The organism is Roseivirga thermotolerans (assembly GCF_014653175.1).
GTDB lineage: Bacteria > Bacteroidota > Bacteroidia > Cytophagales > Cyclobacteriaceae > Roseivirga > Roseivirga thermotolerans.
This window is the reverse complement of the sequence record NZ_BNAG01000002.1, coordinates 346,029-461,371: the sequence shown is the minus strand read 5'-3', so window position 1 is coordinate 461,371 and position 115,343 is coordinate 346,029. Positions and strand designations below refer to the sequence as shown.

The window sequence follows — 115,343 nt, the reverse complement described above, 5'->3', positions numbered from 1 at the left end:
ATTACCTTTTCCAAAAACACGCGAACAGCGGACATCTACGGCAAAAAGCGGATCAAATTTGATGACGTAAAAAAAGTACTTGTCGATTATCCTAACAAGTACGTTATCGATGAGTGCACGCTACATCTGGTATTGTTTAATGGCGAGAAGGTTCAAATAGATCGATCAGATGCCAATTTCAACTCCGAGATAATTCAAACTGCCAGATCAATTGCCCGGGTTCGGGGAGTGACTATAGAAGATAAACATCCCTATGAAGAGAAATTATAACCTGTTCAAGGCTCCAAACGTAATATTCCGGGTCGACCACTAAATGAGGAATTACCCCTCCTTACCACTCTCGCTTAAAGGTGGGCTTTATAATGCCTTCCATCACTTTGGATTATAAACCATAAACCAATTTTTCTAATGAGCCCTTGGCTTCATCACTTGCCCAAGCTCATTTTACCCCACTTTGAACCCTGAACTAACTCCGTGGATGAAATTCCTGAATCACCTGCCTGAGGTAGTCCCTGTCAAGGTGGGTATAAATTTCAGTGGTGGTAATAGACTCGTGACCAAGCATCTCCTGTACGGCCCGAAGATCGGCTCCTCCTTCTATCAGGTGGGTAGCAAAAGAGTGCCTGAAGGTATGTGGGCTAATAGCCTTTTTGATGCCGGCCTTTTGCACCAGATTTTTAATCATAATAAAGACCATTTGACGGCTAAGCTGCTTACCATTTCTATTGAGAAACATAAACGTCTCGTGCCCATGCTTAATATCCAGGTGTACGCGTACTTCTTCCATGTACAGACGAATATACTTTAAGGCTTCGCGGCCTACCGGTACAAGTCGCTCCTTACTACCCTTACCTAAAATGCGTAAAAAGCCCACATCGAAATGCACATTAGACAGTCTAAGGCCTGTAAGCTCCGAAACCCTGAGTCCTGAACTATAAAGCGTCTCCAGCATGGCTCTATTACGCATTCCTTCGGGAGTAGAGTGATCGATTGCCGCGAGTATCTGATCTATTTCTTCAACGGAAAGCGTATCGGGTAGCTTTCTTCCCAGCTTAGGAGACTCTAAAAGTTCGGTAGGGTCTGTTTCTAAACCACCTTCATAAACCAAAAACTTGTAAAACGACTTTAGGCCAGAGATAATCCGTGCCTGAGAATAGGCACTCATTCCCAACTCATTAATGAATTCTACAAAGTTCTGTAGCTCAACCATGGTAACCTGTTGAGCCGTTTTTTCAGAGTTATTCAACTCCAGAAACTGCTTAAACTTCGTTACATCGCGCACATAAGCTTCCACAGAGTTGGGGCTCAACGAACGTTCGAGCTTAAGGTAGTTTTCATATTCCTGAATGTATATATCCCAGGCCATTTTCAAGTTTAATGAATTAGCTCCATCAGAAGCGTCATTCCGTAAATTTTCTTCCAAAATTATAGAGAAAGGAAAATGTCCGGAATCTCTTCAATTCCAAAATGAGGAAAATGTCTTAGTTTTAGCCCTATGAAGATCATCATCATCAACGGTCCGAATCTGAATTTGCTTGGGGTAAGAGAGAAAAGTGTCTACGGAAACAAAAGTTTTGAAGATTACCTTAAGGAATTGAAGCTAAAACACAGCGATCTGGATTTGGAGTATTACCAAAGTAATGTGGAGGGTGAACTGATCAACAAACTACACGAAGTTGGTTTTTCATACGATGGTATAATCCTGAATGCAGGAGCCTATACCCATACTTCTGTAGCCATTTCCGATGCGGTGGCTGCCATTAAAACCCCGGTGGTTGAGGTACACATTTCCAATATCCATGCCCGTGAAGAGTACCGTCACCTAAGCCTGATCACCGCCAATTGTGCCGGTATGATTACCGGTTTTGGATTGAAGGGTTATGAGATGGCTCTTTACTATCTCAAGGATTGTTAAGATTTGTTCATTTAGGTAACGATTTCGACAGAAAGACTTAACCTAATTCTTTGCCCGATTCCCTAGCTTTGCAAAAACATTTTGCCATGCTGGACTTTACGCAGATACTATCCGTAACCCTGATTCTTTTTTCAGTAATAGACATTCTTGGCTCTATACCCATTATTATTGACCTAAGAAAAAAAGTAGGTCATGTACAATCCGAAAAAGCCACTATAGTAGCCGGCATCCTCATGATACTCTTCCTGTTTGCCGGAGACAACCTGCTTGCTCTTTTTGGTATCGATGTAGGTTCATTTGCCATTGCCGGTTCCATCATTATGTTCATTATTGGTATGGAAATGATTTTGGGTAGGGCTTTTTTTAAGAATGAACCCACGGCCTCCAACAACACCTCTGTAGTTCCCATAGCCTTCCCCTTAATTGCAGGGGCCGGAACCCTAACCACCCTTATATCCATTAAGGCAGAATACGATGAACTCAACATTCTTGTCGGTATAATTATTAATCTGGGGTTTGTTTATCTGGTTTTAAAATCTACCAACTGGCTGGAGCGCAAAATTGGCGAAGGCGGCATAGGTATTTTGCAGAAGATATTCGGAATAATTCTGCTTTCCATTGCCATTAAGCTCTTCAAAGACAATATTGCGAACCTATGATCACCATCTACACCGATGGCTCCTCCAGAGGCAATCCCGGACCGGGAGGCTATGGGGTTGTCATGAAGTTCAGAGAACACAGAAAGGAAATATCTCAGGGTTACCGAAAAACCACGAACAATCGTATGGAGCTACTGGCCATTATTGTTGGCCTGGAGGCTATAAAAGTACCCAATGCCCCCGTCAAAATCTATTCAGACTCTAAGTATGTCATAGACTCTGTAACTAAAGGCTGGCTCTGGGGCTGGATTAAAAAAGACTTTAAAGGCAAGAAAAACAAAGATTTGTGGCTACGCTTTGTTGAAATATACAACAAGCACAGGGTGAGCTTTCAGTGGGTTAAAGGCCATGCAGGAATTCCTGAAAATGAACGATGCGACCAACTGGCTGTACAAGCCGCAGAAGGTTCCAACCTGCTGATTGATGAAGGCTTTGAATCAGGGCTTTATTCTTAGAGCTCAAAGTCGATGGTTCAATGTTCAAAATAGGAGTTTAATCTAATGTGGGCAAAGACAAGCAGTGTATCCAAGTTCCCTTTGGGAGATTTTGGGGAAGTTGGTTCTGGTTTCAATGAGCTTTGAACTTAAATCATTCAAACGTAAACCCGGCCATGGCAAATACCTTCTTCCGGTTCAAGCAATTTAAAGTAGAACAGGCCCAATGTGCCATGAAGGTAACCACCGAAGCCTGTATTTTTGGAGCACTTTCTGCTCAGCTTTCACAACCTCATAACCCAAATCGTATATTAGACATTGGCACTGGCACCGGTCTGCTCGCCCTCATGAAAGCTCAGCATACGCAGTGCGCTATAGATGCTGTAGAAATTAACGATGAGGCTTTTCTACAAGCGCGTGAGAACTTCTACGTCTCGCCATGGAAAAACAGATTGTCACTCTTCCACACAGACATAGACCATTTTGAGCCCAATACGACCTATGACCTTATCATTAGCAATCCTCCGTTTTTTGAAAATCATCTTCAGGGAGGAAATTCTGCCAAAAACCAGGCCCTGCACACCAACACGCTAGGTTATCATCAGTTAGCTGTTTGCATCAATCGCTTGTTATCTCCCAAGGGCAATGCTCACATACTTCTGCCTCCACAACCAATGCAGGTTTTCGAAGCTCTGGCAAAGGATTTGGGCCTATATACTCAGCAAAAAGTGAGTATCTATAACCGGCCCGGTTCGGCTCTTTTTAGAGAAGTGGTGAGTATTGGACGAACACCAATCAATACAACAAAGCAAAACTTTATCATTCGGGAGGTGGGGAATGAATACTCCAAAGAATTTGTTGGGCTGCTACAACCCTATTATCTGCATTTATGACCCATTATACTATTCCTGCCAACACCAGAATTGGCCATGTGCATTTAAAAGTATCTGACTTAGACCAGTCTATCCACTTTTATTGTCACCTGCTTGGTTTTGAAATTATACAGCGCATGGGTTCACAGGCAGCCTTTATTTCAGCCGGAGGTTATCATCATCACATTGGCCTCAACACCTGGCAAAGTAAGGGTCAACCTCCAGCGCCCAGTCACCATCCGGGGCTTTTTCATACAGCCATTCTCTACCCAACTAGAAAAGACTTGGCCACTATTTTTCGCAGACTGTTAGATGAAGGCTACCCTTTTACCGGCTATGCAGACCATGGAGTATCTGAAGCTTTATATCTCAACGATCCGGATGGCAACGGTGTAGAGCTATATTGGGACAAACCCAAAGAACAGTGGCCTGTCAATTCTCAGGGAGAAATAGCCATGTATACCCGGCCTCTCAACACCCAAAGCCTGCTTCAGGAATTAGACGATTAGCCACTCTTAAATTGCAGCCCTAGAATATTTGCAATAAATTGTGCGCCTTTAAACTGTTTGTATGGAAATTTTGGGAATAGACGTTGGCGGTAGTGGTATAAAAGGAGCCATTGTAGATACCGAAAAAGGCAAGATTATATCGGACCGAATTAGAATTGCTACCCCAAAACCCTCTACTCCGGGAGCTGTTGCCGATGTGGTGAGGGAAATCAAAGACCAATTAAACTGGAAAGAAAACATAGGCGTGGCCTTCCCCACAGTGGTGGTCAACGGAAAGGCCATGTATAGCAGCAACCTGCACAAAAGCTGGAAGGGCACTCAAATAGACGATCTCTTTTGTGAGTATTCCGGAGAAACAGTAACTGTTATTAACGATGCCGATGCGGCCGGTATAGCCGAAATGCGGTTTGGAGCCGGAAGACACCATCATGCCGGTCTGGTTATAGTGGTAACCATTGGCACTGGTTTGGGTAGCGGAGTTTTTTGGGACGGTCAGATTATCCCCAATTTTGAGCTGGGCCGTATGTTCTACAAAAACGGAGAACTTATTGAATACTACGCAGCAGATTCGGCCAGAAAGCGAGAAGACCTGAGCTTCGAAGTGTGGGGCAAGCGGCTTAACAAATTCCTAAAACATGTAGAGCGCATTCTTACTCCGGACTATATTATTTTGGGAGGTGGAGTGAGCAAACACATCCATAAGTTTCGGGATCAAATAGAAATTAATACTCCATTTGTAGTTTCAGAAAAACTCAACAATGCCGGAATCATCGGTGCTGCTGTAAATGCAGCCGATCACCACAAATAATACCTTACAGGTAAAACAAATCGTCCGGGTCTACAACAGCAGGAAGAATAAGCTCCCCCTGGTTAATAAACCGCTGCATACCCAACATTACTTCAAAAGTAGGCTGATGAAGGTGCTTGGGTATTTTGTATAGGCGTTCGTCCTTCTTCTCGAAAGGCGGTTGTATTTTGGCCCCAAACAAATGAGGCAAAAGTATTTTAGAGCAGCTAAAAGCTATACGGTCGAACTCGTGCTCCTGAAAATGCCTTGAAACCCTCTCGTTTATATTCTCGAAAAATTCAATTCCACTTGCCAGTCTTATTCGGCTTCCTGCTCTGGACTTCCCCTTGGTCTTTAAGTGCTTTATCTGGCTTTTCCCCTGCTTTTTCCGAACCATATAAGCCGTAAACACTTTGTGCGAAAGGCAGTCTTCTCCATTAAATACACCTACAGAGGCGCTTCCTGTCTGCACCAACAACATCAGGTATTTAACCACCTTTTGCTCTTGCATTTGCCCGTTGGGTTCAAAAAACAGGGTAATAGGCAACCGAAAGGAAAAGGGAAGACCTTCCTGTTCCCATTCCAGCCTGTGTTTCTCAAAATCATAGCTCATTGGCACAGAGGCCTTGTACAGTTCCTGCACTACTTCTACCACCGCATCGCGCTTCAAAAACTTCGATTGCACATCCATCTGACCAGCAAATTATGGTTCACGCTTCACTCTGGAAAACTATTCTTATAATTTTGCAAGAATTACAAGAAACATACGTTTTTCCCAAAGTCCATGGTAAGCCGAAAAAAGAAAAATAGCTGGAAACGCTGGATCAAGTGGATAGGCTTTAGCGCTGTCCTGGGGCTGCTTGCCCTATTTTCTTTTTACCTCTCCGTACGCTGGGAAATTTGGGAGCCTCTCCCCTCTTCTGAACAACTGGCTGACATAAAGCAGAGCCAAGCTACTGAGGTTTATGCCCGGGGAGGAGAACTCATTGGCAAATACTTTATTTTCGATCGCCAACCCGTCACTTTTGAAGAAATTCCCAAGCACCTTATTGAGGCTCTTATTGCTACAGAAGACGCACGCTTTTATGAACACAACGGAGTAGATCGTAGAAGTTTACTCAGGGTTATCTTCAAATCTATACTTATGGGCGATGAGTCGGCCGGTGGTGGCAGCACTCTCTCCCAGCAACTCATTAAAAATTTATACCCCAGAAAAGACCACGGCATATTCTCCATGCCTGTGAGTAAAATAAAGGAAGCTATTTGCGCTACACGATTAGAAAAGCTCTACTCCAAAGAAGAAATCATTACGCTATACCTCAATACCGTGCCTTTTGGCGACAATACTTATGGTGTTGAAAGCGCTGCCGAAAAGTTTTTCGGCAAACGAACAGAAGACCTCACCCTGGAAGAATCGGCAGTAATAGTAGGTATGCTCAAGGCCTCACATAGCTATAACCCCAGGCTTTTTCCGGAACGCTCGGTAAGCAGACGCAACACGGTATTGGCTCAAATGGAACGCTACGGTTACCTAATGAATGAGCAAAGACAAATTGCCAGTAAAAAACCACTCAAACTAAGCTATAAATCCTTCAGCCATGAAGACGGCCTTGCACCATACTTTAGAGCCAGCTTGCAGAAAAAACTGGAAAAATGGCTTAAAGAATACAACAAAGAGAACAATACCGATCTGAATCTTTTTACCAGTGGACTTAAAATATATACCACATTAGACTATAACCTGCAACAGATGGCCGAAGAGGCCTTGGCCGAACACCTGAGCAGTCTTCAGGATGAATTCGAAGATAGTTATGGAAGACGTGCCCCCTGGCTAATGAACAACACCATTATTCAGGACGCAGTACGAAAATCTGACTACTACAAGAAGTTGAAAGCTCAGAAACTCACCGAAAAACAAATTGAGGATTCGTTGAAACTTAAAAGGCCCATGGAACTTTGGGACTGGGACGGTAGCAGAGTGGTTCAGGCGAGTCATCTCGATAGCGTGAAGCACTACCTAAAGTTTTTGCAAGGCGGAGCTCTTTCTGTAGACCCCTTTACCGGAGCGGTTAGAACCTGGGTGGGAGGCATTAACTTTGAACACTTTCAATATGACCATGTGAGTATGGCCAAGAGGCAAGTTGGCTCTACTTTTAAACCCATAGTGTATGCTGCGGCTCTGGAGAAAGGGGCCAAACCCTGCGATTATTATTCCGGACAACAGGTTACATATGCCAACTACGATAACTGGACGGCCACCAACTCAGGAGGTGAATCTTACGACCTGAACTACGCAATGAAAACTGCTTTGAGCAAATCAATAAATACCGTGGCCGTGAAAGTAATGGAAGATGCCGGAATACCCGAAATCATCGATCTGGCCCATCGTATGGGCATAGAGTCCGACATACCCTATGTTCCTTCTATTGCCCTGGGCACAGCAGAAATGAACATGTTGGAGCTTGCCAAAGCCTATACCTCTTTCATTAATTTTGGTAAACCGGCTAAGCCTTATTTCATTCAGAAAATCGAAGACAACAAAGGCAAAGAGTTGGCACAGTTTAAACCGGAAGTGGCCGAGACTCCTGTCTTTTCCGAAGAAAATCGTCAGGCCATGATAGAAATGATGAAGGGCACCGTAGCTGAGGGCACCGCTCAGCGACTACGCTGGAAATACGGCCTATCGAATGATATAGCCGGGAAAACAGGCACTACGCAAGACAACAAAGACGGTTGGTTTGTGGCTCTTACTCCCAGGCTCATTACCATTACCTGGGTTGGCTCAGACGACCATCGCATTGGGTTTAGAACCACGGCCATGGGCCAGGGGGCTAACTCTGCCCTGCCCATATATGCGCTCTTTCAGCAGAAAATGAACCGCTCTACCGATCATCAGTCCATTGCCTATGCCAGGTTTTCTCCGCCCTCTACCCGCGTACTCAACCTCATGAACTGTGCTCCGGAGAAAGAAGCGGGTTTTCTGCGTAGAATTTTTGTGAACACAGACAAACCCAAAACTACCCGGCTGGAGATTGACAGCACGGCTGTAGAAACTCCCAAAAAAGAAGGGCTATTCAAGAAGATTGGCAACATCTTTAAAAAGAAGAATAAGAAAGACAATTAGTCTTTCATAATAAGAGGTTATCTCGTTTGCCCACTTGTTCTAGTTAGTCTAGTATTACTTCTTCCTCAATGAACTGAAACCCTAAAGAATCCAACTCATCCAGTATAGGTGCATAGAACTCTTTGGAAATAGGAACCTGAACCCCTCTCGACTCAATTTTGCCTTCAGAGAATAGGCGTATGGCGATGGCCAAAGGTAAACCTACGGTCTTAGACATGGCTGTTTCGCGAGCATTCTCTCCAGTAGCCACCATGGCCGACCGAATACGTTTGGTCACCCCCTCCTCTTCGTAATCGAACAAATGCCACATGACAATTTGATCTTTCTTATCAGGGCCAATGGTCCATTTTTTCTTGAGAATGTGTTCTAAAATTTGGGCAGGTGTACCCTTCATTAGGCCCACAGGCTCTTCATCGAACATGCCCAGCCACTGAAGTTTGTGCATTTCGGGCCCTTCCAGGTCTAACCCCAGGTAGTGCGCCAACTTAAGCTCTACAGAATCTTTAGGGTTAAAAGAAAGAAAAGAGTTTATGAACTGGCGGTGGGTCATACCCTCTACCCCTTCCATCAGGTAGCTGTCGTCAGTAGCCCCAAGCTGTACAAATACATCCCAAGCCTTGCAAAATCCAGGCCTCCTCAAAGTTCCCCGATAAAGCGTTTTAATGCCTCTTAGGTTGTACACGTCCAAATACATGAGGGAATCTCGGTTGGCATAGCCTTCAAAATAGCCATACCCCGGAATGTGAATCATTTCTATTCGCCTGAAAAGCTTGTGGTAAGGAATGAATTTATAACGTCCTTCCTGAATAAATTTTACGGTTCCCTGACCTGCCAACACCACATTTCTGGGGTTCCAGGTAAACCCGTACTGCCAGGGGTTATCATCGGTAGGGTCTGGTGCCAAAAGTCCGCCTGTAAACGATTCAAATGCCCTTAACTCCAAGCCTTTCTCTTCTCTAATGTGGTCAATTACCTTCATAGCCGACATATGGTCTATACCAGGATCCAATCCACACTCATTTAAAAACAATAGCCCTTTAGACCTGGCTTGGTCATCCATAGCCTTCATGTCGGGCGAAACGTAAGAGGCTGTAAACAGGTGTTTCTCTAATTGCAGACAATCTTCGGCTACCACCGGATGAAATTTGGCAGGAAGCATTGAAACCACAAAGTCATGCTCCTTTACCAAGCCTTTTCGCTCCTGATCGTTGGTAATGTCTAATGCCACAGCTTTTGCCCGCTCGTGGCCTCTGGCTTTGTCTTCGGCCAGTTGCAGTGCATAGTCGGCAATGGTCAACTGCCAATTGCGTTCTTTGGCATGATCCAGTAAGTAGCTTATCAAAGAATTGGAAGAGCGACCCGCTCCCAGTATCAAAATTTTCTCCATAGGTAGTTCACAAATACGTGTTCAGCGAATTAGGCAAAAATGAGGGCCAAGATCAAATTTGACAGTCACTTAGTTTGGCGATTACCGGGCAAGGCCAAATAGAAAACCATATAACACACTGTTTTTCAGTAGATTCTATAAAAAACAGTTAAAAAAGGCTTTATTGAGCGATTCTTTCGCAGACAGGAAGATCTTAAATTGCTACAGCGGGAGTGCGGCCGTTTGTTAACTATCCTCCAAAAGATTTGTATATTCATCGCCCTCTTTAAGAAAGCGTATGATAAAAAGAGAAATTACCAAAAACTCAAAACTCACCGTCTACTCCATAAATGATGCCGATCCGCAATTGGTTCAATTGCTGGAAGAGGCACAAACAGCAGCCCAAAGGGCCTATTGTCCCTACTCTAATTTTCAGGTGGGTGCGGCTCTCCGGCTTAGCAATGGCCAAATTGTGCAGGGCAACAATCAGGAAAATGCCGCCTACCCCAGTGGATTGTGTGCAGAAAGGGTAGCCTTCTTTGCTGCCAAAAGCTTACACCCTGAGGAAGAAATAGAAATGGTGGCCATAGTGGCTAAACCCAAAACTGCCAAAAGCTTTAAGCTAGCCACTCCCTGTGGTAGTTGCAGACAAGTGATGAGTGAATACGAGAACCAGCAAACAAAACCTATTCGTTTATTTTTGCTCAATGAGAAGAATGAGGTGTATGAATCTGAGTCTATCGACAATATTCTACCCTTTAAATTTTCAGACAAGCATCTAAAGGAATAATGGAAAAGAGAATTGGCTTTGAGTTCAATGCGCGCTATGAACTGCTAGGCACAGCGGGGCCACAGACAGATGAAGTATGGCTGGTTTGCCACGGCCACGGCCAGTTGGCGCGCTACTTCATTCGAAAGTTTAGCTCCATTGCAAATGAAAAAAGATTGATAGTTGCCCCGGAAGGACTCTTCCGTTACTATCTGCAGGGTTACAGCGGAAGAGTAGGTGCTACCTGGATGACCCGCGAAGACCGTGTAAGCGACATTACCAATTACATCAGTTATCTCTCAGCGGTTTACCGGGAGGTGATCATGCCATTGAATAAACCTCTAAAAATCACTTTTCTTGGCTTTTCTCAGGGAGCGGCAACCATATCGCGACTAGCCACTATGACTTCACTTCCTTTCGATAGGCTGGTGCTATGGGCAGGTATTTTCCCTCCTGATTTACCTCCTATCGAAAGTTCTGACAGACTCCGTAACAAAGAATGTTTACTGGTATACGGCTTGGCCGATGAATTTCTTTCGGATGAGAGAATGGCTGAGCAAAATGGAATTGCCCGCCAACTACGGGTAACTCCGGAGGTAATAACTTTTGATGGTCGTCATGAAATTAATGAGGAAGTGGTGCAGCAGATAGCCGCCCGCCCCTATCGCCAATAAGACCAGCGTCTGGCCATCCGCGTGGCCTCGGCTGTGGGCATTATCAATACGGGCCCTTCATAAATACCACCATTGGCTCCTATGTCTTCTACCCGTACAGAAACCACATTCTCACCCTTCTTCAGAACCCCTTTTGGAATGTCGTAAACCCTTAGTTTGGCGTAGCTACCCGAGCGACCAAGAGGCCTTCCATCGTTGGTTTCTCCTACCTTCACCCCATTAATGAATACTTCATCGAAATCGTCTATTTTACCACATACAAGGGTCATTTCATCGAGCTTACCATTGGCAGGAATGGTGAATTTTTTACGATACCAGGCAAAATCATTGAGATCGAATATTCCTATGGTTTTCCAATTGGAGGGCACCATAATATCTTGCCAGCGGGAGTCGTCAAAGTCTGGCCTGGCATATTCCTGCCTGTCGCCCACCTTAAGCTTCCAGAGGCCTTCCAGGTAATAACTGTCTTTAAATTCTTCATCGAGATAGAGAATCCCCACTTCACCACTATAAATACCTCCTTCGCCTCCCTGATCGAAGACCCTCACAGCAATGAGGTTTTCGCCCTGATAGTTAATGAGCTCAGGAGGAATAACATATTGTCTTTCTGCGTTCCATGCCGTATAATAGTTGGGGTAAAAACTTCCTGAAAAGCCAATTTTCACTCCATTTACATAAACCTCGTCTACATCATCTATATATCCCAACCTGAGCAGGTGTACCTTTTCGCGTTTTAACCCCTTGCCGTCAAATGTTTTTCGATACCAGGCAAAACCATCGTAGCCATTAAACCCCTCTCGCTCCCAGCGTTGAGGCACATATATTTCTTCCCAGTCTGAATCGTTGTATTGCGGAGAGGCCCACTCCTCCCTGTCTCCAATAGAGAATTTCCAATCGCCTCTAAGGTTCATTAACCGTCTGGCATGCTGACCAAATGCCAGGCTATGAACCCCTATTATCAATACTATTATCAGTGTTTTTCTCATCGGTTAACTTTCAATGAAAGCTGTCTCAAAAATCAACGATAGCAAGCCTGAGCTTGTTGGCTTGGGGCTTCGTTAAGTTCTGAAACAGCTTCTTCATTGGTTCTGTAGTTTTAGTTTTAGTGATGTTCGAGTTATTTGATCTTTGAGCTTATGGTACAATTTTACGCTGTAATTCCAAAGCCGGTGTCATTGGGTAGTAAACGAATGTCATAAGTTGTCATAAGCTAGGTTTTAGATATTGGTTTTTCTTTGATTTCAGACCCATATTTCTCTTTTCAGGTTTTGACTCATTCTAACCGTAGACCTCTAAAAGCACTGTGCTTCAATGGGTTATTCTCGGGCTTTTACGTTAATCCCTTTGTCAGCCATCTCCCCACTTCGCGCTTCCATCCTCAAGCCCTAAGCAACTTATAGCCTACACCATGCACCGTTAATATATGCCTTGGTTCGTTTGGGTTTTCTTCAATTCGCTGTCTCAACCTTAATATGAAGTTATCTACAGTTCGTGTGGTTGGCTGACTTTCATAACCCCATACTTTATTGAGTAGATCATACCGGCTCACTACTTCGTTGGTGTGTTCCATTAAATATTGGAGTATTTCAAACTCTTTGTGCGACATACGCACTTCTCCTTCGTGTGTCCGGGCTACAAACTGCCCAAAATCTACCGTAAGATTGCCAATGCTAACCTCTCCTTTCAAGTTTTTATCGGAGCTCCCCTGGCTGCGCCTGAGAATGGCCTTTACCCTGGCGATTAATTCCCTCAAACTGAAGGGCTTTGTGAGGTAATCATCTGCCCCAAGCTCTAGCCCCAGTACTTTGTCAATCTCTTCACTCTTAGCCGTCAGAAAAATTATTGGGGTGAGTACACCGGCCTTTCGCATGGCTTTACATACATCAAAGCCTGACATTTTGGGCATCATCACATCTAATATTATCAAGTCGTACTGGCTCGCTGTGGCCTTCTTTAAGCCTTCGGCTCCATCAATTGCCAACTCTACCTGATACGACTCAAACTCCAGATTGTCTTTCAGCCCTAATCTCATGGCCGGTTCATCTTCTACTATGAGTATTTTAGACATTTCTTTAGTTCTGTTTAACTGTTAATGCTTTTTGGCCAAAGGCAGGAGAATGCTAAAGGTACTTCCCTCTCCCGGCTGGCTATCAATTTTTATTCTTCCTTCATGATCATCGATGATGTGTTTTACGATAGAGAGCCCAAGGCCCGCTCCTTTGGTGTCGTGAACATCTCCCGTAGGAACCCGGTAAAACTTCTCGAACAGCTTATCCAGTTGGTTTTTGGCAATTCCCAGTCCATTGTCTTTTACCATAATACAGGCAAAGTCATCGGTTTTGGTAGTCCGCACTTCCAGTTGTTTTCTTTCTGGGCTATACTTCATACCGTTGTCTATAAGGTTAACCAATACCTCGGTAATGGCTTCTCTGTCGGCCATCACTTCAAGGGGTTTGGGATGTAGCTGCATGGTGTGCTCAAAACCATTGCTTTCTAAGTGGTAGGAGTAAGTACTCATTACATCTTCAACCACTGCTGAGACATCTAACCTACTTTTTTTGTACTCCCGTTTGTTGGCCTCAATTTTAGAGAAGCTCAGAATACGATTGAGCATATTGGTTAGGCGGCTCACTTCTTTGGTTATGATCTCGTAGTATTCTTTCTTCTTGGCTTCCTCTTTAACCCTGTCCAGCAGCAGGGTTTCGGCAAACATATTAATGAGAGCGAGCGGGGTTCGGATTTCATGCGAAACATTGGAAACAAAATCGGCTTTTTTCTGAGCCAGCTCCATTTCCTTTTGCACATTCCTAAACACCAGCCAAACGCCAATAATCATAACCATCATAAGCAAGCCCAGGGCTATGAGGTTTTGGTTTTTCCTACGGTTCACTGCTTGTTCTACCGTGCCACCTTCGCGGGCAATGCCTACTTCAAATCGTGGCAAAAGATCTAGCGGTTCGCTTTCAATATCGCCCACCAACTCACCGGAGGTAGAGTAAATCTGGGTACCATCCGATATTCGGTTGCAGGTAATGATAAAATCGCCCTGAGCCATTTCCTGAAACTTTGGTACCAATGCCTGTTCTATAAACCCAACGGCACTGAAAAAATAGATATTGATAAAGACTTTGTCTCCTGCTTTGGAGGCAAAGAACTGAAAATCGACTTCTTTTTTATTGTGCACCAAAAAGCTTTCAAAAGATTGCACCTTCTGAAAATTTCCTTCGTTGAGATAGCGCACCAGACGGTCTACAATGGGTCGGTGAGCCCAAACCAAGCTATCGGCTCTACTTCTAAATTCAGGAGTGAGCCAGTCAGGCTGCGGAGCGAGCAGAATCTCCTCCTCACCGGCCAATTCTTTGGAATACAAAGCAAAGAAGAATCTATAGTTGCCGAGCCTGTCTAAAACCTGATCGGGCTGTTGCTTCCACTCTCCCTTTTGTAAGGTTCCAAAAAACTCTTCGCTTTTGTCTTGTGCGGTTTGGTTTACTGAAAACAAAACCGACTCTAACTGCCTTCTGTAAATGGTGGTAAGCTCTCTTTCATCTACAGTAAGCGAGTTGAGCTGAAATACGCCATACGCTACCACCGGCAACACCAGTATAAGCAATATGGCCACAAGAGATTTTTTTGCCGAGCGCGTCAATGAGAAAGAATTTTAATCTCCTGAAATTAAGCATTCAAGAGCTGACTGATTAATTTTGTGACAATCTTTTACAAGGCAAGGTTTTTTAGACTGAATTACCTACCTTTGCAGCCCAAAACTTAATTTAATTCAAATGTTAAAAAACTACGAGACAGTATTCATTTTGAATCCCGTTTTGTCTGAAGATCAGATGAAGGATGCTGTCGGCCAATACGAACAACTCCTCAAAGAAGGTGGAGCTGAAGTAATCAACGTAGAAAAGTGGGGACTTAAGAAATTGGCTTACCCAATTCAACACAAGTCTACCGGTTTCTACAACCTGATGGAGTTCAAAGCCGACCCAAGTTTAATTGCCACTCTTGAAATCGAATTTAAAAGAGATGAGAGAGTAATGAGATTTCTGACCGTTGCCCTAGACAAGCACGCTGTTGAATACAACGAGAAAAGAAGATCTGGCGCATTTAAGAAAAACAAGAAAGAGGAGGTAGCAGCATGACACTTGTAAACGAACCAGTAAACAGAGAGCAGCAGAAAAAGAAGTACTGCCGCTTTAAGAAAAACGGTATCAAATACGTAGACTACAAGAATCCTGATTTCTTGTTGAGCTTCGTGAACGAGCAGGGCAAAATTCTTCCAAGAAGAATTACAGGTACCAGCTTAAAGTACCAGAAAAAAGTTACTCAGGCCGTGAAAAGAGCAAGACACCTTGCCTTGTTGCCATATGTAACTGATGGATTGAAATAATCACCTAAACTGTATAGACGTCATGGAAGTAATATTGAAAACAGATATTAAAGGTTTAGGGTACAAGAACGATACAGTAAGTGTAAAGCCCGGTTATGGTAGAAACTACCTTATTCCTCAGGGTTTTGCCATTATCGCTAATGAGTCTAACAAAAAACTCGTTGAAGAGAACATAAAACAAGCTGCTCACAAAGCAGAAAAAATTAAAGCTGACGCTGAAGCTATTGCTGCTGCAATTGGCGATGACACTTTAGAGATTAAAGCTAAAGTAGGTGAAAGCGGTAAGATTTTCGGAGCGGTTACTACTCTTCAGATCTCTGACGCCCTAAAAGCTAAAGGAATTGAAGTAGACAGAAAGAAAATCTCTTTCAAGAGCGAAGTAAAAATGGTTGGTGAATACGAAGTAGAAATCGACCTTCATAAAGAAGTTAAGAAAGACGTTAAATTCACTGTTGTAGCTGAATAAGTCTTTTTTCAATCACATTGAAACCCGGGCAGTAATGTTCGGGTTTTTTTATTTTAATTCCGGGCTACCTGTTAAATGGTGAAAATTAGGTTTCTATACTTTGACCCCATTTGTATCTTCGGCAATAACCAATGCAGGGTCTGTATGTATAGTGCCTCAGGTATAAATAGTCGAGTACACCTGCAGTATTTGAACAAGTAGACCCATTTTATTTTTTCGTAAACCCTACTCTAAATTATGTCTTCATCTTCTACCCTCAGTAAGCAAGTGCAGTTCATTCATGAGATTGACAAGCTCAAGTACGTTGAACGAATGACTTGCCTTTTTAACAGTAACCGCCACGAAAACGATGCAGAACACAGCTGGCACCTTTGTATGATGGCCCTGATATTGGCCCCTCATTCAGACCAGCCTTTGGATATGCTCAAGGTGCTAAAAATGTTGCTGATTCATGACATAGTAGAAATTGATGCCGGTGACACCTTTCTGTTCGATACGCAGAAGAGCCATGACAATATGGAAGAGGAGTTAAGAGCTGCTCATCGCATATTTGGCCTCTTACCTAAAGATCAGGCCGAAGAATTAATTGAGGTATGGAAGGAGTTTGAAGCGGCAGAAACCAACGAGGCCAAATTTGCCAAAGCCATAGACCGATTGGCTCCAATGATGCAAAATGCTTCGAACAAAGGAGGTACATGGGCGCAGCACAACGTGGCGTACGAAACAGTAATTGCCAAAAAACAAAGAATAAAAGAAGGTTCGGAAAGCCTCTGGCAATACGCTAAAGTATTGGTAGATAAGCACTACAAAAAGGCTTAAGGGCTATACACGGATCTTCTTTCGGTTTACCCGATTTACCCACCGAGCCAAATAAGAAACAGGATTAAATTGAACACCGGCTTCGCGCATCAGTTGCCTGTATTGAGAGGCCAGCACCAGGTGACCGGAGCGAAGGCATTGCCTGTACTCATAGTTAAGGCGTACGGCAAGTGCATCAAAGTCTTCCTTACTTTTACAAAGCTGAAAGGCTTTTTCGCACACTTTGAAAACAGAGTTCATTTGTTCGTTGAGATGATGAGCATAGCGCTGACTGGACATGCTATTGGCTAGTTTGCGTTTTTCGATTAACACCTTATCGACATACCTATACTGCCAGAAGCGACTGGAACGCACCCAAAAGTCAAAATCCTCATATGCCAGCGTTTCATCGTATCCACCCAGTCTATCGAATACTTCTCTCTTCACTACCATAGTCGGAGTACAAATAAAATATCTGCGCAGTACCCAATGAAACACCTCTCCACTGGGTATATAGGGCATAAGGTGTTTCCTCAAGAGCTCCTCGGTATGGTTGGCTATGAAATTTCCCTGGGCATCAATATAATTTCCATTGGAGAAAACCACTCCCAAATCGCTCTCTCCCTGCTCAAAGGCCTTTATGCTCTCTTCAATAAAGTCCGGCTTCATGCGATCATCGAGCGCAAAGTCAATTATGTACTGCCCGGTGCTCATGGCTAGTCCTTGGTTGAAGGTTTTGGTATAACCCCGGTTACTCGTATGAAATACAGTCTTAACCGAACGGCCTTCTATGGCGCGTTCAATATTCTCTACACTGTTATCCTTGCTGGCATCGTCTAGCACAATGATCTCCAAAGGAGCATAAGTTTGCTCAAAGAGCGAATGAAGTGCCTCCTGCACATAGGGTGCGTGGTTATAGGCTATACAAATTACTGAGACCAGCGGCTTCATCGGAACAAGAGTCTGCGGTTAAATATGATGAGGACAATAAAGAAACCCAAATAGCGCCATAAATAGCCGAGAGTCAGGGCTTCCAGCTCAAAATGATCGATAAGCAAGCCTACTGTACCCAAGTAAATAATGGCCGAAACAAACTGAGCTCCTATATACTTTACTGTTTCCACTCTGGCACTCAACACATAGGCCAGTAGATATGAGAGTATGGCAAAAAAGTCGCCTATTACCTGGTAGCGAACAAGGTAGGCTGCTCGTTCAAAACCCTGACTGAAAAACAACTTGAGAAAAAACTCCTTGTTGAGGTAATATACCCCCAGACACAACACCGTAACAAACGCAACAAAACCCATCACCTTGAGTACGTACGACTTCAGTGCTCCCGGCTCATGGATTAGAGAGGCCATTTTAGGATAATAAACCACTCCCACGGTGCCGGTAAACACCAGCAGATAGCTTGTAGACATTTTGGCTACAGACTGCCACAGACCTGTTCTGTCCAAACCATAGAGATCTATTACATAATCCCTAACTGCAAAGTCTAACAATCGGCCGAAAACAATGGCACTAATGGCCATGAGAACGAACTTCCATATGCGCTGAAACGATTGCTTATCAGGGCTCCCAAAACCCAGCTTAATGGATCTTCTTTTGGCCAGCAGATAGCCCAGTGCCACAAAAGCCATTAAGCCGTAACCAATGGCAAAACTAAGCAGTGCCATATCTATGGTACCAAACTTTACCCCTCCATAAACCACTGCTACCAGTAGTACAAGGCCCACAATATTGATAATGGCATACGTTTTTACCTTACGTAAGGCCAGAATAACCGAATTGAGGTAGCCCGACATAAGCATGAGAAACACTGACGGAACAAAGATGAGCAGAAACCGGGAGGGGCTCATTTCCTGCATAAACCGATCGAAAAAGTAATCCTGCTTCCAGAAGAAAAGCAACCCCAAAGTAATGGAGAAAAGAAGAGCGGTAACCCAAAAGCCCGTCTTAAAAACCCTTTTCCTCTCCTCTTCGGTCAGGGTCTCATCAGACCAGTACTTCATAATGCTTCGGTTCACCCCTTCGCTGGGCAAAAGAGTAAACAAAGACGTGAGGTTTTGAAAATGTGAGAGTAGTGTAATGCCTGAGGTGCCAAGCATTACCGCGAAAAGCTTATTGATAGTAAAGCCTCCCAAGGCTCTGAATACCACCGCGGTAAAAGACCAAGAAGAACTTTTCAGAAAATTAGATTTCAACCGCAATCTTTTGCTGCTAAGATAGTGTTTTCTGCCAACTCAAAGCCACTGAGGCTTTTGCTCCAAGGCTTTCTTTGAACCGAACAAGGGAAGCTTTTTCAATACCCCGAACATAGGACGACCCCAAATCGAGCATAGTAATTCCCTGTTGCCTGCACCAATCGTACAGCCCGTTTACGAGCCCAACCATAGGGCTCACAGAATGCAATTCCCTGTCGCTAGCCGGTAAAAAGTGATACAAAGCATCTTCCCTCACCCGTACAGCTACAGTAGCTGCCGCCAACCGATTTTTAAGACTGAGACCAAAAGCATGATAATGCCCTTTGCAGGCCTTGGCTTGTTCCAAAACCTGCTCCTTGCCTAAGCTCACCGGCTGATCTACCGTGTTGCGCCATTGTTCAATCTGCCGGAATACAGTGCTCAGAGCAGACGAGTCGTAGCTTTCAAACACGGGTTCCTCCCGCAAGAGCTTCCTGAATCTGCGTAGTTGCATGCCCGACATTTGACTGGTTAGAGGTCTTTCGTTGACCGAAATCACATGAAAATTACGACTGCTTATGAGCTGGTAGCCGCTGGCTGTAAGCACTCGCTCTACCAATGACTGATTGCCGTAGACTGCCGGAGGTTGGTGTAAAGTGACGGTCTTGTAGCCGGCAGACTTCAAGTGCTTTTCTACTTGTTGCAGCCAAGCCAGCACCTCCGAATGAGTGCAACTTGGAGCAATGTCTATACCTGAAAAAGGGGCATTCATGAGACTAATCGCTTCATGTTCTCCGGCTGTAAAGCTTACCCGACAACACAAGCCCCCCAGGCTTAGCCCATAGAAACAAAGTGGCTCCTGGCCCGAGCTTACTTTACCGTAAGCCGGCAGGCCATACAGCAATTGTTCCGGCTCATTGGCCATGCTCTTATCAGGCAATTCACGGCTCAGTTCAATCATTTAAAGTCAGCTTTTTGCCTAATGTAATCTTCTTCTGAAAACTCGTCTGAAGCTAGCCCCAGCAATATGGCTTTTTCTTTAAACAGCATCTTCCCCCACCACATGGGAGGAATGTACAGCCCCTGATCGGGCGAGCTGAGCGTGCAGGTAAACAGCTCTCCGGCCGTATCTTCCAACACCACTTCTACCAGCCCCTGAATGCACACAATCACCTGTTCTCCTGTTTTGTGAGCATGCCCTCCCCTCACCTGTTGCTCGGGTACTCCTGTGAGCCAATACACTCTTTTTACCTCAAAAGGTACGTCTTTGAGCTCCTCCAGAAAATTGAGCCGTCCTCTTTGGTCCATTCGGGTACTAAACTCATAGCATTCAGGTTTTTTGCGCATGGTCAATCTTACAAAAATTATTTGGTGTAGCCGCAAGCCCAATTTGATTGAACCCACTGGTAATTCCAAAATACAGCCCTTAGTTATTCCTCTCCAGAGGGCACGGGGAAACACTGTTGCCACAAAGTTTTTCCGTATTTTCGCAGGCTATGGTGTATTTACTCATCACTATTCTTGCCAATGTGGCCATTTTTATGGCCTTCAGGTCATACAGTAAATTCAATGTCAATACCCTACCGGCCATTGTGGTTAACTATGGGGTATGCGTAGTAACTGGGGTTTCCTTCGTAGGGGCTAATAGTCTAAAGACGCATGTTGAACCCTCAGCTCCCTGGTTTCCTTTTGCCCTGGCATTGGGTATTGTTTTCATTTCCTCTTTCTTTCTTATGGCCTACACCACACAGAAAAGAGGGGTATCGGTAGCTACGGTGGCCAGCAAAATGAGCCTTGCCTTTCCCGTAATACTCAGTTTGTTTGTTTTTAAATATGCTGTCAACGAATTAGACTCATGGAACTACCTGGGCATAGCCCTTACTTTTGTTTCCATTGCACTGGTAAGCCGGAAGAAGCGTGATAGTTCAATGCAGCCCATTACGCTCAAGTACTTGTTGTTGCCCATGAGTATTTTTGTGTTGGGCGGACTTATAGACAGCTCTATCAATTATGCCAACCACAACTACATAGAAGAAGCGGTTGAGCCTATATTTCCAATCTTCATTTTCGGGTCGGCCTTCGTTTCAGGCAGTTTGTTCTGCCTTGTTAAACGCGTAAAATTCGGATGGAAAGAATTGGTAGGTGGCATTTGCCTGGGTATTCCCAATTACTTCTCTATCTTCTTTAAACTCAAAGGACTAAGCGCATTTAATAACAATGGAGCCATTGTTTATCCTATTCTCAACATTGGCATAATCATAGTTTCTACACTCCTGGCCATTGTAATCTTCAAAGAGAGACTTTCCAGAATCAATTATATCGGGGTAGGACTGGCATTAGTGGTCATATTCCTTTTGAGCTATCAGGAGATTTTGAAAGCTTTGTAGCATGCAGGATAGCTTTCTAACCATAGGCCAACCAGCCGAAGGATTATACAAGGAAAAAGGCAGCAAATTCATAGGCCTGGCTTTTCCGGTAAAAACAGAAGATGAGGTAAAAGAAAGACTGGAAGAAACTCGCAAAACCTATTATGATGCCCGCCACCATTGCTATGCCTATATTCTGGGTCATGAAGGGACGCAGTTTAGGGCAAATGATGATGGAGAGCCCAATCATTCGGCCGGAGATCCAATACTTGGACAAATACGGTCGAAAGAACTCACCAACACGCTGGTTATTGTAGTTCGCTATTTTGGAGGTACTAAATTGGGGGTGAGCGGACTTATCAATGCCTATAAAACAGCTGCCGCTCTGGCTCTTGATAACACCAGCATTGAAGAAAAACTCATTACCCAAACCATAAAGCTTCAGTTTCCATATGAAGAAATGAACGAGGCCATGAAACTGGTTAATGACTTTGAAATGCAGATTACCCGACAGGAGTTTGAAATGGAATGCAGTCTTGAGGCCGAACTCATTGTGAGTAAAGTAGAAGAGTTTGAAAACAAGGTTATACTTTTACAAAATCTTAGCCACGCCATTCAGTACAAGATACCATGAAACTGCATTCCTATAGCTTTCCAATAGAAACTAAACGTCTTTATTTTCGGCCACTTTCTCATGAAGATGTTCCCGCATGGACCACCTTTTTTATAAACAACCCTAACCTTCACTTTGTAGGAGTTACCGACCAAAAGGCTCCTGAGCTGCAGTCGGAAATATGGATTGACCGGCAAATGAAACGCTATGATGAAACCGGCATAGGTATTTTGGCTGCCTGCGACAAGCAATCTCATCGTTTGGTAGGCAATGCCGGCATCATTTGGCGCGATGATATTTTAGGGAAGCCTGAGTTTGAAATTGGCTACTCGGTGATTCCGGAACTTTGGGGGCAAGGGCTGGCCTCTGAAATGGCCATTGCGCTCAAGCAATATTTTATCCACCAGCAAATTTCCAATCGCGTTGTCTCCATTATTCACATAGACAATGTGGGCTCTCAACAGGTAGCTCAAAAAAATGGAATGAGCCGAGGCCCTCAATTCGAGTTCCTTAGCTCACCCTGCTATCTATATCAATGTGAAGTATAGCTACTCATTCATTTCGTAGCGAACTGGCCGGATTGGCCAACGCAGCTCTTCTGGCCTGATTAACCACCACCACTATGGCGAAGAATAACGCCAGAGCTCCTGTAAGCACAAAAATCCACCAGTCAAGAGTTGTTCTAATGGTGTAACGCTGCAAATAATTATGTAGCAACCAGTAGGCAAAAGGAGCTGAAATCACAAAAGAGAGGAGCACGAGCTTGGCAAAATCTTTAGACATGAGCCCCACCAGGCTAGTGACCGAGGCTCCAAGAACCTTGCGAATACCAATTTCTTTTATGCGCTGTTCGGCCATGTAACTGGCTAAGCCAAACAAGCCCAGGCCGGTTATAAAAATGGTGAGTACAGCAAAGATGGTAGATAGCTTTCTGGTTAGATTAATTGTAGTGTACTTGCGTTGAAAAGCCTCATCTACAAACTGATATTCGAACGGATAAGCAGGGTTATATTGCTCAAAAACCTCCTGCACACCCGCCAAAGTAGACTGCATATTATCTGTTGGCCTCAACCTTAGGGTTACCGATCCACCCCAATTGTCAATAATCATAAACATAGGCCGAACTTCTTCATAAGGAGAGCCCATAAGTATATTATCGATCACACCTACCAGATTACGCTTATCGCCCCAAAGATCTAGTGAAGTACCAATGGGGTCTCCTTCCAGGCCCATCAAGTCCAGGGCTGCTTTATTGATGATAATGGCCGAAGAATCGCTGGAAAACTCTTTGCTGAAGTCTCTGCCATAGAGCATTTTGGCTCCCATTGTTTCCGCATAATCATATCCCCTCACCACAGTTACAAACATTACTTTTTCCGACTCCGGTTTTCCCGGCCACCCCAAAAAGTTGTTGGAGTTGATATCCGTAATGCGACTGTTAGACCTTGTCATATTCACAATGAGGTTTTTTCGTATCAGTTCATTCTTTATTACCTCATAGTTTTTGGTAATGTCATCGGTCAGCGATACGGTAATAAGGCCTTCCTGACTATAGCCAATGTCGCGGCTTTTGGCCAGGTCTATCTGTTTTAGAATAACAATAGTGCCTACTATTAGTATGATGGCAACACCAAACTGAAGCATGACCAGTATTTTGCGTGGCAAATTGGCATTCTTACCCACCGCTACTTTGCCTTTAAGTGTTTTAATGGGGTTAAATGAAGAAAGATATAGTGAAGGATAACTTCCGGAAATAATACCAGTGAGCAAAATGATGGTGAGCGAGAACAGCCAGAATTCTGACGACTGAAAGTCTATAGAAAGCCGTTTATCAACCAGATTGTTATAGGCCGGTAAAGAGGCCAACACCAGCAAAATGGCGAACAGGTAAGATATAACCGATATGATCAACGACTCACCATAAAACTGCATAATGAGTTGCCCCCTCTTGCTGCCCAGACTCTTTCTGATGCCTACCTCTCGTGCTCTTCTTTCAGAACGGGCTGTAGCCAGGTTCATAAAGTTGATACAGGCAATTAGCAATATGAACATGGCGATTACAGAAAACAGAGTAACATACTCTTGTTGCCCACCGGCTTCCACTCCATTTTCAAAATTACTATGCAGCCTCCAGCGGCTCATCGGGTGCAGGAAGAACTCCCGCGGCACATCGTCCTGCCCTTTTTCAGTAAGAATACCACTTATAGCCTCCTCCACTTCTTTCTCGTCACCTTCTCCGGCAAGTTCTACATACACCTGAAAAGAATAGTTGCCCCAGTTGTCCGTATTGTCCCTCACCCATTGTTGTATAGACTCGCGGTGTTTCCAGGGAATAAGGTAATGAAACTGAAAAGATGAGTTTTGGGGTACGTCTTTAATAATACCCGTTACCTGAAGAGTGCTAGAATCATCGACCTTCACAAACTGACCAATCGGATTTTCTCCTTCCTGAAAAAGAGTTGATGCCAATGTTTCTGAAATCACAATGGAAGAAGGATCGTCCAGTACCAGGCTTCTATCTCCTTCTACCATTGGAAACTCGAACATATCGAGAAACTCGTTGCTCACAAAGTAGCCACGAATATTAATGCGCTTATCCCCATTGGTTATCAATCGGTTACCTCCCCATCCGGCTACTGCCGAGTTGACTATTTTGGCATGGGCCGATTTCATTTCCATGTATGTGGGCAGAGGCACTGAATTCCAGGAAGAAACTCCTCCGGCAATTGAGGCATTGACCCACACCTGGTGAAGCCTGTCTACTTTTGGAATGAACTTATCGAACGAAGTTTCTTCTTTTACCCACAACAGAATAAGCATACTGCAAGCAATACCTACAGAAAGCCCGGAGATATTGATTACCGAATAGAGCGAGTTTTTCTTAAGGTTGCGCAGCGCAACCACTATAAAGTTTTTGAGCATTTGACCTGAGCGTTATGGTTGTTTTAGAGACTGAATAAATAGCTATTCGTTACAATGACCTGCTATTTTCTTACTACAGCCCTTCCTGAACCCGTACTAATACGAATTCTGATGGTCTTATTCCCAATTTTGGCTTCTTTGATATGCCCCTTGTTTCTTCCCCTCCAGTTAGAACCACGATCGTCTTCATACGACCTGTCGAAACGGAAAGGTGCGCTAATATCATCTTCATCATTAGCCCTCATATAAAATTCCCCCGCTATTTCATGGCCATTAAAGTTGAGCATGGCATTCCCTGAGCCGGTGTTTAAAGACAAGTCGTAGTCCAGTTCTCCTGCCAGAGTTACTTCTACATTGCCAGAACCTGTATTGAGCGAAGAGTTTCCACGAATTTTGGCTTCATCTACTTCAATATTGCCACTGCCGGTGTTAATTCTAAGGCCGCCCTCAATTCCATTGGCTCTCACGTTACCACTGCCAGTATTCAGGTCTGTATTCCCCTTGGCACGATCTATCCTAATGGAGCCTGAACCTGTATTCACGTCCATAGCACCATCAACGGCTCTTAGCGAAATATTTCCCGAACCGGTGTTGGCATGAACATCGCCTCGCACATCATCCAATCGAATATTTCCGGACCCCGTATTTGTACGAAGCTCCACAGTCAGCCCGTTTACTTCAATATTTCCAGACCCTGTCTTAAAATCAAGCTCAAGACCATCCGGAATCTCAAGCGTCCATTCAGAGTAACCGCGAGTCCAACGGCTTCTCCTAAATTCTTCCTTAATAGTCAGGCGGTCGCCATTCTGTTCAAATTCCGGTTCATAGTCCTCTTTATCATAAGTATATTCCACAGTCACTTTCACCTGATTTCCGCTGCCTTTTTTAATGGTGCCATTACCGGAAGCTGTTGTCAGCCGAATGGATTTAATACCTGTAAAAGTCTTTTCTATTCGCTCCTGAGCCTGAGTGAAAGTAATGGTAAAAGTCAGGGCAAGAAGGGTAAGGATCGATTTGAGTTGTTGCATTTTGTTGTAGGTTTTGGTGGAATGACATACTTTGAACAAAAAGGATGCACGAAGCTGAAAAAAACATACAAACCGACTGGCTAATCAACCAGCTCGCTGATAATAAGGAAGTCTTTTTAAGCCTGCTTGAAAAAACTCCGCCCCACATAATCAGCTGGAAGCCGGAACCCGGCCGTTGGAACCTGCTGGAAATTATTTGCCATTTGGCCGATGAGGAAAAACATGATTTTAAGTACAGGATGCAGGTAGCTTTAGCCCCTAATCAGTTTCCTTTTCTACCAATCGATCCGGAGGCCTGGGTTACTGAAAAAAGCTACGCCACTCAACATTTCACCCAAAAATTAAATGAATGGGCAAAGGAGAGAGAGCAATCGGAAGAGTGGCTCAGGAAATTAGTACCAACAGACTGGGAGGCACACCTTGTTCATCCTGAGTATGGTCAAATGACAGCCCGAAACATACTGGCGAACTGGGTGGCACATGACTACATGCACCTCAGACAAATTATTCAACTGAAAAGAGCTTGTTTGCAGAGCATCACGGGAGAGTCTTTAGCCTATGCCGGCCGTTGGTAGTTTAAAGATAGCCCCAACCATCGAGCTTCTTATATATTTCAAGGCATATCCAGGCATCGGTGGCAGCATACAGAAGTTGCTTTTTAGTGAGCTGGTCTACCTCCCAGTTAGAGGTTTGAGCCGATTTTGATATTCTAATTTCCAAAATCATTGCAGCCAGGTTTCTGGCTCCTATATTTTCGGCCCCCAACTCTTCGAATGTATCGTTGAGGTCTAAAAAACCGGCTGGCTCAAAAGGCCGCAAACGATCCAGCAAGTTATAATCATCTTTTAGTCCTATGCCTACCTTGAGTATTTCATCATTTTCCAGAAAATGGTGCACACTATCCATTATACCCAATTGATGAGTTCTAAGCAGATATACCTTTTGCTCTGTAGCCACCTGAATAAGACCAATATTTCTTACTTGCCCCTTTTTAAAAGTAGGTTTGGCCTCTGTATCAAACCCCACTACCCCATGTTGGTTAATTTCCCGCATGGCTTCTTCAATCTGTTCTTCTGTAGCGGCTACCACAATTTTCCCCTCATAGTGTCGTAAGGGAAACTGCATCACCTCGTCTTTGCTAATGGATAGTGGAAACATCATATGGAAGCTTATCTATGCCGGTGTTTCTGAAGGTTTAATTTTTCTGATTTTGATGTTAAAGTATGCGTAAATTATAGTCATTACGGGGCTTATAATATTGAAGAAAGCAAACCACAAGTAGGCCCCTGTGGCTACCCCCAACACTTTTGAATGATAAGCACCGCAGGTATTCCATGGAATGAGCACTGAGGTAACCGTACCGGAATCTTCCAACGTTCTACTTAGGTTTTCCGGGGCCAATCCCTTCTTCCGGTAGATATCGGCATACATTCTGCCGGGCACCACAATGGCTAAATATTGATCTGAGGCTGTTCCGTTAAAGAAAATGGTAGTCACGGCCGTAGAAGCCACTAACGAGCCGGTTGATTCTACCTTAGAAATTACCGCTTCGGCAATACGTTTGAGCAGACCACTGGCCTCCATTACACCGCCAAAAATCATGGCCGAAAGAATAAGCCATACAGTTTTAAGCATACCGGCCATACCTCCTGACTTTAAGAGATCATCCACTGTGGCATTGCCTGTTACTATGGCTATTTCACCATAAAGCGACTTCATTATGCCCACAAAGCTCATTTCCACACTGCTGCCTTCCCATCCGGAAACTGTCTTGACCATTTCCGGTTGAAATACAAGCGCAAAAACTGCTCCCAGCAAGGCCCCAATAAGAATGGCCGGAATAGCCGGCATCTTCTTTACAATTAAGATCACTACTACGAGGGGAACCAAAAACAACCAGCCGTTTATATTGAACTGGCTGGAAATGGCCGAGAGTATAGCTTCTGTTTCTCCAATGTCTCCGTTTCCACCGTGGGTGAAACCAAGAATAAGGAACAGTATTAAGGCGATAATAATAGATGGCACAGTGGTGTAAGTCATGTACCGAATGTGTGTAAACAAATCGGTTCCTGCCATGGCCGGAGCCAGGTTGGTAGTGTCGGAAAGTGGAGACATTTTATCGCCAAAATAGGCCCCTGAAAGAACCGCTCCGGCTACCATACCTTCATGCAAACCAAGAGCCTTGCCAATTCCAATCAGGGCTATACCAACCGTAGCGGCCGTTGTCCAGGAACTACCCGTAGCCACAGACACTATAGAACAAACAATGCAAGCCGCAACCAGAAAAAATGTTGGGTTCAGGATTTGAAGACCATAGTAAATCATGGCCGGTACAATGCCCGAAAGTAACCAGGTGCCAGCCAATGAACCTATAAGGAGCAAAATTATAATCGAGGCCATGGCCGAGCTAATGCTCTTGACTATTCCGTTTTGAATGGCCTCCCACTTCATGCCTAGCTTGAGAGCTACAAGAGCGGCCACTCCGGCCGAAAGAATTAAAATAATTTGATTCGATCCGTCCAGAGAAGAATCTCCAAATATGGCCACATTGACTCCCAATACGGCAACCAGAAAAATTATGGGTATAAATGCCTGAAAAAGAGACGGCTTCTGATATTGGTAACTCATACGTCTTATAGGTAAGCGTTGAAGATAGCAAATATTTAATTATTGGCAGACGATTTCCGCAAGCTGCTGGCCAATTTTGCTGCCAATGGCAACCCCCATACCTCCGAGCCGTACTCCCATAGTGATCCTTGGAGATACCCGCTCAACAATAGGCTTCTTATTAGGGCCAAAAGCCATTATCCCGGTCCATACCCTATCTATTTCTACGCGGGTATCCGGCAATATAAGTTCTTGTAAATCCGTCTTCAGTTGGTTGAGTATACGATCGTTGATGTTAAAATCAGTAGTGTTTTCTGTTTTGAGATCGAGATTTCTTCCTCCTCCAAAAATAACCCGGTTCTCATAGTTTCTAAAATAGTAATAGCCCTCGTCATAATGATAAGTTCCTTTGAGCTTTAACCCCTCAATTGGCTGAGTAACTAACACCACTCCTCTTCCCGGCTCCAGGTCGGCATGAGGAAAGAAATATCGGGTAAAAGCATTAGTGCAAAACACCAACTGCCCAGCCCTCAACTTAGGGCCATTGGCCAGCGCCACCTCTACACAACCCGACTGCTCCTCAAAGGCAACTACCTGAGCACCGGTCATCACCTCCACTCCTTTGGAGGTCGCAAGAGCCGTAAGTCGTTTCATCATTCGCCCTGAATGAATCTGAGCTTCAAAAGGGTTGAAAACAAGAGCCTCAACCCGGCTATTAGGAAAACCAAAAGACTCAATCCGTTCATTGACCAACGAATAGACCGGCTGGCCAAACAGGGGCTTAAGCAGAGTATTTACCCTATCCATTTGTTCCAGTACTCCTACTTCATTGGCACGAAGCAACTCATAGCCTCCATAATTTCTGAAGTCGATAGCCTCATCGGTCAGCCTCTGTCTCAGCAGTTGAAGCCCCTCCCACCGAAGTTGAACCAATTTCAACACTTCCTCTTCAGAAAGTTTTTCCAAATCAGCCGCAATCTCAGAAAGGCTACCAAAGCAGGCAAACCCTGCATTTTTAGTACTTGCTCCGGTTGGAAAATGTCCCCTCTCAAGCACCAGTACACGGGCATTGGGTAGTTTTTCCCGAATAGAAAGCGCAGTAGACAAGCCCACAATACCGCTGCCTACCACTATATGATCATAACTAGTATAGAAATCTGACTCCCAAAAACTCAACATGCGCGGAAATTAAGCAAGAATGTATAAATTAAAACAAACTCTTCTACCCATGTTCGATACGGCTACTCTAATGGCGAAAGCCAAAACCTCTAAAAAACACCTTTCACTACTCAATTTTGGGTTGGCTCGAATGATTCCCTTCAACAAACCTCATGGCTTTCGTATTAAGTCGCTAACCGATTTTGGCGTAGACATTCATATACCGTACAAAAGGGCCAACTTTAATCATATAAAAGGAATCCACGCCTGTGCTCTAGCCACAGCCTCCGAATACTCCACCGGACTGGTACTGCTCAATTGTCTGGGGGCTAAAAAGTATAGAATTATAATGCAAAAGCTGGAAATGGATTATCACTACCAAGCCAAGATGGAAACCACCGTAAGTTTTGCCATTAGCCAGGAATGGCTGCAAAAAGAGGTCATTACCCCCTTAGAAAAAAATGAAGCCGTGGTGGTGTGTTGCGAGGTTAAGGCTCATGATAAAGAAGGAAACCACCTGACTACCGGCAGAATTTACTGGCAAATAAAAGAGTGGTCCAAAGTAAAAACTAAGGTTTAACCACTGATATAAAAGAAGTTACAGAAGCACCTCTCGCCAACTAATTTCATGGAAACTGACCATTAACCCCATGAAACAAGTAATTCTATCATTAATGGCTGGCTTGCTCATAATAGCCTGCCAGCCCGGTTCAACAGACAGTAAAGCAAGTAACACTTACTATTTGGTAACTAAACTGGGCAACGACACCCTGGCCATTGAGCGAATTAGTAAGTCTGGCCGCCAGTTAGAGGCCGATGTGGTATTGAGGAGTCCGAGAATCAGCCTCACCAGCTACAGCATAGAGTGGGACGATAGCAACCGCCTCATTGCCATGGAAGCCACCACCTACGAAGATGACTTTTCTAATTCGGAACAAGGCCGTGTTGTTCAGGAAATAAGTGCCAGTGGCGATAGCCTTAAGATAACTGCTCAGGGACGCAACGGTGCGGTTACATATTCTATGGCCAATGACGGCACATACCTGCCATTCATAGACATGGTGCACTGGCCGTACGACATAGCCTTCAATAGAGCCAATAATTCGGCTGCCGATTCCATTCATCAATACCTGCTTACAGGCAGAAGAGCTTCTGACTTTATTATTCACCGTACCCAACCCAACAATTACACACTCAGACACCCCAGCCGCGGAGTGATGTATGTAAAAACCAATGCATCAGGAGACTTGATAGAGCTAGACGCCAAAGAAACAACACGTAAACTGATTGTTGAGCGCGTGGCCGAACTAGATTTTGATGCACTGACCAAGCGATATTTGGCCATAGACGAAAAAGGCTCTCCATTTGGCACTCTATCACCAGCACGCGAAGCCGAATTTAGCTTTGGCGGCTCCGACTTTAAAGTGACCTACGGTTCTCCTCAAAAACGCGGAAGAGAAATTTTTGGAGGCATAGTACCCTATGGCAAAGTATGGAGAACCGGAGCCAATGCCGCCAGCCACTTTTCTACAAGCAAAGACCTATATATAAACGGGCAAAAAATTCCGGCCGGAGAATACACCCTTTTCTCCATTCCTGAAGAAGAAGGTGGCACGCTCATCATTAACCAACAAACCGGACAAAACGGCCAAGCCTACGATCAATCACGAGACCTTATGAGAGTACCCATGCAACGCGAAAATAATGCTGAAACCATTGAAGATTTTACCATCCAGGTGGTAGAAACCAAAGACGGAGGCAGTTTAGAGCTCTTATGGGATAGGACAATTTATTTTGTAAATTTCACTTTTAGATAAGAAGAATAAAAGGGCCAAAAAAAGTAGTATTTTTTATAAATACATTTTTTTGCCGTTGACAACTGTTTTCCATCTGATCCCTTCTAAAAATCGGCTTTTAGTCTTTCTAAAAGCCGATTTTTATGTTGCTACAGATTATTTTTTTCTCGCTAGTTTTTCTAACTTCACCTTGTTCTTAACGAACAAACACCACCTAAACACTAAATGTTATGCGAACTGATAGTTTGCCTTTCTTGTCATTATTTGGCAGCAGGAAAAGGAGAAAGCTCTATTATTTGGGCAAGGAAGACTTCTACCAGTCCAGGAATGCCCTCAATGTTTCATCGGCCTTTAACTTTCATAGCCGAGACACCAACCAAAGCTATTCTACAGAAAAACACATTAGGTTTTATGGAGTAGAATTTGGCAAAACCCAAAAAGAAATAAGAAGGCTGTTTGGCAAGCCAAACTTTGCACAAAAAAAGGGTCTCCCCCTCGATACTCAGATTACCCTCTTCTATAAACTTAATGTGAAGGGCATTAAGTGTATACTTCAAATGCACCTTTACAGAGACCAGCTCTTTTTTGCTCAAATACAGCTTACCGACAGTAATGCTCAAATCAAAAAGGTGTTTCTGGAATTATTCCGAATGAAATACAAAGTGAATGAGCTGGACTGGAACAACAACCTCAAAGACGCGGACGATAACCGCATAGCCTTGCAAGACGATATAGTGCCCAAGGCCTCCTATTTCACCGGAAACAAGGCCCTGTGGCAAGAGATACGAAGCGAGCTTAGCAGCAAAGAAGAGGCAGAGAACTCGTGGGATATAGACATTAAAAAAATTGCTCTCAAGTGGAGCTAAAAACACCCTTACACCTAAACACTTATCACAAAAAAAGCTAGCCTGATGGGCTAGCTTTTTTTATCCTGCTGTCTCATCGCCTAAGGCTCTTTGAATTTCGTCCCAAAAAAGTCGGCCTCAACCCTGTGCACGAGTAAAAAAGCACAACCAAAAGAGAGCAACCGTTTGCATCAGAATTAGGCTACGGGCGTTTGATAAGCCCATATATTTTTCTTTATTTTCATTAAGGCATAAAGGCCAATACCCTTTGAGTTTTAACTACTTCGCCTCATTTACACCAAAAAACAATCATAAAATGAAATCCGGTCAAAGACGTGTTGTCATCGAAAACGTTTCCCCTGAAATCAATTGCGGGCAACATGCCGCCAAACGAGTGGTAGACCAAGTGTTCGAAGTCTCGGCCGATATTCTGGCCGATGGACACGATGTGCTCAATGCCCATATCAAATACAAACACGAGAAAGCCAAAACATGGAAATACTCCCCCATGCAACATCGCGACAACGACCGGTGGGTAGGGGAATTTCAGGTAGAAAAACAAGGGCTTTACCTCTATACCGTAGAAGCCTGGGTAGATTATCCGCTCACCTGGCAACACAACATCGAGCGCAAAATAGCCGATAACCAACATGTTGACGTAGAACTTCTGGATGGAATTCAGTATCTGAAAGAGGCCAAAAAGAAAGACAAAAAAAATGCAACCTATCTGGAAGGGCTCATTGAAATCTTCCAAAAACCCGAGGCTTACCAGCAGGCCATAGAAGAAGCAAGATCGGAAACACTCCATTCCATTTTCCTCCATAATCCGGTTAAAACCTTTGCTACTACCTACGAAAAGAACTTACCCCTCTATGTAGATCGTAAGAAAGCGCTTTTTAGCACATGGTATGAATTTTTTCCTCGTTCCACGGCCAAAGAGCCGGGTAAGCACGGCACCTTTCAAGACTGTTTAGACGTGATTCCGTATGTGGCTAAACTGGGGTTCGATGTAATCTATTTCCCACCCATTCACCCTATTGGGTCCAACCACCGAAAAGGTAAAAACAACTCTACCACCGCTCAACCCGATGATGTGGGAGTGCCCTGGGCCATTGGCAATACCACCGGAGGACATAAGGATATTTTACCCGAATTAGGCAGCTTCGATGATTTTAAAAAAGTAATTGAAACGGCCGCCCAACATGGTATTGAAATAGCCATGGATTTTGCACTGCAATGCTCTCCCGATCACCCCTATGTAAAACAACACCCTTCCTGGTTCAAATGGCGTCCTGATGGAACCGTACAGTATGCGGAAAATCCGCCCAAAAAGTATCAGGACATTTACCCCATATACTTCGAATCGGAAGATTGGGAAAACATGTGGGATGAATTTGTAAGCATTGTACTCCACTGGAATGCGTTGGGTATAAAAATCTTCAGGGTAGACAACCCACACACCAAGCCATTTGGATTTTGGGAGTACCTCATTGCGGAAGTAAAGAAGAAAGACCCCGATGTGCTTTTTCTTTCCGAAGCCTTTACCAAACCTAAAACCATGCAACGTTTGGCTAAAATTGGCTTCACTCAGGGATACACCTATTATACATGGCGCAATAACAAGCAGGAGCTTATTGAGTACATGACCGAGCTCACCAGGGGGCACATGAAAGACTACTTCAGACCAAACTTTTGGCCCAACACCCCCGACATTAACCCCTGGATTCTTCAGGGAGGCAATGAGAACTTATATATTATTCGCCACATGCTGGCCGCCACACTTAGCTCCAACTTTGGCATGTATGGCCCCGTCTATGAGCAGATTGTGCACCAGGCAGTTATTGGCAAAGAAGAGTATTTGCACTCTGAGAAATATGAGGTAAAGCACTGGGACTGGTCCAAAACCAATAAACTCACCCGACTGATCGCCAGAATAAACCAAATAAGGAAAGACCATAAGGCTTTTCATTATACCAACAACATAGACTTTTGTACCATAGACAATGGCCAGCTTCTGGCCTATTTCAAACAAAGCGAAGACAAGAAAGATCATATACTCTGCGTGGTTAATCTTGACCCCTACAACCGACAAAGCGGCTGGGTGCAGGTACCCAGGCACAAAATGGGTATTGGCGGCACGCACCCCATGCGGGTAACCGATTTGGTTACGGGCAATAGCTACATATGGAACCAGGAATGGAACTATGTGGAGTTGGATCCTTACCAACTCCCCTATCACATATTTACCATCAACTACTAAGCCATGGCCAACACCACCACATCCTTCGATACCGCCTGGACCGAACATTTTCGGAACGATAGCTTTCGGCACAAGCTGAGTAGCGAAATATTACCCTCTTACATGATGGGTACGCGGTGGTACGCGGCCAAAAGTCAAAAGGTAAAAACCTGCCGGATAGAGATGGCCATGCCTTTCTCTATTACCAACCACCAAACGGCCTTCTTCATTACCATTGAGGTCAACTTTGCAGCAGGCTTCACCGAGTACTATTTTATGACTCTGGCTTTTGTAAAAGACCGTTCAGCGGTAGATCATGAAATAGCCATTGTTCATTCCCTTTCAATAGATGCGCATGAAGGAGTTATTGTTGATGCGCTATACTTCGAACCATTTCGAAAAGCCCTGTACCATCAAATTCTCTCCCAGAAAAGTATAACCGATGGGCACACCAAGCTAAGCTTTGAACGCGGCAAAGTATTGCGCAATAGCCCTCCCTATGAATCTTCTAAAGTAATGGGCTTCGACCAAAGCAATACCTCCATAGAATACAACGGCAAATACTTTTTTAAGGCCTACAGAAGACTTTTTCAAGATGCCAATCCCGATCTGGAAATTACCAAGTTTCTATCTGATGAGAGCTATTTTGAAAACAGCCCGAAGTATGGTGGTAGTATAAGCTGGGTTAAAAATCAATATGCCGTACTTTCCATAGGTATAATTCAGGAACGCATTGATAATGTGGGCGAAGCATGGAACCATACCCTCGACATGATGAAGGGGTATTTTGAACGTATTGAAGCCACCTCAATTGCCCCCAAAGACATCGAAGACATTCTCAATTTCGAGCTTAGAGAAACAGAGGCCCTCAGGTCTGACTTTCGTTTGCTCATAGGTGACGATGCATTGCAAAAAGTAGAACGCATGGCCCTTAGAGTGGCACAAATGCACATTGCCCTATTTAGCAACAAAGTAGACACCAAGTTTAACCCTATTCCATTCAATGGCGATTACACCGTATGGCTCAAAAACAGAATCATCTACCAACTCAACGCCCGCTTTATTTTGGTTGAAGAAAACCTGAGTAAACTCAAAGGCCTTGCGCGTCAATATGCCGAACTGTTTGTGGCATCGAGAGAAAAAATTACTACCCAGTTTCTGGCCTTTGAAGAAACACGACTCAACTCCAGCCGCATTCGCATACATGGCGACTTGCATCTGGGGCAGATTCTTATGACCCCGAATGACGACTTCTACATAATTGACTATGAAGGCGAACCGGAAAGCACCATTCGCGATCGCAAGGTTAAGCAAACTCCGCTTAAAGATGTAGCCGGTATGCTTCGTTCGTTTCACTACGGTATTTACGCGGTTATTTTCGATGAAAAATCCAAACATAAGCTGTCTGTTGAAGATCGCTTTTTGGTAGGTGAAAAGTACTACAGAGCTCTCTCGGCAGTTTTTCTCAATAGCTATGTAAAAGAGGCCATGGCCAATAACCTGGACATTGGCTACGAAAGCGAAATCCGATACCTGCTGCAATATCATCTGCTGGAAAAAGCAGTATATGAAATAGGCTATGAGTTGAAGGCCAGGCCCGATTGGGTAATAATTCCGCTAACAGGAATAAAGCAGATTTTAGACGAATTATCATGAAAGAACATCAATACGTAAGTGCTCATTCGCTAATGACCGATTTTGATAGCGACCTGTTTAAGTCGGGCAAACACTTTAGACTATACGAAAAGCTGGGATCGCATATCATCGAATATGAAGGCAAAAAAGGGACTCTCTTTGCTGTTTGGGCTCCCAATGCCCGTAAGGTTCAGGTAATTGGTGATTTCAATTTCTGGAACGGTGAAGGCTACGAACTTTACCCTCGCTGGGACGGCACCGGCATTTGGGAAGGTTTTGTAGAGGGTATAGGAAAAGGCACAGTATATAAATACAAGATTCACTCCAACCAGGAAGGACAAGTACTGGAAAAAGGCGACCCCTTTGCCCTACATTGGGAAGTTCCGCCCAAAACAGCCTCTCTGGTATGGGAAGCCAATTATAAGTGGAAAGACAAGGCCTGGATGAAAGCCCGCAAAGAACGCAATGCGCTCAACAGGCCCTATGCTGTATACGAAGTGCACTTGGGCTCGTGGAAACGCAAGGCCAATGGCCAATCGCTCACGTATAATGAGCTGGCCAAAGAATTGGTACACTACGTAAAAGAAATGGGCTATACTCATGTTGAGTTGCTGCCCATTATGGAGCACCCTTTCTTTGGATCATGGGGCTACCAGTGTACGGGCTATTTTGCCCCGACCTCTCGCTACGGCACCCCCGAAGAGTTTATGGCCATGATAGATGCCTTCCATAAGGCAGAAATTGGGGTAATTCTAGACTGGGTTCCCTCCCACTTCCCCAACGATGCACACGGCATTTATACGTTCGATGGCACCCACTTATACGAACATGCCGACCCGCGGCAGGGATATCACCCCGACTGGAGTTCATATATCTTCAACTACGGCCGCAACGAGGTGCGTGCTTTTCTCATTAGCAGTGCCGGTTTTTGGTTAGATGTGTGCCATGCAGACGGTCTTCGGGTAGATGCCGTAGCCTCTATGCTCTACCTTGACTATTCGCGAAAAGAAGGTGAGTGGATTCCTAACCAGTACGGGGGGCGCGAAAATCTGGAGGCCATCTCTTTTCTTAAAGAACTTAACGAATACGTTTATGCAAACTTTGAAGGCGTACAAACCATTGCCGAAGAGTCTACCGCATGGCCATCAGTTTCGCGCCCAACCTATATTGGAGGCCTGGGTTTTGGCATGAAATGGATGATGGGCTGGATGCACGACACACTCGAATATTTCAAAAAAGACCCTTTTTTCAGACAATACCATCAAAACAACATAACCTTTAGCCTGAACTATGCCTTTACGGAAAACTTTATGCTTCCCCTCTCTCACGATGAGGTAGTTCATGGAAAGGGGCCATTAATTGACCGAATGCCGGGCGATGAATGGCAACGTTTTGCCAACTTGCGATTGCTCTATGCCTATATGTATACCCACCCCGGAACCAAACTGGTGTTTATGGGAGGAGAGATAGGTCAAACCACAGAGTGGAAGCACGACTACTCAATAGACTGGCATTTGCTAGACCATGCTCCGCATCGGGGGATTCAGGCACTTACCCAAAGCCTCAACCAATTGTACCGGCAAGAACCGGCCCTTTTTGAGTACAGCTTTTCGGCCGAAGGATTTGAGTGGATTGAACTGAACGACTACCACAATTCAGTAATTAGTTACCTCAGAAAAGGCCACAAAGAATCTGATAACCTGGCCGTAGTCTGTAACTTTACCCCCGTGGTAAGAACCGGCTACCGCATTGGCATAAATGGCGGCACCTGGCAGGAAATCTTCAACTCCGACAGCAAAGACTACTGGGGTAGCGGAGTTTCCAATGCCGGAGAACTGGTTTCTGAAGCACACCCTCACCATGGAAGACCAAACTCGCTGGAGCTTACCTTACCTCCGCTTTCGGTCATTATTTTAAAGCAAGTGCCCACAAAGGGCACTAAGAAAACCAACAAGAAGAAGTAGGTCTGCTACATGGAAAAATATTTATGTATTCACGGGCATTTCTATCAGCCCCCAAGAGAAAATGCCTGGCTCGAAAAAATTGAAATTCAACCCAGTGCTTTCCCTTACCACGATTGGAACGAGCGCATTACCAGAGAGTGCTACTACCCCAATGCCTTTTCCAGAGTGCTCAATGACGAGGGAAAGATTATAGATATAGTCAACAACTACTCCAAAATCAGTTTCAACTTTGGACCAACATTGCTCTCCTGGATGGAGCAACACGCCCCCGTTACCTACCAGGCCATACTCGATTCCGATAAGCAAAGTCAGAAAAACTTTGGTGGCCATGGTTCGGCCATGGCGCAGGTATACAACCATATGATTATGCCTTTGGCCAACAGGCGCGACAAGGAAACCCAAATTATTTGGGGCATTGCAGACTTTAAAAAACGCTTTGGGAGGAACCCGGAAGGCATGTGGTTGGGCGAAGCCGCTGTTGACACAGAAACATTGAGCATAATGGCTGCCCAGGGCATAAAATTTACTCTTCTCGCACCCAGACAAGCCGCCCGTTTTAGAAAAATTGGAGAAGACAACTGGACAGAAGGCATTGACCCTAACCAACATTATTGGTATAAACTGCCCAACGGTGAGCGCATAGCACTCTATTTTTACGATGGCTCCAGGTCTCAGAATGTAGCTTTCAAGGGAGTTTTAGGCAACGGAAAAGCCTTTGCCCAAGACCTTATGGAAGGCTATAGAGGCCAGAAGCGTGAATTGGTACACATAGCCACCGATGGAGAAAGCTATGGCCACCACCACAAAAATGGAGACATGGCCCTGGCCTACTGTCTTCGATATATCGAAGAAAACCAACTGACTCAGCTGACCAATTATGCCCAATACCTGGCTATGTTTGAGCCAGAACATGAAGTTCAAATTCATGAAAACAGCTCCTGGAGTTGTGTACATGGAGTAGAACGCTGGCGATCTAATTGCGGCTGCCATACCGGTGGCGAAGGACACTGGCATCAGAAGTGGCGAGAACCATTACGTCAGGCACTGGACAATGCCCGCCAAACCATGATCGCTATTTTCGAAAACGGATTAAGCAATCTGGTTCAAGATCCCTGGGCCATGCGCAATGAGTACATCGAAGTAATTCTCGATAGGTCTAAACCCAACCTAAACAAATTTCTGAAACGGCATGTAGGTCGTAAACTAACCGATGAAGAGCGCACACACACCATGCGCATGTTGGAAATGCAGCGCAATGCCATGCTCATGTATACCAGTTGTGGTTGGTTCTTCAACGATATTTCAGGTATTGAAACCTTACAGATACTGCAATATGCCTGTCGTGCCATTCAGTTGGGCGAAAGCGAGTCGGAGGTAAGGTTTGAAAACCAACTACTGGAAGACCTTGCCAAAGCCGAAAGCAACGTACCGGGTCAGGGAACGGGAAAAGACATTTACCTGAAACACATAAAACCTTACCAACTCTCCCTTACACAGGTAGGAATGCACTATGCGGTAGCCTCTCTTTTTGCAGACTATCCTCAAAGCCTTACAGTGCTCAATTACGACTGCAACAGCATATTCTTTGAGCGCAAAAGTGCAGGAATGCAAAAACTCGCCTACGGCACCACTCAGGTGAAATCTAAGGTGACCACCTCCAAGAAGGAATTTAGCTTTGTGGTGCTCTACCTGGGGCAACACCACCTCATAGGTGGCACTTCCAGAAGACTCTCTACCGAAGAATTTGTTCCTATCTCCGATGCCCTCAATGCAGCTTTCGAACGCAGCAACGTAGCCTCGGTGGTAGACATTATCAAAGCCAGCTTTAAAGCCCACACCTTCTCCTTCTTTGGTATGTTCAAAGACGAGCAAATGAAACTCGTGAATCAATACCTGGCCCAAAGCGAAGAACTGGCCTATGATAGTTATAGAAAAATCTACGATCGCAACTACAACATTCTGAATGTAATGAAGGTAGAAAACCTTCAAATTCCGCCAACCCTCAAACAGAATATTGAAGACGTAATTAATATTGAGTTCAAAGACCTGCTTAGCAACGGCCATTTCAGCATTCAAAAAATGGACGAACTGTGTGACGAAGTGCTCAAGTGGAATATAAAACTGAACGAAGACCTGCTGAATGCCCGGCTCAATGATAAACTCTACGAAATGTTCACCGAGTTTTTGTTCGATCTTTCCAATCAACAAATTCTTAAAGACATTTTGGCCACCATTCGGCTATATAAAAAGGTGAAGCTAAACCCCATTTTGGTAAACCTGCAAAACAGTGTGTTCGAATTGAGCAGATCGATCTACGCAAAAAACAGACCGATTGCCGAGAATGACAATGGCCTGATGGACACGCTGGAAGAAATAGCCCGGGAAATCAACATAGACCTAAGCTACATAAAACAGCAGGTGGCCCGATAAGATTAAAATCTCTGCTGAAAATCAGATAATTCGAGAGCTGAAGCTTAACAATCCGCCTTTTTAAAGGAACCCTAAGCCTGCCTGACCAGACGAGCAAGTACGGGGCAGTTCATTAGGGTCAGAATTTCACTTTTACCGTTCCAGGTATACACATTGTGTATATGCAATCGAGCTTTTGTTAATTAACCTGAGTTCGATGTAAGAAAGGAACGTCATACCGGAAAAACAGGCCTTAAATTCTCAAAAAGGCCTGTTTTATCCGGTATCTCAACAGAGCCTAAATGAGATTGCGGATATTTTCCTTTGCGTATGTGAAGTTTTCAGAAGAAAATTCCGCAATGATGTCCTAAGGGGGACATTTTACTACTACTGTATTTACCCTTCGGGATACCTCCCTCACTCAAACCATTAGGCACAAAAAAAGGCGGTATTGTTTCCAATAACCGCCCGTCTCAAACGAGAACTCACCTATGGAAAGTCCTAAATGTCTTTCTTATAGCTCTACTACCGAATTGTCTTCAAAGGTCAATTGATTAGGAACATACTTATCGGCTTCCCAATCATTTTCCCAAACTTCGCCATCGATCAGATAACGAAACTGGTACTCTTTGCCGGTCTCTAGCTTAACAGTAGCCTTAAAGTCTCCTGTTTTAAGCTTTTTCATTTCAGTAGCCGCCTTGTCCCAACCGTTGAATTCGCCCACAAGATTTACCTTGCTGGCGCCCTCAGCAGCTTCGGCTGGCAACTGAAAAGTGACATTAGCCACCGGCTTGGTTTTCAGATACTGCTTTTTAATACTCATCACTAAAAAGTTTACCATACAAATGTTCTTACAATTTGAAGGCACAGCAAAAAAAATCGAAAAAATGAAGTGAAACGATTGCATTCATAACTCACTCAATATCAACACATTTTCAACCCCATATAATTAAAAGAAAAACTAAGCTACAGAGTTGCTGTAGCGGGTGGTCAACCAAAGAAGTCTCTCAAATTGGTCGTTCCAAGGAACCAGTGGCCACGGGAAAGCCTTATCTTTGCACATGTTCAGAACAGAAATTGAAGAACTAAAAAGCCGGCTCAAAATAGGCTATTCGTCACCGCTTCTTACCGTAGGCTCCTGCTTCTCCGATTCCATCGGCCAACGGCTCGAGGCGGCCAAGTTTGAGGTTATGGTCAATCCGCTGGGCACAATTTTTAACCCGCTTTCCATCTTTGAGCTTTTAGAACTGGCTCTGGAACGTACCGAAGTATTGGAACAGGCCACTCTGAAACGCGATGGCGTTTACCTGAACTACAAGTTCCATTCGAGCTTCAGTGCCAAAACCAAAGCTACTCTGCACAAGCGCATGGACGATGCCCTGAATAAAGTCTATGAGCAAATCAGTAAGGCCAGTGTGCTGTTTATAACCCTGGGTACGGCCTGGGTTTATGAGCAAAAAAAGACCCGCATGTTGGTGACCAATTGCCATAAAACACCTCAAAAGGAGTTCGAAAAAAAACTACTTAGCTCAGAAGAAATAGTGTCGGCATTTTTTAGCCTCAAAGAACTCATTCACCAATACAACCCCACTATTGAGTTTGTGCTCACGGTAAGTCCGGTGCGGCACACACGAGATACACTCCCCTTCAATTCCGCCAGCAAATCGGTACTCCGTTTAGCTGCGCACTACATTACCGAAATGGCAGATGATGTACACTATTTTCCGGCCTACGAGATCATGATGGACGACCTTCGCGATTATCGGTTCTATGAAAAAGACATGATCCATCCCAATGAACAAGCCATTGACTATATCTGGCAAAAGTTCGTTTCGGCCTACATTCACCCCAAAGACCTGGAGCTAATGGAACAGTGGGAAAAAGTAAGACAAAACCTTAACCACCGGCCATTTAACCCCAAGTCGGCAGGACATCAGAAATTTCTGCACAACACACTCCAACAACTTAAATCATTGAGCCACACCCTTTCGCTTAGTGAGGAAATAGCACAAATCAAAAAACAGATTCAGTAATGGCCAACAGACTTATAGAAACCTCCTCTCCTTACCTGCTTCAGCATGCCCATAATCCGGTTGACTGGTACCCTTGGGGCGAAGAGGCTCTGGACAAGGCCAAAGCGGAAAACAAACCAATTATAGTAAGTATTGGCTACTCGGCATGCCACTGGTGCCATGTAATGGAACGGGAAAGCTTTGAAAACGAAGACATTGCCTCCATAATGAATGAACACTTTGTGTGCATTAAGGTAGACCGGGAAGAACGGCCCGATGTAGACCAGGTATACATGGAGGCGGTTCACGCTATGGGGCTGCAGGGCGGATGGCCACTCAATGTCTTTCTCTTGCCCGACCAGCGACCATTTTACGGAGGTACCTATTTTCCTCCCAAAGGCTGGGCTCAGCTTTGCATACAAATTCACAGGGCCTTTAGCCAACAATATGACCAATTGGCCAAATCGGCCGATGGCTTTATGAACACCCTGGCGCGTAGCGAAGTAGAAAAATACGGACTGATTGGTCAGGGGCAGGCATTTACAAAAACCGCTGTCCACCAGATGTACCAAAAGTTTGCTGAAAATTTCGACCGGCAAAAGGGAGGAAACAACCGGGCTCCTAAATTTCCTATGCCCGTAGTTTACCAGTTTCTGCTCAAAGAGGCTCACGTAAATCAAAACACCGAAGCACTAACCCATGTGGAGCGCACTCTTGACCACATGGCTCGGGGAGGAATTTACGATCAGGTGGGCGGAGGCTTTACCCGCTACTCTACCGACATGGATTGGTTTGTTCCACATTTTGAGAAAATGCTTTACGACAATGGTCAGCTGGTAAGTCTTTACTCACAGGCCTATCAGGCCACTAAAAAAGAACTGTACAAAGAGGTTGTTTTTCAAACCATCGATTGGCTCGAAAGAGAAATGACTTCGGAAGAAGGAGGCTTTTATGCCGCACTGGATGCCGACAGCGAAGGAGAAGAAGGCAAGTTTTACTTATGGACAATCGAAGAGTTCTATGACCTGCTCCAGATGGATGCCGAACTCATGATTGACTACTATAACCTGACTGCTGGCAACTGGGAACCCGGTAAAAACATTCCGTTTCGTGCAACATCTGACGAAGACTTTGCCAAAACCCACGGACTGGATATTGACGAGTTGAAGGATATTGTGCGCATAGCCAACCGAAAACTACTCAATGCCAGAAACGAACGGGTAAAACCCGTACTGGACGATAAAATTCTCAGCGGTTGGAATGGCCTCATGCTATCGGGGCTTTGCGATGCCTACGCCACCTTTGGTGAAGAAAAGTTTCTATTGCTAGCCCTCAAAAACGCCCAGTTCATTGAGCAAAAAATGATGGACGATGGCAAGCGACTGTTCCGAAATTACAAGAATGGAAAAGCCGGCATAAACGGATATCTGGAAGACTACGCAGCCGTGATTGAAGGCATGGCCAAACTTTATCAGGTAAGCTTTGACGAACACTGGCTCATGCTTGCCAACACCCTTACGAGCATCACCCTCTCAGAATTTTATGATGAGAAAGAAGGGTTGTTTTTTTATACCTCTAACAGGGCCGAAGAGCTTATTGCACGCAAAAAAGAAATATTCGACAATGTAATTCCCTCTTCCAATGCCCTAATGGCCACCAACCTGAAAACACTCGGGCACTTGTTGAGTCATGAAGAATATACTGAAGCTGCTCGCGACATGGTAGATCGCATGAATAGGGTGCTAATGTTGGCTCCACAAGATTTGGCTCAGTGGGCCACCTTGTATGCCCTGCACACTTACCCCACGGCAGAGGTAGTAATGGTGACCAACAACCTAGCCCAGGTGCAAGCCCTGCATCAACAATACGAACCCAATAAAGTGATAGCCGGCAAAAAACCACAAGCCACATCGGGCCTGGCCCTCCTAAAAGGTAGAGAAATGATTAATTCTGCAACCACTTACTTTGTATGCTACAACAAAACCTGCCAGCTGCCGGTAAACAACGTAGAAGATGTTTTCGCACAAATGCAACAGGCATCAAAGAATGCATCGCAATAGGTGGTTCACACACATTGTCGAGATTTTCCGCCACATTCCGGCCATACGCCATCGCTCACTAGGCTATAATTAATATCTTCAACCCTTGATTTAGAGGAGCCAATTGTCGTCACTTCAACTCAATATCGATGCCCCTGAAGGGGAGACTACCTACTTTGCCGATGTGGCACTACCCATACCCATTGCCCGGCTTTTCACCTACAGAGTTCCTACCGAGTTTCAGGAACTGGCGAAGCCCGGAGTGCGGGTAATTGTGCAATTTGGCAGACAAAAGGTAGTAACCGGCATTATAGACTCCATACACCGGAAGGCCCCCGAAGTGTATTCGGCCAAACCCCTGCTCGATATACTCGATGCTGAACCCATAGTTACTCCACAGCAAGTCAGCCTAATGAAGTGGATGAGCAGCTACTACCTCTGCACCTTTGGAGAAGTGCTCAATGCCGCCCTTCCTTCAGGACTAAAACTGAGCAGCGAATCTAAAATACAACTACACCCTCACTACGACTGGAACGACACAGATCTGACTTTAGACGATCGGGAGGTTTTGCTGCTTTCGGCCCTGGAAAATAAAGACTCCTTGAGTTATAGAGAAGCAGCCGATATTCTCGAACTCAAAAGTGCCTACAAGTACATAAAATCACTGGTTCAAAAGGAACTCATCATTATTTATGAAGAAGTAAAAGAGCGCTACAAACCCCGAAAAATTAAGAAAGTACGATTGCATGGCGATTTTCTGGCTCATGAAAATCAATTAGACGAACTGTTTCAGCAGTTGGAAAAGAGCCCCAAACAAGCCGATATACTACTCTATTATCTGCGCGAAGTGCCCGTGTTTCAGGAACCAAATAAAAACCAACAGGGCCTACCTAAGTCAGACTTTCAACAAAACGGTCTATCGGCCTCCTCTTTAAAAACATTGATCAAAAACGGGATATTTATAGAGTTTGAACAAATTATTTCTCGTTTCGAAGAAGACCAGGCTTTTGAGCCAAAACCACTGGTTCTAAGCGAAAAGCAAGAAGAAGCACGACACCAAATCATCAGTCAGTTTCAAGAGCATCCTACCGTGTTGCTTCATGGCATTACCGGAAGCGGAAAAACAGAAATATACATAGACCTTATTCAAGGAGCACTGGAAAGCGGCCAGCAGGTATTGTACCTCTTGCCGGAAATTGCACTTACCGCGCAAATTGTACAGCGGCTTCGAAAAATCTTTGGCGACCGAATGGGCGTGTATCACTCTAAATTCTCTGACAACGAACGGGTAGAAGTTTGGTACGGGCTTATGGAGGGCCGCTTTGATTTTATTGTAGGCGTTAGGAGCAGTATTTTCCTTCCTTTCCACAATCTGGGGCTGATTGTAGTAGACGAAGCCCATGAATCGAGCTACAAACAATACGATCCGGCTCCGAGGTATCACGCCAGAGATGCTGCGCTTTTTCTGGCTCACTTGCATGGTGCCAAAACACTGCTTGGCTCGGCTACTCCCTCATTGGAATCCTATACCAATGCCCTGCAAAAAAAATATGGACTGGTAGAACTCTTTGAGCGATACAACGAAGCGAGCTTGCCGCACATAGTAGTGGCCAATCTTACCGAAGAACGTAAGCGAAAAACCAATGTGGGCGACTTTAGCTCCGTACTCATTGAGGCCATTGCCGAAGTGCTTGAAAAAAAAGAACAGGCCATTATTTTTCAGAACAGACGGGGCTACTCCAACTACCTCACCTGCGAAACCTGCGGGTTTATACCGGAGTGTACGCGCTGTGCGGTAAGCCTCACCTACCATCAGTATAAAAACCAGCTCAACTGTCACTATTGCGGCCACAAACAAGCCGTTCCTCTGGTTTGTCCTGCATGTGGCAGTACAAAAATACATACCGTAGGAATTGGTACCGAAAAAATTGAAGAAGAGCTAAAGCTCATTTTTCCTAAAGCCCGTGTGCAGCGAATGGATTTGGAAACTACCCGAGCCAAATATGCCTACCAAAACATTATTCAGGAGTTCGAAAAAGGTGAAATAGATATTCTGGTGGGTACACAAATGGTTTCTAAGGGACTCGATTTCGACAAGGTCAGCCTTGTGGGCGTATTCGATGTAGACCGCATGATCCACTTCCCTGATTTTCGGTCTTTTGAGCGCACCTTTCAGATGGTCACTCAGGTAAGTGGCCGTGCCGGAAGAAGGGAAACCCAGGGTAAGGTGGTTATTCAGAGTCGCAACCCCGATCAACACATTATCGAGCTCATCCGAAAAGGAGACTACCACGCCTTCTATCACGGAGAAATGCGTGAAAGAAAGCAATATCACTACCCTCCTTACACCCGCATGATACACCTATTGCTGAGAAGCAAGGACAAAAAGCTTACTCAGCAGGCTGCCCAAACCCTTAGCAATCTATTAAAAGAAGACCTTGGAGCCGGTAGAGTATTGGGGCCGCAAGAACCGCTCATTAACAAAATCAGAGACAAATTCCTGATGGATATTTTCCTGAAAATTGAGAAGAAGTACAAGATGGAGGCTGTAAAACAGCTTATCCAAAAGGCCCAACTGGAGCTGCTTAAAACCAACGAATTTAAATCGGTAGAAGTAGTAGCTGATGTGGACCCCTATTGATATTACTTTTCGGGCTCTTCCTTATCAGGTTTATGCTCTTCCCCTTCTCCTTTTTCTTCATTGGCCTCCGGCTCCACTTCCGTAGCCTCTACGGCTTCTTCGGCCTGTTCAGTCAGTACAACTTCCTTGGCCGATGCAGGCGAAGAATTGCTCATTCGCTGCAAAAAGTACGACAGACCGGAGTCTTCTAAAGGCGCAGGCTGCCCTTCTTCCAAGCCCTCTTTACCAAACTTAATCAGTCCCCAGGTCATGACAATACTGGTACAAATAATGGTAATCAGAATAATATCGGCATTGAAAGTAAGCGAGGTTAACTCCTCCGGAATGCTAAAAAACAAGAGTACCGTAATTAGCCCCCGAGGGGTAATGAAGAACTCAGGAAATATGGATTTCTTCCACATAAAGGCCTTCAAGAAAACAAAGCGAACCACAAAAAAGAAAACCACAATACCCAATCCCACAGCAAACACCTCCAGGTTGAGCAAGGCCTTGAGGTCTATGGTAGTGCCAAACACCACAAAAAAGAAGGTACGTACCACAAAGGCCGACTCGCGTGTGACCAGATGCAGGTCTTTTAGTATACTGTTTACCGTGTTTTCATTGATAAACTCCTTGAGCTTACCCACAAAAAACAAGTTGATGTTGTTGAGCAACAGGCCAAATACCAAAATAATGACAAGCGATGAAAGGTGTAGTTGCTTGCCTATGGCGTACAGCAAAATGAGTACGGCAATGAGCATGAATAATTTTACATCGCCCTCCAAGCGCTGAAACAACATTACCAGGGCATAGCTCACAATCACCGAAATGACTATGGTAATAATGATATTGCCCACAATGCTATAGATAACCTGATTGGTAGACTCTACTCCCACATTTTCTACCAAAAAGTAGAAAAACATAATGCCCAGTATATCGGAAAAGGTGCTCTCATATATCATGAACTCCTTTTTGTCTTTTGCAAGCCGTGTCACGGAAGGAATTACAATAGCACTGCTCATAATGGAAAGCGGCACTGCATATACCAACGAAATAATGGGATCTTCTCTAAAAACCTGATTGATAATGAATGAAATACCAAAAGCACAAACTACCAGCGAAATGAGCGCTACCGTAAAAGATTTCCAGATAATTGGCCATTTTTCACGAGTTAGTTTTAAGTCTATAGCCGCCTCCAATACAATCATTATAAGCCCCACAATACCCAACACCTCAAGAGTGCCGAATATGAGCTTATCTTGATTGAAGTTATAGTAGTCCATGGCGTACTTGCCTGCAATACCCAATAAAATGAGCAGGATTACACTCGGTATATTGGTACGCTTAGAAATGAAATTAAAAACATGCGAAAAAATAATTACGCAGGCTAAAACTATGATCAGGTTATATGCATTCATCTAGGTCAATTAACAGTTAACATGCTTAAAAATTGCCGTTTGCTTTTGGCTGGTCACTTCCTTTTCACCCAAATATACAGAGAGGTATTTTAGGTCGAGATAAAAAATGCTACTCGTTCAGTTTCTCAAGTAAGCTTTTTTTCTCGAATTGCCCCCACCCGTCCTTATGAATGGTTGGAGTGTTTTAGCATAGTAAAGCGCTAAAACGGCCCGAATGTTTCATGCCGGCCATCTTACCAAAACCATCCAAAAACCCAGATTCTAAGAGGACAACTATTCAATACTCAGACCAACAATGACTTAGCCCTTTCAAAGCGGCTATTGAACAAGCAACTATTTATAAATAATTATCTGCTTCAGGGGTAAATAATGAATCATTTAGAGCATTGAATAGTTATCTAAGACCAATTTTAATACCATAGGAATTAATCGTACTTTTGCCCAACTTTTTCGCAGTTGGCGAGTAGAAGTGTTAACGCAAGAAATCAATTGAATGGAAAAAAATTCGAACAAGTCGTCTGAGGAGCTTTTGAAGGAAATTGAGGAGCTGGGAAATGACCATGTGATGACATCGATAGCTACCCCCCTGCGGGAAGATGCTTTTGACCTGACAGATGCTGAGAAAATAGAGCTGATTCAGGGCTACTTCGAGAAGATTATGCATACTCTTGGCCTCGACCTAACCGATGACAGCCTGCGAGGTACTCCAAAACGGGTAGCTAAACTTTATGTGAATGAGCTTTTCAAAGGACTGAATGAGAAGCACAAACCTTCCATGTCTACCTTTGAGAACAAATACCAGTACAACCAAATGCTGGTAGAAAAGAATATTACACTCTACAGCAACTGCGAACACCACTTTTTACCTATAGTGGGAAAAGCACATGTGGCCTACATACCCAACGATAAGGTAATTGGTCTTTCTAAGATCAACCGTATTGTAGACTATTATGCCCGAAGACCGCAGGTTCAGGAGCGATTGGCCCTACAGATTCTCAACGAAATGCAACAAAGCCTCGGCACTGAAGACGTAGCCGTGTACATAGATGCCGAACATATGTGTGTGAGCTCTCGTGGAGCCTCTGACCAATCTTCCAGCACCGTTACGGTAGAGTATGGTGGCAAGTTCAATGAAGAAACAACTAAAAAAGAATTTCTGACTTACATCAACAACCCGTTGAAATGAGCCTATACGAACAGTATCCGGTAAGTATTTACAATTCTCTAAACAAACAAAAGGAAGTTTTCAAACCCATACATGAAGGCCGCGTAGGCATGTATGTGTGCGGCCCTACCGTGTATAGCGATGTACACTTGGGGAATGTGAGAACCTTTGTGTCTTTCGACATCATGTTTAGGTACTTACTTTACCTAGGCTACAAAGTTCGTTATGTAAGAAATATTACCGATGTGGGCCACCTGGTGGGCGATGCAGACGAAGGAGAAGATAAGATTGCCAAAAAAGCCCGACTGGAAGAACTGGAACCCATGGAAATTGTACAGAAGTACACCAACGGGTTTCACGATGTAATGCGCCTATTCAATGCTCTGCCCCCCTCCATTGAGCCAACGGCCACCGGCCATATTGTGGAGCAAATAGAGTTTATTAAGCAAATTATTGCCAACGGCTATGCCTACGAAAAAGATGGTTCGGTCTATTTCGATGTTAGAAAATACAACAAAGACCATCAGTATGGTGAATTGAGTGGCCGCAACATAGACGAAATGCTCTCCAATACCAGAGAGCTCACCGGCCAGGATCAGAAAAACGACCCGCTCGATTTTGCACTTTGGAAAAAAGCCGAAGGCGGTCACCTTATGCGATGGCCATCGCCCTGGGGAGTTGGCTTTCCCGGTTGGCATCTGGAGTGTTCCGTAATGAGCACCAAATACTTAGGCGAACAATTTGACATTCATGGTGGTGGCATGGATCTGAAATTCCCCCATCATGAAGCCGAAATTGCCCAAAACAAAGGCTGTTGCCACAAGGGGGGCGCCAATTATTGGGTACATGGCAACATGCTGACTGTGAACGGCCGAAAGATGGCCAAATCTGAAGGCAATGGATTTACCCCTGAGCAGCTCCTCACAGGCAACCACAAGCTGCTGGAAAGAGGCTACTCGGCCATGACCGTGCGCTTCTTTATGCTCATGTCGCACTATGCCAGCACACTCGATTTCTCCAATGAAGCTCTACAAGCTGCGGAGAAAGGCTATAAGCGTTTGATGGCCAGCCTTTCGCTTGTAAAAAAGCTTCCTTCTGCCGGAACAGGCAGTGTAGATGAGCAGAAATCGAACGAATTAAAACAGCACATTGAGCAGGCCTTTAAAGATCTGAGTGATGACTTTAACACGGCCAAAGCCATTGCCAACCTCTTCGAAGTAAGCACCAAAATAAACACCTACTATCAGCAGCCTGCTGAACTGGCAAAAATAGATGCTGACATCTTTAACTGGGTAATTACACACTTCAGAGGCATTATATTCGATGTGTTGGGCCTAAAGAACGAAACAGACCTGGCGCAAAACAACAATGTGTTGGATGGGGCCATGCAGGTATTGATAGAACTAAGAAAGCAAGCTAAATTCAGCAAAAATTACGCACTGTCTGACAAAATTAGAGACGACTTGAAGGCCGCAGGTATTCAGCTCAAAGATGAGAAAGGTGGTGAAATGTCTTACACCATAGACTAACACTGCTTAAAATATACAAGGCCTTAACGATAGAAAAATGCATTAGACCATTGCCTAAGATGACTGGGTACAATTGGCTAATGAACGTATAGATTTGTGATAACCTATGATTCTTTCAGGAAGAGAAATAAAGCGAGAGATTGGCAAAGGCATTAACATTGAGCCTTTCAATGAGTCGCAGCTAAACCCCAATAGCTACAACCTTAAGCTTCACAATGAGCTTATGGTATATACCAATCCGGTGTTGGACATGAAGACTCCTAACCCAGTGGAACGCCTTACCATTCCTGAAGAAGGTTTGCTCCTGGAAACAGGTAAACTCTATCTGGGGCGCACGGTTGAAAAAACAGAAACTTCCAAGTTTGTTCCAATGCTGGAAGGAAGAAGTTCCATTGGCCGCCTTGGTTTGTTCATTCACGTAACCGCAGGCTTTGGGGACGTTGGTTTTAACGGGTTCTGGACACTGGAGATTTTCTGTGTGCAGCCTATTCGCATTTATGCGGGAGTAGATATTTGCCAGATATTTTACCACACTATTGAAGGCGACTACGATACCTACCAAAACGGCAAATACCAAAACAACAATGGCATTCAGGCCAGTATGCTTTATAAAGACTTCGAAAAGAAATAAGCTTTATACACAGAAAACGGCTCTGCACTTTTAGTCACTTTAAAGTTCAGAGCCGTTTGACTTAGCTATCTATCTGCTCAGCCACCTCTATTTGTATCGACCAAGCCGGGTGCTCTGGTTCAACCCAGAAAAACACGTTTATTTTCCGAGACGTATGGCGCCAATGCCTGCATTCCACAATTTCTCATTGAGGCCGGGTATGGTACTATTCATCCACTCCCGGGCCTGGGCTTCATACCTCTTCCATTGAGCATCCAGCTCCGCCTTGCGGTCGCGAACAGCCTGCGTAACTTTAGGAATACTGCTCTCAGCCTGATTAATTAAGAACAAGTACTCTGCCGTAAATTTGTTTGGAAAGTTCTCCACATCGTCATAGGCCTTAGACATACGCTGAACCATATCATTGTCCCAGGCTGTGAGCGCCTCAATTAGTGCCTCGCTTTCCTCCTTCAAGTCTCCTTCCAGGGTTTCAGTGATGGTCTTGAGTTGATGACGGACTTTATAGAGCTGATTAACCGTACGGTGCATTTGTGTTAGATTAGCCTCCATCTCCGACATTATGGCATCGTAAGCCATGTAGTCGTCATTACTTACATCGTACAACGGATTCGCTACAATGGTGGCTTTGGTTGTGAGTGTTTGGTCAGCCGCCTTCAGCCTAAGCTGATATTCACCGGGAGCCACCTTATGCCCATTATAACTACCCTCAATATACACATGCGTAACTCCGGGCATAATGGGGTGTCGGGTATCCCAAACAAATCGGTTTAACCCCTCATTGGCACTGAGTCTTGGAGCACGTGAAGGCCCACCATCGTACGCTACAAAATCTTTCTGTTCTTTGGAGCTCAGCCTCCGTATCAGGCGCCCATTGGCATCGGCAATCTCCAACTCCACATCGCCCGAAAACCCTTTAGGTAACTCATAGTATATGACCATACCACTGGCCGGATTTACACCGGCAAAATCGCTGGTACCATCAGCACTATTTCCGTTCAGCGGACTGCTCCAACTTCCGTATACAGTTTTGGCCGGTTCATATAGCTTTACCCCCGGCTTATTCTCATACTGTGCAAGCAGGCTCAAATCATCCAATATCCAAAACGATCGGCCCGAGGTGGCCACAATGAGGTCGTCCTGGTGAACCATCAGGTCATTAATAGGTGTAACGGGCATATTGAGTTGAAAAGGCTCCCATTTTTTACCACCATTCCAGGAGATATAGATACCGGTTTCTGTTCCGGCATAGAGCAAATCTTTTCTCTTCTTATCTTCCCTAACCACCCGTGTGAAGGCTCCATAAGGAATTCCTTCGCTTATATTGGTCCAGCTTTGGCCATAATTGGTGGTTTTGTAAATGGCAGGGGTCTTATCATTGAACTTGTATCGGGTGGTGGCAATATAGGCCGTAGCCGGATCGTGAGGAGACACTTCAATGGCGTTAACCAGGCACTCTTGCAAGCCCTTAGGGGTCACGTTTTGCCAGGTTTTTCCGTTGTCTCGGGTCAGGTGCACCAAACCATCGTCACTGCCCGTCCAGAAAACTCCGGCTTCATGAGGCGACTCCATAAGGTAGGCAATGGTTCCATAGTTTTCTGCTCCAACCGCCTCGTTGGTATATGGTCCTCCACCGTTACCTTGCTTTTCATCGATATTCCTGGTGAGATCGGGCGATATTTCTTCCCAGGTTATTCCTTTATCTCTGGTTCTCAATACCTTTTGGGCAGCATGGTAGAAGGTTCCAGGTTCATGTTTAGACCAAATGATGGGCGCGTTCCAGTTAAAGAGGTACTTCATGTCTCGGGCTGCCTTTCCCAAATACTGAATGGGTGCCTCCATCACATTGGTACTTCCGTTAGACTCCATATCCATTAGTTCTATTGTGCCCAGGTAGCTTCCGCCCATAACGTAACGAGGGTTATCCGGATCGAAAGCCAAAAAGGCGCTTTCTCCACCGGCCGATGGCCACCAGTTTCTCTCTCCAATACTTCCGGATCCCAAAGCCATGCTGGCAATCTTCACAGAGCTGTTATCCTGCTGACCACCATATATGTTATAAGGAAAGAGGTTATCTACGTTAATCCTGTAAAACTGTGCCGTAGGCATATTCGACTGGGTAGACCAGTGCTCACCCCCATCAAAGCTAATGGCTGCACCTCCATCGTTGGCAATAACCATGTTTTTGGAGTTGTTTGGGTTAATCCATAAATCATGATAGTCTCCGTGTGTGCCGGTAATTCTTTGCCAGGTTTTACCACCATCAATAGACTTTAAGGCAGGAGCACTGAGCACATATACCGTATGTTCATCGTTTGGGTCGGTAAATACTTCCGTGTAATACCAAGCCCTTTGTGTAAGCCGGTTGTCGTCACTTACACGGCTCCAACTTTTGCCGGCATTGTTAGACACAAACAAGCCACCAAGGTCTTTATTAGAATCGCTCTCAATGAGTGCATACACCTTATCAGAGTTAGCCCTGCTCACCGCTATGGCCATTTTACCAAGTTCATTGGGCAGGCCTTTTTCTATCTTGAACCAAGACTCACCACCATCCATACTTTTATATACTCCGCTACCTTCTCCTCCGCTGATTACCTTCCATGGTTTCCGTTCGTGTTCCCACATGGTAGCATAAAGCGTATTAGGGGCATTCATATCCAAAGAAAGTTCACTACAGCCTGTCGATTCATTGACAAAAAGCACCTGCTTCCAGGTCATTCCACCATCGACCGACTTGTAAATACCTCTTTCCTTATTGGGGCCGTGCAAGGCTCCCTGAGCGGCCACCCAAACTATGTCGGGATTGGAGGGGTGTACTACAATTCTTGCAATATGCTGAGTGGCCTCCAGGCCCATATGTTTCCAGGTTTTGCCAGAATCGGTTGATTTATAAACACCATCGCCATAGCTGGTCATCACCCCTCTTGGAGCATGTTCACCCATGCCCACATAAATAATATTGGGTTGAGCCTCTGAAACGGCTATTGCCCCCACGGAGCCCGTCTTAAAAAAGCCATCGGAAATATTAAACCAGCGCTGACCTGCATCCTCCGTTTTCCAAAGACCACCGCCCGTAGTACCCATATAATAGGTGGTGGGGTTGCCCACAACTCCCATGGCATTAACTGACCTCCCCCCTCTAAAGGGCCCAATGTTTCTATATTTTAAAGGTTGAAAGTATTGATCGGCCGACTGTGCGGCAACCTCCAATACTGAAAAGATAAGTGCAATACAAAAAAATAGCTTATTCATAGGTTTAAGTGGATGTTCTCTGTAAGATAAGGAATTGAATGGATTTAGTGAGTCATGCCTACCCCAACTTGGGTTGAGCAGAAAAGGTTCTCTTCCTAAACCATGCTTATTCACTTATTATTTAAACCTCGGTTATCCCTAGATTCACGAGGCTATTTCCATTGATTTTCGTATATTGTGAGATTAATTTATGGATTAAGCGGCAAGGAATGACTTCCAGTGGTCTGTTTCAAGACCTCCCAACTTAATCCTCACCCCTCACCCAGAAGCCAAGGCTCAAGCAGCCTCAACAGACATATATTAAGCTATAATTCAACAGCTTAACAATAAACGAAAGGTATGGCTACAGATGATTTCATGAATAAAATTGCCCCATCCGTTGTAGAAGAACTCCCCAATAACTTACTCATAGTAAACACTGAGGGCGAAATTGTATTCGCCAATCACCGAATAGAGTCCACCTTTGGCTATAAGCCCAGTGAGCTTAGGGGTAAGAAAGCAAGCATGCTTGTGCCAGGCTACTTCACCAGTATGAATGCCGAAAAAAGAGTGGAGTATTACAAAAACCCTACTCCCTACACAGTGGGCAATGGAGTGCCTGCCGTAGGCTTAAGAAAAAGCGGAGAAGAGTTTCCTATGGAAATTGGTCTCTCTCCCTTTCAAACTGAGCAAGGCACTTTTGTTTCGGTAATTATACTGGATATCACGGAGCGCCATAAAACCGAGGCCGAACTGGTGAAAAAGAATGAACTACTGGGGCTTGCGGAAGAGCTGACTCAGGTTGGTCACTGGCAATGGGATACTGTGACCAATGAGGTTATCTGGTCCGACAATCTTTATACCCTTTTCCATCAAAGTAGAGAAGAGGATCTTACATACGCCACTTACTTTAGCTATGTATATGAGGAAGATAAGGAGTATGTGACTGAACAGGTTGAGCGTATAATCCGGGATAAAAAATTCTATGATTTCTTTCATCGAATAAAAACCGGTCAGGGCCAGATTAAAATTATTCATCTGGTGGGTAAGGTGTTTACCAATGCCAGGGGTGAGGTTATAGAAATGATAGGCACCTGCCAGGATGTGACTAAGCAAAAGGCTGACGAGAAGAAGCTTGCAGAATTTAATCAGCAGTTGCTGGACAAGAATAAGGAACTGGAAAACTTTGCCTATGTGGCCGGCCACGACCTCAAGGAACCCCTCCGCACCATGAGCAGTGTGTGCAACTTACTTCAAAAGAAATATGGCGGCTCCTTCAATGAGGAAGGAGAAACCCTCATAGACCTCATGAACAGCAGCGTAAACCGAATGAGCAAGCTCATTAGTGATCTGCTGGACTATAGCCAAATAGGTATAGACCGCACGCTCGTTACTGCCGACTGCCAAGAATTGGTGGAAGCGGTAACAAACGATCTTTCACTGGCCATTAAAGAAGCACAAGCCAAGATAATCATAGGGAAACTACCCGTGATACAGTGTTACCGAACCGAGCTAAGATTATTGTTTCAAAACCTCATTTCTAATGCGCTCAAATTTCATAAAGCGGATATTCCCCCAACCATTGAGATTTCTGCTCAGTTGGTTGACACTTTCTGGAAATTTGGGGTCAAAGACAATGGCATTGGTATCGATAAGGAAAGTAAAACCAATATTTTCAAAATCTTTCACAGGCTTCACAGCTACGATGACTACCAGGGCACGGGTATAGGCTTGGCCCATTGCCAGAAGATAGCCGAGCTTCATGGAGGTACCATATGGGTAGAATCTGAACTTGAAAAAGGCAGTACGTTTTTCTTTACAATTCCGCTCTGATTGGCACCAAAACTATCGCGTAAACTACTTAGCAATTGTTGCTATATCTAAGCACAGCCCGTATCTTTCAGCGTGCGCAAATTGCTAATCGCTATTTTCATTTTTCCGGTAAAAGTTTACCAGTATGCCATCTCCCCCATGTTGGGAGCCAATTGCCGCTACTCCCCCACCTGCTCCTCTTACACGGTTCAGGCCATTAAAGAATGGGGGCCTCTCAGAGGTTCCTGGATGGGTCTGAGAAGGTTTAGTCGTTGCCACCCCTGGGGAGGCCATGGCTACGACCCGGTGCCCAAAAGAGAGGGACAAAGGTGGTTTTAGGATTAACAGTTGCTAGATGTAATGATGACTAATTGCCAACCCATCCGAAATGCCCATAATAACCATTAAGACTTTGGTTAAGGCCCCAATCGAAAGGGTTTTTGACCTTAGCAGAAGCATTGATATACATATTCTTTCAACCCGACATACTAATGAAACAGCAATACGTGGAAGAACCACCGGCCTCATTGAATTAGGCGAAACTGTGACCTGGAGGGCAAGACACCTTGGAATTTACCAAACACTAACCGTTAAAATTACTCACTTAGAAAGACCTCATCAGTTTATCGATGTCATGCAAAAAGGAATCTTTCGGAGTTTCGAGCACCAGCACATTTTTGAACGAATAGAAAATAACACCTTAATGACCGATATCTTTGAGTTCCAGTCACCTTTGGGAGTAATAGGAAAATTAGCCAACATACTCTTTCTCAGAGCTTACATGACCAACTTATTGAAAAAACGGAATCATGTAATAAAACAAATTGCCGAATCGGGTGAATGGAAGTCTTTCATCTAGCCAATGAATGGCACCATACCTTTCGCTAAATAAATGACTTTCTGAACCTGCAAGCCTATTGTTCACGGCTGACGGATTATCACTATGCTGCTCTTCTACTTGCCATGCCTGCTCTTGTCCTCTTAGAGGCCGGAACAATGCGTTGGTCGTTCGATATTGACATTCACATGACCATTTCTACTACATCCCTTGTCTGCAGATCATTTTATGTCGTTTGCTTCAGTAACCCACAAAAAACGAATAAGATGAAAACGGTTTTCAGACCTTTCGCGCAGAAAGATTATTCTTCCATATTAGCGATGATAATCAAGCTTTACCGGGAAGACGAAGGGTCTCATTCGGTAACAACAGAAAAAATTCAAAGAACGTTTTCCATACTTGCCAGCGAGCCCCAAAGAGGCACCATAATGGTTATGGAGCAAGACGGAAAACTTATAGGTTATGCCATTCTTATAAACTTCTGGAGCAATGAGTTTGGAGGTAATATCCTTGCCATCGATGAGCTGTTTATTGAGTCTCACTACCGCTCACGGGGAATAGCCTCCCGTTTTATTGATTATCTGGTTCAATCACGCTTTGCTCAGGCAGTAGCTCTCCAGCTCGAAGTGACTCCCACCAATACTAGAGCCCTTAAATTGTATAAAAGGCTTGGCTTTGTTGCTCATAAAAACAACACGTATGATCTATTGTTGAAATAGCAAATAGCTACCTGCCGGTCGTTTCAATCATACTCTTCCAATCACAGAAGACTTTTATTATTCCTTTTTTTATCTCAACTTAAGTCATACATTTTTTGTCTGGTCTCACTGTGTCAGGAAACCCTTATACCGTAAAGAAAAAACATAGTTCGGCAGCCATGAACGGACCGTATACATGCTTATGGTACAACAACGAAGCCCAACAGGCCGCTGAGTTCTATTGCAGTTTGTTCGAACACTCCGAACACCTCGGAGGCAATGGTTTTATGGCGTTATTCAGGCTCAATGGCCAGCAGTACATGGCCATGAATGGAGGCCCAACCTACCATCTCAACCCTGCCGTTTCGTTGGTAGTGGAGTGTGCTAACCAGCAAGAAATTGATCACTATTGGGCAAAACTAAGCGAAGGGGGCAACCCGGGACGTTGCGGCTGGCTTACAGATAAATTCGGATTATCATGGCAGATTATACCATCCGTTTTGGGGCGGTTAATGACCGATCCAAAAACAGCTCCCCGAACGCAAAAAGCCCTGATGCGAATGACTAAAATAGAAATTGACGACTTATATAAAGACTAAACTTATGAAGTGGACATACGGCATTCAACAAAAGCTAACTGCTGCAGGTATTCTGGCTGCAATTATGGCCCTAATACTTTTTAACAACCTTTCGGAAAGAAGAAGATTCAAAAAACTTGAAGAATCTATTTCTTCTATCTATCAGGACCGGCTGTTGGTTGAAAGCTATATTTTTAAACTCTACAACAACCTACAACAGCAAAACGATTGCCTGTTGGGCAGCAGTGAGCAACTCACCGCCCAGTTGAACGACCTGAAACAAGAACGACAGCAACTGCTTAGTCTCTATGCCAAAACCTACCTGACTCCGGAAGAGAAAGAACACTTTGAAGCACTAAAAGCTACTTTGGCCCGGTTCGATCAGCATGATGCCAGTCTTGAAAAAACAGCAATGAATCAGGAAGCCATAGAGCACCTCAATGCGCTTTCCACCATTCAGACCGATGAGGGGGCTTCGCTATACGATAAGTCTGAAAGCCTTATTTTGGGCAGTTTAACCTCATCTCAACTGGAAATGGGCATTATTATTTTTCTTGGTATCGTCATTCAGGCCCTGGTATTTTCATCGAAAAGCCTAAAACCCAAACCTTTTAAGCAGCACCATCTCAACTAAAGCCACAGTGCAAAACCAGTAACTCTTGATGGTCTAAATATCCCAATCGTCATTGATTTGGGCAATGCTATGATGGGCCGTCATATCGTATTGGCAAGGCACCACCGCCACGTAGTTGTGGTCTACGGCCCACACATCGGTATCTTCCCCTTTGTCATTATTCACAAAGTTTCCGGCCAGCCAGAAGTACGGACGTCCGTATGGGTCTTTTCTATGATCGAACTCTTCTTCCCAGTGGGCCTTGGCCTGTCGGCAAATTTTTATGCCCTGAATACGCTGATTCTGTTTGGGAGGAAAGTTTACATTAAGAGCTACTCCTTTGGCCAGGCCTTTGGAAAGCACCTCTTGGGCTATCTTCTTTACATAGTCTCGTGTGTGCGAAAAATCGGCATCATGGCTAAAATCGGCCAGTGAATAGCCTATGGAAGGGTAGCCTTCTATAGCTCCTTCAATAGCAGCCGACATCGTGCCGGAGTACAATACACTCACAGCCAAATTGCTTCCATGATTGATACCACTAACCACCAGGTCGGGGTTTTTCTCTTTGAGCACATGGTGCTTGGCCAGCTTTACACAATCGGCCGGTGTGCCAGAGCACTTGAAGGCCTTTATGCCCAAGTCATCGAACAAATCGGAAGGAATAAGACGTAGTGGTTCGCCAATCGTAATGGCATGCCCCATACCCGATTGAGGACTATCGGGGGCTACCACAATTACCTCGCCTATTTCTGACATTACTTCAGCCAACACACGAATACCGTTAGACACAATTCCGTCATCGTTGGTTACTAGAATAAGTGGTTTTGACATGCCCTAAAGATATTGGATATAAGATTGAGAAGCACAAACTAAGTGCTAGTTTGACAAAGTTTATGGCGATTTCCTATCAGGGAAAATAAAGGTAGAAGGTGCTGACCTCTTTACGGCCAGAAGCATTTAATGGTTTACGGCTAAAGGGTGTCCAAACTATTGTAATAGTCCACCAGACGTTTAAGGTCCAGAAGTTTCTCAACCTTGAGTTTTTCTTTCTTAATGTATTTTCGCAGCTCAGAATGGTGGCTATCGAAAGCCTTGATTACATCGCTTCGGCTATTGCCCAACTCTGTTAATTCTGCATTTTCATCAATCAACCAAAGCTCATAGGCCAAAAACTGATAGGTCATAAGGCTGGTGGCGGGAACGTAATACGGATCGTAAATGCTTCTTCTGTAGATGGACCGATTGGCACTACTTGACCGGGTAGCAATAAATTCACGGGCTATAAGCGAGACCTTTCCCTGAGCAATCAGTTCAAAAATACGGGGTCTACGGTAGCCTGTTTCATTGAGAACAGGGATGGAGTAGAACGTTCTTACACCGGCATTGGGGCCTGCACTTATCACAAACGATTGGAACTGGCTGGCATTGAGGGTAGAAATGCCATTCTTATCGTTTTGCTTAAGGAGTATTACTTCTGAGTTGAGATCATACTTAATTTGTCCGCTAAGCACACCACCATCGGTGAGCGTTACCTGCCCTCTATGAAATTTCTGACTAGGAAATTCCTGTGCTTGCATAGCAATGCAAGCCAATAGCCATACCGAAGAAATCAACCATTGTTTCATCACTACATTAAACAACGGATATGGGGTGGAATGTTACAATCCGGCAGAAAAAATAAGCAATTTCAGACCTTTTGTGTCTTCTTCATAGGTACGTACTCAAGAATTTCAAGGCCATAGCCTATCAACCCTACCCTTTTCTGCGGGTTATTAGAAATGAGTCGTATTTTAGAAATGCCCAAATCGCGGAGTATTTGTGCACCCACACCATAATCTTTAGTGTCCATTTTCACTCCAAACTTTCTGCTCAGGGGTTCATCGTTAATGCCCTTCTTCTGAAGCATCTGCATTTCATGAATAAGTCGCTGGCCACGGGAGTTTTGATTCATGTAAAGAACCACCCCCTTACCTTCTTCTTCAATCATGCGCAGAGCATGTTTGATGGGGTTACCAGAGTCGAACTTGAAACCGAAAATATCGCCAAGTGTACTAGACGAGTGCACTCTTACCAGTACCGGTTCATCTGGCTTCCAATTACCCTTTACCACGGCCAGATGCATCTCGTTGGTGTTGATTTGCTTATAGGCCTGCAAATGAAAATCTCCGTACTCGGTGGGTAAATCAATACCTAAATCGCGCTCAATAAGACTTTCATTCTCAAGCCTGTAAGAGATAAGATCTTCTATGGAAACCAGCTTTAGGTTAAAGCGTTGAGCTACCTTCACCAGGTCAGGCAAACGGGCCATGCTACCGTCTTCATTCATTATCTCTACCAGTACTCCGGCAGGGCTCAAGCCGGCCAATCGAGCAAAATCCATCGAAGCTTCTGTATGACCTGCCCTTCGCAACACTCCGCCTCTTTTGGCTCTTAAGGGAAAAATATGTCCGGGTTTACCCAGTTCTTCAGGACGTGTGTCGGGGTTTACCAGAGCCTTAATGGTTTTGGCTCTGTCTGAGGCAGAAATACCCGTGGTGCATCCATGGCCAATCAGATCCACCGACACTGTGAATGGCGTTTCATAGGCGGCCGAATTATTATCCACCATTAGATTGAGTCCCAGTTCGTTGCAGCGATCTTCAATAAGTGCCGCACAAATGAGGCCCCGGCCATGGGTAGCCATAAAATTGATGATCTCGGGGGTTACCTTATCGGCTGCGCAGATAAAATCCCCCTCGTTTTCGCGGCTTTCATCATCTACAACAATAATGATCTCGCCATTCCTAATGGCTTCAATAGCCTCTTCTATGGTGTTGAGCTTAATTTCTTCGGACATACTCTATAAAAAGCGATGCAAAGGTATAAAGTTCGCGGAGCCTAAAAAATTAAGACGATATCACAATACCCAACTCATCGTCAATTTCTTTGAGCATCATTTTCAGGTGTTTATGCATTGTCATCAGCTCTTCTTGTTCTTCCACGCTCTTCGACTTTTTCAGGGTTTCTTCATTTTGTAGTATGAGCGACTCCAGTTTTTTTCGTTTCAACCTTAAAATAGCCGTGTAAGCAGCACTTGGCAGGTCTTCCGATTCGTGCATTGTAGAAATACGGTGCTTCTTCTCCCAACCTTCACTTACAAAATACTTCATTTCCAGCAGGTCTATAACCAACTGACTCATGGTAGGGTTTTCAGGACCGATGAATATGTCGGGTTCTATTTTTTTTCCTTCATCTACTACCTGAGCGGCCAGGTTCAGGGTTTCTTCAATAGACTTATTTTCGAAATTAATTGTCTGAGTCTCGCCAAGAATAAATTCGGCTATGGTCATTTCTTCATCAAAGGGCTCATTGCCATAATTAACCACCAAGCGCAGGCACTCGCGCTCTACAGGATAAGCCAGCGACTGCAGGTTCGGTTTGGGTTGTTTAGCCTCGGTTAGAGGCAAGTCTTCCGGCTCCGGAGGTTCTGGCTGAGCCCTATCCTTTCGCTGCTTCTTAATCAGCAACTTGTTCAGTTCGCTCAGTAACACCTGTTCTTCTACATCGAGCAAGTCAGCGCAAGCAGAGATATAAACCGAACGCTTTATTCCATCGGGAATCAGGGAGATACTCTCAATAATTTCACGAATTACCTGAACCTTCTTAACCGGGTCTGTCTGCTTGCCACCATCCGTTAAGATGTCTGTTTTGAAGGTAATAAAGTCGCGAGCATTGGTTTCCAGATATTCCCTGAAAGCATCTGAAGTCATGCTTCTGGAAAAACTATCGGGATCTTCACCGTTAGGAAAAACCACCGCCCGCACGTTAAGGTCGTGCTCCAGAATCATGTCAATTCCTCTGAAAGAAGCCTTGATCCCGGCACTGTCTCCATCGTATAAAACGGTGATATTCTTGGTGTACCTGCTAATGAGCTGCACCTGTTCTTTGGTGAGGCTGGTACCGCTCGATGCTACAACATTTTGTACACCGGCCTGGTGCATGGAAATCACATCGGTATAGCCTTCTACCAAATAGCAAAGATCTTCGTTGCGAATGGCTTGCCTGGCCTGATGAATACCATAGAGAATTTTACTCTTGTGGTAAACTTCTGTTTCAGGCGAATTGATATACTTGGGCTGTTTCTTATCGCTGCGCAACGTTCGGGCACCAAAGGCTATTACCTTGCCCGCCACATTCTGAATGGGGAACATGACCCTGCCCCTAAAGCGGTCGTATATCTTGCTCTCCTGCTTTAAAATGAGACCGGCCTTTTCCAGCAATTCTTCCGAATGCCCCTTCTTTTTGGCTTCTTTGAGCAGCCCGTCCCACACATCGAGCGAGTAGCCCAGCTCGAAGGTCTTAAGCGTTTGCTCGTTGAACCCTCTTTCTTTGAAATAACTCAGACCTATGGATCGACCTTCGTCTGAATCAAAGAGTTGTTTCTTAAAGTATTCGTTGGCAAAATTGAGCACAATAAACAGGCTATCACGCTCATTCTGGGCCTGAATCTGCTCATCGGTCTGCTCTTCTTCCTGCACCTCTATGCCGTACTTTGCGGCCAGGTACTTCAGGGCTTCAATGTAGTTGATACCCTCCACTTCCATCACAAAAGTAATGGCATCGCCCCCTTTGCCGGAGCTAAAGCATTTAAAGATTTCTTTGCTGGGGGAAACGTAAAATGAGGGGGTCTTCTCGTTGGTAAAAGGACTCAGTGCCCTATAGTTGCTCCCCACTTTTTTCAGGCTCACAAAGTCGCTAATGACATCGACAATGTCTATGCGGTTTTTAATTTCCTGAATGGTAGACTCACTAATTGCCATAACGCGCTTCAAATATAGAATGATTGTAGCGGTAAACCTGAACTAATATAGCGAACAGATGTTTCTATGAATGTCGGGCGAAAGCCTTTAATTTGCACCCAAATTTGTGAAGATGGCATTGACTAAAGAAAGTGTTTTAGCGGCACTCAGGCATGTTCAGGATCCGGACATAAAGCAAGACCTGGTTACGCTGAACATGATTCAGGATATTGAAATTAATGGAAACGAGCTTGCTTTTACAGTAATGCTCACTACTCCGGCCTGCCCGCTGAAGGAGCTCATCAGAAAAGACTGCGAACAGGCTATTGCCACACATATTGGCAAAGATGTGGTGGTTAAAATAACCATGAGCTCGCACGTAACTTCAGCAAGAGACAATGCTCCACTGTTGCCGGGAGTTAAAAATATTATTGCGGTAGCTTCCGGTAAAGGTGGTGTTGGCAAGTCTACCGTAACGGCCAACCTGGCTGTGGCGCTGGCTAAACAAGGAGCTAAAGTAGGCGTAATTGATGCCGATATTTTTGGTCCTTCTATGCCCACCATGTTCAATTGTGAGCATGAACAACCGGGCATTAAGAAAGTGGGCGATAAGAACCTGATTGTACCCGTACAGCAATATGGCGTAAAACTTATATCCATTGGTTTGCTTACCCCTGCAGAAAATGCGGTGGTTTGGCGTGGCCCAATGGCCAGCAGTGCCCTAAAACAATTTATAGCCGATACGGAATGGGGCGACTTGGACTATCTCTTTATAGACCTGCCTCCCGGCACCAGCGACATTCACCTTACGTTGGTACAAACTGTGCCGGTTACAGGAGCTGTATTGGTTACTACTCCTCAGAAAGTAGCCCTTGTCGATGCTCAAAAAGGGCTTAACATGTTTCAGCAGCCGCAAATCAACGTACCGGTGCTTGGAGTGATAGAAAATATGGCTTACTTTACACCCGAAGAACTGCCTGAAAACAAGTACTATATCTTTGGCAAAGGTGGCGGAAGAAAACTGGCTGAAAGACACAAAGTGCCATTTATAGGAGAAATTCCTCTGGTGCAAAGTATTCGCGAAGGTGGTGATGTGGGTTATCCGGCTATTATGCAAGACGATGTAACCGGAGAGGCCTTTCTGAAAGTGGCAGAAGCTACCGCACAGCAAATAGCCATAAGGAATGCCGAAAAGGCTCAAACCAAAAAGGTTGAAATTAAAGTTTAAAACATATGCTCGAAAGAATTGAAGCAGCACTGGAGAGAATAAGACCTTTTCTCATTGCCGATGGTGGCAATGTAAAGGTGCTCGAAGTGACAGACGATTTAGTAGTGAAGTTGGAGCTCGAAGGAGCCTGCGAGTCTTGCCCCATGTCGCATATGACCATGAAGGCCGGAATTGAAGAGGCTATAAAAAGAGATATTCCTGAAATTAAGCAGGTGGTGGCCGTGAATGTGGCCGAAGCGTAAAGAACTGAATAATCACCACTAAAGAGACTGCCTCAAAAGCTTAAAACTCGTCAGTCTGAACTTGTTTATCGACTGACAGAAAAGTACAGGGTAAATCCACCCAGCTTTAGAGACAGTCTCTTTTTCATTTTGTTGTTACCCAATTAAACTCATCATCAATTTACCTCAGCAGTTCAATGAATTGAACAGCCTGCACTTGTCACTTTCACTTATTAGTTATCTTTGCTCGGATAATCACCATTAGGTATAAAATGAAATGTGCGATTGGCCGTTTAAACTTTGAAAATGAGTAAAAAACCCTTCACCTTCCTTCGATTTTTTAAACACATTGGCATAATGGCCGGCATTGGCATTGTGGTACTCCTTTTTTTCTTCTACATATACCTGCCTGCCACTACCAATCATAACGAAACCATTACTGTGCCCGATTTGGTGGGGAAATCCTTTACCGAGATAGATGATTTTCTTACCAATCGAAACCTTCGCTATGAGGTTACTCGCGATTCGGGATATTCAGCCGATTTTGACCCTGAAGTAATACTTAGTCAAAACCCGAAGGGGGGAGCCAAGGTGAAAGAAAACAGGAAGATATACCTAACACTTAATGCCAACGTGCCTCCTCAGGTAAAAATGCCTAACCTTATTAATACAGACCTGCTCAATGCCCGCGATATTCTGGAAAGTAATGGACTTGAATTGGGTGAAATTTCTTATGTACCCGATAGACGCGAAAATGCGGTTATCGCACAAAAGTATAACGGTGAAAATGTAGCTACCGGAACATTGGTTTATAAAGGCTCTAAAATCGATTTGGTGATAGCCGATGGTGAAGGGGTAAAACGCTTTGCTACACCGGACTTTTTGGGCAAAACGTTGGAAGAGCTCAAATTTCAGATCGAAGCCTCTGGCCTGAGGCTGGATGAGGTAAATTACGTACTCAACGATACGGTGCCTCCGAACAGAGTATATAAGCAGTTGCCCCCCATAGGAGCCATGATAAGAACAGGCGACCTAATTGAGGTGTGGATAAACAGCAAGAAGCCTGCTACTACCAACAACGACCTATAGAGTGAATAAAGCAGCCTGGCTCATCGGTTTTCTATGTATAAATCTGCTCTCTCAGGGGCAGATAATAGAAGTACCCTTGCCGGCCCAAAACAGTGGTAAAAGCCAAATACAACCACGAGCAAGTCAGGCAACCCAAGTGCTGAGCCTGCCTTTTTGGGACGACTTTTCAACATCGGGGTTTGTGCCCTCAACGCAGCTGTGGCAATCGCCAGAAAATGTAAGAGTGAGCAGCAGTATTGGTATAAACGCTCCCACTCTGAACGTTGCTATTTTTGACGGTGTTGGAGCCAATGGTTCTCCTTACGATGCCAATAGCCTGATTAACGGAGCCACGGATCAGCTCACCTCGCAACCCATCAATCTGGCCAATTTGCCGGCCAGTCAGCAAGACTCAGTATTTTTAAGTTTTTTTTGGCAGGTAACCGGCCATGGTGAATTGCCAGATGAGAACGACAGCCTGGCCCTACAGTTTAAAACTGCCAACGATACCTGGGAAAGTGTATGGTCTACCAGAGGAGGTAAAGATCTGGAAACCGGAGAGTTCTTTCAGCAGCTGGTAAAAGTACCTTCTCGCTTTTTTCATGACAGCTTCCAGTTTCGGTTTCAGGCCTACAGTCGGTTGTCCGGAGCCTTTGACACCTGGCTGCTGGATTATGTCTACCTTAATGATTCGCGACACCCTGATGACATTGCCTATAGAGATCGCGCGCTTACCAGGCGCCCGAGCTTTCTTACTGCCCCCTATTCGGCCATGCCCACCGAACAATTTTTTGCCAATCCTTCACGGTATCTTATAGAAACCCATGCCGAATTCTATAACCTTAACTCGGAGTTTCAGCCTATTCAGTTTTCTACTATAGTTAGAGACCTTGTAGCCAATGAAGAAATTGAAGTTTTAAACGACAACAAACTGGCCAATCCACTACCAGGTGCCTTTGAACGCAGAACTTTTACTTCGCGAGCCCTCAATGCCAGCAACCTCAATGCACTGGCCGACTCTCTTTGGCTGGAAACCACCTATTACATTCGCTCAGGAGACAATTACTTTATTGAAGACATAAACCCCGGGGTTGACACCACCTTCAACACCAATATAGACTACCGGCTTAATGATACGGTTCGTATAGTGACAGTACTCGATGACTATCTGGCCTATGATGATGGTGAACCTGATTTTGCAGCAGGCATCAACCAACGGGGAGGCAAGCTGGCCTATTCCTTCTCTTTGGAACAAAAAGCATTGCTCACTCATATTGACATCAATTTTCCGTTTGTTCAACAAGCTGGCCAACCCATAGAGCTAATGGTTTGGAGCCGCTTGGATAATGACCCGGAGTCTGTTCTTTTTCGGTCGTCTTACAGTGTTTTAAGACCTGCCACCATTGGAGAGCTAAGGAGCTACAAGTTGGAGACCCCCATCTTTGTACAAGACACTATATACATAGGGTTCGAACAGGCAACCAATGAGTTTTTGGCTGTCGGCCTGGACAAAAACACAGATACCGGCAATCGTATGTTCTACAATGTAAGTGGCCAATGGCGAGAGAACGAATATGTGAGAGGTAGCTTTCTGATGCGACCAAGGTTCGACAAGACCATTGCGGCCAATACTCCCGGCAGTGAAGCCGCCCCCAATGAACCTATAAAAGTGTACCCTAACCCTACAGAAGGTGTAGTCTTTATTGAGGGAGAACTCAGCCAACTACAAGTTTACGACAACTGGGGGCAGGAAGCCAGCTATCAGCTCAGCACCGTTACCAATGGCGTAAGGGTAGACCTGAGCATGAACAAAAAAGGCATATATTTGCTGCGCTTTAGGCAAGGAGGAAAAGTAAGCTATAAACGAATAATACTAAAAGACTAGGCATGGAGAACATCACCGTAAAAGAGGTTAGTGAGCGACTGGCCAATGGAGAATCGTTTCACTTCATCGATGTACGCGAAATCTGGGAGTATGAAGAAGACAACCTCGGTGCTAGAAACATACCATTGGCTGAATTGCCAAACCAACTGGAAGAGTTGACTTCGTTAAAAAATGAAGAAATAATAGTGCACTGCCGCTCCGGAGCCCGTTCAGCTCAGGCTCAGATGTACCTAAAACAGCAAGGTTTTACCCGAGTGGTGAATATGACAGGCGGCATAGTGGCATACCGCGAAGCCGGACTCTAAAAGAGTTTCATCCAGTCGTTTACTGACTGATTATGGTAAGTATTGAGTCCTAAAGCCGCAGCGGCATTGATGTTGCTGAGGTTATCATCGATAAACAGCCCTTTAGAGGGAATCAACCCATGATCATCCAGTATCACCTGCCAGGCCTTAGGTTCGGGCTTTCTTGCACCTACCTCTTGTGAGAGATACACTTGTTTAAAATAGTCGTAAAAGTCCTTATGCGGAGAAGTATGTCTGGCAATTTGCAGAAAACGTCTAACATGTATTTCGTTGGTGTTGCTCATAACAAAGAGTGAATAGCTATTGGCCAGTTCCTCCAGCTTCTTGAATCGCTCAGCAGCAATGGGGCCGAGCATTGCGTTCCAGGCCTCATCCAATAAGGCCTCTCCTCCGGTAAACCTCAAACCCTCTCGCAAGTGGGCCCTAAAGGTTGGGTCGTCAATTTCTCCTCGTTCATACTGCTTAAAAAACTCCTCGCTGGCGGCAAATTCCTTTACCCTATCGAGCGGCATTCCGGACAGTTGCGCAAACGCCTGGTAGGTGGCTTCCACGTCCAAGTCAATAATAACTCCTCCAAGATCGAAAATGATGTAGGATAAATTTGATATTTCTGTTTGCATGAGCGTTGCTTAATTAACATCAAATATGTAACATTGCACTCCCATATTCAAGGGGAGATTGAGTTCAAAGTTTATGCTTTAAAGTTCAAAGTAAACCTCAAGCATTGATCATAAAACTTGAAACTCTTTTAGGGCCTATAACTCAGTTGGTTAGAGTATCTGACTCATAATCAGAAAGTCCCTGGTTCGAGCCCAGGTGGGCCCACAAACAAGCCTCATACGTAGTGTATGAGGCTTTATTTTTTTTATCGGCTCGCCATTACTTCTTCTTGCTCAGTAAGGCTACCTGATATTCCAGCCTTTTAATCTCCCTCAAAAGCGCATTCTTATCCAGCTGATTCCAGCTCCAGATTTTGAGCATGGCCATGGCAATAAAGCCAATAAGGGTGTAAAACATCCACTCTAATTTTTGAGTCATTTGCTCGCTGTTTAGCATTTCAATAAAAGTGTAGATACTTGCCGCAAATACCAGCAAATGCACAATCATGATCATTATATTGAACCAACTGTTTTTACCTTTGAACAAGCCCAAAAGCATCTGCGGCAAACTCTGTTCACCCATTTCTTCGAAATAGCGGGCTTCCTCTTTGCTTAGCGCCTCTTCAATAAGCGCATCCAGCTCCTTTTCTGTACTATTCATAGCTCATATCGTTTATTAATTCTTTCAATTGTTGTCTGGCATGAAACAACCTGGACTTAACCGTACCTTCAGGCAAATCGATTAGCCCGGCAATTATTTTTACGCTGCACTGCTCCAAATAAAAGAGCCGTAGTATTTGCTGCTGTCTGAGTGGAAGTGCCTGTATAGCTTTCAGCATCAGCTCCACCCTATCTACTTCTCTCCCCTCTTGACTGTCGGGTCCGGAAAATTCGAGTTCAACCTCTCGTTCAAGCTCCAGTTCGCGCTTTTGCTTCCGGTAATAATCCATGGCTCTGCGATACACAATGCGGTATGCCCAAAACCGAAAGAGGCTTAACTTTTTAAGACTGCCTAAGCCCTTAAAGATCGTAATCCATGATTCCTGAGCAATTTCCTGTGCCAGATCATCATCGCGAAGAAGCTCTGCAGACCACTTCAATACCCTGGGGTTCCATCGTTTATACAGTAGACCCGCTGCTTTTTGGTCACCTTGTTGGTATTGAAGCAACAGCAATTCATCAAAAACCTGATCTGAACGCTTTGTCATAGACTACCCTAGAGTCGTAAGAAGAAGCCGCTGGTTCACAACGGCTCACTATTTTTTAAACTGAAGGCTCTCCCATACCTCATCCCAACGATCACGCTGAGTGTGATACTCTTTACGGCTGGCTGTCATATACAATGCATACGGCCTGTTGTGCACAGCAAACAGGTAGCATTCAACAACCTCATAGGCCCGTCCGGTTTTGTAGCTGAATACCACATGAATAAAGGGTACACCATCCTTTAAACCGTCTTCATTACTCATCCACTCGGCCGACTCTTTTTGACTTTTGACCTGCTTTTTTAGCTCACGTTCTAACCTTCGCAACGACACCTTCTTGCCATAATACATTGAACTGGGCATGGTAAGCCTGAGTGTTTTTCTATCTTCATCAGGCATCAGAGGACTCCAGGCACTAAACTTCTCTGTTTCGAGCAACAGGTTTCTTTTGGTGGTGCCATCTACCGGCCTCAGTACCCAATGGTTCGCATAACGAAGCACGAGGTCTTCATTGACATACTCAGAGTTCCACCTGTGGGGAATCGAAAAAAAGAATCCGATCACCCATGAAAAAATAAAAATTGCGTGCATGCTAAGCAGTTATCTCTGGAATTTACAAAATTCTACAACCACCTGTTTCTTTAACCATTCATTGGTAAATCATTCGCCCCATAAACAAAACACTTTTTATAACTTGGAAGAAACCGCATGACCATGAAAGCCAAACTACTGATCTTCTGCCTCTTTCTTTACGCTCTAGCGAGCTGCCAGCAGACTACAGAACAACAACCAAACATATTATCCACCTCTACCCCTGTAAAACAAGGATTTAGTTCCTCGTTTGAAGGCCAACTCGATCAACACATTCAAAAGGCGATAGATGCCGATATCATACCGGGAGGCACCTTTCTACTTGCTCGAAATGGAGGCATTGTATACCATAAGAGCTTTGGCGAAAGCGGACCAAACCAACCCTATGCTAATGAGTCGATCTATAGAATTGCATCTATGACCAAAGCCATGACTTCTGTAGCCATGATGCAGTTAGTAGAAGCCGGAAAGGTAAATTTGGACGATCCGGTCTATGAATACATTCCTTCGTTTAGCAATCAGGTAGTTCTGGACGAGTTTAATCCGGCCGATTCCTCTTACACTACAGTATCTGTAGATCGGCCGGTTACCATTCGACACCTCATGACACACACTTCAGGTATTGTTTACGGATCGTTCAATCCGGGCAAGCTCATGGCTGTATACCAAAAACACCAAATGAATGTGGGTTTCTCACATGAAGAGTGGACCACCCAGGAATGGATTGACCGGCTGGCCAAAGTACCACTGGCCCACCAACCGGGCGATCGGTTTTCTTACGGGCTCAACATGGACGTAATGGGACGCATTATTGAGGTTGTATCGGGCCAAAAGCTCAATATTTATTTCAAAGAAAAAATATTTGATGTAGTAGGCATGCCAGACACGCACTTCTACCTGCCGGAGTCGTTACATACCCGGCTTACACCGGTAATGGTTAAAGTAGGTGAAAGCTTTAAAAACACCAATGAACTAGGCATGTCTGCTTTTACTGACTACCCCAAACAAGGCCCTCGCGACTTTTTTGCCGGAGGGGCTGGCCTGAGCTCCACGGCTATTGACTACGCCCGATTTATACAAACTCTTGTGATGGGAGGAGGTAAACTACTCAAAAAAGAAACCCTCAATGAGATGACCCGAGACCAATTGCCAACAGTGATCAATGATTATGAAAACTACCCAAAAGGCCCCGATGGAAGCTTTGCTCTTGGCTTTCAACTGTACCAAGATAAACCCACTAAAAGAAGCCCAAAATCTCCGAGCACCTATGAGTGGAGTGGATATTTTAACACCAAGTTTTTCATCGACCCACAAGAACAAATGGTATTTGTGGGTATGACTCAGATCAGTGGGTTTAGAGGGGAAAGCTTCTGGACAGAGATGTATGAACTCATTTATGATGGGTTGAAAGAATAATATTATAGGGTTACTTACTTAAGTCGCAAGAAGTGTATTTCTGAACCTTGCCTCCATTTGTGTCTTCACAAATGGCTGTTAAAAGACGCTGTGAGGACACAGCTTGTGGCTAGTATACTGAATCTAACGAATGTGATCTAAATGAATAACCCTATAATATTACAAACCTCAAGACCTAAAAGATAAAAAGGGGTAGCCATTGTAAAGTAGCTACCCCTTTTTAGAATGGGTTGGTGTGCAACCTATTGAAGTTGTTCAACCTTATACCCTTTTGCTTTTAGCATGTTTAAAAGGCCATCTGGACCATGCAGATGAAGTGCACCGACAATTACGAATTCAATTACTTCATCATTTATAAACCCTTCAATCTGGGGCATCCAATTATTATTCCTATCCACCATGATTGATTTGTATATATCCGGATACTCATTCTTCATTTCGGTTAACTGAGTAATCATCAGGTCTGAAGATCCATTTCTCCAGTTTTTCGTCATTTCATCCATCGCAGACTCCATATCGTCCATATCCTCTAGAGAATAGTTAACAAAACTATCTTCGTTTCCTTCGCCCATGCTAGTGAGTATATCAAGTTGCTCCTCAACAGTTTCTAAAAACCCCAAAGTCTTTTCATGCTCCTTAGCTTTCTTATGAAAATGTTGGTCAACACCATCTGCGGTAACGCCCATTTGTTGGAGCTTGATTCCGGACATGGTTACTATAACCATAGAAGGCTTAAACCTGGAAAGAGAAGCCAGCGGAATTGACAGTTTACTACACTCCTGTTCCAACTTTTTATAGACCTCCTCACTCAAAACATCTTTCAGAGTTTCATTATCAGGTATCATGGCCTTAGAAAGCAAAACTTGAGCAATCTGAGGATCATTTAACTTGTCAATATCCGTCTCAAAGACAACCTTCTTGGACTTATTAAAAGCAATATCAAACTCTTTTGGAAGCGGGTAATCCGACTCTTTTAGCAAATGGATAGAACCTGCAAGGTAAATTTCATTTTCCCCTGAACTAACTCTCCAAACCGAGGTTTGAGCCTGAGCCTTAGTTAAAACGAAAAACAGTAAAAATAGAGTGAACAACTGCTTCATGGTATGACTTTAATTGTGATGCATTATAGTAAGCTTTCACAAGAACCGTTCTCCCTTCTGGCTAAAAGTCATGATTCATTTAAATAATTGCTTAAACGGTTTTGCGAATTTTTACTTGTGTTTAATCTTTTTTTTAATTTTTTCCCTCAAATTAAACTTCTGATTTTCAGTAACTTAACTTTTTTATATATAGAGAAGTAATTTGACCTCTGATTTACAGACACTTGCAAATTTAAAATCTCTTTTTCTACCTTTGTGCCACATAAGAAATGAAAGCACTATTATCACATATCAGCAGTATACAATCAATGGAAACATTGGGTTACAATGATTGTGATGTGCTACGGTTCCGGAATATAAGTTAAGCTTAAGTATAAAGACACTTAGAAACCCGGGCCAATTGGTTCGGGTTTTTTGTTTTAAATGAATTTGAAAATGCAAAAGAACAGTATACGCTTAGAGGTTACATGGCTATCACCGGCAGCCTATCCAAATCACAGTGATTTTGGCCTGGGTGAAATATGTCTTTTGCAAAATAAGATCGGGAAGAATATGACTTGACAATTCCGTATACACGGCATTGAAAAGCCCGGTCTGCATAAGGCCGGGCTTTTTTTATTGTCGGGATAGCCAAGTGGCAAGGCTTCAGTCTGCAAAACTGACATCACCGGTTCGAATCCGGTTCCCGACTCAAAACGGCCCATAGCTCAACAGGTCAGAGTGCCAGTCTTATAAGCTGGTGGTTCGGGGTTCAAGTCCCCGTGGGCCGACAAATGATACCGTAGTTCAGTGGCAGTAATAGATCACTGATGATGAAGACGCCCCTTCCTCTTTCCCCTTACCAAGGGGAAATGTCCGCAGGACAAAGGGGTCAAGAAGCTAAAGGAGAGGCAGAACGAGCGTCTCCTCAACTTGGAGAGAGCCTGCCTGCCGCAGGCAGGGTTAAAGCCCTCAAGCAGTCTTTCGTTCGGACTGTGATGTTTGAAAAAGCTCCAATGCAAATAGCAGGTCGTTGAACCGGAATATTGGTTGAGTGCCAATTGGAAGGAACAATGACCTCAATGGAAATGCGATAACGAGGGAGAGTTATGCTGGTCTGTAAAACCAGTGCCTCAGGCTGAGTAGGTTCGAATCCTACCATTTCCACGGGATAAATCAGGTAGAAGACCTGATGAGGGTTTCTGTATAACCCCATAGTACCGAGCCGGTAGGCCACGGTATCCTACTTAGCTTGATGTTTCCCACGCTTGTAGTCGGAGGTTCGACTCCTCCTCTCTCCCGATAGCTATCGGGAAGGGATAGTTCAGTGGTTAGAACAGCAAGACCAATCGTGTGGGTTCGAGTCCCACTTCTAGTCAAGTGACTGGAATGGCGAAATTGGCAGACGCAATAGATTTGGTTTCTATCGATCAGAAGTTCATCGGGTCTTCTTTAAAAACCGATGCCAATACTGAAAGGAAGATTCAGTTTGCCCCTTACCTACTTCGGTAGATGAGGAAAGTTTTGAAAAAGCCAAGGTGGATTAGGATATCGCCCGATGCAAGATTTGACTTCTGCTGTCACAGGAAGACGTTGCGAACTTCAGTTCCAAGCAAATTCCCCTGACTCTAGAACTCACTTCTGAATTCAGACTCAATAAACACCTCGCTTTGGATAGATGGCAAACTGTTCAACCTTTCATAAAACGAAACTATTTGGCCAATAGCGATAAATAAATGTTTAACCGAGGGAAACCTCACAACCATTGTAAAAATGAAAAGAATACGAATCAACGATGGAAAAGTCGGTTTGGTTTTCAGAAATGGAGATTACCGCAAAGTGATCACTGCAGGTACTACTTGGTTATCGCTAGCGGACACTGTAATGGTTTACAACCTTACCGATCAGTTCTACTCTTCTAAAAACTTAAACATCCTTTTGAAGGATGAAGCCTTGGCTGCAATGCTTGAAGTGGTAGACGTGAAAGACAATGAGATTGTCATTCAATATGCTGACGGCAAGTTCAAACAAGTTTTGACGGTAGGAAAATATGCTTTCTGGAAAGGTTTGGTGGAATACACTTTCACCAGAGTAGACCTAAGCGATTTCAACATCACTCAAGACATTAGCAAAGCTGTGCTTACCAGCACCGATTTGCTAAGATACATCAGAGTTTACGTAGTTGAATCTTACGAAAGAGGACTCTTAATGATAGATGGAAAGTTGAAAAAAGCGCTTGATAAAGGCACTTACTACTTCTGGAAAAACACCACCGCATTGAGCGTTTTGAAGGCCGATATGAGACACCTTCAAATGGAAGTTTCAGGTCAGGAAATCTTGACCAAAGACAAAGCCGGCCTGAGAATTAACTTCAACTGCCAGTACAAAGTAGTCGATTTGGTGAAATACCTGATCGACAACAAAGACGCTGATAAGCAGCTATATGTGCTGATGCAGCTGGCATTGAGAGAATACATTGGCAACTACACGCTTGATGAATTGCTGGAACAAAAATCTGCCATTGCAGACTATGTGAAAGAGGTTCTGAAGAGCAAAGCCGATACACTGGGAATTGAAATCAGGGATAGTGGTGTCAAGGATATCATTCTTTCCGGTGAATTGAGAAACATCATGAACCAGGTATTGGTGGCTCAGAAACAAGCGCAGGCCAACGTGATTACCAGAAGAGAAGAAACAGCTTCCACAAGAAGCTTGCTGAACACTGCCAAATTGATGGAAAACAACGAAATGTTGTTCAAGTTGAAAGAGATGGAATACATTGAAAGAATTGCAGATAAGATCAACAACATCTCTCTGTCTGGTGGTAACCAGGTGGTAGATCAATTGAAGGAGATTTTCTCCAGGTAGTTGGTCAACTTTAGACGAACCTAATTAGTATGTCATTCCCGTGAAAACGGGAATCTCTAGAACATTGAGATCCCCGCATACGCGGGGATGACGTACCAAAAAGGGCATCTTAAGAACATGAAACAGTTACATAAAAACGAGGAATGCTCTCGCCATGTACCTCTTGAACAATCACCCTGAATTTATTTCAGGGTCTGTCAATCCAAGCAGATTCTGAAACAAGTTCAGAATGACGAGGTTCAAAAGCCAAAAGCTCGGGTATTCCTCCCAAACGAAAATGGACATTTACGAAGAATACATAGAAAGTATTATTCAGATGGCAGATCAAGCTATAGATAATGGCCAAGATGATGAGGCCAAAAGATGGTTTGAGAGAGGATTGTGTGAAGAACCTGGTAGTGCCAAACTTCATTTTAGAATGGCTTGCCTACTTCAATACGGCCTTGATGATAAAGCGGGAGCTGAACAGCATTATTTGCTGGCAATAAAATTTAAGCCAGATTACAGAAATGCATACGACAACCTGGCACAGCTCTATCTGGATAATGAGAAGTACCCGGGTCTGGAAAACCTTATGCTAAAGGCCATCAAGGTGGAAGGCTTTAATAAAACCTTTGCTTATGAAAACCTAGGCAAGGCAGCAGAGGCTCAGGGTCAGTTTAAGAAGGCTATTGCCTTATACCGAAAAGGCATGATGCAAGCCCTTGACAACTACGATGTGGACGACTTGAAAGACCACATCAAGCGAAATAAGTATAAACGATTGAAGAAACGTTGGAAATTATGGCAACGAGAAAATTAAGCGGAAAAGACCTGAGAAAGCTCGGATTCCCTGAAGGTAGAGCCATTGGCGAAGCCATCAAGGCCATGGATGAGCATTACAAGGGCAAATCCATACTGCATAAAAAAGCCATGTTGAAAAAGGTGGTCGAAAACCCAGGTCTTTATTTAAAACACGAGGCTTGGGGTCCGGTAGCGATGGCCCTGATCATCAAAACTGAGCACAATGAAACACTGGCTTTGAGGGAAAAGCGCATACCATATCATATATATGGGGCAGACGGCATTGAGCAAGGAGCAATCAACCAAATGGAGATTGCCATGAAATTGCCGGTGACTAAATACGGTGCACTGATGCCCGATGCACACCAGGGCTACGGACTGCCAATTGGCGGTGTATTGGCTACTGAAAATGCAGTGATCCCTTATGGAGTTGGAGTAGACATTGGCTGCAGAATGTGCATGACCATGTATGACATCCCTCTTGCTTTTGTCCATCAGAACACTGATGAGTTGAAAGACATGCTAATGGAGAACACCAAATTCGGTCAGGCGGTATTTAAAAGGCCAAAAGACCATGAGGTGTTAGATAGAGGACTGTTCAATGAAATCAACATCTTGAAATCGTTGAAAGACACGGCCTGGAAGCAAATTGGATCTTCCGGAGGTGGCAACCACTTTGTGGAGTTCGGTATTACTGAAATCCACTCGGAGATCAATGAATTCAACCTGCCGGTTGGCAAGTATCTGTCGGTACTCTCCCATTCGGGATCGAGGGGACTTGGTGCGAATATCGCGAGACATTACACCAAGCTGGCCATGGATATGACCAAGTTACCGGGAGAAGCCAAACATCTGGCCTGGTTGGATTTAGACACTGAAGCGGGTCAGGAATACTGGCAAGCCATGAATTTGGCAGGTGACTATGCCTCGGCATGCCACCACCAAATCCACGATAGGCTCGCTGCGGCCCTGGGTGAGCAACCATTGGCACTAATCGAAAACCACCACAACTTTGCCTGGAAAGAGCGAGATGCAGATGGAAACGAGATCATTGTGCATAGAAAAGGTGCTACCCCTGCAGGCGAAGGGGTGTTGGGAATAATTCCTGGCTCAATGACTTCACCAGGCTTTATTGTAAAAGGCAAGGGGAATGTGGATTCCATCAATTCGGCTTCTCATGGAGCAGGAAGGGTACTTTCCAGAACCAAAGCCAAGCAGACACTCTCTAAAAAGGAAGTGAAGAAGCACATCAAAAAGGCCGGAGTGACTTTGATCGGTTCCGGTTTGGACGAAGCCCCTCAGGTGTATAAGAACATTCATGAAGTAATGGCCAAGCAAACCGACCTGATTGATGTACTAGGCACTTTCGAACCCAAGGTGGTTAGAATGTGTGGCGATGAAAGGTTTGGGGAAGTAGATTAACATCTTATGATTTGGGCATTGATTATTGAATCATTTTTCAGTTATCTTTGCCCTCCCTTGCGCACGTGGCGAAATTGGTAGACGCGCTGTCTTCAGGCGGCAGTGCCTTCGGGCATGGAGGTTCGACTCCTCTCGTGCGCACTTAAAACCCGGAAATTCCGGGTTTTTCCTTTTATGGTGGCAAGGCCCTTAAATGCCCTTGTGATACTTCCTAACTATTTATATCGGCCCGACCATCTGCAGTGGTCTAACCAACCATTTACCTCTTACTAATCTTGTTTCCGGAAATCTCTCTCTGAAGACTACTTTTAAATTTATCGGAGGCTTGCAAAGCGGTATGCTTGGTCTTTCGCCCTTGAACTCTGGCTCTCCACATCCGAAAAGAACTCGCTTTCATCTCATTGCGCATTAAGGCAATCACCTCTTTTTCCGTCAATCCAAATTGATGCTCAATGGCCTCAAAGGGTGTGCAGTCTTCCCAGGCCATTTCTATTACTCTGTCAATTTCTTGTTCTTTCAAATTACCATTATCAGTCATGCCTATATAATTCGGTAACTCAATAAATGTTCAAAAAAAAGAACCCTGACGCGTATCGTCAGGGCTTCCAACCATCAACTTACCAATATCACTAAACAATGATATTCAAAATCATCTCGTTCTAAGCCTGAATGCCAGCTTAGAGTACACTCTTAAAAGAGGTTCTCAAAAGCATACTTTACAGTTTGTGACTGTGGCTTGAACAATGCAAAGATGCAACTGATTGTAAGCGGGTTCGCCAACTTAGATTACCTCGCGAACTGATCATTGTCATTTTTTTGCCGTTTAACACTTTTCAAGAAAATTTTGACATACATTTTTTTGTTATTTGTCACACATAGAATTAGATTCGTAAACGGTGCAAAAGCACCAAACTAAGAACTCAAAATAAAATTATGGCTCAAGTCCTATTGGTGGAAGACCGAGAGAATCTGAGGGAGCTTTTTTCTGAGCTAATTCAGAATTATTGGTTAGAAGAATCGGAATTAATGGTCGAATCGTGCTCGTTCGGTCAACTTCAAAATCAAATGTCATCAAAGGACTTTGATACCTATGTTTTCAATGTTGGCTTCAACAGCTCCGAAAACTATCGTCTGGTCAAACAACTTACTGAGTCTGGAAATTTTGAGAATCGAAAAATCATAGTTTGCTGCGGAATCACTCCTCCTGAAATTCAAAGCAGTGGCACTGCCGACATCCACTACTGCAAAGAAGATCGCTTCGTATCCGATTGTCTACCGCTTATTGTCAACAACCTGAGCGGAAGAATGAGCTAATCATTTGTTCTTTTTGATATTATACCGTTGCTCGTAAAACCGCATTATGGGTTGGAATGGGCCATATTTATGCTGCTCTGCCGGAAAAGTATCAGCCCAGGGTCCATAGGGAGTAGACACAGGCTTTAATTTTACATCGGGAAAATCGGCTTGAGCATTGTGTTTTTGGGGTCTTTCAAAACTATTGATGTAAGCCGCCACATGATAGGCTTCTTCATCGGTAAGCACGGGTTTGTCATAGGTAGCCAGTAAATAAGGCATGTTTGCTTTAATAAACTCAGCAGCGGTAATTACCCGATGCATACCGGCTCCATGATTGTACGAATCGGAGCCCCACAGCGGAGGGTACTGATACATCGTATTCTCACCGGCTCTTATTCCCTGACCATTTTCGCCATGACAAGCCACACAGTAGCGTTTAAAAACAGCTTCTCCGATAGTTAAATCTGCTTTTATCTCCGGTAACTCCAGTGTAGTAAAACCTTTGTATTTTTCTTCTTCTTCCACCGGAACCTCTTCGCTCAACCACTGCATATAAGCCACCATCGCTTTCATTTCTTCACTATCAGCCGGCAATTTTATTCCATTCATGCTACGCTCCATGCAGCCATCAATGCGCTCAAAGAGTGAACCCTCTTTGTTTTCTCTGGCCCTGAACTGAGGAAATCGGTTATATACTCCCACAAAACTCCCTGCTCCGGCTTGGGTACCTGCTTTTAGATGGCAGTTCTGGCAGGTTAGGTTATTTCCGGCAAATCGTTTAGACACATCCTCAGCCAACGGACCTATGAGTTCAGGTGTACGGGTAATAAGGTCATGCCCCAGCCTGATTAACCCGGCATTGGCTTGCTGGTCTGACAGGTCTGTGGCTATATCTCTGGGTCTCCAGGGTTCCGGCTCCACAGCTTTCTCATAGCTTAGCCATGCATCCGCCCACCCCAGCTGAGCCCCCAGAATTCCGGAAAAAGCAACTACCAGCAGTAAGCCGCAAAGCAACAACAACAGACGAATGCGAGCAAAGGCCGTACGGAACTCTTTCATACCCCTGAATTTCAATATTTTAAAATGAGACTCAAAGTGTTAGACCTCAGAAATTATAATTGAAAATAATGTCGGCATGAAAGAAGTCCGCCCGATTAATTAAGACATTATAGTTAGTCTGAATGTCTTCGGCCAGAAAGCGATAAGCAAGGTAAATCTCTGCAGTGATCTTACCATCTCCGGCAATGGGCTGGTAACGCAGGGAAGCGTCCCAGTGTACATGCGATGGTAAAGTATATTTGTTCTTCGGATAGTCGGTAGCCAATGGCATCTTGTTTTTTCCTATAGAAGTAAAGAAGCGATAGAGAGACTTATCCGTTACCCAAGACCTTTGCCACCTAAGCATTATGGCCCAAACATCACTCGCGCCTTCAACCCGGGTTCTGCGTTGAAACGTATAAAACGGCTCTCTCCCCCACTCCCGTGGCAACAGCAGTCGTCCATCCGCACTAATCCGGGATAGGTTCATCTGAAAAACATTTTTTTCCAAATGTTTTTCCAATCTGAGTCCCAGATACAACGCTAAATCATCCCTCTGATAAGTCAGGCTCTCAGCGGCATTGCCTCCATCGCCTAAACGGTTTTGTACTATGGCCATTCCGGAAATGTTTATGGCCGGATCAGCCAAATGGAGCTTAGACTCAGCAATAAAAGTATTGGTAACGTTCGGCACAAAGTAATTCCAAAGATTCATAGAGGCCTTTTCGTTGAGTTGTTGCTGAACATTGGCAATGAGCATTAACCCGGCATCGATCTGCCCTCTGTATTGAGCAGTATTGCCATCAAAGTCCACTCCCGTTGCACCAACACCAATGCTCTCCCCTACCACCTCAAAGGCTCCAGAAAACCGGGGGGCAACCCTCCGGATTATTCCGAGTTGCCACGAGGTAGATTCTGCACTATAGTTTTCATACCAAACACCCTCCATAGTATTGGGAAAGGGCCATGGCTCCGGGTTAATGATGGGCGACTCTTTAGTAAAACGACCCAGCGTAAGAAACTGACTCTTAAACTCTAGTTCGGCATTCAGTACGGGAAGACTAAACTGCGTATTGCCGGACATAAGTCTATCGTTCCAAAGGTTGCCCTCATAAATGGGACCCGATCCGGTTGCAGCATCTACACGCAGCAACCCGTCTTTAAAAGGTATATACACCCCATTGAACTGGACCGAAAACTTTAACCAGGGCTTTGCCTTATAGCTCGCCTTCAGCATACCCTGACCAATCAGAGCATTGAAGTCCGCCAGTTCTCCACGGTTGTGGGTAGATATATAACGGCTACCCAAGACTCCTTTAATTGACAGAGGTGATTTGTTGGTCTCTTTCTGCGCTTTGCCTAAAAAAGGAGTGCTTAAAAGCACCAGTAAAAGAATGAATCGCTTTATCACTAATGTGGAAGTTTATGCTTGATGCGTCCATATACATAGGTTCCTAGCAAACCCGATGCAATGGCTACCAATATAACGAATACACCATTACCAACTAAAATAAACATTGGCCCCGGACAGGCGCCTGTCATGGCCCAGCCCAGCCCAAATATGATTCCGCCAATTAGGTAACGGGCTATTGAAAATTTCTTTGGACTTATAACAATAGGCTCCCCCGACAGGGTTTTCATACGGGTTCGTTTTATGATTTGGGTGATGACGATGCCGAGCACTACGGCAGAACCTATTACCCCATACATGTGAAAAGCCTGGAATTTGAACATTTCATAGATTCTATACCAAGAGATGATTTCTGCCTTAGTGAGGGTAATACCAAAGACAATCCCAAGTACCAGATATTTAAGATATTTCATATGGCAACAGAATTAGAGCGTGAGTAAATGAGGGAGTAAAAGGTGGGTCATAAGTAAGCCACCAATAAAAAAGCCAATCACCGCAACAAGCGAAGCCGGCTGCAAATCACTTAGACCACTAATGGCGTGTCCGCTGGTGCAACCACCGGCATAGCGCGTACCAAAACCGACTAAAAAGCCTCCTACAACAAAAAACACCACTCCTTTTAGCGAGAGTAGCGATTCAAAGCTAAAGAGATCGGCTGGCACAAAACCATTTCCCGGATTATTGATACCCAACGCTTTAAGGTCGGCCACAGTAGCTTCGGAAATAGCCACTGAGGTGTCACTCATTAAGAACTGCGAAGCAACGAACCCTCCCAGTACCGTACCGGCAAGAAAAACGAGGTTCCAGAGCTGCTTGCGCCAATCGAAGGCAAAGAAATCGCACGACTTACCGGCACCGAATACAGAACATATATTTCTAAAATTGGCTGAAAGGCCAAAGCTGTTACCGAAATAAATAAGGGCGAACATGACAAAGGCAATAACCGGCCCGGCCACATACCACGGCCATGGCTGCTTAATAGCTTCTAACATTGTATTGATAAATTAATGGTTGGAAATAGCTGGAAAGAAATTCCGAACAAGGCCGGCCTCTAAAAGAGTTCATGTAAGCAGGCCGGCCTTGAGGGTTTTTGTTATCGGTTTATCTACTTGAGTGTAGAAGGACAGACATAGTCGGTAAGAGGAATACCAACTTCTCTTATGGCCTTTACTCCCCCTTGTACATCAATAATTTTGTCATAGCCACGAGACTTTAGTATCGATGAAAAGATCATGGATCTATAGCCTCCTGCACAATGGATGTAATACTCCGTGTCTTTCTCAATGCGATGCATTTCGTCATTTATAAAGTCTAAAGGAGTGTTTTTAGCCTTCTCAATATGTTCGGCCTCATATTCTCCCGGCTTACGCACGTCCAATACGTTGGCACTACCTTCCTCTAGCTTTTCCTTTAGCACCTCGGCCTTCACTGAGGTGATTGTATCTACCTCTTTACCGGCTTTTTTCCAGGCTTCGATACCTCCTTCAAGGTAACCCAGGGTGTTGTCGTAGCCCACTCGTGACAAACGGGTAACTACCTCTTCTTCACGGCCCTCTTCGGCAATAAAGACAATAGGTTGTTGCAGGTCGGGGATCAGAGCACCCACCCAGGGGGCAAAGCTTCCGTCAACTCCAATAAAGATGGAGTTGGGAATAAAGCCTGAAGCAAACTCCTGAGGTTTACGGGTATCCAATACCAGGGCTCCTTCGTGGTTGGCCATGGCTTCAAAAGTTTCTACATCGAGAGCTACCTTACCTCGCTCTAAAATTTTGTCTACACCATGCGTTTGGGCCGATTTATTCATGGCCACATTCTGGGCAAAATATTGAGGAGGGGGTAAAAGTCCGTCCGTCACCTCTTTAATAAACTCTTCTTTACTCATATCGGCTCTAAGTGCATAATTCACTTTTTTCTGATTCCCGAGACTATCCGTTGTTTCCTTGCTCATGTTCTTTCCGCAGGCGGAGCCGGCACCATGAGCCGGATACACAGTTACATCATCAGGGAGGGTCATTATTTTAGAGCGCAGGCTGTCATACAGCATTCCGGCAAGCATTTCCTGAGTAATATCACCTTTTTGAGCAAGGTCAGGGCGCCCCACATCTCCAATAAAGAGTGTATCTCCACTAAAAAGAGCCTGCTCTTTTCCTTTTTCGTCAATCAACAGAAAGCATGAACTTTCCAGCGTATGACCAGGCGTATGAAGTACTCTGATCTTCACTTTCCCGAGTTGAAACTCTTCTCCATCCGCTGCCTGGTGAATGGCAAATTCCGTAGTGGCTCCGGGACCATACACAATGGTTGCTCCTGTCTTCTGCGCCAGGTCGAGATGCCCCGAAACAAAATCGGCATGAAAATGAGTCTCGAATATGTATTTGATTTTGGCATTATTCTTTTCAGCCATATCCACATAAGGTTGGGTTTCTCTCAGTGGGTCTATAATGGCCACCTCTCCATCGCTTTCAATGTAGTAGGCTCCCTGGGCCAAACATCCGGTGTAAATCTGATCTATCTTCATTGTTCTTTATTATCGTTGTAAACTCAATTTTCAGTTCGTATAGTTCAAAGTAAACATCTTCTACTTTTATCGGTGGTAACTAAAGTTACACTAGGTATTGCGTTGAGTTACCAAGGCCACTTTTTCATTGGCATACTCCCCGGAGAGGCAGTAGTTTACCGCATCGTTGGTGGTCAGAAAAAACACCTCGCTGGCTTCGCCTTCAACCAACCGGTTTCGATAGAAAGTATCTCTTACAGGGCCAATTACCTCTGCATAGAGAATACGTATTCCTTTTTCGGCCAACGAATCCATCAACTCCCTCAACCCGATTACACCAGTGGCATCTACATAGGCCACAGAAGCGGCATCGAGCACCACAAATTTAAGCTTGCCATCTCTTTTATGGACCTCTGCCAGTATTCTATCTTTAATGGTTTGAATGTTGACAAAGGCAAAAGGTGCATCAACCCGCATGACTAACAGTTCAGGCCAGGTTTCCACATCAACAAATCGTTTCACATTTCGGTATTCCTCCAGTCCCTTTACTCTGCCCAACACAGCTATATGGGGATTGGCAGCCTTGAATAAAAGAATGAGGATGGAAAGCACTATGCCAGTAACTATACCGGGAACCATGCTAAATTGGAGGGTGACCAGAAAAGTAGCCAGCAACAATCCAAACTCTATTTTGTTGGTTTTCCACAAAGTTCGGGCATAGCCCAGATCTATAAGCCCAGCCACAGCCACCATTATAATGGAAGCCAAAACTGCATGCGGCAAATGATAAAAGAGTGGGGTAAGAAACAACAGGGTTAGAGCCACTAAAACAGCCGAAATAATGGATGCCATTGGTGTATTGGCCCCTGCCTGATAATTAACAGCCGAACGGGAAAAGCCCCCGGTAACAGGATAACTTTGAAATAGGGACCCCACTATATTGGCCGCCCCCAGAGCAACCAACTCCTGATTGGGTACTACTTTGTAATTCCTTTTTTTAGCTTCTATGGCTTTGGCCACAGAAAAAGCCTCCATAAAGGCCACCACTGCAATGGTAAGCGATAGTGGCAACAACTTTTGAAAAGTCTCCAACGAAAGGTCGGGCATAACCAGGGCCGGCAAACCTTGCGGCACATCTCTTACAATACTCACTCCGCGGCTATCGAGTCCTAAAAGGCTTACCGCGGCAATACCAAGTACCACGGCCAACAATGCCCCCGGCAATTTGGAGCTAATCTTTTTACTGCCTTTTATAAGAAAAATACCCAAAATGCCTATCAGTAAGGTAATACTATGGGTATCGTTGAGTTTTCCTATGGCACTCCATAGTATTTTATATACCTGATTGCTCTTTTCTAACTCTACCCCCAAAATGTATTTGAGTTGGTTGAGCCCTATAATGAGTGCCGCAGCCGAGGTAAAGCCACTAATGACAGGTTTCGACAACAGGTTGGTAATAAACCCCATACGTATAAGCCCCAGCAAAAGCTGGGCAGCTCCCATAAAAAAGGCCAGCATGATGGCATATGTAATATACGCCTCACTGCCTTCAGTGGCCATTACCGATACTCCCGTAGCTACCAACAGTGAATCCATAGCCACCGGAGCAACCGATAGTTGCCTTGAGGTACCAAAAATGGCATAGATGAGTTGAGGCACTACCGAAGCATACAAACCATAGACGGGAGGCAGCCCCGCTATCAAAGCATAGGCCATTCCCTGAGGCACAAGCATAACCCCTACCGTTAAACCTGCAAACAGGTCACCGTTGAACTGCGACTTTTTATAATTGGGTAGCCAGGAAAGTATTGGTAAAAACTGCTTCACTTTATTCTGATTTAGCTGACACAAAAGTAGGCCGGCTCAGAAGCTGTAAAAGTAACTAAAGTTACGGAAGGCAGAAGCTACCATGGCTGGCTACCATTGGGTTTAAGGCTCAACCTAGCATTTTCTCTGCTTTGGAGGTGGCTTTACACGCAAAATTGGCTCTCGGAGTGCCCGGCATCTCTGCCTTTTGGTGCTCGGTAATCGCACGGTCACCCTGCTTGTTTTTGCATATCATAGATTTTCCGGAAGGATTTTTAATAGCCTCAGGAATACTTAACTTGATCATAGCAAAATCTACCCTATGCCAACCTTAAGAATTATACTCCTTCTCATTTTTGCTTCTTTTTTAAGTTGTCAAAACACTAAAAATCAGACCGATGTAAAAATCCAGGCATCTTATAAAGACCTGACAGCTCTCTTCAAAGAATGGCGCACTTTTGAGCAGCCACCCTTGCACAATGAGGCTCCTGACTATAGAGAAACCACTTTTAACCAGAGGTGGAGAGAGTTCAAGAAGCTTCAAAACCGATTACTATCTATGGACACCGCGGGCTGGAGCATTTCCGAACAGGTAGACTATCATATTGTTTGGGCAGAGATGAATGGCTATGATTTTAACCATCGCATATTGAAACCATGGCAAAGAGACCCGGCCTACTACAAAGTCGTTTGGATGGAACGAAGCGATGTGCCAGCCCATGAAGGCCCAACCAATCACGGCACCGTTGAGGTATGGACTTATGACTTTCCTTTGAGTGCGGATAAGAGAGATAGTTTTTTGAAAGGAATTCAGGCTATTCCTGCATTTAATGATCAAGCCAAAGAAAACTTAATCGGCAATGCCAGAGATCTTTGGATAGCCGGTATAAGAGACATCAAAACACAATCGGCCAACCTTGCCTCCATAAAAACAAGGGAAGGCATTCTGGCAGACGAGGAACTGACCAAGGCCATAGATAAGGCCATTGCATCTACAAATAGCTTTGCAGAATGGCTGGAGACTGAGTCAGCCAATAAAACAGGCCCTTCCGGCATTGGTAAAGAAAACTATACCTGGTATCTACAAAATGTACATTTAGTACCGCTGACCTGGGAAGATGAGGTAATGTTGTTGAAAAGAGAGCTAGCCCGAGCATGGTCTTCCCTCAAGCTCGAAGAGCACCGAAACAGAACTCTTCCGCAGCTCGAAGCAGTAAGCTCTCCTGAAGCCTACAATGAAATGGCCGAGCAGTCGGCCAAAAGCTTGCTTAACTTTCTGAATAATGAAGACATAGTAAGCGTTAAAGATTACTTTGCTCCAGCCCTCAGGGCCCATCTGGGAGAATATATTCCCGAAGAAAAGCGCAACTTCTTTACCATTGGTGAGCACTATGATGCGCGCCCCTTATACTCCCATTTCTATCACTGGTTTGAGTTGGCCAGAATGGACAATGAACCCCACTCTAGCGAAATTAGAAGAGGACCTCTGCTCTACAATATTTTTGACTCCAGAAATGAAGGAACAGCCACTGCCGTAGAAGAAATGTTTATGCAGGCTGGCCTTTATAACGATGACCCAAGGGTTAGAGAAATTGTTTATATAATGATTGCCCAACGGGCAGCCAGAGGCCTGGGTTCACTCTATGCTCATGCCAATGAGATGACTATGGAAGAAGCCGGTGGAATCCACTCAGAATATACGCCCAGGGGATGGATGAAAACGGAAAAGGAGTTACTCATTTTCGAACAACATCTCTACCTCAGACAGCCCGGCTACGGCACCAGCTACATTACAGGTAAATACCTTTTGGAAGCCGCCATGGCAGATTATGCCCGCATAAATGAACAAGACTTTGAGCTGAAAGAATTTTTCGATCAACTCAATAGCATTGGCAATATCCCAATATCTCTGGGCCACTGGCAAATGACAGGAGTAAATGATCAGGTTCTGACCATAACCAGGCCGAACAAATGATTGGATTCTTCAGGAAAATAAGGCTTCAACTCATGGTTTCTCAAGAGAAAAGCAAGTATCTAAAATATGCCATTGGAGAAATTACTCTGGTGGTAATTGGTATTCTCATAGCTCTGAGCATAAACAACTGGAACGAAAGAAGGAAGACCCGAAATGAAGAGCAAGTTTACTTACTCGGGCTAAGGGATGAATTCCAATTCAATCAACAGGCCCTTCTCAAAGCATTCAGAATAAACGAAACCAACCTCAGGCACGCATTGGAACTGATTAAATATACCGGCCCGGGCACTCCTCAATTAACTGAGTCTCAGTTCGACTCTCTACTATATGGATCCATCGTCAACGAAGTGCAATTTTTGCCAAGTCCGGGCGTATTGAACGAGATTACCAATTCCGGCAAGCTGGGCAATTTTTCAGATGTCGAGCTTAAAAAAGCTCTGGCCTCCTGGGAATCCATTCTTTCCAGAGTTAGATTTCAGGAACAAGAAGAAGTACAGCGCACAAGATTAGGCATCTTAAATTTCTTGTCTGATAAAGTCAACGAAAGAAGAGGATCATATGCCAAATACGCAGCAGTTGTAGGCTTTGGGCCAAGCAAGTTTAAGGGCAACAACCAAAACGTTTTACAGCTTGAAGAATTCGAAAATAAGCTGCTGGAATTCATATTTACCAACACCTTTTTAAGGGATAACTACTACCCGCAACTCAGGGAGCGAATAGACCTGATCCTATCCCTTATCAACCAAAACATTGACCCATCTTCATAAAGCCTCCAAGCAGAGTAAACGAATATTCTAACATTGTACTTTTCGTGTTATCTTAAAGCCATGTCAAAATTCCAATTCCATAGCCTTTCGGTGTACCCATACCTGTTTATCCTGTTTTTTAGCCTCTCTTGCCATCCTTCCGGAGAGCAGGCCGATACCGACAAAACCTCGGGCAATCCGATTTTTGAAGGCTGGTATGCCGACCCCGAAGGAACTGTTTTTGGCTATGAGTATTGGATATTCCCTACCTACAGCAACCGATACAAACAACAGGTTTTCTTCGATGCATTTTCGTCTAAAGATTTGGTTACCTGGCAGAAACACGAGAGAATACTCGACACTACCATCATTAGCTGGGCCCGGCAGGCCATGTGGGCTCCTGCTGCTATTGAAAACAACGGCAAATACTTCCTGTTCTTCTCTGCCAATGATATACAGCGCCCCGGCAGCTCGCTATACAATGCCAACGACAACATTAACCACACGGGTGGCATTGGTATTGCCGTGGCCGATGCACCCGGTGGCCCCTATAGAGACTACCTGGGTAAACCCCTGATCGATGATTTCTATAACGATGCCCAGCCGATCGACCAATTTGTGTTTAAAGACACCGATGGCCAACACTATATTTTCTATGGCGGTTGGAGGCACTGCAACATTGGTAAGCTCAGTGCTGACTTTAAAGAGATTATTCCATGGGATGAAGAAAACCTTTTCAAGGAAATTACACCCGAGGGCTATGTAGAGGGCCCTTTTATGTTCCTTAGGAACAACAAGTACTACCTCATGTGGTCAGAAGGTGGCTGGACCAACGGTAGTTATAAGGTAGCCTACGCCATGGCCGATAAAGTAGACGGCCCATACCACCGAATTGGTACAATTCTGGAGTCCGATACCACCGTTGCCACCGGAGCCGGACATAACTCGGCCATCAATGTGCCCCATACAGATGAATGGTATATGGTATATCACAGACGCCCCATTCCTAACGAAGACCGTGACCACCGCGTGACCTGCATCGACAAAATGGAGTTCAATAGTGACGGAACCATTAAGCCTGTGAAAATGACATTTGAAGGCGTAAAAGCCCGACCCATAAAATAGCCACCACTTTTTTTCCACTGAACAAATAACTGATTATCAGTTATTTATAAATTAATGTCAAAAATTTTTAACATCATGTTAAACTTTATATACCTTTGGTACGTCATTTTTTACATAAGGTCAAATTTTATATACAACTAAAGTCATGTCATATCGAGAAAACAAAAACCTGGTCAACATTGTCAGTGCCATAGCGGTGCCGGCCATTTACTTTTTCTTCATTTTCAAAAACTCACCTTACGAACACATGGACACTGCCGAACTGCTTAAGTTCTGGGGTAAGGAAATGATGACCTACATATTGGTAGCCATTGGAGTGCGCATAGGTATAGAAATACTGTACTCTGTGCTCTATGCGGTAATTACCCGTGAGTCTATTCCAAAAACTGATGAGCGCGACAAGATCATTGAGCTAAAGTCTAAAAACATCAGTCAGGTTATTTTCATCTTCGGAATTATAGCCGGCATGGGTTCACTAGCCCTGGAAATGTCCGTAAACACTTTCTTCCTGGCTTTTCTTATTGGAGGAGTAATTGCAGAAATCGTTGAAAATCTGGTGCAGCTATTTTACTACCAAAGAGGCTTTTAATGGCAAAGTATAAAATTCAAAATAACATAAGAACACTCAGGTTCCTGAACGAAGAAATGACCCAGCAGCAATTGGCTGAAAAAGTGGACGTATCGCGACAAACCATTGTGGCTATAGAAAAGGGCAAATACTCCCCCACTCTGGAACTGGCATTCAAGATTGCCCAGGTATTTGAGGTTCCTTTACATGAAGTATTTTCTTATGAGCCGGAAGGCAAAAACTCAAAATAGCTTGGTCATTCCATTAATTAAATTCAAAACAACATGAAAAGGTATATCAGAAAAAGGTACTGCGGTCCGGAAGGGCTAGAAGTTGTGAACATACCAACTCCTGAACCGGCTGAGGATGAAGTGCTCGTTAAGGTACAAGCAACCTCTATAAACCCGGCCGACTCGCACACCATGCGAGGCACTCCCTACTTCTATAGGTTAATGTTGGGTGTTTCCAGGCCAAAAAACCCAAAACTGGGTGCCGACCTTTCAGGTATCATTGAAAAAGTAGGAGCCAACGTAAATCAATGGCAAGTAGGCGATGAAGTTTTCAGTGACATTCTTTCGGTGGGAGCAGGAGCCTTTGGTGAATACATTTGCGTAAAACAGCAACATCTGGTTAGAAAACCAAATGGCATCTCACATCAGGCGGCTGCCGCGGTGCCCCTTGCCGGAATTACTGCTTTGCAAAGCGTAACCAGCAACGGCTCATTGAAACCCGGCCAACAAGTAATGATTATAGGGGCCGGAGGTGGAGTAGGCACTTTTTTGGTGCAACTGGCTAAGCACTATGGAGCCGAGGTAACTGCGGTGTGCAGCACCGGCAAAGCGGAGAAAGTAAAAATGCTTGGAGCTACTGAAATAATAGATTACACCCGGGAAGATTACAGAAACTGCCAAAAAGCATTCGACTTCATAATAGATGCCGTAGGTAATTGCTCGGCCAGCACGGCCAAAAAACTACTCAAACCCAATGGCACCTGCCTGCTCATTGGCTGGGGCGGATTTGGCCACTTAATCAGCTATATTCTGTACGGTTGGTGGATAGGCCTTCGAACGGATAGAAAAATCAGCATACTGACAGCCCAATTCTCCACAGCAGACCTTAGCACTCTTGGTTCCCTGATAGAAGCCGGGGCCATAGTACCGGTTATAGACAAGATTTACTCATTTAAGGAGCTGCCACAGGCTATAGCCTATCAGGAATTGGGGCATTCCGGTGGCAAGGTGGTGGTTACACTTTCCAATGAATAACCACTCAGCAACTCAGCGCAACAACTGGGGCATTTCATTCACCGTTTCGGCAAGATATTCAGTCGATTAGGTGATTTTTTGAACACATTGCAGATATAAATATCAAGGTCATGAAACTCCTTATTTTTAAAACCAACATTGAAAACGAACTGAAGGTAAAAAAGGTCAATGCCTTACTGGCCTACAGCCCTGAAATTATGGACTGGTCAGTAGATCTGGAAGATAGAGACAAAATACTACGCATAGAAGCCGAAGACGAAGTTGTAGAGGCAGACATTATGGATATTGTGAACTCATGGGGACTACACTGTGAAGCACTGGAAGACTGACAGAGATTACTGATTTTTTGCTACACGGTACAGTCTTGCAGACTCTGATTTCTTTAGAAAATGCAGGACGACTATTTACCCGCATGGCTCGAAGTAAAAGGCACTCTACAAAACCTCTATTCGGTTGCGGTGCAGCTCAATTTTTTCCTGTCGTTCCAACTTCTTTAACAAACGCGAAACCACCACCCGACTGGTATTGAGTTCCTGTGCTATCTGCTCATGGGTTTTATGAATAATGTAAGAACCGGTGCTTTGCTTCTTGTCCAACAGGTATTTCATTAGTCGCTCATCCATGTTCATAAAAGCAATACTATCAACCGTGCTAAGCATTTCATCGAACCGATTGTGATAGGCATCGAAAATAAACTTTCGAAACGACTGATAACGAGCCAGCCAATGATCGATTTGACTCATGGGAACCATCCACAACCATGTATCTTCTTCCGCTACCGCTTTGAACGAAGACAACTGATTGCCCAAACAGCAGGAAATGGACATGGCGCAAGCATCGCCTCCTTCCAAATCATAAAGCAAAAGTTCTCGCCCGCTGTCTTCCTCACGCATCACCCGCAAAACACCGGAAACCACCAGAGGCATTTCCGCTGCTTTCATTCCCGGCTCAATGAGCGATTGACCCTGAATTATTTTCAAAGGTCTTCCTGTCTGAAGAATATCCTGCTTGAGGTCTTCTTCAAAACCCATTTGACTCAGTAGCTCGGCTACTCTCACATGCACACTTTCCATCGGTTATCTAAAGTTTAGATAAGGTTTACCTGCCGCCCAAAGTAACTCTACTTTGGCCTTTTCTATAGCCACCCGCTGCTTAATAAGTTTCACCTGAGCCTCCAGCAACTTGTCTTGTTGGAAATTGATTTTAAACAGGTCGCTTTCGCCCACATTGAGGTTAAAAATCTCGGCCTCCAGTAATCGTTCATAGTTGCTCACCGCTTGTTGTAAAAGGCTCACCATTTCGCGACCATTGACCATTTCAAAATAGGCACCCTCAACCTCATTAAGAATTTGCTGTTGCGCAAACTGGGTCTCAAAACTGGTTTGATCTATCTTAATTCGTGTTTGCCTCAACTTGGCCCTTTCCTTTCTCAAAAACAACGGAAACTCCACCTCCAGGCCAAACTTGTAGTTACTACCCAAAGCAATATCTGTGAAGTCGCCAGAGTAGTTTATGGGTGAATTAATGAAGTTATAATTGAGGTCTACTCTTGGTTTAAGGTTTTCTTTGGCCAGTCGTTCATCTACTCCCAACTGCTCTAGTTTAAAGCCTAACTTCTGAAGTTCAGGGTGATTCTGAACGGCAAAATCAAGAAGGCTGTCCAGTGATTCTTCCGGAAGGGTAAACTCGGCATCCCAACGTGGGGCTACATCATCCTGCAATTCCAATGGCTCCTCATTTTCACCCCACAAAAAGTTAGAAAGCATAAGGCCAGAACGCTTAAACTGAATGAGAGCGGCCTGCCTTTCCGTACTTCTGTTCTGCAGCGTAATGGCGGCCTGAACAGTATCTACAGCAGCTAGTTCGCCAAGCTCAAAGTCTACTTTAACTCTACGGTAAATTTCCTGTGAAATGACCAAACTCTGGTCAACCATTCGAAACTGAAAATAGCTGTAATACCAGTCCCAATAGGCCTTAACAGCCGAAAGCAGTGCCTTATTAATCATCTTTATGCGTTCAGCGTCTGTTATCTGGGCAAAAAGTTCAGCCTGTTGCACAGCTGCCCTTCGCTGGTCGATTAGCAAACCCCGGCCCACCGGCAAACTCAAACCGGCCGTTACTTGTCTAAAGTCTTCGCTTTCGGCAATAGAACGCTCCGGGTTTAGGTATACCCCACGGTTTCTGTCTACGCTAATCTTAGGGTCTACCGGAAACCACAGGGGCACTTTTAGAGTGGTGTTGAAAATATCGTAGTACTCCGTGTCTTTGTAGTTTTTCACATCCCAGTTACCGGTAAGCTTGGGATCGAAGGCTCCACGAGCCAGGCGAATTTCTTCACGAGCATTTTCGGGCAGTAAATCGGCTTGTTTGATCACCGGATGGTTGGCCAAAACTACTTTCACGTAGGCTTCGAGAGGAAATACCTCTGCACTATCGCTCGGTGCCACTATCTCGGCAATGGTTTTTACCTCAATTTGTTGCGCCAGCGTAGCACTTACGCACATAAAAAAGGATGAAAGAATAATCAGTACCTGCTTCATGAGCTTTTTACTTCTTTTCTTCTTTAACCAAAACCGCATCTTCCGGAGCCTCATACAAACTTGGAGGGAAACCATTGAGTTGACGCCATATCTCGTACCAAACGGGCACATTGTCTAGCATAACCCAACCTTTGGTACCTGAGCCCATTCGCAACTGTTGCGGCCACTCCTCTTCGGCCGGGTCTGGCGTTACTAAAATCCTGAACTCTCCCGGTCTGGACTCTACCCTGTCGATCACCTGTACCACACCTCCAAAAGTACCAACAGAAACACTCGGCCAGCCGGAAAACTGCAATGCCGGCCAACCATCGAACTCAATTCGCACTTTTCTACCCTTTTGAATAAGCGGCACATCCATGGCTTTCACATACATTTCTACTGCCAATCGAGGGTTCTCCGATATGATTTGCACAATGGACTCTCCCTCTTTTATGGTTTCGCCAACTCCTGCTTTGAGTGCTTTTACTACATAGCCCGACTGTGGTGCCACCAGCTGATAGTTCTGGGTGCGTATTTGATAGTTGCTAAACTGATTCTCCAGTTTGGCCAAACCGGCCTCTGCCTCAAAAACTTCGGCCGCAGTGTTATTCAGGTCAGATCTTGCCTTGCTGATTTTGTCCTGATACTCGGCTTCCACACCGGTAATATTTACCCGTGCATTAATCACTTCCGTTTTGGATTCCAGAAATTTATTTTCAGCACTAATGAGCTTCATTTTTGCCTCCTGATACTTAGATTCTAACTCCTGAAACTTGGTAAGGGCAATGTTTCCGGCCTCATAGCGCTGTTTGTTCCGGTAGAATATATTTTCCTGGTTGGCATATCTTACTTTCTCGGCCTCATAATCTACACTATCGCTCGTCAGCTTAAAACGAGACTGCCTGAGCTTGTTTTGCGCCTGCTCCAACTTAACTTTCATTAAGTTTTGCAGTGCCTCAATCTGATTTTCCAGTTGGGTAATTTTCTCCTTCTTGGAATCTATACTCTGTCTTTTAGCCTCAATCTGTTCCTGGGTACGCTGCAATAATTGCGGATCGAAATAGTCGTCTTTTACCTCTGAAAGAGTGAGAATGGTATCTCCTTTTTCTACAAATTGCCCTTCAATTACATGCCAGGCTTCAATTCTACCTGCAATGGCCGATTCTACCGACTGAGGTCTTTGCCCGGGAGAGAAGGCAGTTACTTTTCCCTTTCCTCTTATGTTTTGCTGCCAAGGAAAAAACAATAGCACAAAGAAGACCAACGAAATGGATACCAACACCTTGGCCAGAAGCTTGCCGGCATTAGGAGTTTTGAGGGTTTTGAACAAAATGCTTTTCTGCTCTACACTCCTGTTATCGGTTTGTTCAGAAATATTCAACATAAGCTTATCCGTTTACCAGGTCTTGTAAATATCCTTTAGAAAGCAATTCTTCGTAGGTCGAATCGGCCTTAATCTGGCCGTCCTCCATCAGTACCACACGGTCGCAGGCCGACATCACGGCCGGATCGTTAGAAACGGCCACCACAGTGCACACACTCATTTCCATAACCAATTGTATGAGCTTGAGCTTCTCCGAACGCTGAAACATATGAAAGAAGTCGTTCAGAATCATGAGCTTAGGCTTCTTAACCAGGCAACGTGCCAATATGAGCTTGCTCACAAAAGAAGTGGAATATCCTTTGCCTCCACTTAAAATATGGGTATTCATTCCGTTAGGCAACATGTTCACCTTGTCTTGCAAGCCAACCAGGCGAATGGCCTCAATGGCATCGCTCACAGAAACCTGAGGTTTGCCCACCGTTACGTTGTCCAGAATTGTACCTTCAAAAATATCTTCCTGAGACACATTCTTGGCAATCTTATCGCGTAGATTGGTGAAATCCAGGTCTCTCAAACTGTATCCGTTAATGGTGATAAGGCCTTTGTACTTATGATTGAGTCCGGATAACATGTTGGTGAGAGTGGTTTTGCCCGACTCGTTGCCTCCGGCAATACACAACTTGGTTCCGCAGGCAATGGAAAGGTTAATATTCTTGAGGCTTAGATCGTCAGCACCAGGGTACGAGTAGTTAAGGTCTTTTACTTCGATAGAAAAACCACGGTCTACATCTTCCTTGCGTAAATCAATCCCACCAACTTTTTCAAGCGGCAAATCAGTTACCTGGCTAATTTTATCTACTGCCGTGAGCATATCATAGACCACATCCATGTAGGTGATAATCTTTTCCACAGAGTTGAGAATAAGGATAATGATTACCTCAGAAGCTACGAACTGTCCGAGGGTAATTTCCCGATTAATAACCAGTGAAGTACCAATAATGAGGAGCCCTCCCGTAATGGCTGCCTTAAACAGTACAATGTAACTGTATTGTGTAATGAGTACCCGGAAATGGTTCTTTCTGTTTTTGAGGTAGTTGTTTACGTTGTACTCTGTCTTCTTTATGGGCAGGTTGGTATTGCCCGAAATTTTGAAGGAGTTAAGCACCCTGGCGATTTCTTCCAACCAATACACCACCTTATACTTGTACTTAGACTCCTGAATGGATGACTCCAACCCCTTGGGGCCGGTTAATCTGAAAATGAGCACCAAAGTAAGTACCAGCACCAAACCAAAAAACACAAAGAATGGGTGGTAGAAAGAAAGAAGCAGCAAACCAAAAACTATCTGTATTACGCCTGACATCAGGTCGCCCAGCAACTTGGGCAATCCCTTTTGCAGAGTAAGCACATCAAAGAACCGGTTCATAAGTTCGGGGGTATGCAGGTTAGAAAGCGCCTCCACTTTCATGCGTGGAATTCGGAACGTAAACTCCAGTGCTGCTTTGGTGAAGATTCTTCGTTGAATATATTCCACTAGGGTTATTTGCATAATTTGTAGCCCTCCGGCCGCCAAAATGCCAAGCAACACAAGCCCTATAAGCAGGTATATGGAGCTAAACACCACGCCACCGGAAACCAATTCAACCGTAGCCTGAATGCCCAATGGCAGGGTGAGCGATACAATACCCACAAAGGCTGCATAAATAAACACATAGAAGATGTCTTTCTTTTCCTCTCCCAATACCCTTAGCAGTCGCTTTACGGGCGAAAGAGGCTTAGGCACCTCGTCTTCGTCATGCTCAGACACCAGGCTCTTGTAACTAAACGTGCCCAGCAGAATAATCTCGCCACTCTCGTTTTTGATTAAACGGCCCTCAAGTTCTTCAAGGGTTATTTCCTGAGTCTCGCTTTCCGTTACTTCCTGAACAACCACCTCACCCTTCTTGTCCTTGTGAATAATTACCGGAGCAAAACCCGACTCAGTAGTCTTCAGGGCAATCAAAGGAATGCTTACTTCCTTAAGAAACGGAATCAGTTCATCGTCTTTCAACGGCTGATCGAGCAAAACCACCCGTACTTTGTTGGCCGACTCTAGCAAGTCACGCTTAAATTCGTACGATTCATCGATGGAATACAGCCGGGTACCCACCTGTAAATCCTGGTACAAAGCATCTTCGATGCCTTCACCCAGCAATAGCTTTACTTCTTTTATGGTGTTAGCAATGTGCTGATTGGTCATGTTTTATTCTTGAATAGCTTTTAAAACTAATTGATGGATAAACTCATAGTTTTGAGTATATACCTTGTCATTGGCTCCTGAATGATCGGTAAGTGAAGGCAAATGCTCCGAAAAGAAGACTTGCTGATGAGCCGCCTGCAAACAGGTACTTATCAGCGAATGGGCATACGGATAATCAGGGTTTATCTCCTTAACTATATCTGCAATGCGCCCACAGAGCGATTTAACCCCTCTAAAAAGGCCAAAGCTGTTGTCATGATCTACCTGTTTGGTTAGATATGTTTTGTCAAATTCATTAATCACTATGCGCTGCAAGGCTGTTTCGTCTACATCTGGAAATGAATTATCGTATGTCTTTTTCTCCGTTACCAAGCGCAAAGCTTTTGATAGTCTCAGGTAAGGGTCGGCCACGTTGTTGGTCTCAAATTCAATCTTATACTCCAGCCACGTCCAGTACCACGTAATAAGATACACCAAAAGCTTGTGTTTGTTTTCAAAGTATCGATATATCGAAGCTTCGGTAGAATCTATAACCAAAGAAAGTTTCTTGAATGTAAAGGCTTCGAGCCCCAACTCGTCAATCATTTGAATGGATTGCTGTACTATTTTTCTCCCCAATTCGGTGTCTTGAGGATCTTTTAAATACAGGCATTCATTCATTTGCAACTTAAGCAGAGTGGCCATGCATTAGTAGGTTAATTTTACTTTAGATAATGATAGTATTACTATTGTTAAAATCAGTAATACAACGTAGGCAGTTTAATTTTGTTCATTGGCTGCGAAAAAAAACGAGAATATTTTTTCAATGAGGTTTCAAACCCCTGACTTACAGAAGACTACGCGATAAAATATTTCAGACCGGGCACAAAAAAAGGATCACTCCCCAGTGATCCTTTCCGTATTTTTACAAATACCCCCAAATAACAAAAGCGGGGGACGATTACTCGCCCCCACTCACCCTGTTTCAACTAGTGTTAAAACAGGATGCCAAGGTACTGTTCAGAACCAGACTGTCAATAGGAAAACCTACCTTGGTCTATCTCCTTTCAGCTTCGCCTTACCCGAGCCACTTCGTGACAAGGGAGGGTGAATTTTGCAGCTTCCAGCATTTACATGCCAATGCCTATTTATACTAAGAACAAGTCTTTTCTAAATTCCTCGCTCTCGTGGAGTTTGGCGCACCGTTTCCGGTGGGGCATTGCAACGCAGCTCGTGGCTGCGTTGGCCGTAACATACATTACGGCCGCTTCTCATCTACGGCCTGCTTTAATCACCTTTCAGCAGAAAGATTTTTAAAACGTCTTCAGATTACTCCCTTTCAAAGTTGTGATCTGGCACCTGTGGAGTGAGTCCCTGAAAGCCTCAGTTCCACACCACTGAGACTATTGCCTCAACGGTCGATTCGAAACGTTTGCTGTTTCAGATTTACCTGAGTAAACCCTTTCATTACACTTTTTCAGGCTTCCCCTGAAGAGAGATTGAAGCCATGCTTCAGTTCTTTATCCCTCACTTGGTATGTCTAAGGTATCCTTAATAATTTTACGCGCAAACTTTGTAAGTCCTTAGTTTTCAACAAGTTTCCCACTCCCTAATTCACAAGGTTATACACAGGGTTATCCACATAGTTATACACACATCTCTCAGCTTCAATCATTTAACATCTTCTACCTCCTATTTAAGCCTCTTTCGGTTTCCATAAGAAGCTTTCTATCTTATACTGCCATTTGAGGCATTTTCACTAAAATTGCAGCCTAATTGAAACGACCATGAGCGAAAACGAAAAGCACGAATCCCTGAACTTTATTGAGCAAATGATTGAGGCTGATTTGAAATCGGGCAAACGACAGGCCGTGCATACCCGTTTTCCTCCTGAGCCCAATGGCTACCTGCATATAGGTCATGCCAAATCTATTGTGCTCAACTTTGGCCTGGCCGAAAAATACAATGGCACCTGCAACCTTCGGTTTGACGATACCAATCCGGTAAAAGAAAGCACCGAATATGTAGACGCCATTAAGGCCGATATCGAATGGCTTGGTTATGAGTGGAACGGAAAGGCGCGTTATGCTTCAGATTATTTTGAGCAACTCTACACGTTTGCCGTAGCCCTCATTGAAAAAGGACTTGCCTATGTAGATGAGCAAACAGCCGAACAAATAAGTGCAGGTCGCACCAACCCTTCTACCCCCGGGATTGAAAGCCCGTTCCGAAACCGACCGGTAGAGGAAAACCTGGACTTGTTTAAACGAATGCGCGATGGTGAATTCGAAGAAGGCTCGCATGTACTTAGGGCCAAAGTAGATATGAATTCGCCCAATATGCATATGCGCGACCCTATTATGTATCGCATACGCAAGGTGAAGCACCACCGCACAGGCGACCAGTGGTGCATTTACCCTACCTATGATTTTGCCCATGGGCAGTCGGACTCCATAGAAGAAATTACCTACAGCCTTTGTACCCTCGAGTTTCGTGACCACCGGCCTTTATACGACTGGTTTATAGAGAAACTGGGCATATTCCCTTCGCAGCAAACCGAGTTTGCCCGGCTAAACCTGGGATATACTGTAGTGAGTAAACGTAAGCTGCTACAGTTGGTAGAAGAAGGGCATGTTTCCGGCTGGGACGACCCCCGAATGCCTACCATAAGTGGTTACAGACGCAGAGGCTACACCCCGGACTCCATTAAGAACTTTATTAAAAAAGTTGGAGTAGCCCGGAGAGATGGCATAACAGACATTGCCTTACTGGAACACTCCATAAGAGAAGACCTGAATAAGAAAGCTAATCGTGTTTTTGGTATTCAAAATCCGCTAAAAGTGGTGATTACCAACTGGCCGGAAGATAAAGTAGAAATGCTTCAGGCCGTAAACAACCCTGAAGATGAGTCGGCAGGAACTCGTGAAATGCCATTTTCGCGCGAAATTTATATTGAACGAGACGACTTTATGGAAGATCCTCCATCGCCTCGAAAATGGTTCCGCCTTGGCCCCGACAGAGAGGTTCGGCTGAAGTATGCTTACATTGTGAAATGTACGGGCTTTAAAAAAAGCGAATCGGGAGAGATTGAAGAAATCTACTGTGAGTATGATCCGGAAACAAAAAGCGGACAAGACACCAGTGGTAAAAAAGTGAAAGGAACCCTGGGTTGGGTATCTGTGGCTCATGCCGTTGAAGCAGAAATCAGGCTTTACGACCGTCTTTTCAGAACAGAGAACCTGAACACTATAGAAGACGACTACCTGAATCACCTCAACCCCAACTCGCTGGAGGTGATTGAGCACGCCAAGCTGGAGGCTTCATTGGCCCACGCAAAGCCCGGAGACCAATTTCAGTTTGAGCGTCAGGGATACTTTATTGTAGATAAAGACAGTTCTTCTAACAAATTGGTATTTAACCGCACAGTGACACTAAGAGACAACTGGGGTAAACAGAATTAATGGTTAAATTCATGAGACTAACACTCATGAAATGACCCTTCGACTACCCGTCTTTTTTTGTCTTCTATTAATGACTCTAAATGCTTTTGAGCTTACTGCATGGCAGCCAACTCAAAAGCATTTTCTATTAAAAGAACAGGCCGATTCGCTCTATAAAGCTCAGCAATGGGCCGAAGCCCTGGCACTTTTTCATCAATTAAAAAACCTGTCTTCATCCGATTCAGACAGGGCATCCCTCCTTTCCAAAATAGCCCGTTCGTATTTTAATCTTTCCCGCATTGACGATGCCATTGAAGCCTATGAGGAAAGCTTGCATATTCGTTCACAATACCTACCTGCAACAGACACCTTGCTAGCTCCTACCTACGCTATGCTCGGCTATCTGTACAGGTATTATAAATATGACGATCGCAAGGCGCTCCTCAATTACAGGCAGCAGGCCCATTGCATTGAAGACCACCCTGAAAGCTTCGATGCACAAACCTCTTTTTACAATGCCTATAATCTGGCTACTACTTATCGGTTAATTGAAGACCATGAAATGGGGCTCAACTATGCATACAAAGCCCTGCAAATTGCACACAATGAAAACAACGATGGCTTTAGAAGCCTGAGCTATTCTGTAATGGCCAATCTGTACAACGCCCTAAACCAAAATGAAAAAGCCATAGCAGCCTATCAGGCTAAGATTGAACTTACACCTGCCTCATCCAAAACAGCCACTGAATTGGTTACAGATTATAACAATATGGCCACGGCCTATCTGGACTTGAATCGGACTACTGAAGCCGAACACGCTTTACAGCAAGCCATTGATCTCCAACAAGGAAAACCCATTTCGGCTCGTATTTGGCTTATTTACGGCAATCTACGTGTAAAACAAAATCGGCCCACAGCTGCAAACAGGCTTTACAACAATGCACTGAACAACTCCAATAGCAACAGGGAAAAAGCAGTGATTCACGCCCAAATTGGCAGGGCCTATGAAGACCACAATCACCTGCACCAGGCCATAAGCCACTACAACCTGGCCATTGAACTGGAAACCAAAGAAATGTTGGGAGAGGCGGTATCTCTCTCCGAGGTTTCAACCCCCAATCCTTTTCTTTTCAGAGTTCAGAGTCACCTTGCTCGCAGCAAAGTGACGCTTTTTAAAACCAGTTCGGAATACCATTGGCTCAAAGAAGCTCTCGATAGCTACGACCGTCTGTTGGATTTTGCCGGCAGGCAGCGAGAACAGTTTGTAACAGAACAAGCAAAACTGGCTTTTCAGGGTTATGCACATAACCACTATGAATCGGCTTTAGAGGCCCTATTTTTAAGTAAAGATTCCCTACCGGCCGAAGAGGTATGGAATAAAGCCTGGGCATATATGGAAGACAGCAAGGCTCAAGACCTCCTTGAATCTATTGGTAGGGCCAAAAACTACGCCTTCATAGCGGTAAGTGACTCCATTCTTCAGGCCGAAAGCGATCTAAGAGACAAACTGGTACGCCTTACGGCCAGTTTGCAAGCTTGCGAAGTGTCTGCCTGCCCCGACTCTCTCATTATAAACCGCAGAAGGCAACTGCTGCAGATTAACGAAGACCTGGAGCAGATAAGACTACTTGTAGAAGAGCAATACCCAACCTACCATCAGGCCCTGGCCGGTAGCAAAGCCATTTCGCTAGATGATTATGCGAAGCAGATGGAAAACAACCAGACCATCATGTATTTTATGGGGCAACACTATGTATACTACCTGGCCATAGCGGGTAATCGAGGAGCGTTTGGCCGCCAACCCATAGACCATCAGTTCACACAGGAACTAAATAATTTTCAGAACCTGGTACACCACAGGCTGCTCTTCGCAAATAGAGAGTCTGTCGATTTTCGCACTTTCACCAACTCAGCTTATGCTTTATACACCAAACTAATACCCTCAGGGTTCAAAGGTTCTTCACAACAGTTGACCATCATTCCCGATGGTGCCCTCAACCAGCTTCCTTTCGAGGCACTCCTTACCCGGCTTCCATCCCACAAAACCATTAACTACAAAAGCCTCGACTACCTGATTCATCAAAAGGAAATTGCCTATGCATTTTCGGCTGCCCAACTGTTGAGCCAAATAAGAGCACAAACCACCACCAAACCTGCTAAAGTCATTGCCTTTGGAGAACCAGCCTCGCAGGAATTCAGCTCCTTAAAAGGCTCCACAACCGAGCTGCAATACATTAAAGAGTCGGTTAAAAACAGTCGATTTTATAGAGGGCCAGCAGCTACTAAAGCAGAATGGCTACAGTCGGTAAAGTCAGACCACAATATTCTGCACTTGGCCCTTCATGCCTCGGCCGATACTCTTACTCCCTTGTATTCAAGTATCTATTTTAGCCAAGGGGAAAATACAAACAACAGGCTTCAGCTTTATGAGCTATATGAATCAGGAATTCGTTCTCAGCTGGTTATTCTATCGGCCTGTGAAACCGGCCGGGGCAAATGGCAAAAAGGAGAAGGAGTACTTAGTTTGAGTAAGGGCTTTAGCTATGCCAATAACCCCAACCTTATTATGTCTTTATGGAAAGTAGCCGACCGGGCTACTGCAGAACTTTTTAAACAGTTTTATAGGGAAATAGCTGCTGGCCAACCTGTGGGCAACTCGCTCAGGCAGGCAAAACTCCAATACCTCAACCGGGCCGATGAGCTAAGTGCTCACCCCGCCAACTGGGCCGGATTCATTCAACTGGGCAATGCCAGACAAACTTTTGAGCCTGCGCCCCAACAAAGCCGGGCTTACTGGCTACTGGCTCTTGCTCTGACCACAATAGGCATGGTAGTGTTAAAAAAAGCCCGGACCAAGAAGGACAATATTCTTGAGCCCAGACTTTGATATTGCTAAGCGCAACCACAAACAATCCACTGCCAAAGCGTGTACAGTATGTACACTATAGAGGCAGCACCAACAGCGTACCCTCCAAAATAAACTGGCGGAGGCGGTGGTGGTGGCTTGTGGTCTTCAAGTACTCGGTTGTCTGTGCTGTCATCATTATCAGTTTCACTCATGGCTTATTGGTTTTGGTTAAAAAATATTACATCTCTTGTAGGAGTTCATTTGCCCTTTCTGAATAAGACGAATCGCCCTCTGCCAATACCTTCAACTGTTCCTTTGCCTTTTCAGTCTCTTTTGTATGTAAGTAACAAAGTGCCAAATACCATCGCGCTTGGCTTACAAGTAGACCTTGCCTTCGGAGTACATCTTGCAAGTGCTCTATGGCTTCGGCATGTTCGTTCAACACCATATGAGCCTGAGCACTATAAAACAGCACATACTCTTTCTGTTCTGCTTCTAGTATTTGGTTAAAGAGCTGCACAGCTCTTTCATAGTCTTCATTGTCATAGGCCAAAAAGGCCTGTTCTTCTTTAGTAAGTGTTTCGTTGCTACGCGTATTGGGAAGCACCACATTCGCATATACCTCAAAATAATTATTGTACAGCCTTTTATGGCTTTGGTTTGCTCCAAAATACCAGGCCACAACACTTACTACTCCCACCAGAAAAACGGCAGCCCAGCGCATAATCAGCGAAGACCCCAAACTTCTCTGCTCACCTTTCGGCTCTTCTAAAGGGTTTCCAAGATCTTTTTCCCAAGAATCCATAGTGTGCCTCAGCGCATTTCTACCTGCTTGCTCTATCCCCTCCTTCAGAGCTACAAAATCCTCCTTCAGAGCTAGAAAGTCTTTGTCTTCGGACAGTCGATGCTCTACCGCAGTCCGTTCCTCTGCCGACAACTGGTCGTTCAAATATTGTTCTATACGCTCTAAGTCTCTTTCCTTCTCCTCCATCTAATTCCCTCCGGTAAATAGTTTTCGTAGTCTGTTCAAACACTTATACTTCAAATTCTTGGTCGTATCAGTGTTTTTATATTCCAGCGCCAGCGTAATCTCCGCCAGGCTCATTTTCTTATAGTAGTATAGTTCCAGCAATTTCTGACAGGGATCTCCTAACTGATGTAATGCCTGTTCAACCTTGTTGAGCAGCGATTCTCTGCTCAATCGTTCGTCAGTCGATTCTGCCTCAAAGCGGCCCGCTTCGGGCTGCTTTAACCTAAGCTCGCGCAACTCCCGGATTTTGTTTTTCCCAATACCGAAAATATACGTTTTAGGATCGCTGGTAAACACCTGCAACTTGCCCGAAACCACATTTTCATAGAACTGTACCATGCTGAGCTGGTAGGCCTCTTTGCACTCTTCAAAATCAAGATCGAAGTGTTTGTTGGCCCATACCATAAACTCACCTCTGTACATTTCATAGACCTTTTGCAATTCAGCATTGTCTCCGCGCCTAATACGGTCAATCAGCGATCCGCTATCCATTCAAATGCTATCCTTTAATGATCTTATAGTGAAAAAGGTAACCCTCCACTATGGAAAGATTTCTCAAAAACTCATTCAAAATAGACAATTGTATGCTTAACAAAAAGTAAGGCACCCCTGAGTCGCTCAGGCGTCTTTGAACGGTAATTCAATTTTTTTTCTTTTGCCTGGGTTACCTTTTTCTATTTCTCCCATTAAGGGTGCTAAAGTTTCTCGAAAACGCACCTTAAAATGAGAGAACACCTTATCATAAAGCTCCATAAACCTGTTTCCGGGCAGTTCAGCTCCTGGCAACAGCTTATTCATGATAAATCCTCTCCACAATTTTCACTTGCAGCCGATGTAGACTCCATACTGGAGAAAAACCAAGTACCCGTTTGGGTAACCCATGAATATGAAAAGGCCAAAAAGTCAGGATGGTCGCCCACAGAAGTAAAGAATGGGCTCAACCGAATCTACCGTCTGATTCTTCGTAACAAAGCCAGCATACCCCAAAGCCTGGTAGACCAAATAGCCTTGCTTCCGGAAGTAGAGTATGTTCGAAAATTTGAAATTGCATCGGCCGAGCTGCCAAAGTACGAAGCCCATTCAGTACTGAACGACCAGTTTCCACAGCGAGCGCAGGAAAAAATCATAAAAGAAGCCCATCGGTTCACCCAGGGCCACCCCACCATAAAAGTGGCCGTGTTAGACACGGGCATTACGGCTACCCATCCGGAGCTGCGCCATGCCCTCTTAGACGGAAAAGACTTTGTAGACATTATAGATGGCCAAAGCGACTTTGTTGGCGATTTTTTAGGTTTTGATAATGATCCGGGCGATGAGGTTGGCCATGGCACTCATGTAACCGGCATTATAGCTGCCCGCGGGCTTCATATGCCCATGGGGCTTTCGCCACGCTCAAAAATTATTCCGGTGAGAGTACTAGGGGCCATGAGGAAAGGTGACTCAGTGGTTGGTGCCGGCATAGTTGATAATATCAATGCTGGGTTAAAATTCGCCATCGATGCCAAGGCCGACATTATTAACATGAGCCTGGGCATTAAACATTCCGGTGGCGGCCTCCCTCACAAGGAGGTAATCGACTATGCCAAAGACGAAGGGGTAACCATTGTGGCTGCAGCCGGCAATGACGGCAGGCACCAAATGTATTATCCCGGAGCTAATCCTTATGTAATTGCCGTTGGTGCCTTAGATACCAACGGTGAAATTGCCCCCTACTCCACCTACGGTGCCCACATATCCTTTGTGGCTCCGGGCACCACTATTTACAGCACTTACCTGGAAAATAAGTATGCCTACTCTAGCGGCACCAGCCAGGCAGCTCCTTTTGTAACCGCACTTATTGCGCTTATGAAGTCTTATGCCAAAAAACGAGACAAAGCCCTCTCCGACTCGAGCATTAAAAAACTACTAATGCTCACGGCAGATCGAAAAACAAGAAAACTAAAAGAAATGAAAACCGGCTTCGGTGCCGTCAACCCTGTTGACGCCCTTAAGCTACTGGATTATAAGTTAAACTGATACACATTATGAAAACCAAAAACGAAAACAACGGCACCGTAGAATCAGTAGGTTTAGACTACCAATTACTGGAACTGGTAGCCAATGAATTTAGAATTGCAGCTCCCCGGCTAACGGCAGATGAGCACAGCAAACATGCCCTCAAAATCCTTAAAGAGAAAGCCTCTAAGGAGCATCAAGCCAAGAGGCAAGAGCTTATTAAAGCGGGCTACTCCCTCACTATCGATGAAGTGAGTAAAAAAATCAATAAGAGCGGTATACACAATACCCTCCGGTATCTGCTGGCCGAAGAAAGCCTCTATGTAACCATTCTTCATGAGGTGATTCTCAAAGAAGGAATTACCGATACTCAGGGTATATACTCCAGAGTATCGGCCCTGACCAATCGCATGAAAGTAGAGTTCTTCAGCGAAGCTATCAGGCATGTAATGGACGATGCCAACATTGACAAACAAGCGGTTTCCATCAAAGCCCTATTAACGGAGGTGATAAAGAAGAACCCCTCTATTAATGCCACTCAATCGCCCATCCTAAAACTTATCAATGAACTGGACGATTTGGGCCTTATTCCTGATCTCATTGAGGCCTTCTTTTCGCGCCCCAAACCTGAGGTAGACCCTTCCAAAGCCACCGATGAAGTCAAAAAATCAATGGCCAATTACCTTATGAGTGTAGGTCTGGTGGTCACTCAGGACGCCATTAACAACCCCTCTCAAAAATTCGATGAAGCTCTGTTTTACGCCTATGCTCAGGCCATTAAAAAAAGCTCGAACGGTGAAGACCCCATAAGTAATTTGTATTCCAACACTTATGACAGCGAGTGGGACTATTCGGTAGATACCTTTGAAACGATTGAAGAACAAGGAGTAGACAAAGAAAATATTTATGCCGCTGCGGCTCTTTTCTACATTAAAACACTAGGCGATGACCTGGGTATTTTCAGAGTTGCCGATGCCATTATTCTGGCCTGGACTCAAGGCCGACTGGACATTCCACAGGGAGAAACCTCCTCAAAGTTATATCGCTACTACAAGCTTCGTGAAGAACGCACCACTATGGAAGAAAGAGCCATGTTCTACAAACAGGTGCTCAACATTGGCGATGCCGAAATGCTCGATAACATGGTGGCCAACGAGGAGTTCTCACAACTGTGGGAGGTGCTCATGGAAGAAGTTGTACGCTACATAGAAAAATATGAGTCGGCCGACAGCCCCGATTATATTTCAAAAACCCCTGTTTACCAATCGCTTAAAGACATCCAGTATAACCTTACCACTCGTACCAGCGGCATGGTAAAAGCCATGACCCGCGAAATGTACGCCCACCTGCAAAGCGCCATTGAGATACTGCGTGAGCAAACCGTAGTAGACCAACTGGGCTATGGTTATCAGAAAAGCATGTGGAAGGTAATAGAGCGCGTAAGCCAGTCAGAGTTTGACTCTATTCCGAACGTTTCGGCCCTGAGAAGAGCTGCCATAGAAGGCAATAAGCTGTTGCGTTGGATAGCCGATTTCGATGAAGGTTCTGTTACAGAAGAAAACTTTGTTGAATTCCTTCACATTGCCGAGAACTTCATCATATCTCAAAGTCAACTCATTGATAATGATGACAATGATGGCTATAACGAGAGAGAAATTGACAACATGTTGGATGAGGATAATGATGATTGGGACTTCTAAACCCAGAGGCCACCATTCACTCATGTTCAAAAACCATTAAATCATTTCAACGATGACACAAGAAGAACAATTAAAGGAAATAGCCCGGTCTAAGGCGCGCAATGCCCTGGCACTCTCCCCTTCTTTCAGAAGCATGCCCATAAAAGACCAGAAGTCTATTTATAGAGAAACCGTAAAAGCAGAATACGACAAGCTGGCCCACCAGAGTGGTTTAACCACCGCCATGGCCAATGTACCCAAAGCCAGCGACAACATTGACGACAGTCGCCATGCCCCCAATTATGAGGCTGGAGTGGATGCCTTCAAAGACCTTCAGGAAGACATTAACTTTGCCGATTTTGTAGGGGACTTACTGCGTTCGGTTTTCGATGCCAACATGGACGTAATGAAGTCGCAAACAGACGATTACATCCGCCTGATGAAACAGGCCACAACCGATTTGGCCTCTTTCATCAACAAAATTGATGATACCACCACTTTTGCCTATCTGGCCGAAAACAACAGCGATGAATTCGGCATGTCTTTTCAAGACCTGGATGATGACTCAGACAGCGGCAATAGTGGCGATGGACAAAAGACGGTGCTAACAAACTCAAACGGTGAGCCTGTAGACCTGGGAGACAACCAGATAAAAGCCAAAATAATGGAGGCTAAAATAGCCATGGCCAAAGAACACCGTACCGCTTTGCGCGAAATGATACTCATGGGGGTTACGCGCCTGGTGGTAGAAAAAGGTAAGGTAAAAGCCGGGGTAGTGTTCGACTTTAAGGCCAACCGGAATGTGCAAAAACAAGACAAAGCACTTAATAAAAACTCAACCTCCAGTGGCAAGTCGAGCCGTGTTGGTGGAGGTTTGTTTGGCATTTTCAGAGCCGGAGGTGGTAGCACAAGCAGTACCAGAAACACCAACATGAGCGTGAGCTCGGCCAAAAGTGTGGCCAATGACGAACTCAAAGCCAAGCTTATGGGTGAAGTGGAAATTGTGTTTAAGACCGACCACTTTCAGTTAGATAACTTTGCCCAGATGTACGGCCCCGTTACTAACAACGGTTCGCAACAGGCCGCTCCACCAACCAGTCCAACACCTAAGTAGTTGTGGCCCTGGCTTATCTAAAATATGAAGGTAGCTTCGGAGGAAATCATCACTTCACCTTCGACTTGGGAGCCAATCGCTTCTTCAAGTTGGGTGTAGGGCGCGAAACCCGAAGATCCAAGCGATCAGGGCTTAGGTTTATAGACAACGTCTATTACACCACCCCGCTCAAAAACATACCTGAGCAAGCCCTAGGAAGAGGTAAGATAGTATTGCCTAACGAACGCCTTCAGGAAAGGCAGTCGTATGTGCAGCTAATTAGCTATGCCGATCGCAAACAAACGGGGGCAACCTTCTCCGACCTGATAAGCATTCGAATACTGTCTTCATTGAATGGAAACGGTGGAGATTTCACCATGCCAGAGTTAGGATTTTCAAACCAACAAACCATGAATACAATTAACATAGACCATAAACCGCTTACACTAAAAGAAGAGCAATATAGCGATGCCATGTTCATTCAAGGGTTAATTGCAGCCATACCGGGAGTTATAAGTGCTGCAGGCCCCATACTCAAAGGATTGGTATCGGGTGCCGGAGGAGCATCGGGCATAGCCAATATTGTAGGCAGCCTGTTAGGTGGTGCCGGAGGAGGCCTACTCAACGGTGGAGCTACAGCAACCGCTCCTGCCCAGGCAGGCAATGGGAGAGCTTCCATAGACCTTACGAGTCCTGAATTTCTTAACCTGGTCAAAACTGTGCTCGAAAAACTCCCCAACCTTTCCACCGCCAGGGCACAAAGCCAATATTCCGAAGCCAAGGTGGCTCCGGCACTGGCTGCACTGATTCCCATGCTCCAGAAGGTGCTTTCTCCGGAGGTAATGAAATCAATAATAGAAAGCCCGAATAAAATGCTGAACACCATAATCGATGGCACGGCCAAGCTAGACAAGCAAGATATGGAGCACCTGGAAAAACTTAACCCTGGTGTAGACGACCCCTCAGTGGAACGAATTCTGGCCGGAATGAGCCTGATGCTGGCAAGTAATGCCAAGGCCATCCCGTTTAAGCAGATCAGATCAGTAGATTTCGACTTTAAACTCAAAAGAGCCGAATCGGGCAAGTCTCAGAGCAAAGCCTTTCTCAAAGGTGCTGCCATTAGGGTGCCCATTCAGGTGAGCACCCCCAAAACCCTGCCCGAAACCATTGTGCAGGTAATTATCAAAGACCCTGAAAAACTCACGGTGTTTGTAGAAAAGAAGTTCAAAGTGCCCACCCTCCAAAATGGGGAAGTTTTGGACACCATTTCTTTCGAAGCCCATGAACTGCTGGATGTACCTTCTAACAAAGACCTGCTGCTTTGCCTCTCGCTGGTCTGGAAAAACAGTAAGGGACAAAAAATAGGCACTCAGAAAACTACTCTGGTCACCTTTACTTCGGCCTATATGTTTGGCCACGTGGGAGGTGTGGTAGGCTCATCGGCTCCTCTAAACGATGTGAACCAGCACAGGGACTTCTGGCACAAAGTATGGCAAGCCGACCTTAAGGGTTCTACACGAAAGGTCACTTTCGACACCAAGTACATTTATCAGCTTTCTAACCAAACCAGCAGGAATGCACAGAACCAAACCCGGATAAAATGGAATAACCCGGCAGAGTTTGGAGAGGAGCGGAACGTACAGGGCAAGTTGCTTAGTGGCTTTGAAGCAAGCATTACATTGCTCAACCAGCTATTGCCTCGTGTAAGCGATTACCCTTCGCTTTCCCAAGATCAACTGGAGGCTCTAAGCAGCGACCACTTTGTAGGGCAGTCTGCTTTTTCGGCCCGAACACAACTGGAGTTCAGAGGAAGAACCGGAGACACTTTAGCACTTTGGATATTTCCCGAACTGCAAATCAGAGAGATTGTATTGAAAAAGACAGCTGAGGCCGACCTCAACGGCCAGCCGACAGCCTTTACCGAAGAAACCGTGCACTTTGGGCTACCTGCCGCGGTGCACTTTATAGGAGTAAGTTCAGACCGATAAATCATTGACATGAAAAACCCAACAAAATATCCCATAAAACAGGGCCTGAGCCAAAACATGAACATATCGGGCATTCAGATTAACGGAATGAAGGTATTGTTCGAAGAAAAGGTAAGCCTCATGCCCATTAAGACCGTGAACATAAGCCACAAATAATATGGAAAAAGAGTTCTACCAATTGATTGATGAGGCCCTAGCCCCAGTTTCCGGGTTCTTCAGCGATATGATTGACATAGCCGGAGAATTGCGCGATGAGGAACAAGGCCTTAGTCTCTACCTGGAAAATATGAGCATTTCTACTCCCATAGAAATGGATGTGATAATGACAGAAAGTGGAGAGATGGTATTAGGTAGTGCTCCACCCACACAAACTGTAGAAACCTCATTTATGCCTGTTTTTCATCAACTCAAAGTAAACATAAGCCTGGAAAAAGATGAGAAGTAACAATCAATCGTGGAAACTGGAAACCTTCATTGACACGCTCACTGTAGAATTAGACAAAGTGCGCGAAACTTTGGCGGTAAAGGCACTCAACAAGCCACTCACCTATTCGGTGAAAGATGTTGAACTGGAACTACAGATTTTTCCTGAATTCGATGGTGACGACATCCGCTTCTTAACTGCCAAACCAGGTCAGCAGGGAGCCTCCAAAGTCTCCTTACAGCTGGGTTCTATTACCGACAGACAGGTGAGGGAAACATCTAAGGCCCCCAGTGCCAATGACATTTCTATTGAAGAAGTGGAAGACATAGATCAGGAAACCAAAAAAGAGCTTAGAAAAATAGGAATCACCAGCGTGGGCGATCTGAAGAAGACCGAACCCATTCTCAAAAAAACCGGCAAACCCATTAACTACAACAAACTGGCCAATCTCATTAACAGATCCAGGAGAGATCAGCACGCACCGCGCATTCAAAAAGTATCCCTCTCTCAGGCCAATAACAACCGCCTGCTAGACATTCGCGGAGAATACCTGGCTCTTAGCAGCGACTTTACCCCGGTGGTAAAAATAAACAATAAGGAAGCACAGGTACTGGAAGCCTCCGAAGAACTGGTTAGGGTTATAATCCCTCAAGACCAGACACTTAGCCAAGCCAATGAGGTAATGATTGCCTTTGACCCATACGCATTGTACACACTGAACTTAAAGAACTAATCATGAAGAATCGATTAAACGCCCTTCAGAAAGAATTGAAACGAACCTCCCCTGCCAAACGACACCGGGACTCTCGTCCTTACATGTTCAACAAAAGCGAAATTATTGTTTCATTCAAAAATGGAGTCAATCAGGCAGCCGTTTCCGATTATTCTCTTCAGGTTATAAAAGACCTGCTCAAAGCTGCCAATCTCACCAAGGCCACTATCTCAGACAGTACCCGAACACCCGAAGATCAGGCCGCCATTATGTACAGAAATCTTGAAAATGAGGGAGTAGAAGCTCAACTGAGGCTCTATGGATCCGGTGGAGACAAAGTAATTCAGGAGTACGTGAGATTAAAAGCCGAAGGCAAAAGCAAGAGTGAAATAATAGCCGGAATGCTAGCCAAAATTAATGCGTTGGGACCCACTAACGTTTCGCGACATACGGCCGATCCAAGCCAGGTAAACATCATTGACATTGCACCATCATCTATAGAAGACAAACCCGCTTTCGAGAAAGCCATAAAAACAGAAAGTCGAATATCGAGGTATTTTTTGCCACCGGACGACCCTGCCTACCATATCGAAATCCCTCAAAACCAGGCTGTAGCTCAATCGCTTCGACTAACCCGACAAAGCCGTTCCGAGCAGTTCTATGACGACCTCTCGGCCATTCAACTTCAATTCAACTCAGAATCTATTGAAATAACCCACGAACAATCAGCCGAAAGCGCAATTAAAGAGTTTTTCAGTCCATCAGAAGAAGCCGAAGCGCAAGGTTCTTTTGAGCTGGTAAACAATGACTATGTATACAAAGACGACTCCCCTAACACCGCCTCTCCCCGAAGAGCTACCATTGGAACAGATAAATTCTCGGACCTTAAACCGGCAGAACCTTCCGATCAGGTAGACAGGGAAATGAATCGCATTGACCAAAAGCTCGATAATCCTTCCGGTGGCAACGGTTCTGCCGTATTGGCCAAAGACATTCCTGACTTCGACCGATTGGAAGAGGAAGTTCCCGATAAACCCGATTCAAAAACCAAAGAGGAAATAGATTTTGCCAAAGATCTAAAAGCCATACTGAGTGGTGAAAAACTCTACGATCCGGAAACCAAAAACCTGGTAGATCACAAAAGAGAGGTGCATTTGGACGATGAAGTACCCGAAGCTCCTTCTGC

General features: G+C 44.7%; 107 protein-coding genes and 5 tRNA genes (2 of these 112 cut by a window edge). 70 read left to right on the top strand and 42 right to left on the bottom strand.

Translation table 11 applies throughout. The features are described from left to right. A protein-coding gene (locus IE164_RS08020) for a hypothetical protein (RefSeq protein ID WP_189629693.1) crosses the window boundary here: on the top strand, positions 1–270 show its 3' portion. It extends 237 nt beyond the left edge of the window; only the last 270 of its 507 coding nucleotides appear in the window; its start codon lies beyond the left edge, outside the window; its stop codon occupies positions 268–270. Between the two features lie 196 nt (positions 271–466). Here IE164_RS08020 and xerD read toward each other — a convergent pair whose 3' ends face one another. After that, positions 467–1,366 carry a site-specific tyrosine recombinase XerD gene (gene xerD, locus IE164_RS08015; RefSeq protein WP_189629692.1) on the bottom strand — a complete coding sequence of 300 codons (900 nt, stop codon included), beginning with the start codon at positions 1,364–1,366 and terminating at the stop codon, positions 467–469. Between the two features lie 129 nt (positions 1,367–1,495). Here xerD and aroQ point away from each other — a divergent pair, with 129 nt between their 5' ends. The 6 genes from aroQ to ppgK all read left to right on the top strand — a co-directional run bounded on the left by aroQ (position 1,496) and on the right by ppgK (position 5,197). Next, entirely contained in the window at positions 1,496–1,915 is a 420-nt protein-coding gene (gene aroQ / locus IE164_RS08010; protein WP_189629691.1) for a type II 3-dehydroquinate dehydratase, read from the top strand. Between the two features lie 86 nt (positions 1,916–2,001). Continuing rightward, on the top strand, positions 2,002–2,574 hold the full coding sequence (locus IE164_RS08005; protein WP_189630058.1) for a MarC family protein: 573 nt from the start codon (positions 2,002–2,004) through the stop codon (positions 2,572–2,574). Beyond that, positions 2,571–3,029 carry a ribonuclease HI gene (gene rnhA, locus IE164_RS08000; RefSeq protein ID WP_189629690.1) on the top strand — a complete coding sequence of 153 codons (459 nt, stop codon included), beginning with the start codon at positions 2,571–2,573 and terminating at the stop codon, positions 3,027–3,029. Before IE164_RS08005 ends, rnhA begins: the two co-directional genes overlap by 4 nt. Before the next feature lie 155 nt (positions 3,030–3,184). Beyond that, complete coding sequence (locus tag IE164_RS07995) at positions 3,185–3,901, top strand: tRNA1(Val) (adenine(37)-N6)-methyltransferase (protein ID WP_189629689.1); 717 nt, start codon at positions 3,185–3,187, stop codon at positions 3,899–3,901. Then, positions 3,898–4,389, top strand: a complete 492-nt coding sequence (locus IE164_RS07990; protein WP_189629688.1) for a VOC family protein — start codon at positions 3,898–3,900, stop codon at positions 4,387–4,389. Before IE164_RS07995 ends, IE164_RS07990 begins: the two co-directional genes overlap by 4 nt. Positions 4,390–4,450: 61 nt before the next feature. Then, on the top strand, positions 4,451–5,197 hold the full coding sequence (ppgK, locus tag IE164_RS07985; RefSeq protein ID WP_189629687.1) for a polyphosphate--glucose phosphotransferase: 747 nt from the start codon (positions 4,451–4,453) through the stop codon (positions 5,195–5,197). Between the two features lie 4 nt (positions 5,198–5,201). On the opposite strand, the gene IE164_RS07980 is transcribed toward ppgK, so the two are convergent. Continuing rightward, the gene (locus IE164_RS07980; protein WP_189629686.1) at positions 5,202–5,867 is read right to left on the bottom strand and encodes a VLRF1 family release factor; all 666 of its coding nucleotides are present in this window, start codon (positions 5,865–5,867) and stop codon (positions 5,202–5,204) included. A 93-nt stretch (positions 5,868–5,960) separates the two neighbouring features. On the opposite strand from IE164_RS07980, the gene IE164_RS07975 reads away from it, so the two are divergent. Continuing rightward, positions 5,961–8,300, top strand: a complete 2,340-nt coding sequence (locus IE164_RS07975; protein ID WP_189629685.1) for a penicillin-binding protein 1A — start codon at positions 5,961–5,963, stop codon at positions 8,298–8,300. A gap of 43 nt (positions 8,301–8,343) precedes the next feature. Here IE164_RS07975 and IE164_RS07970 read toward each other — a convergent pair whose 3' ends face one another. Further along, complete coding sequence (locus IE164_RS07970) at positions 8,344–9,687, bottom strand: saccharopine dehydrogenase family protein (RefSeq protein ID WP_189629684.1); 1,344 nt, start codon at positions 9,685–9,687, stop codon at positions 8,344–8,346. A 277-nt stretch (positions 9,688–9,964) separates the two neighbouring features. Between IE164_RS07970 and cdd the strand changes: the two genes are divergently transcribed. Further along, positions 9,965–10,456 carry a cytidine deaminase gene (cdd, locus tag IE164_RS07965; protein ID WP_189629683.1) on the top strand — a complete coding sequence of 164 codons (492 nt, stop codon included), beginning with the start codon at positions 9,965–9,967 and terminating at the stop codon, positions 10,454–10,456. Then, positions 10,456–11,109, top strand: coding sequence for an alpha/beta hydrolase (locus IE164_RS07960; RefSeq protein WP_189629682.1), 654 nt, complete (start codon positions 10,456–10,458; stop codon positions 11,107–11,109). The genes cdd and IE164_RS07960 overlap by 1 nt, the downstream gene beginning before the upstream one ends. On the opposite strand, the gene IE164_RS07955 is transcribed toward IE164_RS07960, so the two are convergent. From IE164_RS07955 to IE164_RS07945, 3 genes are all read right to left on the bottom strand, one after another. Further along, entirely contained in the window at positions 11,097–12,095 is a 999-nt protein-coding gene (locus tag IE164_RS07955) for a beta galactosidase jelly roll domain-containing protein (protein WP_189629681.1), read from the bottom strand. The genes IE164_RS07960 and IE164_RS07955 overlap by 13 nt on opposite strands. 392 nt (positions 12,096–12,487) lie before the next feature. After that, positions 12,488–13,177: a response regulator transcription factor gene (locus IE164_RS07950; protein ID WP_189629680.1), complete on the bottom strand. Its 690-nt coding sequence runs from the start codon at positions 13,175–13,177 to the stop codon at positions 12,488–12,490. Positions 13,178–13,198: 21 nt separating this feature from the next. Beyond that, positions 13,199–14,728, bottom strand: coding sequence for a sensor histidine kinase (locus IE164_RS07945; RefSeq protein ID WP_229838582.1), 1,530 nt, complete (start codon positions 14,726–14,728; stop codon positions 13,199–13,201). Positions 14,729–14,888: 160 nt separating this feature from the next. Here IE164_RS07945 and rpsF point away from each other — a divergent pair, with 160 nt between their 5' ends. The 4 genes from rpsF to IE164_RS07925 all read left to right on the top strand — a co-directional run bounded on the left by rpsF (position 14,889) and on the right by IE164_RS07925 (position 16,784). Next, entirely contained in the window at positions 14,889–15,251 is a 363-nt protein-coding gene (rpsF, locus tag IE164_RS07940; RefSeq protein WP_189629678.1) for a 30S ribosomal protein S6, read from the top strand. After that, the gene (rpsR, locus tag IE164_RS07935) at positions 15,248–15,499 is read left to right on the top strand and encodes a 30S ribosomal protein S18 (protein WP_189629677.1); all 252 of its coding nucleotides are present in this window, start codon (positions 15,248–15,250) and stop codon (positions 15,497–15,499) included. The genes rpsF and rpsR overlap by 4 nt, the downstream gene beginning before the upstream one ends. Positions 15,500–15,521: 22 nt before the next feature. Continuing rightward, positions 15,522–15,965 (top strand): 50S ribosomal protein L9, encoded by a 444-nt coding sequence (gene rplI, locus IE164_RS07930; RefSeq protein ID WP_189629676.1) that lies wholly within the window; start codon positions 15,522–15,524, stop codon positions 15,963–15,965. Between the two features lie 237 nt (positions 15,966–16,202). Beyond that, entirely contained in the window at positions 16,203–16,784 is a 582-nt protein-coding gene (locus IE164_RS07925; protein WP_189629675.1) for an HD domain-containing protein, read from the top strand. Between the two features lie 3 nt (positions 16,785–16,787). Here IE164_RS07925 and IE164_RS07920 read toward each other — a convergent pair whose 3' ends face one another. Genes IE164_RS07920 through IE164_RS07905 form a run of 4 tightly spaced genes read right to left on the bottom strand, consistent with a single transcriptional unit; the run spans position 16,788 to position 20,293 of the window. Continuing rightward, the gene (locus tag IE164_RS07920) at positions 16,788–17,714 is read right to left on the bottom strand and encodes a glycosyltransferase family 2 protein (RefSeq protein ID WP_189629674.1); all 927 of its coding nucleotides are present in this window, start codon (positions 17,712–17,714) and stop codon (positions 16,788–16,790) included. Further along, entirely contained in the window at positions 17,711–18,967 is a 1,257-nt protein-coding gene (locus IE164_RS07915; RefSeq protein ID WP_189629673.1) for an MATE family efflux transporter, read from the bottom strand. The genes IE164_RS07920 and IE164_RS07915 overlap by 4 nt, the downstream gene beginning before the upstream one ends. A 16-nt stretch (positions 18,968–18,983) precedes the next feature. Continuing rightward, positions 18,984–19,907, bottom strand: a complete 924-nt coding sequence (locus IE164_RS07910; RefSeq protein WP_189629672.1) for a GNAT family N-acetyltransferase — start codon at positions 19,905–19,907, stop codon at positions 18,984–18,986. After that, the gene (locus IE164_RS07905) at positions 19,904–20,293 is read right to left on the bottom strand and encodes a sugar 3,4-ketoisomerase (RefSeq protein ID WP_189629671.1); all 390 of its coding nucleotides are present in this window, start codon (positions 20,291–20,293) and stop codon (positions 19,904–19,906) included. The genes IE164_RS07910 and IE164_RS07905 overlap by 4 nt, the downstream gene beginning before the upstream one ends. A 116-nt stretch (positions 20,294–20,409) precedes the next feature. On the opposite strand from IE164_RS07905, the gene IE164_RS07900 reads away from it, so the two are divergent. From IE164_RS07900 to IE164_RS07890, 3 genes are read left to right on the top strand one after another with little or no spacing between them, the layout of a single operon-like run. Continuing rightward, positions 20,410–21,333 (top strand): hypothetical protein, encoded by a 924-nt coding sequence (locus IE164_RS07900; RefSeq protein ID WP_229838581.1) that lies wholly within the window; start codon positions 20,410–20,412, stop codon positions 21,331–21,333. 1 nt (position 21,334) lies between these two features. Then, complete coding sequence (locus tag IE164_RS07895) at positions 21,335–21,946, top strand: IMPACT family protein (RefSeq protein ID WP_189629670.1); 612 nt, start codon at positions 21,335–21,337, stop codon at positions 21,944–21,946. Next, positions 21,943–22,473, top strand: a complete 531-nt coding sequence (locus IE164_RS07890; RefSeq protein WP_189629669.1) for a GNAT family N-acetyltransferase — start codon at positions 21,943–21,945, stop codon at positions 22,471–22,473. Before IE164_RS07895 ends, IE164_RS07890 begins: the two co-directional genes overlap by 4 nt. Before the next feature lie 4 nt (positions 22,474–22,477). Here the strand turns inward: IE164_RS07890 and IE164_RS07885 are convergent, their stop codons facing one another. Both IE164_RS07885 and IE164_RS07880 read right to left on the bottom strand, forming a co-directional pair. Then, entirely contained in the window at positions 22,478–24,847 is a 2,370-nt protein-coding gene (locus IE164_RS07885; RefSeq protein WP_189629668.1) for an ABC transporter permease, read from the bottom strand. Positions 24,848–24,909: 62 nt separating this feature from the next. Beyond that, positions 24,910–25,875, bottom strand: a complete 966-nt coding sequence (locus tag IE164_RS07880; RefSeq protein WP_189629667.1) for a DUF4097 family beta strand repeat-containing protein — start codon at positions 25,873–25,875, stop codon at positions 24,910–24,912. 44 nt (positions 25,876–25,919) lie between these two features. Between IE164_RS07880 and IE164_RS07875 the strand changes: the two genes are divergently transcribed. Further along, the gene (locus IE164_RS07875; RefSeq protein ID WP_189629666.1) at positions 25,920–26,450 is read left to right on the top strand and encodes a DinB family protein; all 531 of its coding nucleotides are present in this window, start codon (positions 25,920–25,922) and stop codon (positions 26,448–26,450) included. A 1-nt stretch (position 26,451) separates the two neighbouring features. On the opposite strand, the gene IE164_RS07870 is transcribed toward IE164_RS07875, so the two are convergent. Genes IE164_RS07870 through IE164_RS07860 form a run of 3 tightly spaced genes read right to left on the bottom strand, consistent with a single transcriptional unit; the run spans position 26,452 to position 29,661 of the window. Then, a complete protein-coding gene (locus IE164_RS07870) occupies positions 26,452–27,036 on the bottom strand; it encodes a 3'-5' exonuclease (RefSeq protein ID WP_189629665.1) in 585 nt (194 codons plus the stop codon). A 12-nt stretch (positions 27,037–27,048) separates the two neighbouring features. After that, the gene (gene nhaC, locus IE164_RS07865) at positions 27,049–28,503 is read right to left on the bottom strand and encodes a Na+/H+ antiporter NhaC (protein ID WP_189629664.1); all 1,455 of its coding nucleotides are present in this window, start codon (positions 28,501–28,503) and stop codon (positions 27,049–27,051) included. Between the two features lie 39 nt (positions 28,504–28,542). Continuing rightward, a complete protein-coding gene (locus tag IE164_RS07860; protein ID WP_189629663.1) occupies positions 28,543–29,661 on the bottom strand; it encodes an NAD(P)/FAD-dependent oxidoreductase in 1,119 nt (372 codons plus the stop codon). 19 nt (positions 29,662–29,680) lie between these two features. Here IE164_RS07860 and IE164_RS07855 point away from each other — a divergent pair, with 19 nt between their 5' ends. From IE164_RS07855 to IE164_RS07825, 7 genes are all read left to right on the top strand, one after another. Next, positions 29,681–30,220, top strand: a complete 540-nt coding sequence (locus tag IE164_RS07855) for a DUF4442 domain-containing protein (RefSeq protein WP_229838580.1) — start codon at positions 29,681–29,683, stop codon at positions 30,218–30,220. Positions 30,221–30,290: 70 nt separating this feature from the next. Continuing rightward, complete coding sequence (locus tag IE164_RS07850; protein ID WP_189629662.1) at positions 30,291–31,457, top strand: DUF2911 domain-containing protein; 1,167 nt, start codon at positions 30,291–30,293, stop codon at positions 31,455–31,457. Between the two features lie 209 nt (positions 31,458–31,666). After that, entirely contained in the window at positions 31,667–32,302 is a 636-nt protein-coding gene (locus IE164_RS07845) for a hypothetical protein (protein ID WP_189629661.1), read from the top strand. A gap of 295 nt (positions 32,303–32,597) precedes the next feature. Beyond that, positions 32,598–34,541, top strand: coding sequence for an alpha-1,4-glucan--maltose-1-phosphate maltosyltransferase (locus IE164_RS07840; protein WP_189629660.1), 1,944 nt, complete (start codon positions 32,598–32,600; stop codon positions 34,539–34,541). A gap of 3 nt (positions 34,542–34,544) precedes the next feature. Then, complete coding sequence (locus tag IE164_RS07835) at positions 34,545–36,176, top strand: trehalose synthase (RefSeq protein WP_189629659.1); 1,632 nt, start codon at positions 34,545–34,547, stop codon at positions 36,174–36,176. Beyond that, positions 36,173–38,119, top strand: a complete 1,947-nt coding sequence (gene glgB / locus IE164_RS07830; RefSeq protein ID WP_189629658.1) for a 1,4-alpha-glucan branching protein GlgB — start codon at positions 36,173–36,175, stop codon at positions 38,117–38,119. Before IE164_RS07835 ends, glgB begins: the two co-directional genes overlap by 4 nt. Before the next feature lie 9 nt (positions 38,120–38,128). Further along, positions 38,129–40,549 (top strand): DUF3536 domain-containing protein, encoded by a 2,421-nt coding sequence (locus IE164_RS07825; RefSeq protein ID WP_189629657.1) that lies wholly within the window; start codon positions 38,129–38,131, stop codon positions 40,547–40,549. Between the two features lie 493 nt (positions 40,550–41,042). Here the strand turns inward: IE164_RS07825 and IE164_RS07820 are convergent, their stop codons facing one another. Further along, positions 41,043–41,351, bottom strand: coding sequence for an isoamylase early set domain-containing protein (locus IE164_RS07820; protein ID WP_189629656.1), 309 nt, complete (start codon positions 41,349–41,351; stop codon positions 41,043–41,045). A 238-nt stretch (positions 41,352–41,589) separates the two neighbouring features. Between IE164_RS07820 and IE164_RS07815 the strand changes: the two genes are divergently transcribed. The 3 genes from IE164_RS07815 (at position 41,590) to priA (ending at position 47,220) form a co-directional block, all read left to right on the top strand. Continuing rightward, the gene (locus IE164_RS07815) at positions 41,590–42,561 is read left to right on the top strand and encodes a GSCFA domain-containing protein (protein WP_189629655.1); all 972 of its coding nucleotides are present in this window, start codon (positions 41,590–41,592) and stop codon (positions 42,559–42,561) included. Continuing rightward, positions 42,561–44,600 carry a thioredoxin domain-containing protein gene (locus IE164_RS07810; RefSeq protein WP_189629654.1) on the top strand — a complete coding sequence of 680 codons (2,040 nt, stop codon included), beginning with the start codon at positions 42,561–42,563 and terminating at the stop codon, positions 44,598–44,600. The genes IE164_RS07815 and IE164_RS07810 overlap by 1 nt, the downstream gene beginning before the upstream one ends. 103 nt (positions 44,601–44,703) lie before the next feature. After that, complete coding sequence (gene priA / locus IE164_RS07805) at positions 44,704–47,220, top strand: replication restart helicase PriA (protein WP_189629653.1); 2,517 nt, start codon at positions 44,704–44,706, stop codon at positions 47,218–47,220. A 2-nt stretch (positions 47,221–47,222) separates the two neighbouring features. On the opposite strand, the gene IE164_RS07800 is transcribed toward priA, so the two are convergent. Further along, a complete protein-coding gene (locus tag IE164_RS07800) occupies positions 47,223–48,617 on the bottom strand; it encodes a cation:proton antiporter domain-containing protein (protein WP_189629652.1) in 1,395 nt (464 codons plus the stop codon). Between the two features lie 493 nt (positions 48,618–49,110). Between IE164_RS07800 and folE the strand changes: the two genes are divergently transcribed. From folE to dcd, 3 genes are all read left to right on the top strand, one after another. After that, complete coding sequence (gene folE, locus IE164_RS07795) at positions 49,111–49,803, top strand: GTP cyclohydrolase I FolE (protein ID WP_189629651.1); 693 nt, start codon at positions 49,111–49,113, stop codon at positions 49,801–49,803. Then, on the top strand, positions 49,800–51,311 hold the full coding sequence (gene cysS / locus IE164_RS07790) for a cysteine--tRNA ligase (RefSeq protein ID WP_189629650.1): 1,512 nt from the start codon (positions 49,800–49,802) through the stop codon (positions 51,309–51,311). The genes folE and cysS overlap by 4 nt, the downstream gene beginning before the upstream one ends. 106 nt (positions 51,312–51,417) lie before the next feature. Beyond that, complete coding sequence (dcd, locus tag IE164_RS07785; protein WP_189629649.1) at positions 51,418–51,942, top strand: dCTP deaminase; 525 nt, start codon at positions 51,418–51,420, stop codon at positions 51,940–51,942. A gap of 138 nt (positions 51,943–52,080) precedes the next feature. Here dcd and IE164_RS07780 read toward each other — a convergent pair whose 3' ends face one another. Then, complete coding sequence (locus IE164_RS07780; RefSeq protein WP_189629648.1) at positions 52,081–55,194, bottom strand: glycosyl hydrolase; 3,114 nt, start codon at positions 55,192–55,194, stop codon at positions 52,081–52,083. A gap of 339 nt (positions 55,195–55,533) precedes the next feature. Between IE164_RS07780 and IE164_RS07775 the strand changes: the two genes are divergently transcribed. The 6 genes from IE164_RS07775 (at position 55,534) to IE164_RS07750 (ending at position 59,733) form a co-directional block, all read left to right on the top strand. Then, positions 55,534–57,006, top strand: coding sequence for a PAS domain-containing sensor histidine kinase (locus IE164_RS07775; RefSeq protein ID WP_189629647.1), 1,473 nt, complete (start codon positions 55,534–55,536; stop codon positions 57,004–57,006). A 72-nt stretch (positions 57,007–57,078) separates the two neighbouring features. Next, positions 57,079–57,324, top strand: coding sequence for a membrane protein insertion efficiency factor YidD (gene yidD, locus IE164_RS07770; protein ID WP_189629646.1), 246 nt, complete (start codon positions 57,079–57,081; stop codon positions 57,322–57,324). A 49-nt stretch (positions 57,325–57,373) separates the two neighbouring features. Continuing rightward, entirely contained in the window at positions 57,374–57,844 is a 471-nt protein-coding gene (locus IE164_RS07765) for an SRPBCC family protein (protein WP_189629645.1), read from the top strand. Between the two features lie 245 nt (positions 57,845–58,089). Then, positions 58,090–58,542, top strand: coding sequence for a GNAT family N-acetyltransferase (locus IE164_RS07760; RefSeq protein ID WP_189629644.1), 453 nt, complete (start codon positions 58,090–58,092; stop codon positions 58,540–58,542). A 95-nt stretch (positions 58,543–58,637) separates the two neighbouring features. Next, complete coding sequence (locus IE164_RS07755; protein ID WP_229838579.1) at positions 58,638–59,120, top strand: VOC family protein; 483 nt, start codon at positions 58,638–58,640, stop codon at positions 59,118–59,120. A 4-nt stretch (positions 59,121–59,124) separates the two neighbouring features. Beyond that, a complete protein-coding gene (locus IE164_RS07750; protein WP_189629643.1) occupies positions 59,125–59,733 on the top strand; it encodes an MCP four helix bundle domain-containing protein in 609 nt (202 codons plus the stop codon). A 33-nt stretch (positions 59,734–59,766) separates the two neighbouring features. On the opposite strand, the gene surE is transcribed toward IE164_RS07750, so the two are convergent. From surE to dnaG, 4 genes are all read right to left on the bottom strand, one after another. After that, positions 59,767–60,543, bottom strand: a complete 777-nt coding sequence (gene surE, locus IE164_RS07745) for a 5'/3'-nucleotidase SurE (RefSeq protein ID WP_189629642.1) — start codon at positions 60,541–60,543, stop codon at positions 59,767–59,769. A gap of 140 nt (positions 60,544–60,683) precedes the next feature. Further along, entirely contained in the window at positions 60,684–61,337 is a 654-nt protein-coding gene (locus IE164_RS07740; RefSeq protein WP_189629641.1) for a hypothetical protein, read from the bottom strand. A gap of 62 nt (positions 61,338–61,399) precedes the next feature. Next, the gene (ribB, locus tag IE164_RS07735) at positions 61,400–62,548 is read right to left on the bottom strand and encodes a 3,4-dihydroxy-2-butanone-4-phosphate synthase (RefSeq protein WP_189629640.1); all 1,149 of its coding nucleotides are present in this window, start codon (positions 62,546–62,548) and stop codon (positions 61,400–61,402) included. A 49-nt stretch (positions 62,549–62,597) separates the two neighbouring features. Next, positions 62,598–64,511, bottom strand: a complete 1,914-nt coding sequence (gene dnaG, locus IE164_RS07730; RefSeq protein ID WP_189630054.1) for a DNA primase — start codon at positions 64,509–64,511, stop codon at positions 62,598–62,600. Positions 64,512–64,623: 112 nt separating this feature from the next. Here dnaG and IE164_RS07725 point away from each other — a divergent pair, with 112 nt between their 5' ends. From IE164_RS07725 to IE164_RS07705, 5 genes are all read left to right on the top strand, one after another. Further along, positions 64,624–65,718 carry an Mrp/NBP35 family ATP-binding protein gene (locus tag IE164_RS07725; protein ID WP_189629639.1) on the top strand — a complete coding sequence of 365 codons (1,095 nt, stop codon included), beginning with the start codon at positions 64,624–64,626 and terminating at the stop codon, positions 65,716–65,718. A 5-nt stretch (positions 65,719–65,723) separates the two neighbouring features. Further along, positions 65,724–65,960: a NifU family protein gene (locus IE164_RS07720; RefSeq protein ID WP_189629638.1), complete on the top strand. Its 237-nt coding sequence runs from the start codon at positions 65,724–65,726 to the stop codon at positions 65,958–65,960. Positions 65,961–66,245: 285 nt separating this feature from the next. Further along, positions 66,246–67,028, top strand: a complete 783-nt coding sequence (locus tag IE164_RS07715; RefSeq protein ID WP_189629637.1) for a PASTA domain-containing protein — start codon at positions 66,246–66,248, stop codon at positions 67,026–67,028. Between the two features lies 1 nt (position 67,029). Further along, positions 67,030–68,892, top strand: a complete 1,863-nt coding sequence (locus IE164_RS07710; protein ID WP_189629636.1) for a T9SS type A sorting domain-containing protein — start codon at positions 67,030–67,032, stop codon at positions 68,890–68,892. Between the two features lie 2 nt (positions 68,893–68,894). Then, positions 68,895–69,197 (top strand): rhodanese-like domain-containing protein, encoded by a 303-nt coding sequence (locus tag IE164_RS07705; RefSeq protein ID WP_189629635.1) that lies wholly within the window; start codon positions 68,895–68,897, stop codon positions 69,195–69,197. Here the strand turns inward: IE164_RS07705 and IE164_RS07700 are convergent. Further along, positions 69,194–69,817 carry an HAD family hydrolase gene (locus tag IE164_RS07700; RefSeq protein WP_189629634.1) on the bottom strand — a complete coding sequence of 208 codons (624 nt, stop codon included), beginning with the start codon at positions 69,815–69,817 and terminating at the stop codon, positions 69,194–69,196. The two genes, IE164_RS07705 and IE164_RS07700, sit on opposite strands and share 4 nt — an antisense overlap. Before the next feature lie 131 nt (positions 69,818–69,948). Between IE164_RS07700 and IE164_RS07695 the strand changes: the two genes are divergently transcribed. Continuing rightward, positions 69,949–70,022: transfer RNA gene (locus IE164_RS07695), tRNA-Ile, on the top strand. A gap of 54 nt (positions 70,023–70,076) precedes the next feature. Here the strand turns inward: IE164_RS07695 and IE164_RS07690 are convergent. Genes IE164_RS07690 through IE164_RS07680 form a run of 3 tightly spaced genes read right to left on the bottom strand, consistent with a single transcriptional unit; the run spans position 70,077 to position 71,592 of the window. Then, the gene (locus tag IE164_RS07690) at positions 70,077–70,457 is read right to left on the bottom strand and encodes a DUF6768 family protein (protein WP_189629633.1); all 381 of its coding nucleotides are present in this window, start codon (positions 70,455–70,457) and stop codon (positions 70,077–70,079) included. Continuing rightward, positions 70,450–71,004, bottom strand: coding sequence for an RNA polymerase sigma factor (locus tag IE164_RS07685; RefSeq protein WP_189629632.1), 555 nt, complete (start codon positions 71,002–71,004; stop codon positions 70,450–70,452). Before IE164_RS07685 ends, IE164_RS07690 begins: the two co-directional genes overlap by 8 nt. Positions 71,005–71,052: 48 nt before the next feature. Further along, entirely contained in the window at positions 71,053–71,592 is a 540-nt protein-coding gene (locus IE164_RS07680) for a hypothetical protein (RefSeq protein WP_189629631.1), read from the bottom strand. 123 nt (positions 71,593–71,715) lie between these two features. On the opposite strand from IE164_RS07680, the gene IE164_RS07675 reads away from it, so the two are divergent. Further along, the gene (locus tag IE164_RS07675) at positions 71,716–73,008 is read left to right on the top strand and encodes a serine hydrolase domain-containing protein (RefSeq protein WP_189629630.1); all 1,293 of its coding nucleotides are present in this window, start codon (positions 71,716–71,718) and stop codon (positions 73,006–73,008) included. Positions 73,009–73,250: 242 nt separating this feature from the next. Here the strand turns inward: IE164_RS07675 and IE164_RS07670 are convergent, their stop codons facing one another. Beyond that, positions 73,251–74,108: a TraB/GumN family protein gene (locus IE164_RS07670; protein ID WP_189629629.1), complete on the bottom strand. Its 858-nt coding sequence runs from the start codon at positions 74,106–74,108 to the stop codon at positions 73,251–73,253. A 620-nt stretch (positions 74,109–74,728) separates the two neighbouring features. On the opposite strand from IE164_RS07670, the gene IE164_RS07665 reads away from it, so the two are divergent. The 8 genes from IE164_RS07665 (at position 74,729) to IE164_RS07635 (ending at position 79,301) form a co-directional block, all read left to right on the top strand. After that, positions 74,729–74,799, top strand: a tRNA-Cys gene (locus IE164_RS07665). A gap of 5 nt (positions 74,800–74,804) precedes the next feature. After that, positions 74,805–74,878 (top strand) — tRNA-Ile (locus IE164_RS07660). Positions 74,879–75,171: 293 nt separating this feature from the next. After that, positions 75,172–75,254 (top strand) — tRNA-Tyr (locus tag IE164_RS07655). Between the two features lie 222 nt (positions 75,255–75,476). Continuing rightward, entirely contained in the window at positions 75,477–75,599 is a 123-nt protein-coding gene (locus tag IE164_RS18565) for a hypothetical protein (RefSeq protein WP_262891751.1), read from the top strand. Positions 75,600–75,860: 261 nt separating this feature from the next. After that, positions 75,861–76,955, top strand: coding sequence for a slipin family protein (locus tag IE164_RS07650; RefSeq protein WP_189629628.1), 1,095 nt, complete (start codon positions 75,861–75,863; stop codon positions 76,953–76,955). Between the two features lie 229 nt (positions 76,956–77,184). Further along, positions 77,185–77,757 carry a tetratricopeptide repeat protein gene (locus tag IE164_RS07645; RefSeq protein WP_189629627.1) on the top strand — a complete coding sequence of 191 codons (573 nt, stop codon included), beginning with the start codon at positions 77,185–77,187 and terminating at the stop codon, positions 77,755–77,757. Continuing rightward, a complete protein-coding gene (locus tag IE164_RS07640; protein ID WP_189629626.1) occupies positions 77,739–79,160 on the top strand; it encodes an RtcB family protein in 1,422 nt (473 codons plus the stop codon). Before IE164_RS07645 ends, IE164_RS07640 begins: the two co-directional genes overlap by 19 nt. Positions 79,161–79,219: 59 nt before the next feature. After that, positions 79,220–79,301: transfer RNA gene (locus IE164_RS07635), tRNA-Leu, on the top strand. Between the two features lie 118 nt (positions 79,302–79,419). On the opposite strand, the gene IE164_RS07630 is transcribed toward IE164_RS07635, so the two are convergent. Continuing rightward, complete coding sequence (locus IE164_RS07630; RefSeq protein WP_189629625.1) at positions 79,420–79,698, bottom strand: TIGR03643 family protein; 279 nt, start codon at positions 79,696–79,698, stop codon at positions 79,420–79,422. Between the two features lie 395 nt (positions 79,699–80,093). Here IE164_RS07630 and IE164_RS07625 point away from each other — a divergent pair, with 395 nt between their 5' ends. Further along, entirely contained in the window at positions 80,094–80,474 is a 381-nt protein-coding gene (locus IE164_RS07625; RefSeq protein ID WP_189629624.1) for a hypothetical protein, read from the top strand. Here the strand turns inward: IE164_RS07625 and IE164_RS07620 are convergent, their stop codons facing one another. The 6 genes from IE164_RS07620 to IE164_RS07595 all read right to left on the bottom strand — a co-directional run bounded on the left by IE164_RS07620 (position 80,475) and on the right by IE164_RS07595 (position 87,229). Beyond that, positions 80,475–81,515 (bottom strand): c-type cytochrome, encoded by a 1,041-nt coding sequence (locus IE164_RS07620; RefSeq protein WP_189629623.1) that lies wholly within the window; start codon positions 81,513–81,515, stop codon positions 80,475–80,477. Between the two features lie 46 nt (positions 81,516–81,561). Then, positions 81,562–82,905: a hypothetical protein gene (locus tag IE164_RS07615; RefSeq protein ID WP_189629622.1), complete on the bottom strand. Its 1,344-nt coding sequence runs from the start codon at positions 82,903–82,905 to the stop codon at positions 81,562–81,564. Continuing rightward, the gene (locus IE164_RS07610; protein WP_189629621.1) at positions 82,905–83,318 is read right to left on the bottom strand and encodes a YeeE/YedE family protein; all 414 of its coding nucleotides are present in this window, start codon (positions 83,316–83,318) and stop codon (positions 82,905–82,907) included. Before IE164_RS07610 ends, IE164_RS07615 begins: the two co-directional genes overlap by 1 nt. Before the next feature lie 12 nt (positions 83,319–83,330). After that, a complete protein-coding gene (locus tag IE164_RS07605; RefSeq protein ID WP_189629620.1) occupies positions 83,331–83,897 on the bottom strand; it encodes a YeeE/YedE family protein in 567 nt (188 codons plus the stop codon). 113 nt (positions 83,898–84,010) lie between these two features. Then, positions 84,011–85,423, bottom strand: a complete 1,413-nt coding sequence (locus IE164_RS07600; RefSeq protein WP_189629619.1) for an MBL fold metallo-hydrolase — start codon at positions 85,421–85,423, stop codon at positions 84,011–84,013. Between the two features lie 90 nt (positions 85,424–85,513). Then, positions 85,514–87,229 carry a SulP family inorganic anion transporter gene (locus IE164_RS07595; RefSeq protein WP_189629618.1) on the bottom strand — a complete coding sequence of 572 codons (1,716 nt, stop codon included), beginning with the start codon at positions 87,227–87,229 and terminating at the stop codon, positions 85,514–85,516. Between the two features lie 301 nt (positions 87,230–87,530). On the opposite strand from IE164_RS07595, the gene IE164_RS07585 reads away from it, so the two are divergent. The 7 genes from IE164_RS07585 to IE164_RS07555 all read left to right on the top strand — a co-directional run bounded on the left by IE164_RS07585 (position 87,531) and on the right by IE164_RS07555 (position 93,216). After that, on the top strand, positions 87,531–89,183 hold the full coding sequence (locus IE164_RS07585) for a DUF885 domain-containing protein (protein ID WP_189629616.1): 1,653 nt from the start codon (positions 87,531–87,533) through the stop codon (positions 89,181–89,183). Further along, positions 89,180–89,950 carry a DUF6090 family protein gene (locus IE164_RS07580; protein ID WP_189630073.1) on the top strand — a complete coding sequence of 257 codons (771 nt, stop codon included), beginning with the start codon at positions 89,180–89,182 and terminating at the stop codon, positions 89,948–89,950. Before IE164_RS07585 ends, IE164_RS07580 begins: the two co-directional genes overlap by 4 nt. A 60-nt stretch (positions 89,951–90,010) precedes the next feature. Then, positions 90,011–91,054 carry a glycoside hydrolase family 43 protein gene (locus IE164_RS07575; protein WP_189629615.1) on the top strand — a complete coding sequence of 348 codons (1,044 nt, stop codon included), beginning with the start codon at positions 90,011–90,013 and terminating at the stop codon, positions 91,052–91,054. Between the two features lie 145 nt (positions 91,055–91,199). Continuing rightward, positions 91,200–91,643: a hypothetical protein gene (locus tag IE164_RS07570; RefSeq protein ID WP_189629614.1), complete on the top strand. Its 444-nt coding sequence runs from the start codon at positions 91,200–91,202 to the stop codon at positions 91,641–91,643. Continuing rightward, positions 91,643–91,873, top strand: coding sequence for a helix-turn-helix transcriptional regulator (locus tag IE164_RS07565; RefSeq protein WP_189629613.1), 231 nt, complete (start codon positions 91,643–91,645; stop codon positions 91,871–91,873). The genes IE164_RS07570 and IE164_RS07565 overlap by 1 nt, the downstream gene beginning before the upstream one ends. Before the next feature lie 33 nt (positions 91,874–91,906). Further along, entirely contained in the window at positions 91,907–92,887 is a 981-nt protein-coding gene (locus tag IE164_RS07560; RefSeq protein ID WP_189629612.1) for an NAD(P)-dependent alcohol dehydrogenase, read from the top strand. Between the two features lie 110 nt (positions 92,888–92,997). Beyond that, positions 92,998–93,216: a hypothetical protein gene (locus IE164_RS07555; RefSeq protein ID WP_189629611.1), complete on the top strand. Its 219-nt coding sequence runs from the start codon at positions 92,998–93,000 to the stop codon at positions 93,214–93,216. 105 nt (positions 93,217–93,321) lie between these two features. Here the strand turns inward: IE164_RS07555 and IE164_RS07550 are convergent, their stop codons facing one another. The 5 genes from IE164_RS07550 to IE164_RS07530 are packed head-to-tail and all read right to left on the bottom strand — an operon-like array spanning position 93,322 to position 99,653. After that, positions 93,322–93,960 (bottom strand): Crp/Fnr family transcriptional regulator, encoded by a 639-nt coding sequence (locus IE164_RS07550; RefSeq protein WP_189629610.1) that lies wholly within the window; start codon positions 93,958–93,960, stop codon positions 93,322–93,324. A gap of 3 nt (positions 93,961–93,963) precedes the next feature. Continuing rightward, positions 93,964–95,427 (bottom strand): TolC family protein, encoded by a 1,464-nt coding sequence (locus IE164_RS07545; RefSeq protein ID WP_189629609.1) that lies wholly within the window; start codon positions 95,425–95,427, stop codon positions 93,964–93,966. Between the two features lie 7 nt (positions 95,428–95,434). Further along, positions 95,435–96,790 carry an HlyD family secretion protein gene (locus IE164_RS07540; protein WP_189629608.1) on the bottom strand — a complete coding sequence of 452 codons (1,356 nt, stop codon included), beginning with the start codon at positions 96,788–96,790 and terminating at the stop codon, positions 95,435–95,437. 4 nt (positions 96,791–96,794) lie between these two features. Continuing rightward, positions 96,795–98,969 carry a peptidase domain-containing ABC transporter gene (locus tag IE164_RS07535; protein WP_189629607.1) on the bottom strand — a complete coding sequence of 725 codons (2,175 nt, stop codon included), beginning with the start codon at positions 98,967–98,969 and terminating at the stop codon, positions 96,795–96,797. A gap of 3 nt (positions 98,970–98,972) precedes the next feature. Further along, positions 98,973–99,653, bottom strand: coding sequence for a TetR/AcrR family transcriptional regulator (locus tag IE164_RS07530; RefSeq protein WP_189629606.1), 681 nt, complete (start codon positions 99,651–99,653; stop codon positions 98,973–98,975). Positions 99,654–100,735: 1,082 nt separating this feature from the next. On the opposite strand from IE164_RS07530, the gene IE164_RS07525 reads away from it, so the two are divergent. Continuing rightward, entirely contained in the window at positions 100,736–102,409 is a 1,674-nt protein-coding gene (locus IE164_RS07525; protein ID WP_189629605.1) for a glutamine--tRNA ligase/YqeY domain fusion protein, read from the top strand. Positions 102,410–102,440: 31 nt separating this feature from the next. Next, positions 102,441–105,275 (top strand): CHAT domain-containing protein, encoded by a 2,835-nt coding sequence (locus IE164_RS07520; RefSeq protein ID WP_189629604.1) that lies wholly within the window; start codon positions 102,441–102,443, stop codon positions 105,273–105,275. 5 nt (positions 105,276–105,280) lie between these two features. Here the strand turns inward: IE164_RS07520 and IE164_RS07515 are convergent, their stop codons facing one another. Genes IE164_RS07515 through IE164_RS07505 form a run of 3 tightly spaced genes read right to left on the bottom strand, consistent with a single transcriptional unit; the run spans position 105,281 to position 106,758 of the window. Continuing rightward, positions 105,281–105,448 (bottom strand): hypothetical protein, encoded by a 168-nt coding sequence (locus tag IE164_RS07515; protein WP_189629603.1) that lies wholly within the window; start codon positions 105,446–105,448, stop codon positions 105,281–105,283. 26 nt (positions 105,449–105,474) lie between these two features. Next, positions 105,475–106,227, bottom strand: coding sequence for a tetratricopeptide repeat protein (locus IE164_RS07510; RefSeq protein ID WP_189629602.1), 753 nt, complete (start codon positions 106,225–106,227; stop codon positions 105,475–105,477). Then, entirely contained in the window at positions 106,228–106,758 is a 531-nt protein-coding gene (locus IE164_RS07505) for an RNA polymerase sigma factor (protein WP_189629601.1), read from the bottom strand. Between the two features lie 231 nt (positions 106,759–106,989). On the opposite strand from IE164_RS07505, the gene IE164_RS07500 reads away from it, so the two are divergent. The 8 genes in view from IE164_RS07500 to IE164_RS07465 are tightly spaced (at most 52 nt apart) and all read left to right on the top strand, a layout consistent with a single transcriptional unit that may run on beyond the window. Next, positions 106,990–108,282 (top strand): S8 family serine peptidase, encoded by a 1,293-nt coding sequence (locus tag IE164_RS07500; RefSeq protein WP_189629600.1) that lies wholly within the window; start codon positions 106,990–106,992, stop codon positions 108,280–108,282. An 8-nt stretch (positions 108,283–108,290) separates the two neighbouring features. Next, positions 108,291–109,961 (top strand): hypothetical protein, encoded by a 1,671-nt coding sequence (locus IE164_RS18520; RefSeq protein ID WP_229838577.1) that lies wholly within the window; start codon positions 108,291–108,293, stop codon positions 109,959–109,961. Between the two features lie 52 nt (positions 109,962–110,013). Then, positions 110,014–111,054: a hypothetical protein gene (locus IE164_RS07490; RefSeq protein WP_189629599.1), complete on the top strand. Its 1,041-nt coding sequence runs from the start codon at positions 110,014–110,016 to the stop codon at positions 111,052–111,054. Between the two features lie 2 nt (positions 111,055–111,056). Further along, the gene (locus IE164_RS07485) at positions 111,057–113,021 is read left to right on the top strand and encodes a hypothetical protein (protein WP_189629598.1); all 1,965 of its coding nucleotides are present in this window, start codon (positions 111,057–111,059) and stop codon (positions 113,019–113,021) included. Positions 113,022–113,030: 9 nt separating this feature from the next. Next, the gene (locus tag IE164_RS07480) at positions 113,031–113,177 is read left to right on the top strand and encodes a hypothetical protein (RefSeq protein ID WP_189629597.1); all 147 of its coding nucleotides are present in this window, start codon (positions 113,031–113,033) and stop codon (positions 113,175–113,177) included. Position 113,178: 1 nt separating this feature from the next. Continuing rightward, complete coding sequence (locus IE164_RS07475) at positions 113,179–113,466, top strand: hypothetical protein (RefSeq protein WP_189629596.1); 288 nt, start codon at positions 113,179–113,181, stop codon at positions 113,464–113,466. Continuing rightward, the gene (locus tag IE164_RS07470; protein WP_189629595.1) at positions 113,456–114,178 is read left to right on the top strand and encodes a hypothetical protein; all 723 of its coding nucleotides are present in this window, start codon (positions 113,456–113,458) and stop codon (positions 114,176–114,178) included. The genes IE164_RS07475 and IE164_RS07470 overlap by 11 nt, the downstream gene beginning before the upstream one ends. A 2-nt stretch (positions 114,179–114,180) precedes the next feature. Next, positions 114,181–115,343: the start of a DUF4347 domain-containing protein gene (locus tag IE164_RS07465; RefSeq protein WP_189629594.1), read on the top strand. It continues 2,005 nt past the right edge of the window; 1,163 of the gene's 3,168 nt are visible here — the first part of the coding sequence; it begins with the start codon at positions 114,181–114,183; the stop codon falls past the right edge of the window.

What these genes read in the sequence shown, in the direction of transcription:
- IE164_RS07875 (WP_189629666.1), top strand. Translation starts at nt 25,920, where the DNA reads ATGCACGAAGCTGAAAAAAACATACAAACCGACTGGCTAATCAACCAG.
- IE164_RS07920 (WP_189629674.1), bottom strand. Translation starts at nt 17,714, where the DNA reads ATGAAGCCGCTGGTCTCAGTAATTTGTATAGCCTATAACCACGCACCC.
- IE164_RS07525 (WP_189629605.1), top strand. Translation starts at nt 100,736, where the DNA reads ATGAGCGAAAACGAAAAGCACGAATCCCTGAACTTTATTGAGCAAATG.
- IE164_RS07650 (WP_189629628.1), top strand. Translation starts at nt 75,861, where the DNA reads ATGAAAAGAATACGAATCAACGATGGAAAAGTCGGTTTGGTTTTCAGA.
- IE164_RS07905 (WP_189629671.1), bottom strand. Translation starts at nt 20,293, where the DNA reads ATGCGCAAAAAACCTGAATGCTATGAGTTTAGTACCCGAATGGACCAA.
- nhaC (WP_189629664.1), bottom strand. Translation starts at nt 28,503, where the DNA reads ATGAGTTACCAATATCAGAAGCCGTCTCTTTTTCAGGCATTTATACCC.
- dcd (WP_189629649.1), top strand. Translation starts at nt 51,418, where the DNA reads ATGATTCTTTCAGGAAGAGAAATAAAGCGAGAGATTGGCAAAGGCATT.
- IE164_RS07500 (WP_189629600.1), top strand. Translation starts at nt 106,990, where the DNA reads ATGAGAGAACACCTTATCATAAAGCTCCATAAACCTGTTTCCGGGCAG.
- IE164_RS07725 (WP_189629639.1), top strand. Translation starts at nt 64,624, where the DNA reads ATGGCATTGACTAAAGAAAGTGTTTTAGCGGCACTCAGGCATGTTCAG.
- IE164_RS07715 (WP_189629637.1), top strand. Translation starts at nt 66,246, where the DNA reads ATGAGTAAAAAACCCTTCACCTTCCTTCGATTTTTTAAACACATTGGC.
- IE164_RS07860 (WP_189629663.1), bottom strand. Translation starts at nt 29,661, where the DNA reads ATGTTGAGTTTTTGGGAGTCAGATTTCTATACTAGTTATGATCATATA.
- IE164_RS07850 (WP_189629662.1), top strand. Translation starts at nt 30,291, where the DNA reads ATGAAACAAGTAATTCTATCATTAATGGCTGGCTTGCTCATAATAGCC.
- IE164_RS07885 (WP_189629668.1), bottom strand. Translation starts at nt 24,847, where the DNA reads ATGCTCAAAAACTTTATAGTGGTTGCGCTGCGCAACCTTAAGAAAAAC.
- IE164_RS07980 (WP_189629686.1), bottom strand. Translation starts at nt 5,867, where the DNA reads ATGGATGTGCAATCGAAGTTTTTGAAGCGCGATGCGGTGGTAGAAGTA.
- IE164_RS07765 (WP_189629645.1), top strand. Translation starts at nt 57,374, where the DNA reads ATGCCCATAATAACCATTAAGACTTTGGTTAAGGCCCCAATCGAAAGG.
- IE164_RS07775 (WP_189629647.1), top strand. Translation starts at nt 55,534, where the DNA reads ATGGCTACAGATGATTTCATGAATAAAATTGCCCCATCCGTTGTAGAA.
- IE164_RS07480 (WP_189629597.1), top strand. Translation starts at nt 113,031, where the DNA reads ATGAAAAACCCAACAAAATATCCCATAAAACAGGGCCTGAGCCAAAAC.
- IE164_RS07890 (WP_189629669.1), top strand. Translation starts at nt 21,943, where the DNA reads ATGAAACTGCATTCCTATAGCTTTCCAATAGAAACTAAACGTCTTTAT.
- ribB (WP_189629640.1), bottom strand. Translation starts at nt 62,548, where the DNA reads ATGTCCGAAGAAATTAAGCTCAACACCATAGAAGAGGCTATTGAAGCC.
- IE164_RS07835 (WP_189629659.1), top strand. Translation starts at nt 34,545, where the DNA reads ATGGCCAACACCACCACATCCTTCGATACCGCCTGGACCGAACATTTT.
- aroQ (WP_189629691.1), top strand. Translation starts at nt 1,496, where the DNA reads ATGAAGATCATCATCATCAACGGTCCGAATCTGAATTTGCTTGGGGTA.
- IE164_RS07535 (WP_189629607.1), bottom strand. Translation starts at nt 98,969, where the DNA reads ATGACCAATCAGCACATTGCTAACACCATAAAAGAAGTAAAGCTATTG.
- IE164_RS07950 (WP_189629680.1), bottom strand. Translation starts at nt 13,177, where the DNA reads ATGTCTAAAATACTCATAGTAGAAGATGAACCGGCCATGAGATTAGGG.
- glgB (WP_189629658.1), top strand. Translation starts at nt 36,173, where the DNA reads ATGAAAGAACATCAATACGTAAGTGCTCATTCGCTAATGACCGATTTT.
- IE164_RS07990 (WP_189629688.1), top strand. Translation starts at nt 3,898, where the DNA reads ATGACCCATTATACTATTCCTGCCAACACCAGAATTGGCCATGTGCAT.
- IE164_RS07960 (WP_189629682.1), top strand. Translation starts at nt 10,456, where the DNA reads ATGGAAAAGAGAATTGGCTTTGAGTTCAATGCGCGCTATGAACTGCTA.
- IE164_RS07925 (WP_189629675.1), top strand. Translation starts at nt 16,203, where the DNA reads ATGTCTTCATCTTCTACCCTCAGTAAGCAAGTGCAGTTCATTCATGAG.
- cdd (WP_189629683.1), top strand. Translation starts at nt 9,965, where the DNA reads ATGATAAAAAGAGAAATTACCAAAAACTCAAAACTCACCGTCTACTCC.
- IE164_RS07470 (WP_189629595.1), top strand. Translation starts at nt 113,456, where the DNA reads ATGAGAAGTAACAATCAATCGTGGAAACTGGAAACCTTCATTGACACG.
- IE164_RS07820 (WP_189629656.1), bottom strand. Translation starts at nt 41,351, where the DNA reads ATGAGTATTAAAAAGCAGTATCTGAAAACCAAGCCGGTGGCTAATGTC.
- IE164_RS07895 (WP_189629670.1), top strand. Translation starts at nt 21,335, where the DNA reads ATGCAGGATAGCTTTCTAACCATAGGCCAACCAGCCGAAGGATTATAC.
- IE164_RS07540 (WP_189629608.1), bottom strand. Translation starts at nt 96,790, where the DNA reads ATGTTGAATATTTCTGAACAAACCGATAACAGGAGTGTAGAGCAGAAA.
- IE164_RS07760 (WP_189629644.1), top strand. Translation starts at nt 58,090, where the DNA reads ATGAAAACGGTTTTCAGACCTTTCGCGCAGAAAGATTATTCTTCCATA.
- IE164_RS07690 (WP_189629633.1), bottom strand. Translation starts at nt 70,457, where the DNA reads ATGAATAGTACAGAAAAGGAGCTGGATGCGCTTATTGAAGAGGCGCTA.
- IE164_RS07840 (WP_189629660.1), top strand. Translation starts at nt 32,598, where the DNA reads ATGAAATCCGGTCAAAGACGTGTTGTCATCGAAAACGTTTCCCCTGAA.
- IE164_RS07970 (WP_189629684.1), bottom strand. Translation starts at nt 9,687, where the DNA reads ATGGAGAAAATTTTGATACTGGGAGCGGGTCGCTCTTCCAATTCTTTG.
- IE164_RS07645 (WP_189629627.1), top strand. Translation starts at nt 77,185, where the DNA reads ATGACGAGGTTCAAAAGCCAAAAGCTCGGGTATTCCTCCCAAACGAAA.
- IE164_RS07670 (WP_189629629.1), bottom strand. Translation starts at nt 74,108, where the DNA reads ATGAAGCAGTTGTTCACTCTATTTTTACTGTTTTTCGTTTTAACTAAG.
- cysS (WP_189629650.1), top strand. Translation starts at nt 49,800, where the DNA reads ATGAGCCTATACGAACAGTATCCGGTAAGTATTTACAATTCTCTAAAC.
- IE164_RS07750 (WP_189629643.1), top strand. Translation starts at nt 59,125, where the DNA reads ATGAAGTGGACATACGGCATTCAACAAAAGCTAACTGCTGCAGGTATT.
- IE164_RS07545 (WP_189629609.1), bottom strand. Translation starts at nt 95,427, where the DNA reads ATGAAGCAGGTACTGATTATTCTTTCATCCTTTTTTATGTGCGTAAGT.
- IE164_RS07575 (WP_189629615.1), top strand. Translation starts at nt 90,011, where the DNA reads ATGTCAAAATTCCAATTCCATAGCCTTTCGGTGTACCCATACCTGTTT.
- IE164_RS07620 (WP_189629623.1), bottom strand. Translation starts at nt 81,515, where the DNA reads ATGAAAGAGTTCCGTACGGCCTTTGCTCGCATTCGTCTGTTGTTGTTG.
- IE164_RS07570 (WP_189629614.1), top strand. Translation starts at nt 91,200, where the DNA reads ATGTCATATCGAGAAAACAAAAACCTGGTCAACATTGTCAGTGCCATA.
- IE164_RS07580 (WP_189630073.1), top strand. Translation starts at nt 89,180, where the DNA reads ATGATTGGATTCTTCAGGAAAATAAGGCTTCAACTCATGGTTTCTCAA.
- rplI (WP_189629676.1), top strand. Translation starts at nt 15,522, where the DNA reads ATGGAAGTAATATTGAAAACAGATATTAAAGGTTTAGGGTACAAGAAC.
- IE164_RS07845 (WP_189629661.1), top strand. Translation starts at nt 31,667, where the DNA reads ATGCGAACTGATAGTTTGCCTTTCTTGTCATTATTTGGCAGCAGGAAA.
- IE164_RS07975 (WP_189629685.1), top strand. Translation starts at nt 5,961, where the DNA reads ATGGTAAGCCGAAAAAAGAAAAATAGCTGGAAACGCTGGATCAAGTGG.
- IE164_RS07825 (WP_189629657.1), top strand. Translation starts at nt 38,129, where the DNA reads ATGGAAAAATATTTATGTATTCACGGGCATTTCTATCAGCCCCCAAGA.
- xerD (WP_189629692.1), bottom strand. Translation starts at nt 1,366, where the DNA reads ATGGCCTGGGATATATACATTCAGGAATATGAAAACTACCTTAAGCTC.
- IE164_RS07855 (WP_229838580.1), top strand. Translation starts at nt 29,681, where the DNA reads ATGTATAAATTAAAACAAACTCTTCTACCCATGTTCGATACGGCTACT.
- rpsF (WP_189629678.1), top strand. Translation starts at nt 14,889, where the DNA reads ATGTTAAAAAACTACGAGACAGTATTCATTTTGAATCCCGTTTTGTCT.
- IE164_RS07520 (WP_189629604.1), top strand. Translation starts at nt 102,441, where the DNA reads ATGACCCTTCGACTACCCGTCTTTTTTTGTCTTCTATTAATGACTCTA.
- IE164_RS18565 (WP_262891751.1), top strand. Translation starts at nt 75,477, where the DNA reads ATGGCGAAATTGGCAGACGCAATAGATTTGGTTTCTATCGATCAGAAG.
- IE164_RS07560 (WP_189629612.1), top strand. Translation starts at nt 91,907, where the DNA reads ATGAAAAGGTATATCAGAAAAAGGTACTGCGGTCCGGAAGGGCTAGAA.
- IE164_RS07880 (WP_189629667.1), bottom strand. Translation starts at nt 25,875, where the DNA reads ATGCAACAACTCAAATCGATCCTTACCCTTCTTGCCCTGACTTTTACC.
- IE164_RS07585 (WP_189629616.1), top strand. Translation starts at nt 87,531, where the DNA reads ATGCCAACCTTAAGAATTATACTCCTTCTCATTTTTGCTTCTTTTTTA.
- dnaG (WP_189630054.1), bottom strand. Translation starts at nt 64,511, where the DNA reads ATGGCAATTAGTGAGTCTACCATTCAGGAAATTAAAAACCGCATAGAC.
- IE164_RS07600 (WP_189629619.1), bottom strand. Translation starts at nt 85,423, where the DNA reads ATGAAGATAGATCAGATTTACACCGGATGTTTGGCCCAGGGAGCCTAC.
- IE164_RS07995 (WP_189629689.1), top strand. Translation starts at nt 3,185, where the DNA reads ATGGCAAATACCTTCTTCCGGTTCAAGCAATTTAAAGTAGAACAGGCC.
- IE164_RS07555 (WP_189629611.1), top strand. Translation starts at nt 92,998, where the DNA reads ATGAAACTCCTTATTTTTAAAACCAACATTGAAAACGAACTGAAGGTA.
- IE164_RS07630 (WP_189629625.1), bottom strand. Translation starts at nt 79,698, where the DNA reads ATGACTGATAATGGTAATTTGAAAGAACAAGAAATTGACAGAGTAATA.
- IE164_RS07800 (WP_189629652.1), bottom strand. Translation starts at nt 48,617, where the DNA reads ATGAATGCATATAACCTGATCATAGTTTTAGCCTGCGTAATTATTTTT.
- IE164_RS07700 (WP_189629634.1), bottom strand. Translation starts at nt 69,817, where the DNA reads ATGCAAACAGAAATATCAAATTTATCCTACATCATTTTCGATCTTGGA.
- folE (WP_189629651.1), top strand. Translation starts at nt 49,111, where the DNA reads ATGGAAAAAAATTCGAACAAGTCGTCTGAGGAGCTTTTGAAGGAAATT.
- IE164_RS07910 (WP_189629672.1), bottom strand. Translation starts at nt 19,907, where the DNA reads ATGATTGAACTGAGCCGTGAATTGCCTGATAAGAGCATGGCCAATGAG.
- IE164_RS07625 (WP_189629624.1), top strand. Translation starts at nt 80,094, where the DNA reads ATGGCTCAAGTCCTATTGGTGGAAGACCGAGAGAATCTGAGGGAGCTT.
- IE164_RS07475 (WP_189629596.1), top strand. Translation starts at nt 113,179, where the DNA reads ATGGAAAAAGAGTTCTACCAATTGATTGATGAGGCCCTAGCCCCAGTT.
- IE164_RS07565 (WP_189629613.1), top strand. Translation starts at nt 91,643, where the DNA reads ATGGCAAAGTATAAAATTCAAAATAACATAAGAACACTCAGGTTCCTG.
- IE164_RS18520 (WP_229838577.1), top strand. Translation starts at nt 108,291, where the DNA reads ATGAAAACCAAAAACGAAAACAACGGCACCGTAGAATCAGTAGGTTTA.
- IE164_RS07740 (WP_189629641.1), bottom strand. Translation starts at nt 61,337, where the DNA reads ATGAAACAATGGTTGATTTCTTCGGTATGGCTATTGGCTTGCATTGCT.
- IE164_RS07815 (WP_189629655.1), top strand. Translation starts at nt 41,590, where the DNA reads ATGTTCAGAACAGAAATTGAAGAACTAAAAAGCCGGCTCAAAATAGGC.
- IE164_RS07550 (WP_189629610.1), bottom strand. Translation starts at nt 93,960, where the DNA reads ATGGAAAGTGTGCATGTGAGAGTAGCCGAGCTACTGAGTCAAATGGGT.
- IE164_RS07605 (WP_189629620.1), bottom strand. Translation starts at nt 83,897, where the DNA reads ATGTTAGAAGCTATTAAGCAGCCATGGCCGTGGTATGTGGCCGGGCCG.
- IE164_RS07510 (WP_189629602.1), bottom strand. Translation starts at nt 106,227, where the DNA reads ATGGAGGAGAAGGAAAGAGACTTAGAGCGTATAGAACAATATTTGAAC.
- IE164_RS08005 (WP_189630058.1), top strand. Translation starts at nt 2,002, where the DNA reads ATGCTGGACTTTACGCAGATACTATCCGTAACCCTGATTCTTTTTTCA.
- IE164_RS07685 (WP_189629632.1), bottom strand. Translation starts at nt 71,004, where the DNA reads ATGACAAAGCGTTCAGATCAGGTTTTTGATGAATTGCTGTTGCTTCAA.
- IE164_RS07530 (WP_189629606.1), bottom strand. Translation starts at nt 99,653, where the DNA reads ATGGCCACTCTGCTTAAGTTGCAAATGAATGAATGCCTGTATTTAAAA.
- rpsR (WP_189629677.1), top strand. Translation starts at nt 15,248, where the DNA reads ATGACACTTGTAAACGAACCAGTAAACAGAGAGCAGCAGAAAAAGAAG.
- IE164_RS07705 (WP_189629635.1), top strand. Translation starts at nt 68,895, where the DNA reads ATGGAGAACATCACCGTAAAAGAGGTTAGTGAGCGACTGGCCAATGGA.
- IE164_RS07505 (WP_189629601.1), bottom strand. Translation starts at nt 106,758, where the DNA reads ATGGATAGCGGATCGCTGATTGACCGTATTAGGCGCGGAGACAATGCT.
- IE164_RS07515 (WP_189629603.1), bottom strand. Translation starts at nt 105,448, where the DNA reads ATGAGTGAAACTGATAATGATGACAGCACAGACAACCGAGTACTTGAA.
- IE164_RS07675 (WP_189629630.1), top strand. Translation starts at nt 71,716, where the DNA reads ATGAAAGCCAAACTACTGATCTTCTGCCTCTTTCTTTACGCTCTAGCG.
- IE164_RS07720 (WP_189629638.1), top strand. Translation starts at nt 65,724, where the DNA reads ATGCTCGAAAGAATTGAAGCAGCACTGGAGAGAATAAGACCTTTTCTC.
- IE164_RS07955 (WP_189629681.1), bottom strand. Translation starts at nt 12,095, where the DNA reads ATGAGAAAAACACTGATAATAGTATTGATAATAGGGGTTCATAGCCTG.
- IE164_RS07610 (WP_189629621.1), bottom strand. Translation starts at nt 83,318, where the DNA reads ATGAAATATCTTAAATATCTGGTACTTGGGATTGTCTTTGGTATTACC.
- IE164_RS07780 (WP_189629648.1), bottom strand. Translation starts at nt 55,194, where the DNA reads ATGAATAAGCTATTTTTTTGTATTGCACTTATCTTTTCAGTATTGGAG.
- IE164_RS07680 (WP_189629631.1), bottom strand. Translation starts at nt 71,592, where the DNA reads ATGCACGCAATTTTTATTTTTTCATGGGTGATCGGATTCTTTTTTTCG.
- ppgK (WP_189629687.1), top strand. Translation starts at nt 4,451, where the DNA reads ATGGAAATTTTGGGAATAGACGTTGGCGGTAGTGGTATAAAAGGAGCC.
- IE164_RS07870 (WP_189629665.1), bottom strand. Translation starts at nt 27,036, where the DNA reads ATGATGTTTCCACTATCCATTAGCAAAGACGAGGTGATGCAGTTTCCC.
- surE (WP_189629642.1), bottom strand. Translation starts at nt 60,543, where the DNA reads ATGTCAAAACCACTTATTCTAGTAACCAACGATGACGGAATTGTGTCT.
- IE164_RS07810 (WP_189629654.1), top strand. Translation starts at nt 42,561, where the DNA reads ATGGCCAACAGACTTATAGAAACCTCCTCTCCTTACCTGCTTCAGCAT.
- rnhA (WP_189629690.1), top strand. Translation starts at nt 2,571, where the DNA reads ATGATCACCATCTACACCGATGGCTCCTCCAGAGGCAATCCCGGACCG.
- IE164_RS07640 (WP_189629626.1), top strand. Translation starts at nt 77,739, where the DNA reads ATGGCAACGAGAAAATTAAGCGGAAAAGACCTGAGAAAGCTCGGATTC.
- IE164_RS07490 (WP_189629599.1), top strand. Translation starts at nt 110,014, where the DNA reads ATGACACAAGAAGAACAATTAAAGGAAATAGCCCGGTCTAAGGCGCGC.